70 protein-coding genes, 1 tRNA gene and 6 pseudogenes (1 of these 77 cut by a window edge) are annotated in these 82,593 nt (G+C 43.6%); 33 read left to right on the forward strand and 44 right to left on the reverse strand.

Features of this window, described 5'->3' with window-relative positions:
- Nucleotides 1-1,138 carry the 5' portion of a pilus motility taxis protein HmpF gene (gene hmpF, locus V5G28_RS18400; protein WP_332987303.1) on the reverse strand. The gene continues 599 nt to the left of window position 1, outside the view, so only the first 1,138 of its 1,737 coding nucleotides appear in the window; its start codon is at nt 1,136-1,138; the stop codon falls past the left edge of the window.
- Between the two features lie 857 nt (nt 1,139-1,995).
- Here hmpF and V5G28_RS18405 point away from each other — a divergent pair.
- The 4 genes from V5G28_RS18405 (at nt 1,996) to V5G28_RS18420 (ending at nt 10,930) form a co-directional block, all read left to right on the forward strand.
- Nucleotides 1,996-2,361: a response regulator transcription factor gene (locus tag V5G28_RS18405; RefSeq protein WP_073633655.1), complete on the forward strand. Its 366-nt coding sequence runs from the start codon at nt 1,996-1,998 to the stop codon at nt 2,359-2,361.
- A 13-nt stretch (nt 2,362-2,374) separates the two neighbouring features.
- Nucleotides 2,375-2,905 carry a CheW domain-containing protein gene (locus tag V5G28_RS18410; RefSeq protein WP_332987304.1) on the forward strand — a complete coding sequence of 177 codons (531 nt, stop codon included), beginning with the start codon at nt 2,375-2,377 and terminating at the stop codon, nt 2,903-2,905.
- A 211-nt stretch (nt 2,906-3,116) separates the two neighbouring features.
- A complete protein-coding gene (locus V5G28_RS18415; RefSeq protein ID WP_332987305.1) occupies nt 3,117-5,720 on the forward strand; it encodes a methyl-accepting chemotaxis protein in 2,604 nt (867 codons plus the stop codon).
- Between the two features lie 104 nt (nt 5,721-5,824).
- Nucleotides 5,825-10,930: a response regulator gene (locus V5G28_RS18420; protein ID WP_332987306.1), complete on the forward strand. Its 5,106-nt coding sequence runs from the start codon at nt 5,825-5,827 to the stop codon at nt 10,928-10,930.
- Nucleotides 10,931-10,940: 10 nt separating this feature from the next.
- On the opposite strand, the gene V5G28_RS18425 is transcribed toward V5G28_RS18420, so the two are convergent.
- Nucleotides 10,941-12,230, reverse strand: a complete 1,290-nt coding sequence (locus tag V5G28_RS18425) for a vanadium-dependent haloperoxidase (protein WP_332987307.1) — start codon at nt 12,228-12,230, stop codon at nt 10,941-10,943.
- A gap of 924 nt (nt 12,231-13,154) precedes the next feature.
- On the opposite strand from V5G28_RS18425, the gene V5G28_RS18430 reads away from it, so the two are divergent.
- Together V5G28_RS18430 and V5G28_RS18435 are read left to right on the forward strand one after the other, a co-directional pair.
- Nucleotides 13,155-15,221: a prolyl oligopeptidase family serine peptidase gene (locus V5G28_RS18430; protein ID WP_332987361.1), complete on the forward strand. Its 2,067-nt coding sequence runs from the start codon at nt 13,155-13,157 to the stop codon at nt 15,219-15,221.
- A 262-nt stretch (nt 15,222-15,483) separates the two neighbouring features.
- Nucleotides 15,484-15,933 (forward strand): hypothetical protein, encoded by a 450-nt coding sequence (locus tag V5G28_RS18435; RefSeq protein ID WP_332987308.1) that lies wholly within the window; start codon nt 15,484-15,486, stop codon nt 15,931-15,933.
- Between the two features lie 244 nt (nt 15,934-16,177).
- On the opposite strand, the gene V5G28_RS18440 is transcribed toward V5G28_RS18435, so the two are convergent.
- The 4 genes and pseudogenes from V5G28_RS18440 to V5G28_RS18455 form a co-directional block, all read right to left on the reverse strand.
- Nucleotides 16,178-16,609: a type II toxin-antitoxin system VapC family toxin gene (locus V5G28_RS18440; RefSeq protein ID WP_332987309.1), complete on the reverse strand. Its 432-nt coding sequence runs from the start codon at nt 16,607-16,609 to the stop codon at nt 16,178-16,180.
- Complete coding sequence (locus V5G28_RS18445) at nt 16,602-16,874, reverse strand: YlcI/YnfO family protein (protein ID WP_332987310.1); 273 nt, start codon at nt 16,872-16,874, stop codon at nt 16,602-16,604. Before V5G28_RS18445 ends, V5G28_RS18440 begins: the two co-directional genes overlap by 8 nt.
- Nucleotides 16,875-17,096: 222 nt before the next feature.
- Nucleotides 17,097-18,135 (reverse strand): annotated as a pseudogene (ccsB, locus tag V5G28_RS18450) (c-type cytochrome biogenesis protein CcsB).
- A 256-nt stretch (nt 18,136-18,391) separates the two neighbouring features.
- Nucleotides 18,392-20,116: a DUF3352 domain-containing protein gene (locus tag V5G28_RS18455; protein WP_332987311.1), complete on the reverse strand. Its 1,725-nt coding sequence runs from the start codon at nt 20,114-20,116 to the stop codon at nt 18,392-18,394.
- Between the two features lie 564 nt (nt 20,117-20,680).
- Here V5G28_RS18455 and argC point away from each other — a divergent pair.
- The gene (gene argC / locus V5G28_RS18460) at nt 20,681-21,652 is read left to right on the forward strand and encodes an N-acetyl-gamma-glutamyl-phosphate reductase (RefSeq protein ID WP_332987362.1); all 972 of its coding nucleotides are present in this window, start codon (nt 20,681-20,683) and stop codon (nt 21,650-21,652) included.
- Nucleotides 21,653-21,685: 33 nt separating this feature from the next.
- Here argC and V5G28_RS18465 read toward each other — a convergent pair whose 3' ends face one another.
- Entirely contained in the window at nt 21,686-22,315 is a 630-nt protein-coding gene (locus tag V5G28_RS18465; RefSeq protein WP_332987312.1) for a chorismate lyase, read from the reverse strand.
- Between the two features lie 178 nt (nt 22,316-22,493).
- Nucleotides 22,494-22,574: transfer RNA gene (locus V5G28_RS18470), tRNA-Leu, on the reverse strand.
- Between the two features lie 442 nt (nt 22,575-23,016).
- Here V5G28_RS18470 and accC point away from each other — a divergent pair.
- Nucleotides 23,017-24,369, forward strand: coding sequence for an acetyl-CoA carboxylase biotin carboxylase subunit (gene accC / locus V5G28_RS18475; protein ID WP_332987313.1), 1,353 nt, complete (start codon nt 23,017-23,019; stop codon nt 24,367-24,369).
- Nucleotides 24,370-24,439: 70 nt separating this feature from the next.
- Here accC and V5G28_RS18480 read toward each other — a convergent pair whose 3' ends face one another.
- Nucleotides 24,440-24,730 carry a YggT family protein gene (locus V5G28_RS18480; RefSeq protein WP_332987314.1) on the reverse strand — a complete coding sequence of 97 codons (291 nt, stop codon included), beginning with the start codon at nt 24,728-24,730 and terminating at the stop codon, nt 24,440-24,442.
- Nucleotides 24,731-24,989: 259 nt separating this feature from the next.
- On the opposite strand from V5G28_RS18480, the gene psbX reads away from it, so the two are divergent.
- The 5 genes from psbX to V5G28_RS18505 all read left to right on the forward strand — a co-directional run bounded on the left by psbX (nt 24,990) and on the right by V5G28_RS18505 (nt 27,838).
- Nucleotides 24,990-25,106 carry a photosystem II reaction center X protein gene (gene psbX, locus V5G28_RS18485; RefSeq protein WP_332987315.1) on the forward strand — a complete coding sequence of 39 codons (117 nt, stop codon included), beginning with the start codon at nt 24,990-24,992 and terminating at the stop codon, nt 25,104-25,106.
- 316 nt (nt 25,107-25,422) lie between these two features.
- On the forward strand, nt 25,423-26,346 hold the full coding sequence (locus V5G28_RS18490; RefSeq protein WP_332987316.1) for a Ycf66 family protein: 924 nt from the start codon (nt 25,423-25,425) through the stop codon (nt 26,344-26,346).
- Nucleotides 26,347-26,392: 46 nt separating this feature from the next.
- The gene (locus V5G28_RS18495) at nt 26,393-26,950 is read left to right on the forward strand and encodes a TolB family protein (RefSeq protein WP_332987363.1); all 558 of its coding nucleotides are present in this window, start codon (nt 26,393-26,395) and stop codon (nt 26,948-26,950) included.
- A gap of 73 nt (nt 26,951-27,023) precedes the next feature.
- Entirely contained in the window at nt 27,024-27,551 is a 528-nt protein-coding gene (locus V5G28_RS18500; RefSeq protein WP_096569580.1) for a TolB family protein, read from the forward strand.
- Between the two features lie 161 nt (nt 27,552-27,712).
- On the forward strand, nt 27,713-27,838 hold the full coding sequence (locus V5G28_RS18505) for a hypothetical protein (protein WP_332987317.1): 126 nt from the start codon (nt 27,713-27,715) through the stop codon (nt 27,836-27,838).
- A 46-nt stretch (nt 27,839-27,884) separates the two neighbouring features.
- On the opposite strand, the gene V5G28_RS18510 is transcribed toward V5G28_RS18505, so the two are convergent.
- The gene (locus V5G28_RS18510; protein WP_332987318.1) at nt 27,885-28,889 is read right to left on the reverse strand and encodes a succinate dehydrogenase/fumarate reductase iron-sulfur subunit; all 1,005 of its coding nucleotides are present in this window, start codon (nt 28,887-28,889) and stop codon (nt 27,885-27,887) included.
- Nucleotides 28,890-30,192: 1,303 nt separating this feature from the next.
- Between V5G28_RS18510 and V5G28_RS18515 the strand changes: the two genes are divergently transcribed.
- The 4 genes from V5G28_RS18515 to V5G28_RS18530 all read left to right on the forward strand — a co-directional run bounded on the left by V5G28_RS18515 (nt 30,193) and on the right by V5G28_RS18530 (nt 32,877).
- A complete protein-coding gene (locus V5G28_RS18515) occupies nt 30,193-30,663 on the forward strand; it encodes an AbrB family transcriptional regulator (protein ID WP_332987319.1) in 471 nt (156 codons plus the stop codon).
- Between the two features lie 271 nt (nt 30,664-30,934).
- The gene (locus V5G28_RS18520) at nt 30,935-31,819 is read left to right on the forward strand and encodes a CPBP family intramembrane glutamic endopeptidase (protein ID WP_332987364.1); all 885 of its coding nucleotides are present in this window, start codon (nt 30,935-30,937) and stop codon (nt 31,817-31,819) included.
- Nucleotides 31,820-32,013: 194 nt separating this feature from the next.
- The gene (locus tag V5G28_RS18525; protein WP_332987320.1) at nt 32,014-32,634 is read left to right on the forward strand and encodes a hypothetical protein; all 621 of its coding nucleotides are present in this window, start codon (nt 32,014-32,016) and stop codon (nt 32,632-32,634) included.
- 57 nt (nt 32,635-32,691) lie between these two features.
- A complete protein-coding gene (locus tag V5G28_RS18530) occupies nt 32,692-32,877 on the forward strand; it encodes a hypothetical protein (RefSeq protein WP_336231183.1) in 186 nt (61 codons plus the stop codon).
- 7 nt (nt 32,878-32,884) lie between these two features.
- Here V5G28_RS18530 and V5G28_RS18535 read toward each other — a convergent pair whose 3' ends face one another.
- The 3 genes from V5G28_RS18535 to pyrH all read right to left on the reverse strand — a co-directional run bounded on the left by V5G28_RS18535 (nt 32,885) and on the right by pyrH (nt 36,404).
- A complete protein-coding gene (locus V5G28_RS18535) occupies nt 32,885-34,009 on the reverse strand; it encodes a geranylgeranyl reductase family protein (protein WP_332987322.1) in 1,125 nt (374 codons plus the stop codon).
- 1,131 nt (nt 34,010-35,140) lie between these two features.
- Entirely contained in the window at nt 35,141-35,689 is a 549-nt protein-coding gene (frr, locus tag V5G28_RS18540) for a ribosome recycling factor (protein ID WP_096569608.1), read from the reverse strand.
- Nucleotides 35,676-36,404, reverse strand: a complete 729-nt coding sequence (gene pyrH, locus V5G28_RS18545; protein WP_073633634.1) for a UMP kinase — start codon at nt 36,402-36,404, stop codon at nt 35,676-35,678. Before pyrH ends, frr begins: the two co-directional genes overlap by 14 nt.
- A gap of 1,266 nt (nt 36,405-37,670) precedes the next feature.
- Between pyrH and V5G28_RS18550 the strand changes: the two genes are divergently transcribed.
- Nucleotides 37,671-38,594 (forward strand): alpha/beta fold hydrolase, encoded by a 924-nt coding sequence (locus V5G28_RS18550; protein WP_332987365.1) that lies wholly within the window; start codon nt 37,671-37,673, stop codon nt 38,592-38,594.
- A gap of 725 nt (nt 38,595-39,319) precedes the next feature.
- Here the strand turns inward: V5G28_RS18550 and V5G28_RS18555 are convergent.
- Together V5G28_RS18555 and V5G28_RS18560 are read right to left on the reverse strand one after the other, a co-directional pair.
- On the reverse strand, nt 39,320-40,726 hold the full coding sequence (locus V5G28_RS18555; protein ID WP_332987324.1) for an LCP family protein: 1,407 nt from the start codon (nt 40,724-40,726) through the stop codon (nt 39,320-39,322).
- A 310-nt stretch (nt 40,727-41,036) separates the two neighbouring features.
- Nucleotides 41,037-41,444, reverse strand: a pseudogene (locus tag V5G28_RS18560) (hypothetical protein); the annotation flags it as partial.
- Nucleotides 41,445-41,564: 120 nt separating this feature from the next.
- Between V5G28_RS18560 and V5G28_RS18565 the strand changes: the two are divergent.
- Nucleotides 41,565-42,833 carry an AI-2E family transporter gene (locus V5G28_RS18565; RefSeq protein WP_332987325.1) on the forward strand — a complete coding sequence of 423 codons (1,269 nt, stop codon included), beginning with the start codon at nt 41,565-41,567 and terminating at the stop codon, nt 42,831-42,833.
- Here V5G28_RS18565 and V5G28_RS18570 read toward each other — a convergent pair.
- Together V5G28_RS18570 and V5G28_RS18575 are read right to left on the reverse strand one after the other, a co-directional pair.
- Nucleotides 42,802-44,130, reverse strand: coding sequence for a serpin family protein (locus V5G28_RS18570; RefSeq protein WP_332987326.1), 1,329 nt, complete (start codon nt 44,128-44,130; stop codon nt 42,802-42,804). The two genes, V5G28_RS18565 and V5G28_RS18570, sit on opposite strands and share 32 nt — an antisense overlap.
- A gap of 290 nt (nt 44,131-44,420) precedes the next feature.
- Entirely contained in the window at nt 44,421-46,010 is a 1,590-nt protein-coding gene (locus V5G28_RS18575) for a S8 family serine peptidase (protein ID WP_332987327.1), read from the reverse strand.
- Nucleotides 46,011-46,088: 78 nt separating this feature from the next.
- Here V5G28_RS18575 and rpe point away from each other — a divergent pair.
- Nucleotides 46,089-46,794 (forward strand): annotated as a pseudogene (rpe, locus tag V5G28_RS18580) (ribulose-phosphate 3-epimerase).
- 213 nt (nt 46,795-47,007) lie between these two features.
- Here rpe and hpsJ-A read toward each other — a convergent pair.
- From hpsJ-A to V5G28_RS18620, 8 genes are all read right to left on the reverse strand, one after another.
- Nucleotides 47,008-47,724 carry an HpsJ-like protein, cyanoexosortase A-associated gene (hpsJ-A, locus tag V5G28_RS18585; RefSeq protein WP_332987328.1) on the reverse strand — a complete coding sequence of 239 codons (717 nt, stop codon included), beginning with the start codon at nt 47,722-47,724 and terminating at the stop codon, nt 47,008-47,010.
- A 37-nt stretch (nt 47,725-47,761) separates the two neighbouring features.
- On the reverse strand, nt 47,762-48,412 hold the full coding sequence (locus V5G28_RS18590) for a cyanoexosortase A system-associated protein (RefSeq protein ID WP_332987329.1): 651 nt from the start codon (nt 48,410-48,412) through the stop codon (nt 47,762-47,764).
- Nucleotides 48,409-49,272, reverse strand: coding sequence for a cyanoexosortase A (gene crtA, locus V5G28_RS18595; RefSeq protein WP_332987330.1), 864 nt, complete (start codon nt 49,270-49,272; stop codon nt 48,409-48,411). Before crtA ends, V5G28_RS18590 begins: the two co-directional genes overlap by 4 nt.
- A 195-nt stretch (nt 49,273-49,467) precedes the next feature.
- Nucleotides 49,468-50,316: a PEP-CTERM sorting domain-containing protein gene (locus tag V5G28_RS18600; protein ID WP_332987331.1), complete on the reverse strand. Its 849-nt coding sequence runs from the start codon at nt 50,314-50,316 to the stop codon at nt 49,468-49,470.
- Nucleotides 50,317-50,909: 593 nt separating this feature from the next.
- The gene (locus tag V5G28_RS18605) at nt 50,910-51,434 is read right to left on the reverse strand and encodes a hypothetical protein (protein ID WP_332987332.1); all 525 of its coding nucleotides are present in this window, start codon (nt 51,432-51,434) and stop codon (nt 50,910-50,912) included.
- A 76-nt stretch (nt 51,435-51,510) separates the two neighbouring features.
- Nucleotides 51,511-51,951, reverse strand: a complete 441-nt coding sequence (locus V5G28_RS18610; protein ID WP_332987333.1) for a hypothetical protein — start codon at nt 51,949-51,951, stop codon at nt 51,511-51,513.
- A gap of 303 nt (nt 51,952-52,254) precedes the next feature.
- Nucleotides 52,255-52,437, reverse strand: a complete 183-nt coding sequence (locus tag V5G28_RS18615) for a CsbD family protein (protein ID WP_332987334.1) — start codon at nt 52,435-52,437, stop codon at nt 52,255-52,257.
- Nucleotides 52,438-52,772: 335 nt separating this feature from the next.
- Nucleotides 52,773-53,198 (reverse strand): hypothetical protein, encoded by a 426-nt coding sequence (locus tag V5G28_RS18620; RefSeq protein ID WP_096569633.1) that lies wholly within the window; start codon nt 53,196-53,198, stop codon nt 52,773-52,775.
- Nucleotides 53,199-53,476: 278 nt separating this feature from the next.
- On the opposite strand from V5G28_RS18620, the pseudogene uvrB reads away from it, so the two are divergent.
- Nucleotides 53,477-55,473, forward strand: a pseudogene (gene uvrB / locus V5G28_RS18625) (excinuclease ABC subunit UvrB).
- Between the two features lie 283 nt (nt 55,474-55,756).
- Nucleotides 55,757-56,515, forward strand: a complete 759-nt coding sequence (locus V5G28_RS18630; RefSeq protein ID WP_332987336.1) for a GNAT family N-acetyltransferase — start codon at nt 55,757-55,759, stop codon at nt 56,513-56,515.
- 53 nt (nt 56,516-56,568) lie between these two features.
- On the opposite strand, the gene V5G28_RS18635 is transcribed toward V5G28_RS18630, so the two are convergent.
- Nucleotides 56,569-58,647 carry a chromosome segregation ATPase gene (locus V5G28_RS18635; RefSeq protein WP_332987337.1) on the reverse strand — a complete coding sequence of 693 codons (2,079 nt, stop codon included), beginning with the start codon at nt 58,645-58,647 and terminating at the stop codon, nt 56,569-56,571.
- Nucleotides 58,648-58,805: 158 nt separating this feature from the next.
- Nucleotides 58,806-59,711, reverse strand: coding sequence for an Hsp33 family molecular chaperone HslO (gene hslO / locus V5G28_RS18640; RefSeq protein WP_332987338.1), 906 nt, complete (start codon nt 59,709-59,711; stop codon nt 58,806-58,808).
- A gap of 107 nt (nt 59,712-59,818) precedes the next feature.
- Between hslO and V5G28_RS18645 the strand changes: the two genes are divergently transcribed.
- Together V5G28_RS18645 and V5G28_RS36775 are read left to right on the forward strand one after the other, a co-directional pair.
- Nucleotides 59,819-59,977: a hypothetical protein gene (locus V5G28_RS18645; RefSeq protein ID WP_332987339.1), complete on the forward strand. Its 159-nt coding sequence runs from the start codon at nt 59,819-59,821 to the stop codon at nt 59,975-59,977.
- Nucleotides 59,978-60,042: 65 nt separating this feature from the next.
- Nucleotides 60,043-60,141 (forward strand): annotated as a pseudogene (locus V5G28_RS36775) (hypothetical protein); the annotation flags it as partial.
- Between the two features lie 155 nt (nt 60,142-60,296).
- On the opposite strand, the gene V5G28_RS18650 reads toward V5G28_RS36775, so the two are convergent.
- From V5G28_RS18650 to V5G28_RS18665, 4 genes are all read right to left on the reverse strand, one after another.
- A complete protein-coding gene (locus V5G28_RS18650) occupies nt 60,297-60,428 on the reverse strand; it encodes a hypothetical protein (protein ID WP_332987340.1) in 132 nt (43 codons plus the stop codon).
- The gene (locus V5G28_RS18655; protein WP_332987341.1) at nt 60,425-62,257 is read right to left on the reverse strand and encodes a peroxidase; all 1,833 of its coding nucleotides are present in this window, start codon (nt 62,255-62,257) and stop codon (nt 60,425-60,427) included. The genes V5G28_RS18650 and V5G28_RS18655 overlap by 4 nt, the downstream gene beginning before the upstream one ends.
- A gap of 132 nt (nt 62,258-62,389) precedes the next feature.
- Complete coding sequence (locus tag V5G28_RS18660; protein WP_332987342.1) at nt 62,390-62,671, reverse strand: hypothetical protein; 282 nt, start codon at nt 62,669-62,671, stop codon at nt 62,390-62,392.
- A gap of 17 nt (nt 62,672-62,688) precedes the next feature.
- Entirely contained in the window at nt 62,689-65,250 is a 2,562-nt protein-coding gene (locus tag V5G28_RS18665; RefSeq protein WP_332987343.1) for a family 16 glycoside hydrolase, read from the reverse strand.
- A 237-nt stretch (nt 65,251-65,487) separates the two neighbouring features.
- On the opposite strand from V5G28_RS18665, the gene V5G28_RS18670 reads away from it, so the two are divergent.
- The gene (locus V5G28_RS18670; RefSeq protein WP_332987366.1) at nt 65,488-65,874 is read left to right on the forward strand and encodes a hypothetical protein; all 387 of its coding nucleotides are present in this window, start codon (nt 65,488-65,490) and stop codon (nt 65,872-65,874) included.
- Between the two features lie 135 nt (nt 65,875-66,009).
- Here the strand turns inward: V5G28_RS18670 and V5G28_RS18675 are convergent, their stop codons facing one another.
- From V5G28_RS18675 to V5G28_RS18720, 10 genes are all read right to left on the reverse strand, one after another.
- The gene (locus V5G28_RS18675; protein ID WP_332987344.1) at nt 66,010-66,795 is read right to left on the reverse strand and encodes a DUF4058 family protein; all 786 of its coding nucleotides are present in this window, start codon (nt 66,793-66,795) and stop codon (nt 66,010-66,012) included.
- Between the two features lie 32 nt (nt 66,796-66,827).
- Nucleotides 66,828-67,001, reverse strand: a complete 174-nt coding sequence (locus V5G28_RS18680) for a hypothetical protein (RefSeq protein ID WP_336231196.1) — start codon at nt 66,999-67,001, stop codon at nt 66,828-66,830.
- Between the two features lie 25 nt (nt 67,002-67,026).
- On the reverse strand, nt 67,027-67,188 hold the full coding sequence (locus V5G28_RS18685) for a hypothetical protein (RefSeq protein WP_332987346.1): 162 nt from the start codon (nt 67,186-67,188) through the stop codon (nt 67,027-67,029).
- A gap of 49 nt (nt 67,189-67,237) precedes the next feature.
- Nucleotides 67,238-67,981 carry a M50 family metallopeptidase gene (locus V5G28_RS18690; protein WP_332987347.1) on the reverse strand — a complete coding sequence of 248 codons (744 nt, stop codon included), beginning with the start codon at nt 67,979-67,981 and terminating at the stop codon, nt 67,238-67,240.
- A 162-nt stretch (nt 67,982-68,143) separates the two neighbouring features.
- The gene (locus V5G28_RS18695; protein ID WP_332987348.1) at nt 68,144-68,374 is read right to left on the reverse strand and encodes a hypothetical protein; all 231 of its coding nucleotides are present in this window, start codon (nt 68,372-68,374) and stop codon (nt 68,144-68,146) included.
- A 49-nt stretch (nt 68,375-68,423) separates the two neighbouring features.
- Complete coding sequence (locus tag V5G28_RS18700) at nt 68,424-68,753, reverse strand: FHA domain-containing protein (RefSeq protein WP_332987349.1); 330 nt, start codon at nt 68,751-68,753, stop codon at nt 68,424-68,426.
- Complete coding sequence (locus V5G28_RS18705) at nt 68,750-69,325, reverse strand: zinc ribbon domain-containing protein (protein WP_336231199.1); 576 nt, start codon at nt 69,323-69,325, stop codon at nt 68,750-68,752. The genes V5G28_RS18700 and V5G28_RS18705 overlap by 4 nt, the downstream gene beginning before the upstream one ends.
- Before the next feature lie 175 nt (nt 69,326-69,500).
- The gene (gene pgl, locus V5G28_RS18710; RefSeq protein WP_332987351.1) at nt 69,501-70,220 is read right to left on the reverse strand and encodes a 6-phosphogluconolactonase; all 720 of its coding nucleotides are present in this window, start codon (nt 70,218-70,220) and stop codon (nt 69,501-69,503) included.
- 231 nt (nt 70,221-70,451) lie between these two features.
- A complete protein-coding gene (gene rph, locus V5G28_RS18715; protein ID WP_332987352.1) occupies nt 70,452-71,195 on the reverse strand; it encodes a ribonuclease PH in 744 nt (247 codons plus the stop codon).
- Between the two features lie 194 nt (nt 71,196-71,389).
- Nucleotides 71,390-71,944 (reverse strand): adenylate kinase family protein, encoded by a 555-nt coding sequence (locus tag V5G28_RS18720; protein ID WP_332987367.1) that lies wholly within the window; start codon nt 71,942-71,944, stop codon nt 71,390-71,392.
- Nucleotides 71,945-72,406: 462 nt separating this feature from the next.
- Here V5G28_RS18720 and V5G28_RS18725 point away from each other — a divergent pair, with 462 nt between their 5' ends.
- Complete coding sequence (locus V5G28_RS18725) at nt 72,407-72,943, forward strand: P-loop NTPase family protein (protein WP_096569663.1); 537 nt, start codon at nt 72,407-72,409, stop codon at nt 72,941-72,943.
- A 94-nt stretch (nt 72,944-73,037) separates the two neighbouring features.
- Nucleotides 73,038-73,637 (forward strand): dCTP deaminase, encoded by a 600-nt coding sequence (gene dcd / locus V5G28_RS18730; RefSeq protein WP_332987353.1) that lies wholly within the window; start codon nt 73,038-73,040, stop codon nt 73,635-73,637.
- 112 nt (nt 73,638-73,749) lie between these two features.
- On the opposite strand, the gene V5G28_RS18735 is transcribed toward dcd, so the two are convergent.
- Nucleotides 73,750-75,276: a thymidylate synthase gene (locus tag V5G28_RS18735; RefSeq protein ID WP_332987354.1), complete on the reverse strand. Its 1,527-nt coding sequence runs from the start codon at nt 75,274-75,276 to the stop codon at nt 73,750-73,752.
- A gap of 252 nt (nt 75,277-75,528) precedes the next feature.
- Here V5G28_RS18735 and V5G28_RS18740 point away from each other — a divergent pair, with 252 nt between their 5' ends.
- The 3 genes from V5G28_RS18740 (at nt 75,529) to V5G28_RS18750 (ending at nt 76,975) form a co-directional block, all read left to right on the forward strand.
- Nucleotides 75,529-75,744: a chlorophyll a/b-binding protein gene (locus V5G28_RS18740; protein ID WP_073630809.1), complete on the forward strand. Its 216-nt coding sequence runs from the start codon at nt 75,529-75,531 to the stop codon at nt 75,742-75,744.
- A 184-nt stretch (nt 75,745-75,928) separates the two neighbouring features.
- Entirely contained in the window at nt 75,929-76,375 is a 447-nt protein-coding gene (locus tag V5G28_RS18745) for a YidH family protein (protein ID WP_332987355.1), read from the forward strand.
- A gap of 15 nt (nt 76,376-76,390) precedes the next feature.
- Nucleotides 76,391-76,975 carry a thioredoxin family protein gene (locus tag V5G28_RS18750; protein WP_332987356.1) on the forward strand — a complete coding sequence of 195 codons (585 nt, stop codon included), beginning with the start codon at nt 76,391-76,393 and terminating at the stop codon, nt 76,973-76,975.
- Nucleotides 76,976-77,326: 351 nt separating this feature from the next.
- Here V5G28_RS18750 and V5G28_RS18755 read toward each other — a convergent pair whose 3' ends face one another.
- Nucleotides 77,327-77,839: a hypothetical protein gene (locus V5G28_RS18755; RefSeq protein ID WP_096569673.1), complete on the reverse strand. Its 513-nt coding sequence runs from the start codon at nt 77,837-77,839 to the stop codon at nt 77,327-77,329.
- A 127-nt stretch (nt 77,840-77,966) separates the two neighbouring features.
- Between V5G28_RS18755 and aroA the strand changes: the two genes are divergently transcribed.
- On the forward strand, nt 77,967-79,313 hold the full coding sequence (gene aroA, locus V5G28_RS18760; RefSeq protein ID WP_332987357.1) for a 3-phosphoshikimate 1-carboxyvinyltransferase: 1,347 nt from the start codon (nt 77,967-77,969) through the stop codon (nt 79,311-79,313).
- A 184-nt stretch (nt 79,314-79,497) separates the two neighbouring features.
- On the opposite strand, the gene tnpA is transcribed toward aroA, so the two are convergent.
- Nucleotides 79,498-79,902 carry an IS200/IS605 family transposase gene (gene tnpA, locus V5G28_RS18765; protein WP_332987358.1) on the reverse strand — a complete coding sequence of 135 codons (405 nt, stop codon included), beginning with the start codon at nt 79,900-79,902 and terminating at the stop codon, nt 79,498-79,500.
- A gap of 84 nt (nt 79,903-79,986) precedes the next feature.
- Here tnpA and V5G28_RS18770 point away from each other — a divergent pair.
- Both V5G28_RS18770 and psaK read left to right on the forward strand, forming a co-directional pair.
- A pseudogene (locus V5G28_RS18770) lies at nt 79,987-81,205 on the forward strand (RNA-guided endonuclease InsQ/TnpB family protein).
- Nucleotides 81,206-82,277: 1,072 nt separating this feature from the next.
- Entirely contained in the window at nt 82,278-82,586 is a 309-nt protein-coding gene (psaK, locus tag V5G28_RS18775) for a photosystem I reaction center subunit PsaK (RefSeq protein WP_336231206.1), read from the forward strand.
- Nucleotides 82,587-82,593 lie beyond the last annotated feature (7 nt).

The following is an 82,593-nucleotide window of genomic DNA, read 5'->3' on the forward strand; positions in this document are numbered from 1 at the left end:
GTTGGGATGCTTGGTTGATTTTCTGTTGGAGTTCTTCTATATTTTTTTGTTTTTCTTTCAGTTCTTGTTCCTGCTCATGGACAAAGCTAGAGTCGATGTTCAACTTCTGCTGCAAGTCTGGCACCATATCTTGCAGTTGTTCTAGAGGCATTTTTTCCAAAGCTGCCACATCAACTTTATGAGTGGGAATTACATCAACAATTGTTGCAGCAAACAAGTGGAGCTTCTGGTGTAATTCTTCTTGGTGTCGCAATTGCTCTTTTAGGACTCGCGCATACTCTTGCTTGCGCTCAACAGTAGCTGTATTCACGTTCAATTCAGCTATTTGCTGCGCGAGAGAATCTTGAGCTTGCTGCCATTCTCTTTGGCGTTCAGATAATTCTTGCGACTGGCGCTCAACTTCTTCCTGCTGTTGGTTAACTGGAGTTTTTTGCTGTTGGAGTTGTTGCCAGTGTGGGTTTAAAATTGCCTGCTGGCTTTCAAGCATTTCAAAGGCAAAATTCAGGTGTTCGCGTACTGTTTCTGTAGGAGCAACGCTCTTTAGCAGTTGAGCAAGTAACTCGTTTAGCGCTCGACTTAGTTCCTCATCCAACACAGCAGAGTGCTGGTACTCTGCTTTGTACTCCTCGAAACGACGCTGCTCTCCCCGCAAGTGATCCCATGCTCCTTCCAGTTCTTGACGGTTGCTCAAGCTTTCTGTTTGCAACTTTTCAATTTCCTCGCGGGAAGTCTCTAATTCTTGTTGTTGCGCCTCCATTTGTTGCAGTTCTTCCAAGCGAGCTTCCATATCTATTTCACGGCGATTCAACTCTTGTGCTTGAAACGTCAAAGACTGCTTCCACTGGTCAATTTCTTCTTCTTTGATCTTAAATTTTTCCAATTGACGGGAAAAATTGTGCAAAATATTAACTAAAGGACGCCCTGCTTCCTGAATCCGTTGCACATGACGATTCGGATTTATTTCAACCAATACGAGGACTCCATCACTTAATTTGCCAGCTTCCTCAGCAGCAATCACTTCTTCCGAAACTGTACTCCAACTCTGGTCAGTTCGCTGACAAGCCAGTAGTTTTAGTTGGGTTTTGGCACCACCAAGTAAGCCGCCTTTCTGCTTTTGTACTTCTGCTAAATACAGCACACCATTATTCCTTTTGTGTACTTAATATTCGTGTTTGAAGCTATACCTTAAAACAGTTATCAGTTATCAGTTATCAGTCCTGACGGCGTATGGTGGGGGATGCGCTCACCGCCACCAACGCCTTCCACACTCTTGGTGGGGGACGCGCGACCACTCGTATTTAACTGATAACTGCGGGTGGTACTGTTCAGTGTTAAAAAAGAGTTGCACTATGTTGTCTCATTTATCTTCAGTGTGAGATTAATGAACAGACACTACAGACAATATTTTTATAGACGTGATATACAAATCCGTGCAGGAGTCGTGAGAATGAAAAAACCGCTCTTGAGGCAAGGACGCCAAGAAAAACAATCATAAAATCTCACAAATGATTTAGGACTGCTATATGTCACGTTTTAATATCTATGAAACTAACTTGTCACTTATTTCTATTTTGTACTGATAGTAGTGATACTGGCTTCCGTAGTATTACTAACATTACCAAAGTATATTACCTAAATGCTAAATTCGATCTATAGCGCAATTCAATTGAATGAAGTAATTATAAATCTCGTGTCCACCCCCCCATCCCCCCTACAAGAGGGGGAAGACAGAGGAAAAACTTTTATTTATTGTCCATCTGTGGTTCATTATTTCTTTGTGTACCTTACTCCGGGTTCTTACGGCTATAAGTTCGGCACTGACCCAGCAACTGACCACCCTTAGACCGGTAGTAAAAAAATATCAAGCCTTAGTATAAGCTTATTATTTAAGAAATGAGTGAAAAATAGAATTATTTTATACAGTAAATGTTTGTGGGGAAATCAGGAAATGTTTCCAATTAGGAACGTCTACATCAGGAGGTACATAGGCGTTTTATGAGTACAGTTCTGATTGTGGAAGACAGTATTGCACAAAGGGAGATGCTTACATACCTTCTGAAAGCGAGTGGTTTAACAGTCACCCATGCCAGTGATGGAGTAGAAGCATTGGAGGCAATTCAAACTGCTTGTCCGGATTTAGTAGTTTTGGATATCGTCATGCCTCGGATGAACGGCTACGAAGTTTGCCGTCGCCTAAAGTCTGATCCAACAACCCAAAATCTTCCAGTGGTGATGTGTTCTTCCAAAGGGGAAGAATTTGATCGCTACTGGGGTATGAAGCAAGGAGCAGATGCTTATATAGCCAAGCCCTTCCAACCAACTGAATTGGTGGAAACAGTCAAACAATTGCTGCGAGGATAAGGATGAACACAACATGGTCAATAAACCGGACTTTTTAGAAGGAAGCGGACAAGACCACTCCCGTCCTGAATTACAAGTAGAAAGTCCAGAAACAGAGTTATTTTTAAGGTTTTATATTCCCTCAAATCAGGAGTTTGCACTACTAGCCACAGGTATTCGGGAGGTTATCGAACTCAGCCCTGATAGAATTACACCGATTCCTAACGCTTCTGCTTTGCTTTTGGGTACTCTAAATCTACGAGGTCGAGTCATTTGGGTGGCTGATTTGGGTCAATTTTTGGGAGAACCAACTGCCTTGAACACGAACCGAACTGACATTCCTGTGATTGCGATAGAAGAGCAAGACACAATAGTCGGCTTGGCAGTTGAAGCAATTGGTGGTATGGATTGGCTTGACGTAAAACATTTGGTCGCACCAACTCGTGTCCCAGACACAATGGCTCCGTTTTTGCGGGGAGAGTGGATACTAGAGGCAAAAAAAAATCAGTGTCTGCAGCTGCTTGATCAAACGGCAATTTTACGAAGTACACGGTGGGCAGGATGATACCAATTCAAAATACCCTGCGGGAAGCCCTTCGGGTTCGCAGTCGCCTACGGAGGGAAACCCTCCTGCAGGGCTGTCTCACCGCCCAGGAGGCGTCTACAAAATTCAAAATTCATAAGGTACGGCATTAAGAAAGCCTAAGATAACCAGGGTTTGGGAGTGTGTATCTGTCGCATTCTTTTTTCAAATTGGTATGAAATGGAGGCAGGAAATGGCAGCGAGTATAAAAGATTGCGAGCAGATATATCAGCAAGCTTATAAAGCCTACGTACAAGGAAACTACGAACAAGCAGCCACTCTCATCGACCAAGTGGTGCAAGATTTACCTGATGACCCTAACATCCGTTTGCTCCGGGGTCACGTCTACTACATTTTGCAGCAGTATGAGGTGGCAAAAGCAGAATACCAAAAGGTGTTGGAGTTCACCGATGACCAAGAACTCATCAGCCTTGCCCAAAATGGTATTGACAAGATAAAAAAATACCAAGGTGAAGTAGACGCGGTCGTGGTTGAGAAGGACGATGATGAAAACAAGAATTTTTCGGACTCTTTTGAACCTCAAGCTCAGCAACAAGAATTAGAAGATTTGGCGCATTATCAAGATTTTAATAGTAACAGCTTTGATTTAAACTCCTTGGATAAGCATCAAGACGCTGACGACGTAGAAGTACCTGTTAGCAGTGCATTTGAGCTACCAAGAAACGATAGAACTGTATCTGGTACGTCTCATTCCAAAGAAAATTTTAGCGACAACCCTTTTGCTGTTAATCAACAAGAGGCATCAAAACTCAGTCATGCAAGTCATGGAAAAACGCAAGCAGAATTAGAGTTGCCGAATTTTTGGCTGGAACATATTTCACAACAGAGTCTTCAAAAGGAAGAAAATAATACAAATTCTGCTAACACAAATTCGGAGATTAAACAGCAAAATACTAGCCCAGCATTTGCACTTGATTTACAAACAAACAGTAGCTTGGAAAACAAAAGTAGCACATTGAGCGAAAATAACTCTCCGGGGAATAATATAGAGTTTTTAGAGGACTTTGATGAATTTGACGACTTGGGGAATATACCAGGGTTTGACCTTACAGCAGATTCTCGCTTTGAAGATTCACAGATGCGTTCAGCATCAGTGGAAAACAACGGTAAGTTACTCAGTACAGTGGAGACTGTAACTAGTGGGGAGAATGGCAATTTCACTTCAAAAAACAACCCTAAAGATGATGACGCCACTCTCCCCACCGTAAAGGGCATTGGCGCAGAGGGAGAGCTTCCCCATCGTCACTCGGAACTATTCACGCTCACGACTTCTCAACAAGGAGAAACAGTCTTTACCCAAGCTGATGCCTCGAAGATAAAACCCCAATCCATCAAGCAAGGTTTTCTTGCTCCATTGGAAAATGCCTCTCTACAAACCAAGCAATGGATTGTCGCTGGTACTGTAGGTGTTGTCTCAGCAGTGGTTGTCGCTGGAGTCAGCTTTGTTGCTGCTAACTTGTCGCCACCGGAACAACGGGAGTCTATGCAAAACACAGGTTGGGCGATCGCCTTAACAGCAGGAATCACTTCTTTTGCTACCACAGGTATTATGGGGAATTTCGCCCACAGGCAAATTCGCCGCACTGCACGAGATCTGCAAGCTCAATTTGATGCTGTGCGCCAAGGAAATTTCAATGTCCAAGCCACGGTATCTTCACAAGACGAATTCGGGCAGCTCGCTGCTAGCTTTAATGAAATGAGTCATGTTATATTTACGACTACAAATGAAGCGACACGTAAGGCTCAAGAACTGGAGTCAGCGAGAGTAAACCTGCAACGCCAAGTGATTCGCTTGTTAGATGATGTGGAAGGAGCCGCTAGGGGAGATTTGACGGTGCAAGCTGAGGTGAGTGCCGATGTACTCGGAGCGATCGCTGATGCTTTTAACCTAACAATCCAAAACCTCCGCGATCTTGTGCAACAAGTGAAAGTAGCAGCGCAGGAAGTCACTACAGGGGCAACCAAGTCTGAAATCTTTGCCAGGGCATTATCAAGTGATGCTTTGCGCCAAGCAGAAGAATTAGGGGTGACGCTAAATTCTGTACAGATTATGACTGACTCGATCCAACGCGTAGCAGAAGCAGCGCGGGAAGCAGAAGCTGTTACCCGTGAGGCTAGCGACATTGCCGTTCAAGGTGGAGAAGCAGTGGAAAACACAGTGGCGGGGATTTTAGAAATTCGGCAAACCGTCGCTCAAACAACCCGCAAAGTCAAGCGACTGGCGGAGTCTTCCCAAGAAATTTCCAAAATTGTGGCGTTAGTTTCCCAGATTGCTTCCAGGACGAATTTGTTAGCACTCAATGCTAGCATTGAGGCGGCACGCGCAGGAGTTGCCGGACGGGGCTTTGCAATTGTGGCGGATGAAGTGCGCCAGTTAGCAGATAAATCAGCTAAGTCATTGAAAGAAATAGAACAAATAGTGATGCAAATTCAGAGCGATACAGGCTCTGTGATGACGGCGATGGAGGAAGGTACACAACAAGTTATTAAAGGTACAAAATTGGCAGAACAAGCCAAGCGATCGCTAGAAAACATCATTCAAGTCGCCAAGCGCATTGATATTTTAGTCCGTGGCATTACCTCGGACACAGTCGAACAAACCAAAACTTCCCGCGCTGTCACGATTGTTATGCAATCTGTAGAATTAACAGCGCAAAACACTTCTCTTGAAGCACAACGAGTTTCCGGTGCTTTACAAAATTTGGTGAGTGTATCTGGCGATCTCATCACCTCCGTTGAACGCTTCCGAGTCGAAACCGCTGAAAATACTAAGTAATTTAGTCATTTGTTATTTGCTATGAGAAAGATGTACAGACGCGCTGTTTGAAGCGTCTGTACAATGACTAATGATTCTTGACTCTTGAGTGTTAACTAAAAACTATGTCACCAGAACAACAACGCATTTTGGGTTACTTCTTTGAGGAAGCAAAAGACCACCTGAATACGATAGAGCAGGGGTTGCTGAATCTCCAGAGTACCTTAGACGACCCGGAAATGATTAACGAAGTTTTCCGGGCGGCTCACTCTATCAAGGGAGGAGCGGCGATGCTTGGTCTGAGTAGCATTCAGCACACGGCGCACCGTTTGGAGGACTGTTTCAAAGTCCTAAAAAATCATCCGGTTAAGGTTGACCAAAAGTTAGAATCCTTGTTTCTTGGTGTATGTGATATCTTGAAAGCGCTGTTAGAGCATTTGCAGCAACCTTTTGGACTGACTGAAGAAACTGCGAATACCTTAATATCAGAGACAGAACCAGTTTTCAAATCGTTGCACGAACATTTGGAGTTTCTTGTACATCAATGTAATACTGAGTTGCGTTCAAAAACCTCACCCCGCCCTCCGGGCACCCCTCTCCTTGGCAAGGAGAGGGGCAGGGGTGAGGTGATACCACAAGTTGATAGTGTAACGCCACCACAAGCCGCGCCAAAAAAAAGCGAGACTTGGCAAAACTTGCAAAGTCTGCAATCTCAGGTTATCCGGACACTGCGGGAAATGTTACAACTGTTTAAACAAACCGCAACACCCGAAACTCGGCAAAAGCTTCAGGAGTGCTGTCACTTTTTAGCTGAACTCGGTGAAGAATTCAATTGGTTTAACTGGTGTCGTTTGTGTCAGACAGCAGAAAGGGCGATCGCTAATCCCAAAAACACTTATCTGAGTTTAGCCAAAATCGTCATCACAGATTTTAAAAACGCTCTGGAATTCGTCAGTGCTGGTAGGGAAGCTGAAATGACAATAAGTCAGCAGCTGCAAGCACTTGTTAGGGTAGAAGAAATTGAATTGTTAGAAATACCCCTTGATTTAGTGGATAATTTGGCAAATACTCCAGCACAACAATTAGAATTGCCACCAAGTATTTCTAGCACATTCAACAGTCTGGTTATTAATAAAGTGATTCCACAAACAAGAACTGATGCGCCTTCCACAGAACTTTTAGACATTGCTCCGCAAGACAGAATTACTAGTTTGTCTGAAATATCAGAGCAACTTAATAGCAATGATAATGCACCTCTGACTGATAGCAGTACAGACACCAATAGCCTAGAGGTAGGAACAGCAGACTTGAATACCTTGGCTGATTTGTTTGAAAGTGAAAGTTCTGACCTATATGAATCGTGGGACAAAGAAGAAACTTTAGAAATTAACGCTGAAAAGTACTTAGTCAGAAATTCGAGTAACAGTAACACTGATGATACTGAGATAAATTTTTTATTTTATGAAGAGAATTTAGAATTGGCAAGTCAAAAAACTACTTACTTAAGTAGCGATAAGACAGTTGCACCGAAAAATCTAACAAAAAATACACAAAGCGATTTAGAACCGATTACTAGTGGGCGTAAAAGAATACAAGATGAGGTGGGAAGTTTATTAGAACTGTTACTGGATGAAAATGGATTCTTACCCAGACGCGAAATCAGTCAAATACAAACAGAGACTATCCCTAATATCGAGCTTTCCAACAATCAAAAAACGAGCTTTGATGATTTCAAAAAATCAGAACTTACCCGAGATAAAAACGAAAACTTGACTTTAGAAGAGCTATTTGCCGACACACAGGCAGATAATAGCATAGCCTTGTCTGCGAACAAGTCAGCATCTGCGGATTTATTCGCTGCAATGCCTGAGATAGATAATTTGAGCAACTTATGGCTCCCAGAAGCTGAGGAAAGACAAAAAGACGAATTTTATTCTCTTGATCAACACGATGCAGCAAGGGAATTGGAAGAAAGTTTGTTGGCTGCTGCGGAGGAAATTTTTGATGATATTGAGCACCCCTTGATTTCCACCTCAGGTTTGAATTTAGAAGATTTAGATCTCAATTTTCAGTCGCAACAGCAGTTTGATTTGATATTTTCATCGGAAGCTGATAATGATTTGTTTGAGGAGCTATCACCAAGACATTCAACGACATCTTCTATTGACACTAGTATAGATGCTGAAAGTACAGCTTACTATACGGGAGTCTCTTCCACAGAAAAGAGTGGCTTTTCACAACAGCCAGAAGCTCTAGAATTAACACCAGAATTTACAACTTCATCTCCAGAAACTGCACAAGCGGATTTAACACAAGCATCGAGTGAACTCAATCTTGAGTTTCTCCAGGTAGAAGATGAAAATACTCTACCCGTCTTATTTGAGGAGACGCCAACAGTTTCCTCAAACGATGTCACACTTTTAGACAGCACAGAAAATCCTTTTGCAGATGAACAACACGATTTCCTCAATAGTTTGTTGTTTAGACAACCACCTGAAGGCATAAGTTTTACTTCTGAACCTTCACAGGTACAGGTACACTTAGAGACTGTAGAGATTGAAGCAGAGACTATTTCACAAACAGATGATGTTGATTTTGCAGAGGTAACAGTTGTAGACATTGAAGCAGAGACTATCCCACAAACAGATGATGCTGATTTGCCTCAGTTCACAGTTGTAGACATTGAAGCAGAGACTATCTTGCCAGTAGATTTTGACATCACTGATAATGTACAACCAGATTCAAAAATTGATCTAAATGAAGATTTCTTGGCAGCAGAAACGACTCAGTTGCCAGTTCATACAGAACAGATAGTACAAAACATAGCCACCACGAAGTTGCAAACTCAGGAAAGCATACTACACATTAACGAGAAAAATCTATTAAATGAATTAGAGGGTTTATTTCAAGAGCAACAGGAACTTGAAGATGATTTATCTAAACTGTTGGCAGCAATAGACAAAGATGCTGGTTCCGTTTTGACAGCAAGAACGGAAACTACAGAAGCACTTTCTTCAGAAGAGGAATTTTCTCAAAAAATGAATACTTCCTTGAATGAAGAATTTGCAGAGTTAGATAAGTTACTAGATCTGGAAGCTGTACTAAGTAGAAATGCTGTATATAGACCAGAAGAAGTTACCGCCCAAGCAAAATTACCGTTTGTAGTGTCAGATGGTGTAACATCAGATACAGCCAAACAAGATATTAACTTTCGATTTCAAGAATTGAACGAGATGGTCAAGGGATTACCTCCTCGTCATCCCTCCGTCTCTCACCCTGCCAAATTTGAACAATTGATGAAGGTTCCTGTCAAGCATCTGGATGACCTCAGCAATTTGGTGGGAGAGTTGGTAGTTAATCGTAATACCCTAGAACAGGATCAAGAACGTCTGCGACAGTTTCTAGATAACTTGCTCGATCAGGTGCAGCAGTTGAGTGATGCCGGTGCGAGGATGCGGGAATTGTACGATCGCTCGCTATTAGAAGCATCTCTTTTAGCCAACCGTAGAAATAGCAGAAATAACACTGGGTATAATATTGGGTATAAGAATCAAGATACAGATAGGGGTTTTACTGAATTGGAAATGGATCGGTTTACTCCTTTCCATACCCTGTCTTTGGAAATGATTGAACTTATTGTACGGGTGCGTGAGGCAGCAAGTGACATTAATTTTGTCACCGAAGACAGCGAGCAAGTGGCGCGACAGTTGCGGCAGGTTACTAACCAGCTACAAGAAGGCATAACGCGATCGCGAATGGAGTCTTTCGCTGAAGTCACCACTCCTTTAGAGCGAGGAGTACGCGAGAGCGCTATCAAGTGTGGCAAACAAGCACAACTTACTATCGAAGGTCGAGAAACCTTGATAGACAAAGTGATTTTGGAACATCTCAAAAGCCCGCTGACGCATTTACTCAACAATGCAATTGCCCACGGTATCGAAACACCAGAAGTGCGACAAGCGCAAGGTAAGCCACCTGTGGGAACTATTACTGTCCGCGCCTTCCATCAAGGGAACCAAACCGTCATCTCTGTCACTGATGATGGTGCAGGTATTGATATAGAACAGGTGAAGGCAAAAGCAATCAAGATGGGCATAAAAACGCCAGAACAAGCTAAAACTTTATCTGTTTTAGATGTTTACGATTTGCTGTTCTTGCCAGGTTTTAGTACCAAAGAAAAAGAAGATGAATTAGCCGGTCGTGGTATTGGTTTGGATGTCGTTCGCGCTAGGACGAGTGAAATCCGAGGAACAATTAACATTGATTCGATTGTAGGTGGGGGAACGACCTTCACCCTTCGTCTACCCTTAACTCTAAGTATTTGCAAAGCTTTGTGCTGCGTATCTGATAAAGCTCGCATTGGTTTCCCAATGGATGGTGTTGAAGATACCTTAAATGTTCCTGTAAACATAATACAGCAAGGTGCTGACGGGCAAAAATACATCCCTTGGCGTGATACACTGCTGCCATTGCGATCGCTCAAAGAAATTTTAACTTTCAATCGTCAAATCAGTCGAAGTAGCGTTTATGATGGTCACCGCGATGACGACATGATTTCTGTAGTTGTTGTGCGATCGGCAAATGTTCTGATTGCCCTACAGGTAGACCAGGTGCTTAACGAGCAAGAAATCGTTATTAAGCAATTTGAAGGACCATTCCCCAAACCGATTGGTGTTGCTGGTGCGACTATCCTAGGAGATGGTCGCATTATGCCTATTGCTGATGTGCTGGAAATCATTGATATTTTCCAAGGTAAAACCAGCAAACAGGGTACTGTCAATTGGGAGCAGCAGGATACTCCTGTTGTGCAAGAAACCACTGCTGTTAAGATTGACCCGACAGTGTTGATTGTCGATGACTCAATTACAGTCCGGGAATTGCTGTCGCTCACATTTCACAAGGCTGGTTATCGCGTAGAACAGGCGCGTGATGGTCAGGAAGCTTGGGATAAACTGCGTGCAGGTTTACCTTGCGATATTGTATTTTGCGACATTGAGATGCCCCGGTGCGATGGTTTGGAGTTGCTCTCTCGCATCCACAAAGACCCGAAGCTCAATCATTTGCCAATTGCCATGCTTACCTCACGGGGTGCAGATAAGCACAGACAAATGGCAATTCAACTAGGTGCAAGCGGCTACTTCACCAAACCTTATCTTGAGGAAGCCTTACTCGAAGCAGCAGGGCGGATGCTCAAAGGGGAGAAATTGGTTAACAGTACGAGTAATGGTTAGGACAGAAAAATCAAACTCGTGTCAGTAAGTTTTCAAACAGAAAGTCCGCCAATTTTGTACCAGACACATATGCTGCATCTGCATCCCATTGATAATGAACACCGAGATAAACACGGCTGCGCCCATTCTCTAAGGCTGCGGAGGAGAAGCTGTTGAATGTCCGTGTGATCCTAATGCCATTATTGCCCCTTGCACTTGGATCTTCAGATGTGAGCGTGAAGGTCACATTGTCTGTGCCAAAGAAGTTCCGTAGGATTCCTGCATGTACCGCTCCGAAAGTTGCGTGACCAGAGACATACGCCGGGAATGCAGGCGAAAATCGGGTACCATCAGGTCTGGGCGATAGAGGTTGCCATGTGGGGTCGGCGATCGTTCCAAAGTTTCCGTCCTCAAATGCCCTCGTAATTGCAGTCTCCGGTCTCCACAAATCCAAATCCGTGTCGTACTTCGCATCCCACGCCAAGATCGCTGCATCTCCTAAAGCTAAGCCCACAAGGGCAAATAGCCGTGCATTCTCTGAAAAACTTAAGTTTCTCAATTTAGAAACAATCTGGGTTAGAGTATACAGCTGTCCTGGTGGCTTATAAGTTCCATCAACATCATTTGCCCAGAACAGAGCAATTTCGGTTTGCTCTTGAGTACGCTCAGTGGAGTTAGCAGAACCAAGCCGTTTTACTTCATTCACTTGAGCCGCATATTCGACACTAGTGAGCAGAGCCTGCTTAGTCTTGAAGCCGCCTGGTCGAGTTGGACGAAAGCGCTGTATTTGCGTTGGCGAGAAAAGTTTCACTTTGCCCCAATTTGGAGTCACTGGAGCACCAGAACCTGTTGGTCGCCAATCACCAGGCTTATCTCCAGGAGTATAAGGGGTGTTGTCGTTATACCCGTCCGCCAGTCGATATTTGATGATCGCTTGAGCCGCTGCTAACCCAAGTGCTTTGCCATCATCAATGCTCTGTGGCGACGCACTCTTTCTAATTTCTTTAACGGCTTTGTCAAGTTCTGCGTCAAAGTAGCTTTGGTTTTTCGGCTTGGAATCAGGATAATCGTAATGGGGATAAACGCTGTCGCTACTCAACACAGTATGTGCGGCGTAAACTGCTGCCGCTTCTTTGGAAGCTCCTGGTTTTGCTGGGATGATTTCTAAATATGGTTTATGGGTCTTCTCAATGGAATTGACTGCATCATACATTGCAGCATGCATAATGCCACCCGTACGGGCAATAGGTCCTGGCGCGCCACCGTTTACACGAATTGCCTGTAGATATACATTGTTCCAATTGATAATTTGGTCTAACATAATATTCCTTCGTGTTTTGTTTATTTCTGCCTTGTTATTATTAGGACTTACGCATTAAGAAAAATCTGATTATGTGAATCAGACTTATTTGCTGCCCTTCCTTCTTTAATTAAGTGCAAGCAAAATCAACTTATGCATGAGTGAGATAGAAATGGGAAATTCTTGCTCGATCTGACTATTGCAGAACCGCACGGAAGTTGGCACGCTAAGTGTTAGGCACACAAGAGTTGATTTGTAAAGTGCGTAAGTTCTAATTATTTGAGTTCAATGAAGTTAGAACGCAGAATGCAGAGCTATGCTATAGCTCAATTTTTTGCCCTCCATATACTTGAATAAATCTAGACGCTTGTTATCTTCTAAGTAGTTGTTTTTGATTCACGGATTTTCTGTAGGCAAACATTATTTCATGGCACTACAACAGTGTTGATATCATTTGAGATTGTGAATTTTAGTAAACTAATTGGCAAATTCATAGAACATTTAAAACTACAAAACCTTTTTGTTCTTTTCCGGAAGAGCCAATTTTTAGAAGACTTAATTCTTTAATGACCTAATACATCAACATAATGACAAGACTGTTTGGAGAAGAGCAGTACCCTTAAGGGGTACTTTTCTCACACGTTAATTTTTATTGCTAGAGTTCAATAATTCGTAAAATATATTTAAAAAACTCAATCAGAAAATTGCGATCGCTTAACCTAGTAAAATTTACTAATGATTAAAGTGCTTTTATTATCACGGCTATTTTTACTGAGTTTATTCGTTGTGGTCATCTTGGGGAGTGGGTTATTCCCTGCTACAGTTGCTGTTGCTAAAATTCAAACACCGAATGATTATCACACTTTAATTGAGCCAAATGTACAAAAATCCCTACGCGAGGTTCTATCTTGGAACTATGTCAAGAAAGAATTAGCTTTAAACACTATGCGTGCCGAAAAAGACCTGACTTACCCACCTACCCAGAAAAGCAATCAAGTAGAGAACTACCACGGTACTGTGGTAGCAGACCCTTACCGTTGGTTAGAAAACCCCGACTCGGAAGAAACGAAGGCTTGGGTTGAGGCACAAAATAAAGTGACTTTTGGCTATCTTGAGGAAATTCCTGCCAGAGAAAAAATTAAGCAGCGTCTCACAAAAGTATGGGATTACGAAAAATATAGTCTTCCTTTCAAAGAAGGTAACCGTTATTTTTACTTCAAAAACGATGGTTTGCAAAACCAGTCTGTTTTATACACTTTAACTTCTCTCGACGCTGAACCAAAAGTTTTACTTGACCCAAATACCCTTTCAAAAGATGGTACTGTTGCCCTTTCGGGAGTAGCTATCAGCGAAGATGGTAAGCTTTTAGCATACGGTTTATCTACTGCTGGTTCTGATTGGCAAGAGTGGAAAGTCAGGGATGTTGAAACTGGAAAAGATCTCAAAGACCACCTGAATTGGATTAAATTCTCTGGGGCATCGTGGACAACTGATAACAAAGGATTTTTCTACAGTCGTTACGATGAGCCGAATGAAAAAACCAAATTAGAAGATGTCAACTATTACCAAAAGCTCTACTATCACAAATTAGAAACACCCCAATCAGAAGATTTGCTCATTTACCATCGTCAAGACCAAAAGGAATGGGGATTTAGTGGCGATGTGACGGAAGATGGGCGCTACTTGATCATTTCAGTATGGAAAGGAAGTGACCCCAGAAATTTGGTTTTCTACAAAGATTTGACCAATCCAAAAGCGGAAGTTGTAGAACTTATCAAGGAATTCGAGTCAAATTTTAGTTTGATCGACAATGACGGTAGCATCTTCTATTTTCGCACCGATTTAGATGCGCCCAAAGGACGAGTGATTGCCATTGATACGAAGAATCCAGCACGGGAAAATTGGCGAGAAATTGTCCCTCAAGCTGTGGAAACTTTGGAAAGTGTCGGCATAATTAATAATCAATTGGTTGCTGATTATCTCAAAGACGCTTACACCCAAATTAAGATTTTTAACTTGAACGGCGCATTTGTTCGCGAAGTAAAATTACCTGGAATTGGTTCTGCTGGAGGGTTTGGTGGCAAGCGTTATGATACCGAAACTTTCTATAATTTTACCAGCTTTACTACGCCAGGAACTATCTATCGCTACGACATGGTAAGCGGAAAAAGTGAAGTTTTCCGTCAAGCCAAGGTAGATTTTAACCCTGATAATTACCAGACAAAGCAAGTTTTTTATAAAAGCAAAGATGGTACACAAGTGCCGATGTTTATTACCCACAAAAAGGGAATTAAATTAGATGGAAATAATCCTACATTACTATATGGTTATGGGGGTTTCAATATTTCTCTAACGCCCAGCTTTTCCGTCAGTAATTTGGTGTGGATGGAAATGGGCGGTGTTTATGCTATTCCCAATATACGTGGTGGTGGTGAGTATGGGGAAGAATGGCATCAGGCGGGAATGAAGCTGAAAAAGCAGAATGTGTTTGATGACTTTATCGCTGCTGCTGAATGGCTAATTGCTAACGGGTATACAAAGCCTGCTAAGTTAGCGATCGCTGGTGGAAGCAACGGGGGATTACTGGTGGGTGCTTGCATCACTCAGCGTCCGGATTTATTTGGTGCTGCTTTACCATCTGTAGGGGTGATGGATATGTTGCGCTTCCATAAATTTACTATTGGCTGGGCTTGGACTTCTGAATATGGTTCGCCAGATAAGCAAGAGGATTTCAAAGCACTTTATGCCTATTCACCATTGCACAACCTGAAACCGGGTACAGCTTACCCAGCAACATTAATTACCACAGCCGATCATGATGATCGCGTTGTTCCTGCACACAGTTTCAAATTTGCTGCGGCTTTACAAGCTGCTCACGCTGGTGATGCGCCAGTGCTCATTAGAATTGAGACAAAGGCGGGACACGGTGCTGGTAAACCCACAACCAAGAGGATTGAGGAAACAGCAGACATTTGGGCTTTTTTGGTGCGTACCTTGGATGTGAAAGTTTAGTTTCACAAAATCAATCCCCAGGAATTTCCAACAAATAAATTATTCCACTCTTGTGGGGTGGGCATCCTGCCCGCCCAGTTTTTAGGATGGGCGCCAATCCCATCCCACAAGAAATAGTTGAATATTTTTTAATTTGGAAGTCTTCTGTGCCTTGACTTTGGGGAGAGTCAAGACGGGAGAACTTCTGTCTAGGGAACGATATGGCTTCAAAGCCAAATCAAGTAAAAATTAGAATGCTAAATAGAAACGAAAATTGTATTCCATGAAATTGAACTATTTGCTGAAACAGCTTTCAACTGTGGGACGCTTTCTGGCGACAGCTCTATTTTGTGTGTCAGCTGTAGCCTTCGTTTGGCAAGGTGCGTTTTTCTCGAACACCGCAGCAATGGCTGCTCCTACTGCAACCTTGATCGCCGAGGCAGACATTAGCTCACAGGTTCAAGATAACCTCAACAAAGGTGCTAAATTATCTAAGGATTTCATCGAAGATACGAAAGAGCGTGTTGAGCGAACTGCAAGTAAAAATGCCGACAAAGTTGAGCAAGCAACAGATGACAATGGAAGTCTTCCTGAGCGCAAAGCAAACAGAGATGAGGCTCGAATTTACAAAAGAGCAGAGGAAGATGCAGCTCGGACTAAGGAGCAAGTAGATAAGTCAAAGAATGCTGTTGAAAGCGCTATTGATACAATCAAGGATGCTTTTAGCAACTAGAGAATAGATAGGCGTTGCGATCGTAAGCAGGCAGAAAAGAAGTAAATCCGAGCATCTGCCAGGGTGGGCATTGCCCACCTACCTATATCACTATTAAGAATTTAGCACCGAATCTTTAGTGAAACTCAACAAACAAATCAAAGTTCTCTTTGCACATCTGTTGTTCGCGAATCAGTCACAAATGACAGTTCGTTTGTGGACTCTTCAAGAATCCCCCGGCTTTTAGCCGTGGGGAGTATCAAGGCTATATTTCCCCTAATTGTCGTAGGTAAGCCGGTCGGGGCAACAGTTGTCTCACAAGTGTTGCGTCAGCCGTCCAAAATTCGGCAGAAGCGCTTTGAGTGCAAGCCAAAAATGCTGCATCATAAAGGGTGGATAATCGATATTGCTCTGCAATTTCCCAGGTTGTCATCCGAATGACTTCCTCTTCTATGTAATCAATAGGAAGTTCGCAGAAGTCCTGAAAAAAACCTTGCGCCTCCTCTGTTGTAATGACTCCCATTCGGGTTTTTTTTCGCAGCACAGACCCTACCTCTGCCCAAGCAAAGGCTGGAGCAACCAAACGCAAGTTTAAGCTCAACGCGTCTGTGACGAGCGTTCTGGCTTGAAGCTGATAAGCCTCTGGTACAAGGTAAGGAATCCAAACGCTAGTATCCAGGCACAGGGCTCTACTCACGCCGCCCCTCGCCCTCTCTGAAACTGCGAATCAAATCTGTAGAGGCTGGTTGCATACCAGTTTTAGCTTTGACTGCTTCGCTGCGGGCAATAATCCGTTGATGGGCTGCCCACGCCTTGCGGCGTCGCACCTCCTGCTCCACAGCCTCAACCACTAAATCGTTAAAGGATTCATTACCCTCCTTGAGCCTTCTGGCTTTAGCAATTAGGTCAGCTGGAAAACGGATTGTTACAGCTTCGCGTTCCATCACAGCAGTTGTAACCAAATAATGATATCATTTATTGTAACCGCAAAGTGAGTTACTTTTTACTGCTAAACTTTTTACTGCTAAAAGTTATTTTTCTCAAAAGTTACTTCCTTCCCGTGCGTGATTACCTATTTTTTCTTGGCGCTAGAAACTGACAAAAAAAGTGGAACTACGTACCACCACAACGTTATTCTAGATATTCAGGCAATATAGTCCCACTTTTCAGTGGCAGTGAAGTTCTTAAAAAAACCAACCGTATGAGTGCAAACCCTTACCCAACAAATTAACCCCCAGATAGCAAATCCAAACAACAACAAAGCCACTAGCGGCTAAAATTGCGGGACGACGTCCTTGCCAACCACGAGTGATCCGGGAGTGAAGATAAGCAGCAAAAACTAACCAAGTAATTAATGCCCAAGTTTCCTTGGGATCCCAACTCCAGTAAGTTCCCCAAGCTTCGTTCGCCCAAACAGCACCAGCAATGATGCCAATAGTCAGCAGGGGAAAACCCAACCCGATAATGCGATAGCTGATGTTGTCTAGAATTTCGGCAAGGCTGAGACGCTGAGGTGAAAGTGGTTCCGCTGTTGCTATTTGAGACTGAGGCACAGTGACTAAATCTAAAACAGCAGTTTTGCCGTTGGTATTGCTTTCAAGACGAACGACTCCGTTATTGTCAGCAGCAACTGCTTGTGTTTGAGAAACTAGTTCACCTGCTTTGCGTAAACGGTAGCCGTTGCTGCGATATCCACCAGTACCTACAGAACTCCCTTGTAATTGGATGTCTTGACCGCGCGTGACAATGAGGAAGGCGATCGCCACCAGCGAACCCACCATCAAAGCCGAGTAACTCAACATCATCACGCTGACGTGCATCATCAGCCAATTGGATTTCAGCGCAGGTACTAGGGGTTCTGCTACTTGCATTTCTGATGGCAAGGTGAGGGTGGCAAAAGCGGTGATCGCCATAGCTACAGGTGCTGTCACGACTCCTACCAAGCGGCTACGACTCGTGTTTTCGGCAATCAGATGGATAGTCGTTATTCCCCAAGTTAAGAAAAATAGAGATTCATACAAATTACTTAAAGGAAAATACCCAGCTTCTAGCCATCTTGCCCCTAGTAGGGTCGCTATGCACAAATTAGCGATCGCCATGCCTGCTGTCCCTACAGTTGCAGGCAAATTTGGAAAAGGCCCCACCCCAATAAACCAGCATTGTGACAAATAGAACTGCAAACGAGGCATTGTCTAGCCAGTTCTGGAGTGCAATTAAATTCATAAATAACGTTATCTCCACTCGATATAGTATTGATTCTGATTGTTACGATCCTATCTGTTTTAAGGGGGTTAGAAATGTTAATGAATCATGAATCGTGAAATTTTCATCATTATTTATCACGACTTACGCAAAAATCGTCAAAAAGCTTAATTTATCCAACCGCCAAGACGAGCCAGCGCCGTGCGGGGGTTCCCCCCGTTGAGGCAACTGGCGTGCCAAGAACGCCAAGGATTAGTACAGTGTGCGTAAGTCCTATTTATTTTGCTGGACTTGATAAAGGGTCTGGTTTTCCAGCTTTTTTAAGTGATACAAAAATATCGTAGCGAGTACTGCGGCTATCACTGACAGCAACTGTTACTCCTGCTGAACGTGTTGCCTCTAACAAAGCTCGTTGATTTGGTACAAAGCTTGCCAAGGGAAAATACTTAGCCGTCCTTTCCACATCTAAGAACAACTGACCATTTGTGGGATTGGGTTCGCTTGGAACTGTATTTTGGAATAAGGCAGTGTTAGCTAAAGTGTTATTCTGTCTAGGAATAACTCTATCATTCACAGGCGCTCCAACCGTTAAGAAAGCTACATCTCCATCCAACCAACCATGAGTGGCTGTTAATGTTCCAAAAGGTCCGAGCCAGTTGACAACAGGTTTCCCATCAACTGTCGTATATTTTACCTGAAACTGGTATTGATTTTTCATGACTTCATCGAGCTGTTTTAGGGCTATTTCAGCACGGGAACGATTGCTTGCCTGTACCATGAAAACCAAAGCTGCACGAAAATTTTCTGGCAAACCTTCTTTGGGAGTATTGGGAATCACAGAAACAGAAAACTCTCCTCCCATCCAGTTCAGCAAATCCTGATCTAAATCGAGGTTTGTCAGAGATTTCACACCCTTTCGCAGTTGTTCTGGCATGACTGGCGAGTACGGATTTCTTTGGGAAGTTAAAACATAGTCTGCCCACAACTGTTGTAAGTTCCCGCCAGACAGCATCATCAAAGTCTCTGCGGGCAAGCGGTTTTGCATTTTCCCGGCTTTGTTTTCCACTGCGAGTACCCGCGGACTGTTAGGATTGAGCCAAGAAACGCTCTTCAAGCGGATTCCTTCTGACTCCAGAGTCATTGTCCCTGCTAAACCTTGGTTATTCTGAAGTTGACTCAAAACTTGAGCAGGTAAAGGACGGTTTGGAGATGCAGTGGCTATTTTAGCAGAGTAAGGCACATTCACGTAGAACTGAGCAAAGGGTCCGGAACGGGCAATTTTTGGGAAATTTTCGGCAAAACCCGCACTTGTCGCTAAGGATGCTTTACCTTTATAGGCGTCAATCGCTTGTTCTGTCGTTTTGGGATTATCGGTGATCACTAGGAAACGCTTATCTAGTAGGGCTGCTGAGAATTTTTCTCCTACTTGTCCTTGAGTTTCTTTGATGGGAATATTTTCATAGGTGCGGTCAATCCATTTGCCATCTTTAACTGCTTTAGGTTGTGCCAAGATGCTGCTGGCTCTTTGTAAATTTTTCACTGGCAGAATCATCACCATCGATTGCTCGTTGGTTGTCGCTTCTCCATCGGTAGCTACAGGTTTTGATGTGGTTTTACTTGCGTTTGGGGCAACAATTGCGATTGTGACTTGATCGCCAACCCAAGGACTGATATCTTTCTGGAAGTCATAGCCATGATTCGTCAAAAAGCGATCGCGCAACTGCACTAAATTTTTATCGAGTAAGCTTTGAGTTTCTTTTGTCCCAAACTCTCGTAATTTCTCCCATTGTCCTGGATCGGTAGTTAGGGAAACTGCAACTAGGGCATTTTGGGGAATAATATTTGCACCTGGTAGTAAATCTCTAGAAGATAGGTTTCCCTGAGTTAATAGCCAGTACGCCGCACTCCCCGCACCAATCAATAACCCAGCGGATGATAGTGTCAGTACCAAAGACGGTTTCTTTCTTTTGCTCATCGAATTAGACACAAGCGGCAGTGCCATTCAAACTAATACCTCATACTTGCGAAATTATCATTACTTGTTGGCAAAGTTAACTAAAAGGTTTCTTGATCTCTAGGGTTCCTGAGTTCTATTGATTTATATCTGTCCTAGAGCGCGCTCACCCTTTAGGGCGTTGGGCTTTGCCCAATCGTACTTCGGTCATTAACCTACCATTATTTTTAAATTTCGCTGCTACTTAGGCGATTTCGGGATTAGGTTGATAATACAGTTAAAATTAAGAACATTTTTCCAGTAGACCATACAATAAATGATTGTGTTGCAAAAACTTCTTGAGAATAAAAGATATGTACCATCGATATCGATGAGGCTTTTTATCATTAAATTTTTTCAGCGTGTTCGATGACTTCTTTACTGTAAAATCAAGGGTATAAAGCTGGAAATCAATGCTCCATAGAATTTTACAGAATCATTCATGACTAAATTATAAGATGACTTCCGTATTCATAACAGTGTAATAACAAATTGGTAACTCTACCCACGACAGAGCAAGCCAGTATTGGTGGGACAGAATATTCACTGACGGAGCAGGATACTCAGGGGATAATGACTAAACCTAAGATTTTCATTGATGGAGAATCGGGAACCACAGGCTTACAGATTTACTCGCGCCTTAATCAACGGGATGATATCGAGTTAGTTAGCATTGAGACATCTAGGCGCAAGGACTCAAATGAGCGAGCAAAACTGGTGAATGCCGTTGACGTTGCCATTCTTTGCCTACCTGATGACGCAGCGCGTGAAGCTGTCAGCTTTGTCAGCAGTACTACGGTTAAAATCCTTGATGCTAGTAGTGTCCATCGAACAGCTCAAGGTTGGGTCTATGGGTTTCCTGAACTTAATTCAGGACAGAGAGAGAAAATTGCCAGCGCCCAGTTTGTCAGTGTTCCGGGTTGTTATCCCACAGGATTTTTGGCTTGTGTCCATCCGTTGATCGCCAAGGGACTCCTTCCCAAACACTTTCCGATTACGGTTAATGCAGTGTCGGGCTACTCTGGTGGCGGAAAGAATCTCATCAAACAGTACCATGCCTTCCACGAGCAGCAAGTCGGAACAACGTCACTTTATCCTTATGGCATCTATGGTCTACAGTTTGGGCATAAGCACGTTAAGGAAATGCATCAGCATTCGGGGTTAGAATCGCCGCCCTTGTTTGTACCAGCAGTAGGGGATTTTGAGCAGGGGATGCTGGTACAAGTGCCTTTACCGCTGTGGATGTTGGATAATCCACCATCAGGTGAAGTCATCCATCAAGCGATCGCTGACTACTACCAAGCTGAAAAATTTGTGCAAGTTGCTCCATACAAAGATTCCACTCTTCTGCGGGATGGTATGTTCTTGGACGCAATGGCAATGAACGGTACCAATATTGTTCAGGTTTTCGTATTTGCTAATGACACCACCCAAGAAGTGCTGTTAGTTGCTCGCCTCGACAACTTGGGTAAAGGTGCATCAGGAGCAGCAGTACAAAACCTAAACCTCATGCTGGGCTTTCCAGAAGAGTTAGGACTGTGCTGAAGAAAAGTTTTTCTAACACCACCAAATTTGGGACTAAACCTTACCATTGCTAGAACTTAGCTGCATGGGTCCTAAATATTTTGTTAAATAAGGCGAAAAAACCTCGTAAATTAACGTCAGCGGCTGCCCATGATGCCAAAACAAGTAGTGACGACCCCAACAAGGTCCAGTTTGATTAAAGCCTGACTCTAGAGCATTCGATTCACCGTAGTAAATCCCCTGAACATCGCGATACAGCTCAGTACGCAGACGAGCTAAACTTGCCCAAATAGGTAATGAACGGTTTTGCAAATACTCATCTACGTGAGAAGCTTCCCACCATGAAGTGGCATACGCCAATCGTTGCCCAGAGGCGGTACGTAACCACACCTGTCGCCGCAGTCGTGGTCCTGGTACTGCTTGGATCAGTTCAGGCGCACTATCCAAGTCTAAGCCAATCAATGACATATCAATTACGTCCACTTCTGTAGGCTCGCCTGTCAACAGTTGTAAGTGCCTTGTTGGGGAACCGTCACCTAAGAGGAGTAATTGCCAAGTCGGTGCCAGCTGAGTGTGTGGCAAACCTTGTTGAATGACTTCTTCCCCGCCTTGCCAAATCGGACTCAGGCGATGCCATCCCGTAGGTAATGTTAAGTTGTTTGTCGGCGTAAAAGTCGCAGTCAAGGTTCTTTACAAAACTTCATTTATCTCTATAAAAGCACAAGTGAAGCTCTGAGTGCGAAAGAAAGTTCTAAGCGCTAAGTCCTAAGCCCTAAGTGACACACAATTTCATGTGAGTCATCTTGCCTGAATTTGTGAAATCCTACTGATTACTTGGTACTTAGGACTCATCACTAAAAAATGCGGATGGCGAGACTCGAACTCGCAAGGCAAAGCCACACGCCCCTCAAACGTGCGCGTATACCAATTCCGCCACATCCGCAAGGTTTCCCTGAATATAAAATATAGCATAACAGAAAGAATTATAGTAACTGATACCCAAGTTACAGAAAAATTAAGTGCAGGAATTCACAAATATTTCAGATGGGTATACTCGACGGACACAAATCTAGTAGCTGCACACGTGATATTAAAAAGGGGTATAGCCAATTTCCTTTGCACCCGCGAATCGCACCTGCAAAGGAAATTAGGTCTATCGTGAAGCGCACCGTATGCATGAAAATGCCAAAGTCGGGAAACTAACTCCGGACTAGCAACATTGCTGCTGCTAGTGTAGTTAATACCTGTAGAGGCAAGCAGCGAAATCCTTCCTTATATTTAGGAAGAGTGTTGGGATCCGGTCAGAATTTGAAATGAGGCTCTGCGTAATTTCAATTTTGACGGTAGAAAATGTCAATCTACTGGACTGATATCAAAGCTAGAAGATGAAGTTTGACAAAATATTAATTGCTAATAGGGGAGAAATCGCGCTTCGCATTCTCCGCGCCTGTGAAGAAATGGGGATTGCAACGGTTGCGGTACATTCCACCGTTGACCGTAATGCTCTGCACGTCCAACTTGCCGATGAAGCGGTTTGCATTGGCGAAGCTGCTAGCAGTAAAAGTTATTTGAATATTCCCAATATTATTGCAGCGGCATTGACACGTAATGCCAGCGCCATTCATCCTGGGTATGGCTTTTTGGCAGAAAATGCTCGGTTTGCAGAAATCTGTGCTGACCATCATATTGCTTTTATTGGTCCATCTCCGGAAGCCATTCGGCTGATGGGCGATAAATCTACGGCAAAAGAAACCATGCAAAAAGCTGGGGTTCCCACCGTACCAGGTAGCGATGGGTTGGTAGAATCAGAGCAAGAAGGTTTGGCGATCGCCCAAAAAATTGGCTACCCAGTGATGGTTAAAGCCACAGCTGGCGGTGGCGGGCGGGGTATGCGCTTAGTACATTCTGAAAACGAGTTCGTCAAATCCTTCCAAGCGGCTCAAGGTGAAGCGGGAGCTGCATTTGGTAATTCTGGGGTTTATCTGGAAAAATTTATTGAGCGTCCCCGCCATATCGAATTTCAAATCTTGGCTGATAACTACGGAAACGTCATCCACCTAGGGGAACGGGATTGTTCTATTCAACGCCGCAACCAGAAACTTCTAGAAGAAGCCCCTAGCCCGGCTTTAGACCCAGACTTGCGAGAGAAAATGGGACAAGCTGCCGTCAAAGCAGCCCAATTTATCAACTACAGTGGGGCAGGTACCATTGAGTTTCTCTTGGATAAATCCGGTCAATTCTACTTTATGGAAATGAACACCCGGATTCAAGTCGAGCATCCCGTGACGGAGATGATTACTGGGATAGATTTGGTTGCTGAACAAATCCTGATTGCCCAAGGGGAAAAACTCAAGCTGACACAAGACCAAGTGGTTTTGCGAGGTCATGCTATTGAATGCCGTATTAATGCGGAAGATCCTGACAATGACTTTCGACCCTCAGCTGGACGTATCAGTGGTTATCTCCCCCCTGGAGGTCCTGGAGTCCGCATCGACTCCCATGTTTACACCGATTACCAAATTCCGCCTTACTACGACTCACTCATCGGTAAGTTAATAGTTTGGGGACCAGACCGCGCCACTGCTATTAACCGCATGAAACGAGCACTGCGAGAATGTGCCATCACGGGACTACCCACGACTATTGGATTTCATCAAAAGATTATGGAACACCCGCAGTTTTTGCAGGGTAAAGTCTACACTAATTTCGTACAGGAGATGAAAACTCTAGTGCAGTAGCATCGGGGATTAGGGACTGAGAACTAAGCAATACTCTTGCTCATCCCCAATCCCTAATTTCTAAATTCTACTAAACACGAGACAGCATGGTCAGCAGTCCTTGCTGACCTAGGAGAATTTCCCGTAAAAGACTGAAGATACCAACCCAAATGATTGGGGTAATGTCCACCCCGCCTATAGGTGGTACTATCTTTCGCAACGGCACTAGAAACGGTTCAGTAGGCCAAGCTACGAGATTAAAAGGCAAACGATTCAAATCAACTTGGGGATACCAAGTTAAAATAATCCGGAAAATAAACAAAAATGTCATCAGTCCCAACACTGGACCGAGAATCCAAGCGGCAACGTTAGCACCAGTCATGATATCAGCTTGACTTTCTGTGTGAATAAAGCAGACAGAGAATAAAATTTAAGCTTTGTAAAGCCTTTCTCTAATTGTAACCAAAGCCTGCTACACAAAAGAGAATAGGGAATAGTGGTTGCCAGTTGTTAGTTGTTTCGTTGTTTCGTTATCAAAGTAGCACTAACCCTGAACCACTACCCACTGCCATAAATGGCTTCTCAAGGGTCGAATAGACCATTAGAATTGTAATAAACTATGTAAAAAAAGGTTGAAATCTATGACGCCCTCTTTATCTAATTTTCTTTGGAGTCTGGTTTGGGGAACAGCAATTGTCGTTATCCCCGCAACAGTAGGATTGATTTTTGTCAGCCAGAAAGATAAAATCCAACGTTAATAAGAGTTGTGTAGAGAAGCGCTGTTTGCAGCTTCTCTACTCCTCAAACTCGGTTTGTGTCACTGAATTGCAATGGTTGCTGACTCTGAGCAATTCTTCACAGAAGCATATTTATACTAAAGCGACACACAGGCTTGTTAGCTTTAGGTCATAATGTAAAGACGCGTAAGTGTTGCTCAACTCTCATGAAAAGCTGCCCTACGGGCGTCTAGGTGGAGTTAGGCAACTTCGCGTCTTTAAAGTATATTGTGTCTGATTACAGTAGAGATTTAAATTCTAACTCGCTAACATAGATTCTAATATTGGGTAAACAACAATGCTAATATTTGGGCTGAACTCAGCCAGTGTTCTGGCTCAGGTAAATTTTGGGGCAAACTCAGCCAGTATCCTAGGAATTTTCTTGGCTGTGGCTGGGGCAGCACTCTATTTTCTCCGAACTGTGCGTCCAGAACTCTCACGCGATCAAGATATCTTTTTTGCCGCTGTGGGCTTACTGTGCGGCTTCATTCTCGTGTTCCAAGGTTGGCGTCTTGACCCAATTCTACAATTTGGTCAGTTGCTTTTGGCAGGCTCAACTATATTTTTTGCGGTTGAAAGTATTCGTCTGCGCGGTATAGCCACTCAGCAAGCCAAGCGCAACACGCCTATTGTGGATGATGAACGAGAGGTTAGTGACAACTATAGGTATAACAAGAAGTACAAGGCACAGGTAGACGCTGAGTTAGAACCACTGCCTTATGATGATGATTACGATGAGCGCCCGGTACGTGGTCGAATTTCTGGTAGCAGGGATAACCGTTCATCTCGGGATGATTACTACGAAGATGAACCCCCGCGTCGTCCAGAACGTCGCAATGGTAGCGAAAGGCTGACAACAAGCGACAAAACTGACAAACCCCGTCGCCGTACTTCTGGGCGTTCTGTCCGTCCTTCTGAAAGTTTTGAAGATGAAAATTGGGGTGCTTCCACCAAACCAGTTGATGAGTGGGATAGCTCAACTACCGAAGAAAGACGACCTTCACGTCGTGGGAATAATGGACCAGTGCGTCCGGAAACGCGCGATGAGGATGTTACTCCTAGACCAAGAAGACGGCGTCCACCCACTGAATCAACTCCAAGAAAAGAGCGCGACGATGATGAGGTGATTTCTACTGAATATGTAGACTACAAACCATTAGACCGCTCAGAGCGTTCGGGTAAGGATCAAGATAGTTCATCAAATTTTGATGATGATTTGTAAATAAGCTGAGGTGGAGGAGGCGAAAGCGGCGACGGAAAAAGTTAAGGTGAAAAAAATTACACCTAGTTTTTGGCTCCAAAGACAAATTCCTTGGGGTCTCAGTTTTACATTGGCAAGTTTACTTGTATCTTGTAGCTACAGCGATATCCCAATTGGACCTACTTCCCTCAACAGCCGCTACACTGAGCAGCAACCAGCCTTGAGTGGGAATGGTCGTTTTTTAGCGTTTGTATCTAATCGCAATGGTAGTCAAGTGCTACTGTATGACTTGGAACAGCAGCAGTTTATTGCGACACCTGGCTTAAACCGACCAGAGACAATTGCCGAAAGTCCTAGCCTCAGCTATACCGGACGTTACATTGCTTATATCACCAGCGACCAAGGTAGACCAGTTGTGGCGCTTTACGATCGCGCTACGCAACAGTCACAAATCCTTACCCCGATTTATCCTGCTTGGGTAAGAAATCCCAATATTAGCCCAAATGGACGTTATGTTGTTTTTGAAACTGCTAGCCGTGGTCAGTGGGATATTGAACTTCTAGACCGGGGACCGAATATTGAGTTAGATATTGCCAACGGCGCAGCAGTGGATGGGCTTCCGTGACGGGGAATGAGGGGATGGGGGAGATGAGAGGAGCAGGGAAGAAGAATAATTTTTGACTCTTGACTCTTGACTAATGACGAAACGCTTTATTTTTCTACCTATATTTGCCTTGGCTAGTTTGTTAGGTGGCTGTGCTGGCTACCCGCGCCTAGTCAATTATGGATATGATCCGGGGGGTCTGAGTCTGAATAGTTCGGCTTCGGAATTAGATCCCCAAATTTCAAGAAGATATATTGTTTTTGCGAGTGATCGACGAGGGAGCCAAGATATCTATATGTTTGATACGGTCACTCGTACTTTGGTAGATTTGCCTGGTTTAAATTCCTTTGATACTGTTGCTTCTCATCCTGCTGTTTCTGAAAATGGTCGTTTTATTGTGTTTGTTGGTAGTCGTCAGGGTCGCTCAGCTATTTTCCTTTACGACAAAGAAACACGTCAATTAAGGAATTTGACTGCCAACCTGCAAGCAGAAGTTCGTAATCCAACAATTAGTGCTGATGGCAGTAGGATTGCTTTTGAGTCTAGCGTGAATGGGCAATGGGATATTTTCATTTATAACCGTTCTGGACAACCGCTGAATGTGCCTCAAGACCCCCGTTGAGGGAGATGAAGGCAATACGGTTCGGATAAGACTTGATCCCCGCAACCCCCTTCTTAAGGGTGGCTAATTTCCCCCCCTTTACTAAGGGGGGTTAGGGGGGATCTTTGAGGAATGAACATGGGGTACCCGTACGGTATTGGGAGTGGGGGAAGATAAGGAGAATGAGGAGGGAGTGCGTTGCGGAGCCAGCACGCTCAGACGGAGAAGCCATTGCAGGTGACTGGCGTTGGGGTTCCCCGGACGGTGCAAACTACCGTGGGAATGAGGGAGAAATTCCCGGCTCTTGAGCTCTCCTGGTTTCCTCAATACTCACTTTGTGTCTGTACCTTATTCCTAGACTTTATTCTCTTGTTGCTGAACGGCTTCAATGAGCGATCGCACTTGTTGAGTTCCTTGTGAAGGTTCAAACGAAAGTGGGAATTTACTTCGGGCTAGCATTCGCAACCCAAGGGGAACAATACTGAGCAATCCTTTGAGGTCTTTAAAGTAGTTTCCAACGACTTGTAAGCCAAATTGACGCTCATCAATCCAGCCGCCTTCTTTGACTAAGTCTATTAATACTTTGCGATGGCGAATTGAACGGCTGTCGCTTGCTTGTTTGCGATCAAGAATTTCCTGCTTGATTTTGGTGATTTGCTCTAGTGGGGCAACACCCATTGGACATACAGAATTACAGTAAAAACAACGGGTACAACCCCAAACTCCTTTTGTGCCTTCGTTATATTCTTCTAAACGACTTTCGGTTTGGCTATCACGAGAGTCTGCTACCATGCGGTAAGCTTTGGCAAGGGCGTGGGGACCAACAAAGTCTGGGTCAACTTCACGAGCATTGCACTCAGAGTAACAAGCTCCACACATGATACAGTTACCACTTTCATCAAGGCGCGATCGCTCTTGGGGTGTTTGTAAAAATTCCCTTTCTGGGACGCTACGCCCTGCTGTACTCACATAAGGAGCAACCCTCTCAAGATTGTTCCAAAAACTGCTCATATCCACGACTAAATCTTTGACCACAGGCATATTGCCCATTGGTGCGATCGTTATTTCTGGAATGGCATTTGCATGACCTCCCGTTATTTCGGTCTGTTGTAATTTGGCAATTTCACTGCCAACATTTTCCTTACAAGCCAAAGCTGAACGCCCATTGATTCGCATGGCGCAGCTACCACAAATTGTGTTGCGGCAATTTTTGCGAAACGCCAATGTTCCATCTTGCTCCCACTTAATACGATTGAGACAATCCAGAATTGTATTCCCTGCTTCAGTATCCAAAACGTAAGTTTGCACAACCGGGGAGGAATTTTGTTGCTGTCGTATGACCTTAAAAAGAACTTCCATTGTTACCTACCAAAGTCTTGAAATTGCTATACGTATCTATAAAATTATTCCCACACATCGGTAGCTCACCAACAAGTGAGCTATATTCTTGCTGCCCTTAATTTAAAGGTAGCTGTTAATAGGCTGATGATTAAACGACTCATTCTACTTTAAGGATAATCATGAAAATCTGAGTTGTATCACCACCTAATGGGTTTGACAGCAAATGTGTCAACACACTCAGCAAAAAAAAGTAATCGCTGCTTGACAATTCATTCATGTGTTTGGGTTCATGGAGAAGGCGAGTAAGAGAGAGGGACAGGGAAAATGGCGCTTAAGTTCATCATTTAACTGAAAATCTCCAAATTGAATGCTCCTTAGGTTATAACTGTATCTTGATGTCAATACGAGTGAAAGACCCACTTATTGAAAAAATCGCGTATGGCAGTCGTGAAGCGCCAATTTTTTGGTTATATAGAATTGTTAAAGCTCTTAATGAACATCTTGACCTCTTAATCAAGAAACTCTTGGTTGTAACTCACTCCTTAAAACTGGTTGTCTAAATTAAATGAATTTTTATAAAATCCCGACGGTAATACTCATCCCAAGGATAGGGATTTACATAAAAGTGTATCAGCAACTTTAATTCTAAATTAAACAGCAATTTTGCTATTATTAAACCATGCTACTATTTAATATAAAATTATGAGGCAACAAAACCAGTATCAATCGCCGTGTAAGGGCGGCTGTTACTGCTTTGTTTCTTTGTAAGAAAGTAGAGACAAGAAATTTCTGGTTTCTACTGGCAGGATAAAAGGTTGTATATCGGCACAACCTTATGAAAATACTATGCTGTCTTATGCTTCTTGAGTATCAGTGGGCAAAACCACACGACTCAAGGTTAATAAAGACAGAGCTAGGAAAGTAAAAAGCCTGCAATTTGTTGAGTCTACGACTTGTTTCTAGTGGTAGAACTTAACGGCACAAAAGCGGGATGAAAATCCTCTGCACGTTTTGCCTCCGCCATTTGTAAAGGTTGCTCAAAGTTGTACCACTCTGTAGTGCCAAAAAAGAGAATTATCTCATTTCAGATGGCAAATAATGGTTAAAAATGCCGTAAAATTAGCAAAATTAATGCCTGTGACAACTAGACCTTAATCTATTGTGGGCAACCATAAGAGATTCTCTTGTGGCTGTAGTGTATGGAGGAATTAGCCCTTCATTTTAGGGTCTTAGGTAACTTTTTGCAAATGTCAAGAAGCCAATAATTGCCAAAAGACAGCTTGTTTATTAGTTTGGAGAAAGTGAGGATATTTGAAGCGTAATGACTGAAACTGCCACCGCACCATTAACTGGAAAAGCACTGCTAGCTAAAGTAAAAGAACTTTCTACTTTACCACGCCGAGAAAGAGCGAAGCAGTGTGGTTACTATACAGTTACTAAAAATAACCAAGTTCGTGTCAATCTTACTGATTTTTATGATGCTTTGCTGTCGGCTAGAGGAATTCCTCTCAGTCCAGAAGCACCTAAAGATGGTCGTGGACGCGAACCGACTTACAGGGTAAGCGTACATCAAAACGGTCAAATTGTTATTGGCGCGACTTACACCAAAGCTATGGGCTTAAAGCCGGGTGATGAGTTTGAAATTAAGCTGGGATACAAGCATATTCATTTAATTCAAGTTGATAGTGATAAAAAGCTACTCCAGCATGATGAAGATGCAGAAATTTATGAGGATGAAGACCTCGAAGACGACGAAGACTTAGAAGACGAAGACGAAGAAGACGACGAGTAAAGTTTTCTTATAGTAGAGACAAGTTTAAGGCAAAAGTTTTATCACTTGTCTCTACAGCTACATAGAAAGCTTTAAAATTTGTTGCAACTTAAAAATACGATCAGACTTCTTGCAGAATTTAAGCACTTTGGCAAAGGCTTGATTGAAAATAAAGAAAAGTGATTCATAAATCATACTTGAGGCAGTTGCAAAAGCAGGATAGCATTGCTATTCCTGTTTGAAAACTGCTCTAAATCAAGAAAGCTTTTCTCTTGCCAAGCCAAAAATTATTATGCAAGAAGTGTATCGTGTTTTTTTCGCTGATTTTATAGCGTTATTTCAGCTATCACCCGACTTGTTACTGTCATCTTTAAAAGATGCACCAGTATTGTTTGTTGTGATAGCTTTTTTTATTGTTTGGGTGGGTTGCTGGTTGCCTATAGCAGCACTCATAGCATTTGCCTTTAAGTGGCAACTCTCTAAAGGTTTGCAACCAGAACAAAAGTTACCTTTAGTCGTATCTCTCTACCTGTTAGCACCTTTTGTTTTATGGGGAGCTAGTTGGCTAACCGATACACCTTTCTCAGATTACGGCTTTATTAGTAACATTTCAACTCTATATTCTTTGGGATTCGGTTTAGCTTTGGGAGTGTTGAGTATAGCAGTGGTATTTTCTGGGCAATTGTGGCTGGGATGGTGCTGTTTTCAATGGTCCAATTTCAAGCTTGTGCGAGGTGTGTTGTTACCTATTTTATTAGTGGCGTTATTTGTAGGTGGTATTGAAGAGTTAGTTTTTCGGGGTTTTCTGTTTACTGAACTCAATAAGGATAACTCTGTTTGGGTAGCAGCGCTCATTTCTAGCTTGATTTTTGCGTTGCTACATTTGGTTTGGGAGCAAAGAGAAACGACACCACAATTACCTGGGCTCTGGTTCATGGGAATGGTGTTAGTCCTAGCACGGTTTGTCGATGGGGGGAGTCTAGGCTTAGCTTGGGGACTGCATGCTGGATGGGTGTGGGCGATCGCCACTTTAGACACAGCACAGCTGATTGATTACACAGGTAAGGTTTCGGACTGGGTGACAGGTAAGAATAAAAAACCTCTTGCTGGTGTAGCTGGAATTGTTTGTTTACTGTTCACTGTGGGGATTTTTTGGGTTTTTTCTGGGAATATTTAATGCGCGCTCATGGACAAAGGCGCAAAAAATCAGTAGTCAGGGCTTGGATGGGGCTATTGATGTGTTGCGGAGACGCTTAAGCCATGCAAAATAAGAATATGGCATATTTTAGTAACACGTAACTTTGAACTAAAGTTTGGGCTAACAGCTAAAGTCAGTTTCAACTGGCTAAAAATGAGAAGTACTAAAAACAGATGGCATACAGTGATTTTACTCTCGCCAAAGCTAAAAATACATACAGCTTAACTCTGAACGAAACTCGCAATTTATTTCGGGATGTAGCAGCGGTGCAGCCATCTGACTTGCTGACAGGTTTGCTAGATGAAAACTTACCCTTAGCAACTGCCATCAATACTGAAAAAGCCCGTTCCGAGTTCCTCATTGCTCCCATCCTGTCTGAGGTCAGACGACAGCTGGATTATCGAATCAGCTTATTTTCTGGCACAGAGTTTAATGTTGATCCAGCTCAAGGTCTCTTTGGTTTTTGTGACTTTATCCTTAGTGCATCTGATGAGCAGTACTTTATCAGCGCTCCAGTAGTCACAGTGGTTGAGGCAAAAAATGAGAATATTATAGCAGGGCTAGGGCAATGCGCTGCCACAATGCTTGCTGCTCAGATTTTTAATCAAAGGGCAGGAAATGATATTGAAGTTATCTATGGAGCTGTTACGACTGGAACCAACTGGAAGTTCTTGATTTTAGAACAAAGTACTGTCTGTATCGATTCTATTGAATATTACATTAAGGAAGTTGATAAGATTTTAGGAATTTTCTTGCAACCCTTTCAACGTTCTTTGTCTAAAGCCCTAGTTTAGAGAAGCACATGAAGCCAGAAGTTGCCACTGGCTGTATTAAAGCTTTTGGAGAACGTTTTGGACAAGCCCCAAGTTGCGATCGCGGAGCGCGCCCTACGCCCCAAAGCAAGCGAGTCATTCAATGCTTTGCCGAACTTTTCCACTCAGTCCGGCAACCCCATCCAAGCCGATGCTAACAACATGAACTCTAGCCATACTTGTTCAGTAGTCATGTGTCCAATGCTCATGACAAATGACTCCTGACTCATGACTATCCACCAAAACCAGGAACCAGGCGCTTGAGCGCCCGACCAGTGACTTCGCTGTAGCGCAGTTCACCACATAAAAGTTTGCCCATAATTTGGACAGATGAGGGACGCTTCACACCCACTTTATATCCAATACCTGGGAAGCGGTAAAACGCCCCAGCCAATTTCTGCGCCCAAGCCATATCACTACCCCATTGTTCGTTAATGGTGTCAGAGTATTTTTCCAAGGCGTTGATATCACCACCCAAGGCTTGGTCGATCGCTTCTGCGGCTTTCATACCGCTAAAAATTGAGGGGCGAATACCTTCTGCTGTGAAGGGGTCAACGACACAAGCAGCTTCCCCAGCTAAAACTGCATTTTCAGTGTGCAGCTTTTGATTGCCATTCCACAAGCACAAGGCATGTCCATACTGCTTGCAGATTTTGATATCCACACCAAACAAGCTGCCATACTCGTTCAAAATGCTCTTGAAATCTTGGGCTTCACCACCGCCCAGAAATCTGCCAATTCCAATAGAATATCCATCTGCTTTAGGAAAGTTCCACAGATACCCGTTTTTGATCATGCCAAACTCAAAGTGGGCAATGTGTCCGTTCTCCACTTTGGCTGATGCTTCTGCTTCTAAGGCTGCTGCTAGAAGGCGTTTGCGGTCTTTGAAGCCTAGGAATTTTGCCATTGGTCCTTTTGCACCATCAGCAGCGATTAAGTAACGTCCACTGACAGATCCGTTTGCTGTATTGACTTGCCAAGAGTCACCTTTAAATTCAATACCTGTAACTGCTGTATTATCTTTAAGTTCAGCGCCTTGCTTTTGCGCTTGCTGAATCAGGAAATGGTCAAATACATCGCGCCTAACCATCCAAACTGGTTCAGGAGTTTTTAGTTCAGCTTCCACAGGTTCGCCCATGTTCCAGGTACAGCGAATTGTGTCTGCTGTGCTTGAAATTGCAGGGCTAAAGTCAAAGTCAAACCATTGGGCGATCGCTGGCGACACTCCACCTCCACAGGGTTTATATCTTGGTAGGGTTTCTTTTTCCAGGACTAATACTGAACGTCCCCGCTTGGCTAAATGATATGCGGCTGTTCCACCAGCTGGTCCCGCGCCGACGATAATACAGTCATACATATGGCTCTTGTCTTTGCTCCTGTATCTCTTAGTTATCCACTTTCTGTTTTTATTTTCTAAATTGGCAGTCTGACGAGACTTTCATTAATTTTCGTAGTTTGCTGTTAAAAATGGCATCTATCTTGGTTTGACTTGTCTAAACTGAGATCTTGCAGCTGTTGCAACAGTCAGGAGGCTCAGCCTCCAAACGCTCGTTACCAGGTTCAACCTGGTAACGAGATATTAGAGCCTCTGGCTCTTGTTGGGTGCAATATCTGAGTAAATCTTTATTCTTTATAAACTATGCTTTATCCGTAAATCTTACTATGTATACTCACTTTCTTCATTTTTTTTCTTAATTACGGTGGTATTATAGCAGTCCTATTTGATTTTTGAGAAATGAAGTGCAGAGGACAACAGAGGCTACAGTTCAAGGAAGTTAGAGATTTTCACGACTGATTTAAAATTTTATATTATTTTTTATATTAATATCATATGCATAATTGTTGGTGATTTAAACACATTTTTTCCTATTACATAAAATCTCTCTTTTTTATCAACTTATACGAAAATAAATTCATTCGCTTCACTGTTATAGCAATCCTAAATCATAAGCTTTACGGGCTGCCTTCAGTCACGTGAACAACAAGATTCCCGACTTCTTAAAGAAGTCGGGAATCTGAGCATACGCGATTTATGCACTTGCGCAGGCACTTTCACACAAATAAAATAGGATTAATATAACAAATTTCTCACCAATTTTTTATCTTTCTTCATTAACTTTTAGTAAACATTTTGGAAATGAAATGTTTCAGAGTTAATTTTGAAAAAGTTTATATTATGCCACAAGTAGTCAAAAATTAATTTTCTACTTCTACAAAATATTTTGAGGTAGTACATGAGCATTGATTTATATGCTGGAAAAACTATGAGATGCACTGACGCGGTTTCTATTGGACGCGAAGAAGACTAGACGTAGTGACACTGGTGATAACGTCGAGATAACTAGACGAGGTGACAGGGAAAGTCTTCGGTGAAAAATTTCCCCGTATCTCGTATGTCTCCTTGTCGTTGTGTCCTCTTCACCTTATGCTCATGTCTCCTTGTCGTTGAAAACCGCGTCTCCCTGATAAGCATTTTCCCGTGTTCTTTCTAGACGGTTGTGATGTCTTTTTCTTTTTCTGTCAATAATTCGTCTATTCTGGCGGTGTACTTGTTAGTCAATTTTTGCAGTTTGTCTTGCTGATCGCGTGCTTCATCCTCTGAAATTTCGGCATTCTTTTCCAATTTGCGAATTGTATCTAAAGCATCGCGGCGGATGTTGCGAATGGCAACGCGTCCTTCTTCAGCATACTTGGCGGCGATTTTGACTAATTCTTTACGGCGATCGCTCGTCAACTGCGGAATGTTTAGCCGAATTAAGGAACCATCGTTGTTGGGTGTTAAACCCACATCCGACATGGAAATTGCCTTTTCAATCAAGTTTAAAGTATTGCGATCATAAGGCTGAATCAGAATTGTTGTCGAATCTGGCGTACTGATGTTTGCTAGTGATTTTAAGGGCGTTGGCGAACCGTAGTAGTCCACCGTGATTTTATCCAATAAACTCGCATTAGCGCGACCAGTGCGAATCGTGTTAAAAGCGCGTTGAGTCGATTCAACGGTCTTTTGCATCGTACTCTCAGCTTCAGCTAATTTCACAAGAACCTCCCACAAGCGTCCCGATCGATTCTCCCATGACTGCTCGGCGGATGTTACCCCGCACAGTTAAGTCAAATATAAGAATAGGGATATTATTCTCCTTACACAAGGCTATCGCGGTACTGTCCATTACTCGCAAATCTTTTGCCAAAACGTGCCCGTATGTTAAGGTATTGTAACGTTTGGCGTCTGGGTAGATGTGGGGGTCAGCATCATAAACCCCGTCTACCTTAGTGGCTTTAAAAATCACGTCAGCTTCAATTTCTGCTGCTCTCAATGCCGCAGTCGTATCGGTGGTGAAAAAAGGATTTCCAGAACCAGCACCAAAAATAACCACCCGCCCTTTTTCTAAGTGGCGGATGGCACGACGACGAATATACGGTTCGGCGACTTCTTGCATAGAGATGGCGGTTTGTACCCGCGTTTGTACCCCGATTCGTTCCAGCGAATCTTGCAATGTCATAGCATTCATCACCGTGGCAATCATCCCGATGTAGTCAGCGGTTGCTCGATCCATCCCAGCCGACGCCGCCTTGACGCCACGAAAAATATTTCCGCCTCCAACGACGATGGCGATCTGAACGCCTGTTGATACCACCTCTGCTACTTCTTCGGCTATTTCCTTGACCACTTCTGGATCAATTCCATAACCCATATTGCCCATGAGGGCTTCACCACTCACTTTAAGTAAAACCCTTCGGTAATCTGTTCCCATGAAGTTACGCGTTTATCAAAAATTTGTTATTGCCTCCAATTTAAGATAGCAATACAGTGGCATTCTGTCTCTATCTCCATACCAAAGAAGTGCCAATTGATTCAGTCTCGTTGGGATGAATTTCTTGAGCTTTCAACAAATTGGCGATCGCCTTCTCAAGAGCGGAGACGCTGCGTGTTGGCACAAGCCTCCTCCGGACTTACGGCACTGCGCTCCCTTGCAATCGCCTCCTCGCGCAGCGTTCTGCAGGAAAGGCGGGGCTGAGTCCAGAGGACAGGCACTCGCGTTCGCCCATCGCTGTAAAGCGGGAGAAAAGCGCCATCGCAATCATCCAAGCACTGTGTACCATTCTAAGGCTGCGCCCTGCTTGAACGCGAGTGCCTACTTAGGTATGGGTACGAGGAGCAATGCTAGGCTTGTTGATATGCTCTGACTGAGTTGTGCAGTTCCAACGCTAGGAACCAAGCTAGGATATCTACCGTCTAGATTCATAAATTAATAGTCAAATATATAGTCTATATAGTCAAAAATACTTTTTCTGTAACAAGGGTGTGGTTATAAGTAGTTGGTTGTCACAAAAAGACTTCTCTGTCCTCCTTTTGCACAGACACTTTGCAAGGGCGGGGGAACCCTGGCACGCAAGTGTCCTCTGATTGTCCATTCCTTCACCAATAGGTTTTGACTACACCCGTGTAAAAATCGATTTCATTGGTTGTTCCATCGAAATTGGCTTTTGGGCAATTTTGGGGCTTTAAAGAGCGTTAATTGTTTTTATTTGATGAAATCTGCTTATTTTTTAGACAAATTAAGCCACAAAGCGCATTGTTACACAGAATTCCTATAAAAGGGTATTTGGTCGGTTTTCGCAACTTCAACAATGATAGGTAGTTGTTGCTTTATAGGAAATGGGTCATATAACTACACCTGCTTTATCATAAGTAACAGCAACATCAAAGCCGGGAAATGCCATGACACAAGTAGATGATGCTAATACTACGACTACGACGACACAAACCCTGTTTGCGTTACAAGATATGCGACTCCTTATCCTTAAATAATCTCAATGAAAATAATCTCAAGGAAAATGACACTACCTATATCACAATAGGGAATGGGGAACAAGTTCTTTATTATGCTCAATGCCTTAAAGCTAATTATTAATCATTATTAAATACTGCAACAAGAGCAAGTACTGTAACAATAAAAACAGCAATGCCTGCAGCAAAAAGCTGCATATCTACTCCTTGTACTCATTATCTATCTTCGATGACGACCTCTACTTCCACTCCAGCATTAACCTCAACAAAAACCTGGATTTGGCAAGGCTTTCCCATTTGCTACCAAACCCAAGGAACCACCGGACCAGCCGTTATCTTAGTGCATGGCTTCGGAGCATCATGGTGTCACTGGCGGAAAAATATACCCGTGCTCGCGGATAACTGCCGTGTCTATGCTATTGATTTGATTGGGTTTGGCAGTTCAGCGAAACCAAAACCTGGTGAGAAAATTGCTTACACAATTGAAACTTGGGGACAGCAAGTGGCAGATTTTTGCCGTGAGGTCGTGGGTGAACCTGCTTTTTTAATTGCTAACTCCATTGGCTGTATTGTAGTAATGCAAGCAGCAGTAAGTAACCCAGACATCGCATTAGGAGTTGCACTGCTCAACTGTTCCCTGCGGCTATTGCATGATCGCAAGCGGGCAACTTTACCGTGGCATCGGCGCTTCGGAGCGCCCATACTTCAACGTATACTATCTGTCAAACCAATTGGCGACTTCTTTTTTAATCAAGTCGCCAAACCGAAAACAGTACGAAAAATTCTTCTGCAAGCGTATGCTAATTCTGAAGCAGTCACAGAAGAGTTAGTAGATATACTCACAGCACCAGCACAAGATCCAGGAGCTGTAGCTGTTTTCCTCGCCTTTACCTCTTATTCCTCAGGTCCTTTAGCTGAAGACCTTTTACCTGAACTACCCTGTCCAGCGATGATCTTATGGGGAACAGCAGATCCTTGGGAACCAGTTGAGTTAGGTAGAGAGTTAGCCAACTTTCCACAAGTGCAAAAGTTTATTCCTTTAGAAGGCGTGGGGCATTGTCCCCAAGATGAAACTCATGAAGTGGTGAATTTGATTATACAAGACTGGATTTGGAAGCAATCAGCCACGAACCCAATACGGCAACTTAGTTAGATAAGTTGATTTGCTCCTGCTTACGAATCCCACGGCGCGATTGTCTTTGCCCTCAGGAGTGCCGTAGGCATACCTGGAACCGTGGGAGTGTAAACTCAGTATCCTTATTTGTTATTTGACACTCCGAGCGCCTAAAGGCATGGGGATTCCTGCTTCATTGGGAGTTCCAAACAAGCGGACGAATCGACTCTTTCAGATTACTTTACCCGAAGCCGCCCTTGCACCGACTGCCCGACGGCACTGAGGCTATTTATTAAGCTTTTCTAACACTCCCACATTTGTACAAGATTTTGGGATTATTGCCCCCAGGGTTGGTGGCTCAGGAGTTGTCCACTCGACCTACTAGGCTTTTTATATGTGCGCATTACCGCCAAAGAACAGTTTAGCAGCAACCTACACACAATTACAACCTAAAAAGACAATTGACAAATATAAAGCCGCCCTAGAAGGGCGGGGGTTTATACCCAGATTTTTGGTAAAAAAACTTCTTGCAAAAATAGATTTATCGTAACAGCAGAACACAGAACACAGAACGCAGAACACAAATATAAAGCAAATTTTACTTCTGAACGGCAGTTGCTTTATGCCGGGGAACACTTTCACCAGTTGCAGCTCGGTGGGAAACCTTACCAAGAGCACTGGTTCACCACCGCACTGCCTCCTCCTGAGTCCTGAGTCCTGAATTCTGCTGTAAGCTGTTGCTAGAACATTCGTGACACTCAAGCTTAAGGTTGGACAGGGTTCTCAAGGATTTCTCTGTGTTGTAACCAATCCTTACCCACTTGAATACTAATATCAGATCCGAGATTGCCAGTGCTTTCTACTCGCACTTCTCCAATTCCTAAAGTGTTGCGAATTGATTCGGCACTGCTACCATCTCCTTGTTGGGCAACAATATGAGTCACTTCTAAGGGTTCACCCCAGCTTTTAGCTACGTAGACGTTAGTATAGCCAGATTTTTCTAATGCTCTAATCAAAGGTCGGAGATTAGCTTTATCGCTACCTGTGCTGTCTTGAATTGCGATTCGCAAAGAAGCCGGATTTACTACCTGAGGTGTAGAATCTGTTTCCACTTCAAAGTGCTGAGCCACCATACTATTAATGCGCTGGCTATCTGGAATCCAGTAGCCCCCTTGTTGACCAAATTGACCAGGTAGCATTAACATTTGCATATTGGAGCGGTTTGTTCTTAGCCCAAAACCCACCAGTGCTCCTACCTCCTCAAGTGTTAAGTTAGTATCAATGTGTTCTTTAACGACGTTAAGAACTTTGGGCAATTGAGTGACGAGCGCTGGGTTGAGAGATTGCTCCATCAGCGCTCGCATGACCATTTGCTGTCGCTGAATTCGACCAATGTCTCCATTCTCATCACGTCGGAAGCGCAGAAGTTGTAGTGCCTGATCGCCGTTGAGATGCTGTTTTCCTTTCTTCAAATTGATATATAAGTGCTGAGAATCATCTTGATATTTCATATCTTTGGGTACGTAAACTGTGACTCCACCCAAAGCGTCAATCAGCTTACCAACTCCCAAAACGTTAATCCGAATATAGCGATCAATTCCTACCCCGTCCAAGAGGTTACTAACAGTTTTGGCAGTTAAAGCAGGTCCACCAATAACATTTGTGGAATTAATTTTTTTGAAACCGTGTCCATCTATTTGTGTACGGGTATCTCTGGGAATAGAAAGCATGACTAATTTTTTCTTCTCTGGATCAAATTTGATCAAGAGCATGACATCAGCAAGACCATCAAAGGAGTTGACTTGGGGCAGATATTTAAGATTTTTAGTTTCACCGGGAGGGTTTCGCACATCGGGCGGAAGTACGCTCATCCCCATGATTAAGATATTCACCGGGCGAGTTAATTCTGAAAATCGTAACCCACTCCCGGAAATGCGATCGCCATCAAACACCGCCGCTTCATCTGCACTTAAAGAAGCTTGCATTAAAGGTGTACTTGTTAAAGAAACTGCCAACAGCGCCCCTGCAGTTGCTGACACCATTGCAATACCGCTCATAGCCACCCAAAACCACAACCACCGTCCAGATTTATGGTTGCTGGCATTTTTATCACTTAAATTGTTAGTGTTTGTGGAATGGTTTTCTTGCGCCGAAGTTCTTTGAATGGTCACTGACTTCCTCACACTTACTGAATAAAATCCGGAAAATCTGCTGCTATGGAAACAGAGAAATTAACCCATAATACCTAACTCTTAGATTATCAGTGGTAAATTTGCCACTAAGAGTGTTAACCAAAACACTTATTGCAGTAATTCTCCTATTTTTTGGCAAATCCGGAGAGGTTTTCTTGAAGTATGATAATCGCAAAAGAGATTTAACTAGAGTTGTTAGGAAAATTAAGCGTAGTTTTTTGGCATATACAAGTAGAAACACTGCCAGTTGCCTTGATCCCTTAAGATTTAACATAGTTATTTGCATGCGCACTATCGAGGCGAAGCGACTTGCAACGGACAACCGCTTTGATTTGCCTTTAGCTACACGAACAATTAACCAGATACGAACCAAAAAGTAGCTAGAGGTGAGAAAGCTATTAAGGATAAGTAGACGCAGTGTTAAAAAGTCTGAAGTTACCGCCCCAGCCGCTAGCAAGAGGTAACCCAAAAGCCAGATCAATACCAAAGTTATTGACAGACGACTCACAGCAAGTTGTTCCCGACTTCCCTGACGGTGGTACGTCCATAGAGATAGGAAAAAACCAATGATTGGAATCAAGTACAAAAGCAGCCTCCTACCAGGAGTGGCAATACTGGGGATGAGCGGTTGGGGATGAGAAATTACCAATAGAGAAAATTCTTCCCCGAACGTCAATCCCCAATTCGCAGTTCCCATAGCAAAATTTTTCATTTGGGTAAGTGTAATCCTAAACAAGAGGGATGAATCACAGTCATGTAGTCAGAGATAATAAGCTATAGAAAAGAATTTTATTTAGTTGTATCCCGTAATCGGCAGATGCAGACACGCAAGCTCTTAAACTGGTGGCAAACACTCACACCCTTAGCACGATTTTTGGCGATCGCTCTGTTCGCTCCACTGCTAGTGCTCAACGGTTGGGCGATTTCAGCAATTTTTCATTACTTTCACTCGCTCATTGTCATTTTAGTCGGAGCGTCAGTGCTAGCGTTTCTGCTCAACTACCCTGTAAGTTGGATGGTGCGTCATGGTGCCAAGCGAGAGCAAGTTGCTATTTTAGTCTTTTTACTCGCTTTATCGATTTTACTGGCGTTGGGTGTCACTCTCTTCCCGTTAGCTCTGACCCAAGCTCAGCAACTGGTGGCTCGTATACCAGAATTAATTGATTCTGGGCGATCGCAGTTGATGATGCTCAACGAGAAAGCAGAAAGCTTTGGCTTACCGATTAACCTTGATGCTTTAGTAGTACAAATTAACGACCGTGTCAAGGGACAGTTGCAGGCGATCGCCGGACAAGTTTTGAATCTGGCGGTTGTCACATTCACCAGCCTCCTGGACTTTGTTTTGACAATGGTGTTGACTTTCTTTCTCTTACAGCATGGAGATGAACTTTGGCAGAGTTTGGTAGATTGGCTACCGAGCAAATTTCGCGAGCCTTTTTCTCAAACAATACGCCTGAGCTTTCAAAATTTCTTCATCACCCAGCTCATTTTATCTACCTGTATGGCGTCAGCCCTGATTACCACCTTTTTGTGGTTGAAAGTCCCATTTGGTCTGCTCTTTGGCTTAACTATTGGCATCATGGCTCTCGTTCCCTATGGAGGAACTGTAGGTATTGCCACCACGACCTTACTTGTAGCATTACAAGATGTTTGGATGGGGGCAAGGATGTTAATTGCCGCCGTCATTGTGCAGCAAATTTTGGAAAACATTCTCGGTCCCCGCATTTTAGGGACTTTTACGGGTTTAAATCCAGTTTGGGCACTTGTTTCAGTTTTGACAGGTGCAAGGGTTGGTGGGCTTTTGGGTGTCATTGTGGCGGTACCCACCGCTGTTGTTATTAAGACTGCTTTAAGTGCTTTGCGTCCTTCTGCTTCCAGTCATAATGTGGAGGTAGTTTCTGAAGGCAGTGGAGAATCTTATAACGCCCAAACTGATAACACTGCTGTTGATAATCTAACGCGCTCAGAAGCTCATTCGGTTGAGGTAGCTGCACCCGTTGTTGGAGAAGCATCGCCTCCAAATGTTCAAGCTAACCGTTCTGATGCCAATCCTTCTAAGACTGTGGCTCCACAATTGAACCCATAAACAAAAGGCTTCCTGTCTGATTATCCCGAATCGCACAGAAGAAAGGACGGTCAACAATCATTCGGAATGGCTCTTGTGTTGGTACTTGAGCTGACAGTGGTACAATTGTCACCGAAGTGGCAGCAGCAGCTTCTGTACCTTCTTCATTAACCTCAACAAAAGTTTTATGCTTGACCTCGCTCATTTTTAAATTTTTACCCATGAGCGAAAAATTGGCTTTGTTGCTGAAAGCTTCACCCATACCTAAAGCTGTCAGAGCATTATTCAGCGTCACGTCATAGTCCATTTTAAAGCGAGGCAAGCGAACAAATCCCTCCCGTTTGCTGAACTGAGTCATCCAATTTTCCCAGTTCTCTGCATTCAGGTTTTGATAAAAGCTTTTTAGGCTAGAGTTCTGTTTCGGTAAGAAAATATAAAAGCTAATCTTACCATCTTGACCATAAGGTAAACTGACTGCCTGAAATTGTTCATTATCATAGTATCTATAGTCATCTGATTGCGACATCATTGGGTGCTGTTTCTGCTTACCTGACAATAGGTAAAATGGATATTCTGCTGTTTGCTGTTTGTCGAATTCATTTGTCCAGCTACCTTTAAAATAGATAGCATTGATGAGAAATAACACTTGATCCGGTTCGATTTTTTCAACTATTTTGTTAATTTTTCCGCGTGTATTCTCATTAACCCAATTATTGATGATGTCAGGCGCACCTGCATCTGTAAAGTTTAAATTTGTAACCTTAGCTGTGTAAAAATCTTTATTTCTTTGCAAGAAATCTGGTTTAAAGTTGGTGTCTTTGTTTGCCCAAAGCGAATTAGCAATTGTCAGTTGCACTTTCGGGTCTGGGTTTTCTAGTAATTTTTTCAGCGCCGCGTTAGAGGAGTTAATTTGTTCCAAGTTCAACCCCTGTAACTCCAGCGTTTTAGTCATTGCTTCTTTTGTAGTGCCACTCGCACCGTTGTAAGTCATGGCAAGGGCAATTGCTACACTAGAAGGTGAAACAAAAATGTTACTGCCTGGGTCTTTTTCCAAAACTTCCGAAAACAGTTTAAACCCAAATTTGGTGTTGGCAGCAATAAGTTTGCTGTCAGGATTTGATGCTGATTTTGATATAGGAGATTCTGAGCGAGGTAGACGTGATTGGGCAAACGCACTCGTGCTAGTATTAACTTGAGAGCATCCTATGACACCCATAAGCACAACGCTAGCAGCAGCCAAAACGTAACGTCTCCCCAAACGAACACCGTAACGTCTTTGCAGGAACTTTTCCCGAGCATTGCTGAATTTCTGCTTCATGTTACCACCATTATCGCCAGAGTCTGTGTTTTGACTATGGCATCTTAGGTGACATGATCTCTAAGCCGTTACAGTTTTGGCAACAGTAATTGTACAGTTTTTGATTTTCTTTGGGTAACAGGTGATTAGGGTGATTAGTCAATAAGTATTAATAACTAAATTGGGTTAATAACTGCTGCTCGCGCACCTCCGTAATATCAAAAATATCAAAGAAGAAATCTCAATTTACTTAAGGTTATTTATTCCTAAATAATTGTTAAATACATCTCCCTCCCTCCCTCCCTCATCTCCTACTTCACAGGTATAGTCCACCAAGCTAAAGCATAGGGTTGAGTTGCTTGGTTGAACTGCTTTTGAAATTGAACACGGATTTTGTAATTACCAGTAGTAGGAACGGGACAGAAAATATGTTCTACACTATCAACTTGACTGATTGAGGAACATATAGCGTTAGCATTTCCATTATCATCAGCGTTGACTAGATAAAGGTTGAGGTTGTTTAAGCCGCGATTGCGAAAATTTTCTCCTGCATCAAACTGACCGTTTTTATTCTTATCATTGAGTTCTACTAATCTATCCCAAGCTAAGGAGATAGAAACAAAACTCCCCTGCTTTAGGGGTTTTGCTAGCTGGTATTCTACAGATTTCTCTGCATTGACTGTGCGATAATCCCAGCCAATAGCTGGTACAGTTTGCGCTGGATTCCATTGAAGAGCGCTAAATTGTTGGTAAGCACGAAACGCGTTCAAATGACCAGCTCCCATTTGGGCATCCAAGGGAATTTTTGGGTCTTTGTATGCATCAGAAGCCAGCCAGTCTTGATTTTGTTTATCAATCAGCGATCGCGTCATTCCTAAACGCAAACCATCGCCATTATCTTGGACTTTGTCTGCGGAATTCAGCAGTACTGCTTTCATCACTTCATGTCTGCGAGAATCTATGCTCCAGTTGCGTTGTTTTGTGCGCAGTTGTCTGTCACCGAACTCCTGCAATAAGGCTACTGTAGCCGTTACCTGAGGCGATGCAAAACTCGTACCCGTGACTTTATTATTTTTCCCATCTGGATTGAGCAAAGGAATGTTATTTCCAGGAGCAACTAGACCAATCGCACGACGCGGACCAAGATTAATTTCCTTTCCTGCAAGCCGCATCATCATTAGTTCACTCACAGCAGCCAAATTAGAAACGTCTACTTTATTAAAAATTCCTCCCCGACGCGATGAAAAAGCCACGTTCATTCCATTAAAATTATCAGTAGGTATGGGAATGCCGCCCTTTCCCTGATTGCCTGCAATGACATATAAACTATTGTGAACGCGAGTAGACCAGTCAATACATAAAGTGAGTAAGGCGTTACCATCTAAAAGAGCGTCTGGTCGTGGGTCACGGTTTAAAGGTTCACCAAAGCTAAAGTTAATCGCGCGGACATCTCCCCCATTTTGTAGCGCTACATGTTGCGCAGACAAACACTCCTGTGGTTGACCTAAGCTTTTACCACCACCTACTGCAGAGGAATACAGCCTTGCTCCTGGGGCAATTCCACGAAAGCCTTTATCTGTACTGACCATGATACTAGCTACATTGTAGGCGTGGGGGTCAACACCCGTATTTGACTTAGCAGGTGCATTGCGGAGGAACGCTCCTGCTAAGGAGACTGCGCGATTTTTAGAGACTGCTTTATCCAACCCGAACTTTCCCGGACGCCCAATCTCCACTTGACCAATAGCAATCTTGCGACCAATTAAATTATATGGAGGTTGGTGTAGTCTAAGAGCATCAATACCATTGGTTCCAAAAGGAGATTCTACAGCAGCAAGTACCGGCGCACCTAAGCAACAAGCACTCAATCCGCAAATTATCCAAGTTTGTTTGTTCGGCATAGTTTCAGTTAACAGATGAGCGCTAGCTCAAGTTTTGTTAAAATACTTACAGACGAGGACGCTTAGAACCCACGAGCCATGACCCAAACGCAATCAAAAAAGCCCATTGTAATAGCTCCATCCATCCTATCAGCAGATTTTAGTCGTCTAGGAGACGAAGTGCGTGCTGTAGATCAGGCTGGCGCAGATTGGATTCATGTAGATGTAATGGACGGTCGTTTTGTACCTAATATTACAATAGGTCCTTTGGTTGTGGAGGCGATTCGTCCAGTGACGCAAAAACCTCTGGACGTCCACTTGATGATTGTAGAGCCAGAAAAGTACGTAGAGGATTTTGCTAAGGCAGGAGCAGATCACATCTATGTTCATGCCGAACACAATGCTCCCCCACCTGCACCGTACGTTGGGGCAAATCAAAGAACTTGGTAAAAAAGCGGGAGTGGTACTTAACCCCGGTAGCCCACTAGAGCTGATTGAGTATGTCCTGGAGCTGTGTGACTTGGTGTTGATTATGAGCGTCAACCCGGGTTTTGGCGGTCAAAGCTTTATCCCCGAAGTCGTGCCAAAAATCCGCAAACTGCGTCAAATGTGTGATGAACGCGGTCTTGATCCTTGGATTGAAGTGGATGGGGGACTCAAGGCAAATAATACCTGGCAGGTTTTGGAAGCTGGGGCAAATGCGATCGTTGCTGGTTCAGCAGTGTTTAAGGCTAAGGATTATGCTGAAGCAATAGAGGGTATTCGCAACAGCAAGCGTCCTACTCCGCAACTAGCAACAGCTTAAATAAACCTGTTTTCAGTTGAATGCAATAAAAGTTTGTAGGCTGAGATCAAGCCTAGAGTTGCAACAGTGAGTCGGCGAAGCCTCCAAACCCTGGTTACCAGGTTGAACTTGGTAACGAGATATTAGAGCCTCTAGCTCTTGTTGGGTGCAAGATCTGAGTAGGGGCACAGCATGCTGTGCCCCTACCTTATGTATTAGGACAATATCTTATGTTCAGTTTCTCGCCCAACGGGTTCCCTTCCAAATAAAAATAAACAAAGTTCCTGCGACCAAAGCACCAAGATTCCATTTTGCAGAAGTCTTAATCAAGTTTAGACCTCGCAGCGATTGAGTTGCTTCTGCTTGAGTCTTTATCTGTTTCTTAGCTTGCGAGACTTCTGATAGAAGTTGATTTTTTAATTCATCAGGGCTTTTGCCATCTATTTCGCGACCTTGGCTCTTCAAAAACTTACTTATTTGTTCAGGTGAGGCTTTACTCACCTGCTGTTCCAATTGTTCAGCCTGAGAAGCTTGTTGAGTAGATACAGTTTGAATTTGAGCTGTACTTTGAGTATTTAACCGAATGGTGTTAGTCAGTCCTAAAGGTATCAGGAGAAAAAACAATATTCCAAATACTAAAGTCAACCAAGATAAAACTTTTAAAATAGGAAGTTCTAATTTTGTTCGCGAATGTAGCTCTCCAAAAAACACTAATACTAGCCCAATTAAAGGTACTGGTACCCTTTCAACTAGCGCCCCAATTGTTTGAAACTCCCAAGCAGGGTTCATAAAATTGGGCGGGATAAACATCACAATGATGTCGAACAATGCCAATAACAACAGACCGTAGCCCAGCACTCGTACTATTGTCATTGAGCCTTGCTGACTGAAGGCAAACTCTTGTAGTTCTTGAACTATAGGGTTGAATTTATCGCCACTTGATTTTGTCATTTTGCTTATAGAATATTAGAGAAAAATTGATGATATTTTAGGACTTAGGAAAGCGTGGTTGCCACCACTGATACCAAGAAAACCAAGCATTTTCTAAAACTTGGTAAGCCGCTTCAGGGGAAGATTTCTTTAAGGGAATTGATAAATGCGCCCAAAGACAGCGCTTGTCTTTGAAACCTTCCTGACCCAATAACCAAGACAGGAACCGTTGAGGTTGCAGGTCAGAGAAATACTGATTTTGGTCAAACTGTTTTTGAGTAAATGTACTGCCGCCTTGTGAGTTAATACAGGCACTGAGATAAGCTCGCTGCTTGTCAACTCCAACACCGTAATAGCCTACTCCTTCTCGCTGACGCACATTAGCAGACGATGAAATGGATGTGTATTCCCTAAAAAGCCTTTCACCATCTCCATCGGTCAAATAGCGCATTTCGATATCTAGAAACAAGTCATTTTTCATGTACCGATAATGCTTTTGAGCGAGGAGTGTTGAATGCTCCTTTTTTGACTTTGTTAAGGGAGGACTTATACTGAGTTGCCACTGTGATAACGGAACTCGTTCAGGGAACACAAACGGAGCGACTGCACGTTTGTCTTTTGTAGGAAGCAATACTACACTTCCCAACACCAAGACGACGCTACTAAAAGTCAGTGCTAAAAGCGGTACGCGGAATTGTTTCCAAATCACTTTGATGACTCCGTAGCGTCTTTATTTCTTAATTCAGCCTTTCCAAGTAAGAACCAGCATAATAATCCAAAGAGTAAGACAGCAATCAGTGAAAATAATAGGGAACCATCACCTTCATGCCAGTAGTCAAATGCTGCCATCTGTCGTTGTGCTACCAAGATAGCCATTAAAGCAACTCGTGCCCCGTTGACAATAAACCCCAAACTAACAGCTATTATCGGTACAAGAATTTTTTTCTTCCCATTCTGAGGAAACATTAAGAGAAAAAGTAGTGCTAAACCCAGCATTTGAAAGATAAGTTCTATCCCTGAACAGCCAGAATAAACTTCTACGCTTCCCGTTGGGAGACTAATAAGAATTCCATTTCGAGTGACTGGAAAACCTGTGTACCAAAGAGCAAAACCTGCAAACTTGGCAGTTAAAGGAGATATATCAGTTAGCGATGTGGGTAATAATTTGGGTACGGTGATAAAAAACAGGACAAGTAATTCACCTCCATATTGTTTTAAGCCCTTAAAGCCAGACGCCATCAACGCCAGCCCAAAAGCAAAAATCACTGGTGAGATATACAAGAAACCACCAAGACTTGTTAAAGATATAGTCTTTATAAGTAACAGTGCAATCAGTGATAGACCAAAAAAGCTGGAGAAAATATCGCTTTCTAAATTTAAACTGTGGCGTTTATCCCAAATTAGAGAAGATATAGCTGCCCAAAATAGAAAACTCATGCCTAAAAGGCTGGAATTGTCAGCTTTCCAGGTGAGAGTCAGGTGAATGGCAATGTACGCTGCGCCGATGGCTAATAGCCAGAATTGGGGATATTTTAGTTGTGAGGCTGCGGTGAGGTGGGAAGCTTTCATAGTACTGGCTTTTCCCTACCTCATACCAAATGTTTCTACGGCAATATATTTTGCTTTAGAGCAAGCTTTGCGTAATTTTCTTCTAATCTGAAATCTAGTCATTAGACTCACTCCTAAATGCAGGTAAAAGTTGATGGTAGATTTACCCTGGAGTGAGATTCGCTAGCATCTCAAACTAATTGTATGTGAAATTTCCTATACTTTTGCAGTATCTTTTTGTTGCTGCTTGTATTTGCGGCGTAGAGCTGCACCGACGCCACCTGCTGCTAATGAACCCAATATAGTCAGAGGTTCGGGAACAGGTTGGGAACTATCGGAGGTAGAACGTAAGCTCAGACCGTTGATCGCAAAGTCTTCTGGGGAAAAAGAAGCATTAGGTACACTAAACTGCAAGCGAGAAATATTGGCTGTATCGCTACCTATGCCAATAAAAATTGCAGAGCCATCGCGCCTAGAATTGCTGTTACCTAGACGGGTAAAATTGCCTAGAGTATTTCCAACGCTATCAAATGCTGTGATGATTGCCGTGAAGGTACCGAAGTAATTGCTCTGAATTTGTGCGCCAGCACGGTCTACAGGATTAGCAAAATTAATTGTTATTGGACCTAAATTCTCTCCTGTCGCGAGAAGACGATCGCCTGGTGAAAAATTGCCAAACCACCCGCTACCTTGATTGACTTGATCGAGCCTCTGGAAATTATCGGTTGGCTTACTGACGTTCAAAATGTTACCATTGACTGAATTAATCGAAAAAGGATTGGAAATACTCGTAGAATTAGAGCCGAGATTGCCCCAATCGACCGAATCGTTGCCAGCCAAATCAGTACGGCTGGTAAATCCAATGGTTGCAGCTTGCACTGCACTTTGAGCAGTCGCAACACCAAGGATAGTCACTGTTGCTAATGCTAAACTAGTCTTGCCTAAGTTTAGCCCTGACTTTGTTGGACTAACACTTATCTGTCTCACGCCAAGTGTTGCTTTAGTAACATATTTTGCTTTAGAACAAGCTTTACGTAACTTTCTTCTAACCTGAAATCTAGTCATTGAACTCACTCCTATGAATAGGTAAAGATTCCGGTAGATTTACCCTGGAGTGAGATTTGCTAACATCTCAAAATAAGTGCATGTAAAAAACGCTACCACAGGCTAAAGTTCAACCTGTCGCATTTCGTATAGATAAAATAACGGCAACTCTTAACGAGTTCTCGCCTTTAAGGTGCTAGCGGTGTTTTCAGTAATGATTCTGGAAAATCTTTATTCAAGAGTGTTACTGTTTACACAGGCAAAATCAAGTACTTTTATTTTGTCTTAACGCAAACTTTAAATTTAGATATCTTATAAGTATATATTTGCCACTGCCAAAAGTTAGGTTTTATAAGGTTTACACACAATTCCTCACCTAACATGTTGTGTAAAAATTTTGTAAATTTGGGGGTAAGTACCTAGACTGTTTATCGCACGTTGATTTACCCCACCCCTTAATCCCCTCCCCGCAAGCGGGGAGGGGAGGTTTTGGCGTTAGACAAAACCGGGGTGGGGTAAAGCGTGTTGTATCCAAACGAGAACCGCTATTAATAGAAAAGGTGGGCTACTTGCCCACTCCCAACAAATCTACGAACCCAACACTCAATCAACACTTACTTGTGATGACTACCCAACCACTTAGCTGCTGCAACTCCTAAAACGGCTGCAACAACGGGGTTGCTGAGAAACTTGATAATACCTGGTTGCTCTGCCAACACTTCACGGAAGATGTCGGGATGGTTATGATACGCGAAGGATGCAAGTTTGCTGACATCATCAGCGCTCATCCGCCCAGGAACATGGGTGGAAAGACCAAGTTGTTGCTCTAGATGGCGATCATCCAATCCTCTTTGCTTGAAGTGCTTGAAGAAAGCACGAGCGACATCATCCCGCTCATTGGGTTTAATTTGAGCGATCGCCTTTTGCAATTCTGGCTCCATTTGCTTGGCTGGAATGTTGTCATGATGCAAAGACCGACCAAACAGCTGACGGCGTTCTTCGTGTGTTGACCGATGGGCAAAGTCGTCAAAATTGTCGTACTGTGTTGTTGAAGCGGCGGTGGTATCATCTAGGGATTCAACATCTCCCTTAGCCAAATCATTCATGATTTGACGTCTATATTGGTCGCTGCTACTCACTGTAGTGATCTCCTTTTTCTCGTCAAAATTCTTAAATCAACTGACTGCGCTCAAACTTTTGATGCAAATTCAGGTATTACGTGTACTGAACTTGTTTTGTTTGCACATCATACTGAGTTGTCAAAATCAGTTTTTTGTCTGGCGCATATACCAAAACTGTTAAGTCTTGATTGGGGAAGTTCTTGTGAAAACCTTCTACCAGTGATTTTGCTAAGGCGCGGACATCGCTAGGAGGAACTTTCGAGGAAATAACAACGCCTAATTTATTGTTGTCACGCACAAAAGCATCTGTAATTAATCCCTTGGATGCTTGCACAACCCAGTCACCAAAGCTTTGGGCTGCTGGGCTATCTCCTCGCTCTAATTGTCCATAGGCGACATCCCGACCAACGACTGGGGAATTGACTGTGCGGTCAGCTTGCGTTGCGGTACCACCGCCACAAGCGGTAGTTAACGTTAAGACTAAAATCAAGACACATGCTGCCAAGATTTTACGGCTCTGCTGAAGCAGACTCATCTTTATTGCCTCCAAAAAATCATTTTTAAAACCAACTTCAATAGAAGGTTTGTTCAAGTTAGTTGAGTCTAAATTGTTTGAAGTTTGAATTTTTATGCAAGAGATTAGTCAGGGCTTCTAATCCTTTTGTCATTTGCCCTTAATCTCAAGTACTTTGTTAAAAAGCGAAGTCCGCTTAAGCGGACTTCATTAAACCCGCGCTTTTACAATACGCGTTTAGATTGCTGCAAATTCTAACAATCTGGTATTTATTTAGAGTTCCCCTCTATCAGATACCTAAAATTTCCGCAGCCAGGGTCTATTCTAGTCAAGATTCTTCTTGACGTTATCTTTCACGTCTTCAACGCCGTGACGTACTTCACCTTCAGCTTGCTTTGCTTTACCTTCTGCTTTATCTTCTGGATCGCCAGTGATATTTCCTACTGCTTCTTGAGCTTTACCTTCAATGTTTTTAGCAGTTGCTTTGGCGCGATCTTCTAGGCTCATTTTGACCTCCTAATTTTTTATGAACTTTGTCTCAAAGTTGATTCGTAACTTTGAAATTCATTCTTTGTTATCACCCTTACAACTTAGCTTAATATTTTGGTTAGAGCCTTCCGCCTCAAGATATATTAGTTCCCTATACTCAAAGAGTGAGAAGAAGTAACTAATAACTACTTATTGACCGCTATTTAATTATTTATAAATTTTGGATAGCGTAACACCCAATCCTTTTCATTCTCAGGTGTTACTGATAAGTCATAACACATGCTATTTGTTAATAAAAAACCCAGTTTTTGCAAAAAAACTGGGTTGATAAAGCTATATGTAATATTTTTTCTCTAATCTAGAAAACCCATCAAAGCTTCAGAATCGTCTATAGTATTTGATGCAACTGGGCGATTGCCCATGACAGAGTATGTTTCAGAAATAACCAGATCACTTGAACCAATTGGACGAGTTCCAGATATATTAACACTGCCAACAGTGTGGAATGTGTTTGCAGCAATAGGGCGTATACCCATTATGTTCTTTGTCTCTACAACTTGCAAATGACTGGAGGTCACTGGACGTATCCCAGAGATAGCTAGTGTATCTGTTACTTCCAGTTTACCTAGCAATTCTATCTCTTTTGACTTATCACCATTCTGCTCGACGTTATTTGTATTCAAACTTTTACCCTGATTATTTTCCACGGTATTTTCTCCCTTGAGCTTCAAATGCTTTTGCCGAGGACTCACTGCTTTACTAGAGCTAGTCATGCTCATATCCTCTCACTTTTTGATTGTTAATTTATTTTACAATATTCTGGGAAAGTTAAATTTTTCCTTAATGTTTAAGTTTAACTTTAAAAAATCTTATAGGGATATAATGTTCTTCAAAACCAATACATAAATAAACATTTATCGAAAAGTTTTGTAAAGTTTAATAAATAAAGATTGCAGGTAATCATCAGGTGCAATGGCAGCAGGATACTCGCAACTGTGTAGCGTAGGAAGCAATTGCATTCGCTACCATAAGATAGGGTACTGGACAGTGAAATTTTATGACAGAATTTGGTCTTCAAGCTCCCTTTCAACCAACAGGCGATCAGCCACAAGCGATCGCTCAACTGACCGCTAGTATAAACGCTGGCAATAGGTATCAAACTTTACTGGGAGCCACGGGAACGGGTAAGACATTCTCGATAGCATCAGTCATTGAAAAAGTAGGAAAACCCACTTCGTCCTTGCTCATAACAAAACTCTCGCAGCACAACTGTGTAATGAATTGCGAGAATTCTTTCCTGATAACGCAGTTGAGTATTTCGTCAGCTACTACGATTATTATCAACCGGAAGCATATATTCCTGTCAGTGATACATATATAGAAAAAACAGCTTCGATTAACGATGAAATTGATATGTTGCGACACTCGGCGACGCGATCGCTGTTTGAACGTCGCGATGTTATCGTTGTTGCATCTATTAGTTGCATCTACGGTTTAGGAATTCCCTCAGAATACCTTAAAGCCGCTATTCCCTTTCAAGTCGGGCTGGAAGTCAACCAACGGGAAATACTGAAAGAATTGGTATCAGTTCAGTATAGCCGTAACGATGTGGAATTGGGTCGGGGGCGTTTTCGTGTCCGGGGTGATGTGTTGGAAATTGGTCCAGCGTATGAAGACCGAATCATTCGCGTGGAGTTTTTTGGTGATGAAATTGACGCTATTCGTTACGTTGACCCCGTGACAGGTGAAATTATCAAGAGTGTAGAAGCTTTGAATATTTACCCTGCGCGTCACTTTGTCACTCCTGAAGAAAGATTAGAAGCGGCTTGCGATGCGATCGCAGCAGAACTCAAAGAGCGCAAAGCACAATTAGAGGAAGCAGGGAAATTACTCGAAGCGCAACGTATAGACCAGCGGACGCGCTATGACTTGGAAATGTTGCGCGAGGTGGGTTATTGCAACGGTGTGGAAAACTATTCCCGCCATTTAGCAGGACGCATTGCAGGCGAACCACCCGAGTGTTTGATTGATTATTTTCCCAAAGATTGGCTGTTGGTGATAGACGAATCTCACGTTAGTGTACCGCAGATACGCGGGATGTATAATGGCGACCAAGCACGCAAAAAAGTGTTAATTGAGCATGGATTTCGTCTTCCCAGTGCGGCTGATAACCGTCCACTCAAGGCGGAGGAATTTTGGACAAAGGTAAATCAGTGTATTTTTGTTTCCGCCACCCCAGGAGATTGGGAACTCGAAGTTTCAGAAGGTCATGTGGCGGAACAAATCATTAGACCAACTGGAGTGATTGACCCAGAAATCATTGTCCGTCCTACAGAAGGGCAAATTGATGATTTGTTGGGCGAAATCAAAGACAGAGTTGACCGCAAAGAGCGTGTGCTGATTACAACACTGACTAAGCGCATGGCAGAGGATTTAACCGAGTATCTGCAAGACAACGGTATTCGGGTGAGGTATCTGCATTCGGAAATCAATTCGATTGAGCGAATTGAGATTTTGCAGGATTTACGCGATGGCAAATTTGATGTGTTAGTTGGTGTAAACTTGCTGCGGGAAGGGTTAGATTTACCGGAGGTTTCTCTGGTGGCGATTTTGGATGCAGATAAAGAAGGCTTTTTGCGTGCAGAACGTTCTTTGATCCAAACGATTGGGAGAGCAGCGCGTCATGTGCGAGGACAAGCAATTATGTATGCTGATAACCTGACCCATAGCATGATTAGAGCTATGGAAGAAACCGAGAGGCGTCGCAATATTCAGGAGGCTTACAACCGGATGCACGGAATTACACCACAACCGATTGTGAGAAGATCGCGTAATGCAATTTTGTCTTTCTTAGAAGTATCGCGGCGATTAAATGCAACTGAGTTAGAAACAGTTGAGCAACACATCGATGAATTTCCTTTAGAAGAGATTCCAGGGTTTATTACCCAACTGGAAGCACAGATGAAAGAAGCAGCCAAAAAACTAGAGTTTGAGGAGGCGGCGAAGTTGCGCGATCGCATTAAGCAGCTGCGGGATAAATTGGTGGGACGTTAATTAGCTCTTCTGTAAGAACCCAAAATACGATTGGTGATGTTGTTATATCATGTGCGGTTATATAGCGCTTTGCAACCCTTGTAAGCTACACCAAAGAAATATTGAACCACAGATGGACACAGATGGACACAGATAAATAATTACTTCATTCAATTGAGTTGCGCTATGTAATCGGCAGGAAGTTCGTAGTGAGGACTTTAGTCCTCTTGAGTGATCAAGCTAGGACTGAAGTCCTTACCACAAATAAATTTTATTATGGGCAATTAAGCAAACATGATGTGATATGGACTCTCAAATTCAGGCATACCTGCGATTTGCGGCAAGCCGCGAACGCAACACAGAGCGAATTGGCCCATTCCTGGCGACTTTTACCCCGCACAATGACAACCCCTTCCTCAACTACGCTATTCCCGACGATGTTGCCACACCGTCGTCTGCTGACGTTGTTGCTCTGATTACCGCCTACGAACGACGTTCGCGGATACCACGCCTCGAATACATTCCACATCTCGCACCAGTTGTTGAGGGCGCGCTGTTAACTGCTGGCTTCGTGGTTGAGGGGCGTCTTGAACTCATGACCTGCATTCCTGGTTCAGAGCAGATTCTGCCCTTGCCTCCAGATATCGAATTGGTCGTGCCAGTTACTGACGCTGAATTGCTCGCCACCGTTGCAGTTCAAAATGAAGCCTACGGCGCTCCCCCGCCAGGTTCTGATGCTGTCGCGCGACTTCGGGCGAGCTTGGCAGCAGGACAGATTGCAGTCCTTGCCCGGGTTACGGCGACAGGCGAACCCGTGGGAGCTGGGGTGTGTTCTGTGCCGGATAGTGGGATGACTGAGATTGCAGGTATCGGCGTCCGTGTTCCCTTCCGCCGACGCGGTGTGGCAGGCGCGCTTACAACGCGGCTAGTGCGTGAAGCCTTCGACGTGGGCGTTTCCGTGGCTTTCCTAATGGCGGCTCACGAAGCAGAAGCGCGGATCTACATACGCGCAGGATTCTCCTCAATCGGAGAAATTCTGCACATTTCGCGCCCGCGTATGTAGTAGGGGATGTTCAGTGGTATGTCTGTCCAAATGTCAATACGGTTAGTTAAGAATTACTGCTGTTGGATATTCGTTGGTTGCTCAGGATAAGATTCTTGTGGAGATTCTTGCGGAGATTCTTGTGGCTGAGGATTGAGGTATTCCCGCCATGATCTAATTTGTTCTCTGGCGGCGCTATAAGCAGCAGTCCCTCGTGGAATTAGCCTGGCTGTCTCAATCGCTCTAGGAATATCAGACTCTCCTTGAGCGCGGGCTATATCTAACAATTGCTCACTCCATTGGTCAATAGCGACATTAGCATCACCGCGTAAGGAACTACCATCCGGTAGTCTATTTGCGATCCTAATTGCCTCAGCCAAGGCTTCTGGAGTTCCAGTTACGGCGACTTCCCGTGCTTTCTTCCAGTTTTCTCTAGCACGAATTTGCCCTTGCCAGTCATCTATTGCGGCTTGCGCTTCACCGGAAAGTGCTCGTCCTGAGGCAATTTGTTGAGCTGTTGCAATAGCAGAGGGTAAATCGCCAGCGTTAGCTAAGTCTTTTGCCCGATCTAAGTAGGGTTGGTCTTCAATACGTTGAATCTTGCCTGTCCAAGTGCCAATTTTGCTGCGTGCTTCTCGATACAATGCACGACCCCGTCGGATTTGACTTGCCTCGGCGATCGCCGCTTGTAGAGAGTTCACGTCCTCAAGCATTGCTGCCTGTTCAGCACGATCTAAATACGGACGGTCTTCGATGGTCTGTATTTGAGCAACCCAGCTAGCTATTTCTTTTCTTGCTTCTTGTCCGCGAGGGTTGTTAACAGGAATGAGTTGTGCTTCAGCAATAGCTGCTGCGTAATCGTTAATTGAACCAAGACTTGCTAGTGATCTTGCTTTCTCCAAATGGGCGACATCTTGAATTTCTAGTTGCCAGCCTGCAATCAGTGTTTGCGCTTTTTCATATACTGGTTTTGAACCATCTATTTCTTGAGCTTGGGTAATTGCCGCTTCTAAACCGGCAGTTGTTCCTAACCATGCATTCTTTTGCGCTTCAGCTAAGGTAATAAAGCCTTGTGTTTCGGGCTGCAACTTGGTGCTGAGGGGAATTTTTTGGGCTATGGCGATCGCTTCGTCTGCGTTCCGTCGCTCCAGCTTGGCTTCTGCCAACTCCAGCATTTTGCGTCCAAATTCTGGAAGAACTTCCTGAGCTTTTTGATAAACGTAACTATCTTGCTGAACCGATTCAGCCAGTTCAATCGCTTTTAGGAGATTATTTACTGTTTTATTTTCTCCGAGACCTTTTGCTTTCGTTAACTTCTCACCATCTTCTCGCGCACTGACAATCAGACGGTTCAATTGATCGTACTTAGTTGTCGTCCAATATTCATTCTTCACACGCAACAATCTGGCGGCTAGCATAAATGCTTGGTGCCACTTCTGTTCGCGCAATTGATCTTCTGCTTCTTTATAGGTGTCTTCGGCTTTCGACCATGTGGACTGCCATTTAGAAATTTGCTCTTGTGCTAATTGATAAGCAGATTCCTCTTTCGGAACTTGGTGAGCAATTTCAATCGCTTCGTCTAGCCGACCAGCTTGGAAACTCTGATCGGCTAGTTTCAGAATATCGCGTGACCACTCTTCTATCAAACGCTCAATTTCTCCACGAAGCGGGTGATTTTTTGGCAGTTCCTTTACCAAGGCGATCGCTTGTAGAAGGTCTTTCACCGTCTGCTTAGAAGCTGCTAGTTGAGCGCAATGCAATCGCACCGACGCACTTGCTAAGGGCCAGAAAATTGCTGGACAGTTTGGCGCAGATGGCAGCTTGAGTAACATCCCTGTCGCCATGAAGGCGATCGCCCCCGGAACCAACGCTAACAATAACGTCCACAATACCCAGCTTTTGGTCCATTTGGGCAATTGCCAAGTACCTTTACTGATTGAAACTGTTTCTTTTGGATCCTTTTCTACAGGTATTTCTTCTAAATCACTTTGTTCGGAGCGTTTCACGACCGACTTGAAAGTAGAACCAGTAGCTGGGACACCAGACGCATGAGTTCCACTAAGTTGTTGCTTTCGGGATGCTCTAGTCATATTATTATCTGGCTCTCTTGCTTCGCCTGGTAACCAACTTTCTGGTATGTCCCGCTCTGTCATTTCTCACACCAAAATAATAGAATAGTGATCTGTTATAGATCCAAACTTTTGCCCTTGCCATAGTAACTTTTTCTCTTAAGAAAAAGCTACTTTTTACACGATCATATTTCCTCCACTTATACCATGCATATCTATTTTTTAAAGTCTTTCTTTATACTTTATACTTGAGCTGAAGCCTCTGCTTGTAAATCTACAATAAGTTGAGCCAAGTCATCTCGACTTGCCTGGTAAACTGTACCACAAAAATGGCAAGTTGCCTCAGCCCCATTATCTTTGACAATCATGTCTTGTAGTTCTGCTTCACCCAACATTTTCAGTGCTCCTAGTACGCGGTCAAACGAGCAACCACAGTGGTAGCGTAGAATTTGAGTTTCCGGAAATATAGCAAGCTCCATATCTCCCAGTAGGTCTTGAAAGATCTCTGTCAATGATTTGCCTGCTTGCAACAAAGGTGTAAACCCTGATAATCCGGCAACCCGTGATTCGAGAGTTTCTACTAAGTCTTCGTCTCTAGCAGCTTTCGGCAGAACTTGCACCAGTAACCCTCCAGCAGCCGTCACCCCGGTTGCTCCTACAAAAACCCCTAAAACCAGAGCTGAAGGTGTTTGTTCCGAAGTGATCAGGTAGTGAGCTACATCGTCCCCAATTTCACCAGAAACGAGTTCTACCGTACTGGAGTATGGGTACCCGTATCCAACATCGCGGACAACGTAAAGAAAACCGTTACCAACTGCACCGCCAACGTCAAGCTTACCTTTGCTATTCGGAGGCAGTTCCACATCTGGATTTTCTACATAGCCGCGTACTGTTCCATCTAACCCTGCGTCTATCAATATACCACCCAAAGGTCCATCGCCTTTCACCCGGATATTGACTCTAGACCCAGATCGTTTCATACTAGAAGCCATCAACAAGCCTGCTGTCATGGTTCGACCCAGTGCGGCCGTTGCCACATAGGAAAGCTTATGACGTTGTCGTGCTTCTTCTGTCAAGCGTGTGGTAATTGCACCGATTGCACGAATTCCGCCTTCAGCTGCTGTGGCGCGAATTAATTGATCCGCCATGAAAAAAACCTATGCCTTTAATGTCTTAGCGAAATTCCCTGCTTTTTGCATGGGAATGATAGTTCTCTTAGTATAACAAAACTTAACTTAAACATTTGCAGCAAGGAGTGAGCGACAATCATGCTATTAGGCAAGTGAAGCTAACAGTTAAGCTCAAGTTTGTCAACCAAAAGAAGGTTAAAGCAAAGATGTTTGCTCAACTGGAGAAAGAAAATACTCGCCCTCGCAAACGAATTGCTATCTATTCGCTACCGCAAAGTAATTAAAGTCTCCTGCTGCCTAAACATCAAAAACTTGTTCAACTTGTGGAACGCTAGGTAATAGGAAAAAACATCATTTTAACTGTCCTAATGGTCATTATCATAATGCAGACCATAATGCTGCTGTGAATTTATCTTGGTGGATAGGCTTTACAAAAACAGCGAGTTGATATGATTTTGATTTCCGTCCCTCATTAATGACGAGTTGTACTAAGAATCCCCAGCATTTCATGCTGGGGAGTGTAAATTTTTTATTACCAATCCCAGTAGCCATGAGATGCTACAGGGAAAGAATATGCGGCTTTAGTTATTGGTTATTGTTTCATTACGGTCTTGGCGGAATGCGAAGCACTTGCCCAGGTACAAGCACGGTCGGGTCAGATCCAATCACATCTCGATTAGCCTCGTAGATGAGATTTAACAGATTGCCATTTCCATAAGCTCTCTCAGCTATCAAAAATAGATAGTCGCCCTGTTGCACAAGATATGTTTGACCAGGTACTGGTGTAGTGTTCCTTCCAGTATTGGAATGTAAAGTATCTGCCCTACTATAAGCGAGTTAGGGTTAGGTCCAATCACATTTTTGTTAGCGTCGTAAATTACTCTGAAAAAACTCTCATTACCGTAAGCTCTCTGAGCTATCTTCGACAGATCGTCACCTTGTCCCACAACATATGTTCTGCTAGGTATGGGTTGTTGAATTGGCGGAGTGGGGAAATTTCGAGGTTGGTTAGGCAAGTTCTTCAGGAAACTGATACTTGGCGAGAAAAAGTACTCACCCCCCTTGAGTGTGACAAAATTTGCAAAGTTGACATCGACTTTCTTGGTTGGTTGATCCCGCTCTTTTAACCAATTTTGGGGTGGCTTCGGCTCTTCTTTAATCAGGGGGTCACTCTGACCAGGTAAGCTTTGACCACTCACTGCATCCAATCCGGTCTTGTCGTAATTTTTATTTTCTACATTGCGGGACTTGGACATATCGGGTTCAAGGAATCTGGGATTGTTGCTCCAGAACCGCTGAATAAACTCAAACTGTTCCCAGATATCGGACTGGTAGCACATGAATAGCAACCCAACACCACCCTTGGGTAGATTATCGAGGTTGCCAGAGAAGTTGCTGAGTAGTCCATAGGTCATTCCGCGCCGCGCAATGCGATGTCCAAGCTCCTGATCTTTGCTTTGGGCAAAAGGTCCACCTTTTCTGACCGATTCGTTTCGGGGATTGGTCGTGCGAAGATGCGACTGGAATGGGCATTTTAGTCCAGCAGGATCGCTAGAATAGCTAAAGTTATTTAGGTTAGTACCCCCGTCACTGGACTTGATAACAAGTGGAGTGCCATCTTCAAAACGTCCCACTGCCATTGCACCAGCCAGCTTAGGAGAAATCCCTAATGCTTGACCCAAGGCAACTTCAGCCTTTTTGAATCCTTGAACATTTTGCTCAAGTTTGCGAAAGACAAGAAAACTACCAAAGCTAACATTTTGAGTGCCAAAAGGATCTGGAATCAGGACAAGATTGAGTGGTGCGCTGAAAAGTTTTTTAGCGGTGTCGCCTTCTTCCAGGTCTACATCTTGCTTGAAAAAGAGCGGTTGACCGATACCATCTGTAAAGCCAAAATGCTCAACAACACTCTTTTCTGGAGAATTTTGAAACTCTCGACGTACGGTATTGGCTCGTTCGATAGTGGCTATCGTCGCAATATCCTTCAGATTTTGAAGAATTTCTGATTCTTTATTACTCAGTTCTGTTGGATTGTTAGCTGCGATGATTACCAATGCATCAATTTCCGCCTGGAATCCTGGCTCCCAAGCGCTAACTGACGGGTCTATAAGTGCGTACTGTCGCGTCTTCATACCGTTTTGGAAGACATCAGCGTAGTCATTGTTAAGTTGGTTTTCGGTAGGGTTAGGTTTTGTTCGTTTTTGAAGATTGGCACCTTTCGGTTGAATAGAATCAGGGAAACCTAGTTTTTCGTAGCCTGAGGAAGATAAAGAGAAGTGTACAAATAGACCACCATCAATTTTTTTCTCCCTCCAAGCAACAGCATCATCTAACTGCTTTTTGGCTGATGTAATATTTTGAGCGGCAAATTGAGCGATCCATTGCCTAAGTGCAGCAAGTTTGTCTGGATTTTCCCTGGTATTGGGAAAAGTTAAGAAAATCTGTACAGAGTTGTTTCTTCCATGTGGTTTGAGAATGTTGCCTTGCAAGTCTTGAAGAACATCTTGATATTCTTGTTGGGTATGGTCAATTGGTTCAAAGTTGGAATTGAGGTCTAATGGCATTATTCACTCCTGAAATAACTAAGATGCTTTGTGTACTTTTCGATTAAGCGATCGCCTTGCTGTTACGGTTAGATTCCCGACTTATTGAAGAAGTCGGGAAGGAACGCAACGAGCGATCGCGCTCAAAGTGTTCTAATCGAGGTCTTTGACTGAATCGCAACTCAAAGAAGGCTCTACCTTGGCAGAATCCATATTCGAGGTGATGCTTACAACCACGCAACGCTGATTGGTTGGATTAACTCCACTTGGGTCTAACGTTGCCAAATAAACTTTGTAATGATTGGTGTAGTTTCTTCCAAACGTCGGTTCACCTCGACGGACTTGCATAATCGTTTCTTTCTCACCGAGTACTGTTGAGGCAACCTCAACACACTTCTCGATTAAGCGATCGCGCTGTACTGTGTCCTTACTCATGGTTATTTATCTCCTAATTACAATTCCTTAATCTGAATGTTGCGGAACTGAACAACCTCGGTATGGCACTGCAAGCCAATGAAACCTTCAGAACGCTTTTTCTTACCGTCGCTGGGATCGGCAAATCCTAGGAGTTCCGGGAAGGTTCCTGCACTGATCAATTGGTTATTCAGTTTGACCTCAATTTCATTGCCTTGAACTCGGATTTCATAGCTGTTCCAGTATCCTGGTTTACCAGAGTTGCGGGGGCTGATTGCCTTAGAAGCTGCTTTTTGAGCCGGGAAAAGCTCGTATACCGCGCCTGTCTTGTGTAGAGGGCTACCGTAAATGTTATTGGGAAAGTCGTAAGCGCGCTCATCGATTTGGATTTCGGTGCTGGAGTGATAGAAGTTATCATCAAGAGCCTTGGGTTCTAGTGTTCGCAGGAAGATACCAGAGTTGGCTTCGATGTCAAAGGCTTTCCACTCCAACTTCAGAATGAAATTTTTGAATTTCTTGCGAGTAAACCAAAGAACACCAAGTCCGACGCTCTTATCACCAACACCTGCACCCAACACAGGAATACTTTGATTTTGCACATCAAAGAAGTTTTGGCTACCTGATGTCGCTATTTCCCAGCCATCAGCCTTGAAGTTGCCGCGATAAAGGCTTTCAAACCCTTCTTGGTTGCCAACATTCGCAACTTCGGTGTAGCGTTCAATAATTGAGCGAGCAACCTTACGAGATAAAGCTAGCCCTGTAGGTACAGGATTCGCAGAACCAACGGTGGGGAAAATAGACTGATCTACGCAATAAGCATTAGATACGTGGTGGAAACGACCATTCACATCGGTGACTGACTGGGTATAGTCTGTACCCATCCAGAGAGTGCCAGATTCGTGATAGGTAGTGCCTAGACCATCTTCTCCGCCTTCTGTGTTAATGAACTGAATCGGCGCGTTGTCATTGGTTTGCGTGGCAGATCCTGGTGGCTGATTAGCTAATGTCTCGATAAAGGCAAAAGCAGCCTGTGCCTGAGCAACGCGAACTTCTTTGTCGGCTGGCGTTTCCACCAAACTTACGAAGGCTTTAGGAACACGTAAGTTTTCGCCGTTAGTGTAAACATCATCTCCTGTACCGCCGAATGTATTGACACCAATCCAACTAAAGTTGTTGGTTCCAATTGGGGTGGTTTTGTCGCCAAAGGTTTCGCCGCAGGTGCGAATACTGAGAACAACTTTGCCCTCCATCGTGCCTTTTGTTTGTGCCGCGAGAATTCGGTAGTATTCATCATAGTTAGGAATCATCCGGTAAAGGAACTCTTCCGGATTACCGTTGGCTCCTGGGAAAGCTGGGTCATTCAAGCTTGGTGCTGCATAAAACTGAAAGTGAAACTGTCCGGGACCTTTTGGGGTTTGTGTTGTGCCTCTGACGTGCAACGCGGCTGTCTGTAATTCGTTGTCTAGTTTGTCAGGAACGCCCAAAGCAGCACGAGTTACCTTCCATATGAAGTTGCCCCGGACGTGAACCATCAAGTTTCGTCCCATCAATTCTGAATTCGGTGCCAGTTGTTGAGGACGGGGAAATGAATTCAACGCCAGTCGGGTTGAGTTGATGGTATTGCCTGCAATCACTACTACGGCTCTAGAACTGAGATTCAGGCGTACCACGCGGGCTTTACTTTTGTTGTCGGGTTCAAACGGATCTTTCAGCGCTACCACAACCTGGGTAACAACGCCATTGACCGTTTCTAACTTGAGAACTTCGACGTTGGGAACTAGGAATAACCGCCGCTTTTCATTATTGCTGTTGGTGTTATCGTTGTCGCGACGAATTGCATCGAGCAGCAAAGGTAGACTGCTGAATTTGTCCATACTGAACAAACCGGAACCGGGCGACTGACCCATCACCGCGATTGGCGGATCTAGCACTTCTTTGAGCAACGGTAGGCGATCGCGCTTTTGCTGTAGGACATCTTTTGCCCGATCCTTGAGGATGTCGAATAGTTTGCCGTTAATAAAGTCGGCAGTGGGCTTGGCACCAATTTCGTGCTCGATGAATTCATAGCCGTCAGCTTTATCTTTGAGCAGTAGATAATCCGTTACCTCAGCGGGCCATTGCTGCAAATCCTCTTGAACCAACCGTGGCGTCCAACCACCCCAAAACAACGACTTACCACCGACACAACGGTGATGTTTATTGAAGTTATGGTGATTGGAATAACTATCTGGTTCAACGATGTTTTTCTGCGAATCTTCAACTAATGTTTCGTTAACAACGTTGAACAACCCACCCACACGAGTGAGATTTTGGAAATGTTCGCTGATCAGAAATGGTCCAGATTCTAAGACGAGAACGCGCGGTCGGTCTTGCTGGTTTGCTAATTCCTCGCCGAATTCAAACAGCTTGGAGGCGCAATATGCACCGTACATACCTGAGCCAATGACTACCGCGTCGAACTCACCACCTGCTTGTGCTGCTAAGATTTCTTCCCAGGTATTGCAAACGAAACGAGCAACTGCATCTAATGAGAATGTCGTTCTTTGCAAATCGGGTGTTGGCAAGGGCTGTCCTGAATCAACTAGCCTGTTTAAGGGCATGGGAATTCTCCTTGATCATGATTTGTTTTCAAGAAAACTTGAGTGCAATCTTGTTATGCATCCAAGTCTGGTGCAACGAAGCCGATGCATCCCTCAGTGGGACGCTGTTTCTTAAGTAAATGCAGTCAAACAGTACTTATGCAGTTTCCACTGCAACTGACTGTAACGCCGCAGTTGCCCGGAATCTTTGCAATACTAAAAAAACAACTCTCTTGCGCTTCTCGCAATCCTCGAAAAATGCTGGGTAATTTTCAACAAAGCCAAATACGGATAGAAGTTGATGCATCGGCAACTGCAATTCACGACAGTCTGTTGCGTCCTACGGAACTAGAAAAATGGCTTCCCACAGGTCGCTTTGCCTCTGGAATGCCACAAGAACTGCATCCTGGATTCGAGTTTACCACCCGGATCGGACCAGTCTCGATTCATCATCAAGTGGATGTGGCACGTCCCAACTGCCTGCGTTTATTGCTGAGTCAAGGAATAGACGGTTTTCACGAATGGTACTGGGGAGAAGGTTGGGTGCAGTCTCGTCTAGAAGGAGTGACAATTCTACCGCTTTCTTTGGGACAAACTCTAAATTTGCTGAGTTTGCGTCAGTTTTTAACGACAAAAAAACGATAACTAAAAAACCCAGTTTGTGAGATACTCCACACACGTTCCCTAACTACAGGTACAGTGTGGGTTTCTCAACCAGTCCGGCTACTTAGAAATTAGTAATTCAAATTAGTCTTTAATTTGAGTTAGTTTTAACTTTTACTAAGTTTTTAACCTTTGTTCGCGTAAAAGGGTATCAGACCATACAGCATCTTCTGGTTTTAAGGGTGGTACTAGTTCTTGATTATAATCAATTGCTAAGTAATATCTTGCACGTTTATATATAGCATGCAATAAAGATTGCAAATCTAAAATCGGCTCTATATCTTCTGTCTGTAAAGGTAATGGAAATACAGGAATTGGTTCTCTGATGCTAAAGCCGTATAATTTAGCTTGTGGACGTGTTTCACTTTTGCTCACAATATTTTGATAATCTGTGACAGGGAATTCCCCTAAAATTGACATGGGTTTTCCACTTCTGAGTAAATCAATTTCTACTAAATGAGTAAGACTCACTAAAACTTTTTTGCGTTTCAGTTCATAGGCTTTTCTACCTTCGCCTGGACGTTTATTTTTAGGAGATAAAACTTCGATAGAAGTAACAACAAAACCTGTAGAAACTTCACGAATTTCTAAGTATTTTTCCGTAATGTGTTCTGGGAAAGGTATCATCACCGTAATACCTTCTGATGTGGATGTTTGGATAGCAGTTGATGAGTCCTGCTGCGGTGATGTTTGTTGAGAAAAAACAGAAACATCAGGTATACCAACTAGTAGAGAATCTGAATCATCACTTAAATATGTACGTTGTTCAATTGCGACTCGATATTGTGGGGGAATATTTTCCTCTATAGTATCTGCTATGGCTGTAATGAATCGATGATGTACTTCTGACCAAAATACAGGATTTTCTAAATAAGGATTCATCCCGGGAAATGGAGAATTCATACTGAAGTGAGGGATTGGGGGATGGGATAATTCTAAATTAACGGGCTAGTTTCTGGGGAATTAGGTAAGTAACCGCCATTAGCGAACTTAGCTTGAATTGCAGCTACTTCGCGCTCAATTTCTATGGGAATTTGTTCAACTATGACTTTTAGGCTGTTAATATTACGCTCGAACTCTTCTTTTTCTGTAGTATTAAACAGTTTCAACTGCTTAAACTCAGGTTCATCCAATTCATTGGCTTTGACGCAGTTCCGTCAAAATCGCCGTAATATCAGTTGCCTCTTTTGCAGCGCGATCGCCTAAATCTCGTTGTAAACTTTTAGTACTGTCTTGAAGGCGCGCCTCGAATGCTTGCATTAAAGACGATGCGTAACTATCCCATAACTGGGTCAATCTCTGTGTGATATTTTCCAGCGCAATTGAGTTAGAAAAGGTACGTTGCTCATCTCGAACGATAGGCGATGCGGAGACTTTGCACTAAAATCACCAAAGATGCAACTGCCATCAATCCACCCCAAAACCAGTAAGGTAACAATAACCGCTGCTGTATTTGCGCTGTATCCGAAAGTCCCAACGGACCAGCACTATAGCTAAATAAATAGTCAAGTTGATGATACGTACTCACGCAAGCTTGTACGCCAAGAAATTGAACAGTAAACCCCTGCACCCAACGCGGAGCTTTTAAGGCAATACCCAGGATAATTAAACCCAGTAGGGGAATTGCCACGATTCCAAACAGCGATCGCACCCAAATTATTGTTGAAACGAGTAAAAAACCACCTAAAATTTTTAAACTCAGGTTTGCCGCCTTAAAACTGCGGGAAGCCAGAATCAAAGCTGCACCAGCAATCGGTGGTCCCATTGGTCCTGCGGCTGCAACTAAAGCCGGACCAATTGGTGCCAAAGACAAGGACATGGCATAACTTGCTACACCGGAACCGTTGCCAAAAATCTCCAGTTTCCGAAACTGTCCGCCCAATAGCATTGCCATCAAGCCATGACCCATTTCGTGAAACCAAGTTGCCAAGATGGTGAATGGGTATAAAATGTAATTACCTGCTGGTACTTGCCACAGTATAACGGTGGCGATCGCTGCGGCAATGAGCCACGTCAGCCCCATGCGGTCAACTGCTGGCGGCGCTTCTTTTGTTAGCAAGGGTTCAAAATCTTTCCCAAGGCTGCTCATGGGTCACTTTCCTTAACGTATTCACGCTACTGCTTTTGTTGCAGTTTTATCCATGCTAACTACAGTTTGTGCCTGGCGGCGACTATCAACCACCAGACACAAATCATTTTTGAATCTCTACTAGTACAGTACGGTCGAAATAAACCGACCATTTATAACAGGTCAAAAGCTAGGAAAAAAGGACTTTTGAACGCCACTCATGGGACTGTGGGGAAACCATGAGAGGCAAACGCCTGGCTCGGGAAACCGTTCGGCTGAGCGCTCACGGCGAAGCGCTCCCGCTCGCTGCCCTGCCTTACCCAAGCGCTGGCTCCTTTTGACCCCTTCCCGGGTATTTCCTCGCCAGAGGCTGCGCCAACGCCAGTCGCCTGGGCGTGGGAAACCCTCCTGCATAGCGGTGGCTCACTTTTGACTTACAAAGGTAGCGCTACTAGAGCCTTCCTTATACAAGTTGAAACAGGAATGTTACCATGTCTCCTTTACCCAAACTTATGCGATCACCTGGGCGTAGGCGGTGCCGATTTCCTGGTAATAGGGGCAAGTTACTTGATGTAGGTGCCATTGGCACTTCCGACATCTCTTCGATGTAGTGGGCGTCTCCCTCTACGCGAATATCGGCATGAATCCGCGAAACAATTTCCGAATTTGGAAATCCTGAAACATCTACATCTGGGGGGATGCGATCATTAGGCTTGCCTACATGAATAACAGAGAGGTTTTGCGGCAATTCAATTTCCCTATCTGTTTGGATGTGAAGCAGCCGTGCCGTCACTTGTTGCAACTGAGTTCTAGAAGCAGATGGTACAACTGTGGGCGGTGGAGTTTGGGTTGGGGGTGGAGGGGTGGGGCGGAGAAATCCGGTGCTGGAGGTGGAGTGGGTGGTGCGGATAGATCCGGTGCTGGGGGTGGAGTGGGTGGTGCGGATAGATCCGGTGCTGGGGGTGAAGTGGATATTGGAGGTGGTGCAGCGACGTTTGAAGGCGGGGGGCTACTTTGTGTGACTTCCGATGGATCAGGAACCGAAACCGCTGTTGGTGGTAAGGATGCGGAATTAGGGGAGGTGTAATTAGCAGTACTTACCCCTATGGGTTGTGGTTGTACAAGAGGATCAGGGTTAACAAAGGGTGGTAAATCTGGTGGGAGATCAGGTGCGACGGTTGCGGCAACACCAGTGGGAGCACCTGCACGCAGGTTATAACCACACTGACCGCAAAAAGCTGCATCTGCCTGCACGTTTGCCCCACAGCTGGGACAGTTAGTAGTAGCTGGTAATGGGGTGTAGCAAGCTTCACACTGGACAGCGCCGTCTGGGTTTGGGTGATTGCAATTAGGGCAGACGATCATGAGGTTAAGCCTTTGTTGAAGTTCAATCGTAAAATAGTGCTAGCAAGCAGAGGGGCAACTCTGGCTTCCGATTTTAACAAGTACGTTTGAAGGCTGAAGTATGAAGTATTAAGTCATGAAGTGTGATTAATTTTTCATCCTTTATACTTCATCCTTCGTGCTTTATCCTGCATCCTTATTTGAGGTCACTTCCTGCTGCTGAATCTAGCAACCACCAAAGTTCTCCTTGAGGTTGAATCAAGCGCGATGGGTAAGTGAATTCATCTGCCACTGGTGCAAAAATTTGAGCAAGAGCTGGTTTTTTATTGGCACCAGCAACTATAAAGATAACGCAGCGAGCAGAGTTAATGAATGGGTAGGTGAAGGTGATGCGGGGGTTTCCATCTTTGTTCCCTACAGTAATCAGCTTATCTGTTACTTTTAAGGCTTCCGTATGCGGAAACAAAGATGCGGTGTGAGCATCATCTCCCATTCCTAATAAAATGACATCCAAAGAAGGCAACTCGCCTGGTGAGGAGTGAAAAAATTCTTGCAGATGTCTTTCGTACTGAGCCGCTGACACTGCGGGGTCAGTTTCATTTGTAGGTATGGCGTGGATGTTACCCGTTGGGATATCAACGCGATCTAACCAAGCACGACGCGTCATCAGTTGATTGCTATCTGGATGGTCGGGTGGGACGTAACGCTCATCTCCCCAAAACACGTGAATTTTATCCCAGGGCAGTTTTTGGGTAGAGATTGCTTCGTACAACGGTTTCGGTGTGCTGCCACCAGACAGGGCAATGGTAAATTGCCCTCGCTCTTGAATAGCAGTTTCTATCTTGGACAGGATCAATTCTAGCGCGCGTGCAATTAGCGCCCCTTGATCTGGAAGAACTTCAACTTTTTTGCTCATCCCTTCATCATTACATTAGCGACTTCCAGCATTACAATAGCGAAATTCTGACAATTTCCCTTTTTACTTTTTGAAACTTTTAACATCATGTCTATGAGTTCAACAGAGCTTGAGTGGGCAGTTGTAAAAATTGTCGCCAAAATTTAACAAAAATATTTATTCAAGTTACCAAAAAAGTGCTATTTGCTGACTTTTCAGCGCTGCATAATTTACACTCAGCAATCAACACTCTCAAGAGCCCTGATACAGATCATTCCAGTCTGGGATCGCTTCTTGTTGGGCGATTAACAATTCTTGAATTCCTTTTTCGGCAAAATCTAGTAGATGATTGAGTTGAGTACGACTAAAACTACCGGATTCAGCAGTTCCCTGAACTTCAATTATCCCCAACTGCTGATTCATCACCACATTAAAATCTACCTCAGCCGTGACATCTTCGATATAATTGAGATCCAAAAATGGCTCTCCCTGCAACAACCCGACAGAAATAGCTGCGACCTGTCCAATCAGGGGCGATCGCTTTAATACTCCCTGCTGCAACAATTTTGAAATTGCATGAGCGATCGCCACAAACCCTCCTGTAATCGCTGTTGTCCTAGTCCCAGCGTCTGCTTGCAACACATCTGCATCCACAGTCAGCGTACGTTCTCCCAAGGCACCTAAATCCAGTGCTGCTCGTAAGCTACGTCCAATCAAACGTTGGATTTCTTGAGTTCGTCCAGACAACTTCATGAATTCTCGTTCTTGTCGTTGCGGCGTAGCCGATGGTAACATTCTATACTCTGCCGTGAGCCAACCTTTGCCAGTTCCTTCTAGAAACTTGGGAACTCCCTGTGTAACGCTGACACTACAAAGGACTTGAGTTTCACCACATTTTGTGAGAACGGCACCAGGAGCAAAGCGGGTGAAACCTTGCTGAAAGCTAATAGGACGTAATTGGTAGGGTTGCCGACCGTCTGGACGCTGCCAAGCCATTGAGTTTGCCTCAAAATTTTTATATACGATACAGCCGCTTACACTTTGTGTATTACGGTTTAAGTCTTTTTAAAGAACAACTTAATATTTCACATCGTTAAATTATCAGATAAAGGCATCGCAAGTATTTTGAATTTTATGGGGATAAAGCGTATTTTCTCTCAATTATTAATGATTAAAGAGAACAACATACCCTATTCGGGGGTTGAGAGCAGAGTGACTATGTTTTGCTGCACGGCTTCTGGTAACTGGTCACCGTTGATAGTCAACAAGCGCCGACGACGGTCGTAGTATTCTAGGATGGGAATGGTACGGTCATAAAATATTTCTACACGACGCTGGACGATTTCCGGTTGGTCATCTGGCAGAGAACGCCCTAGTAAACGACTCACCATAACTGCTTGTGGGACTTGTAAATAAATTGCCCAGTCTAAATTGTGCCCTAGATTGTCCAACAAAAAGTCAAGTTCTTCAGCTTGAAACGCTGTACGGGGATAACCTTCTAACACCCAACCACGGTTAAAATCCGGCTTTTTTAACCGAGTCTGGATGAATGAAATGATCATTTCGTCCCAGACAAGTTCTCCCGTCTCCACGTATGGCTGTGCGAGATGACCGAGGTTGGTAAAGCCTGCGCTCGGGCGTAATATCTCACTAGTGGAGATCACAGGAATATCAAAGTATCTGCAAAGCCCTTGTGCTTGAGTGCTTTTCCCTGAACCCGAACCTCCTAAAATCACTAATCTCACAACCATTCACTCCTGATTTTGTCAAATTCAAAACGTTATCCATCTGTTTTGCCACCGGCGGGAAATTTCACTTCTCCAAAATAAGATTTTCTTATGAAATCAGTTTAATCGCTGACTGTAAATATTCTCCGCGTCAAAGCGTCTGGTGTGCCTGATGGGTCTGACATAGCAATAAGCAATCAAATGGACTTGATCTCAGACTCTCACAGCCATCCTCCCAGTTTTTTTGATTGATTTGTCCTTTCAGTTACGTGTTCTCATTTTGACAACTACTTTCCGGCAAAAGACAAGAATTTCAGTTTCCATAACTCTTGACTTCAGCATAAACCTAGTGTTTGACTAAGAATGCGGCTTGGCAAATACATTACATATTGTCAAAAACAGCTAGATAATACAGGTGGATTTGCCAGAACCACCCTAAGCAAAAACACTTTATACTTTTGTATTTTTTGAAACATTTTTATGGTTGCTCAGCTAGAAACCCCAAGCTTAAATTTGACCCTCAGCTTACCATATTCGATTGAAGGGCTGATACAAGTTTTCACTAGCTCTCATCGTAGCTTTTTTACTAGTATCATGGCTCAAGCACTGAGAATTGCTGGTCAAGGCACACCAGTATTAATAGTACAGTTTCTCAAGGGTGGCATTCGTCAAGGACACGAAAACCCCATCCAACTCGGACAAAAATTAGATTGGATTCGTGGTGATTTGCCTCGTTGTATTGATACACCACAGTTGGACGAAACCGAAACGGAATCCCTACAAAAGTTGTGGCGACATACACAAAAGGTCGTCTTTGAGGGTAAGTATTCTCTCGTTGTATTAGATGAACTCAGCTTAGCCATCCATTTTGGCTTAATTCCTGAAACAGAAGTTTTAGCATTGCTGGCAAAACGGCCTTCCCACGTCGATATTATCCTTACAGGACCAGAAATCCCTCAGTCTATTCTGGAAATAGCAGACCAAATCACCGAAATCCGTCGCAGTCATCAACCGTAATTCACTGTAGGAGTATGTCACTTCATCAGGACTGTTCTCTAATGAACTATGTTCGCGCTATTCTAGTATTTCGGTTTCAATTAGCAGCAGACTAGTGATTAAGAACGACATTTGGATTACTCAAAAGGCTCACAAGGGTATGATTTCGCCCTTTGAGCCAAGCCTGATTCGAGAAATAAAAATCAATGAAGATGAACCGTCGCGGCGTGTGATTAGCTACGGCTTATCTTCTTATGGGTACGATATACGCCTTTCTCCTGTTGAGTTCCGGATTTTCCGCCACATTCCCGGAACCGTAGTTGATCCCAAAAACTTTAATTCTCACAATCTCGAACCAACTCCACTTCATACGGATGCTAACGGTAGTTACTTTATACTGCCCGCTCACTCTTATGGTTTAGGAGTAGCTTTAGAAAACCTACAGGTTCCAAACAATATTACAGTCATTTGTATCGGTAAATCTACTTATGCACGTTGTGGTATAATAGCAAATCTAACTCCTGCTGAGGCTGCATGGCGGGGTCATTTGACCTTAGAGTTTTCTAATTCTTCTAGCGCTGATTGTCGCATTTACGCCAATGAAGGCGTGGTACAGTTGCTTTTTCTAGAAGGCGAACCCTGCGCTATCAGTTACGAAGCTCGTCAAGGTAAATATCAGGATCAACCAGAAAAAGTGACTCTAGCTAGAGTTTAATTTTTACTTATTAGAACTCGGGTGCATTAACGCAGTATAATGCACCAATTTGAGATGATGCGTTTCGGTGCAAGCAGTTGGGTAAGAGCTAAAACTCATCAAGCCTATACGCCTAACGCACTGTATTCCTGATGCGTATTGGTTTATCTTGCTCATAAATAAACTCTTGTTCGATTGACAAAGCAAGTTCTGCTTTTTGCAACTCCGTCCCTAAATACATGGCATGTTCTACTTGCAAGCCCGGACAATCTGCTGCTATTTGCTGATACAGTTGTTTTGCAGACTTAGCTGAATAACAGTTAACAACTTCTCCAGAACCAGGAGTCATTTGTTCGACAAGAATTTTACCGTCCTGCACAGTAATTACAAAACTGCCTGTGGGATCTGCATAATCTCGCTGCTGACAAATCTTTCCATACTGGGACTGAATGACTTTTTCTGCATTTTCCCAGCAGTCATCATAGATATGGGCGCTTTGACTAATGGTAATTAATGGTCCCATTTTTAATGAATGGGTTGAGCGTCTGCATATTTCATCTCGAATATGTCGTTGCAAAGCACGCAATCCCATTGCATTTGCACACCATGCAGAAAACATATCATTACTGCGGAAAGTGGCGGTTATTGAGAGTTCATTATCAACTATTCTGACCCAAATATGATTAAGGCAAGGCGGACTGTCCGTACTTTCGTGGCCGACATCCCATAAAGACATGACTACTCTTGCTGAATTAATATCAGCCACTAATTTGTCAATACAAAGCTGAATTTGGTCACAATCAAAGTGAGAACGCAAACGTTGACCATATGTATATTTGACTCCTTCTTGTTTGGGTGCATCATCTAAAATTTGTGAAATATATTCTTGAATAAAACTAGGGTCAATTGGTAAATAATTCGGTTCGGGAAAATAAAATTTTTCTGGCTCTGACGTGACAATTGCTATCAAATCAATCAATTCTTGCCATTGTCCATCATATGCAGTAGGTCGAATTGTTCCCGTTGTCTTTATTAAATGGATGATTTTTACCCAAGTTTCGGCAATGGTTTTGCCTTCAATTCTGTGTCCGTAGCGTGGTCCTGGTAGAACAGTTGGCACTACGGTAGGCATGGGAAATTCTAACGGTAAACCCCAAGGTTCAACCGCTTCTCTTTCTGCAAAAGACTTCGCCAGAGTACAAGCTTCAGCCGTTGATTTTGCTTCTTTAAACTCTATAGACTGCCGCAGTTTTTCTAAAGCATTAGCATCAACTTCAATATCAATATATCCAGGAATGGTAGAGCGAATTACATAAGCTAGCCGCCCAGTGTCGCTCAATCCTTCTTCAAAGCCATTGCGGAAAAAGTCCAGCAAGCAGCTTCCAGCACCCGCGTTTTTGTCTTCCTTTGTGGCGTTAAGGACAACCAAGTAGCGAACGTGGGGGTTAAACAGTAAATTGCGAATCAGGAAATTCAGTCCCCGTGTGGGCGAGTACAGTTGTCCAATGACTGCATACTCCTGGGGGTGCAGATGTTTGGCGATCGCACTCTTTACAGTCCATCCCGTAATCACTGCCGTTTGACCTTGACCATAAATCAGCGCTTTAGGCTTGTGCAGTGCTTTGTATTGATATTGAATTGCCTTACCTGTTGCTGTCATGGTTGGCTCAAAGTCAAAAAACCAATTTTATAGCTTATCACCACAACTGGTGCGAGTGGAGCAAATTGTTCAGAAAAGTTTAGCCAGCCAGTTTACACTGACGCGATTAACTGCAAGGGAGCGTGTAGGCTATTGGGCTTGAGCCGCACTGCGCTCCCTTGCAATCGCCTCTTTGCTCATTTACTTTACATAATTTAATAATTGGGTTACAGTTCTTTACATAGCCGCAATCATTTCATAAGGAAAATATTCATGACTGCAAGAGGTTCGATTATTGACGAAGCAGGCAAACTGAACAATTTTGCTATTGAGCCAAAGGTGTATGTTGATGCTCAAGGCGATCGCACTGGGTTTACTCCCTACGCAGAACTCATTAACGGTCGTTTGGCAATGATTGGTTTTGTATCTCTGATTGCGTTGGAAGTGTTTACAGGACATGGAATTTTTGGTTTGTTAACAAGCCTGTAGAAACTCATTTTAATCTTGGTAATTTGACATCCTCCCCAATAAGAAGCCTGACGCCGCACATTTTACGCGAAGTCAGGCTATTTTGCGTATGATACGTTTGTAAAAGCTAGCCAATAGATGGAGTATGTACGTGACTTAATACGGTAGTGTTCTTTTGTGGTAATCAGGAGTACATCTGGTATTTATGAGCGAAATGCCCAAAATTGACCGTCAAAGGGAGCATCAAGCGAACGAGCGGACATTTCTGGCTTGGCTACGCACTTCCATAGCATTGATTGGCTTTGGGTTTGCTATTGCTCGATTTGGTCTATTTATACGCCAGCTGAATTTTACTCTGACTCAACAGCAACAGGAACCAGCGCCACATCGGTTTTTCACCTCAGAAAATTTGGGTATTTCTTTGGTCATCTTTGGTATTATGACTTTAGTTTTAGCAGCCTGGCGGTACAACCAAGTTTTTTGGCAAATTGAACAAGGAAACTATCAACCCAGTAGATTTACCGTTTGGGTGATGACTGGAGTTGTGATTATATTTGGAATTCTCAGTATTCCATTGCTCCTTTTACGAACTAAAGCGCCTTCTTCCTCCTATCGACTTCCAAATCAGCCCCATTCACGAAATTTTCGTTAATTACTCAGAATTAATATGGCTTTAACTGCTTCAACGATGTTGTCACTGGGTACTCAAGCACCAGATTTTCACTTACCGGATGTGGTGTCTGGACAGACGATTTCCCTTTCCACCTTTGCCCAGAATAAAGCTCTACTTGTGATGTTTATTTGTCGGCATTGCCCATTTGTGAAGCACATAAAAGAAGAATTGGCGCAGTTGGGCAAAGATTATATTAATAAGGGTTTAGGAATAGTTGCCATTAGCACTAATGATGCCAAAAATTATCCAGATGATGCACCTGAATTATTAAAGGCAATGGCGATAGAACTTGATTTTAACTTTCCCTTTTGCTACGACGAAAGCCAAGAAACTGCGAAAGCTTACACAGCTGCTTGCACACCAGATTTCTTCTTATTTGATGCCAAGCAGCAACTCGTTTATCGAGGACAATTGGATGAAAGCCGCCCCAGCAATGGCAAACCTGTAACAGGTGCAGATTTACGCGCAGCTCTTGATGCAGTATTGGCGGATCAACCAGTTGCAGGCGAGCAAAAGCCAAGTATTGGTTGCAATATTAAGTGGAAACCTGGCAATGAACCTAGTTATTTTGCTAGTTGAAGAATGTTGAAGAAGGAGTCAGAAGTCAGAAATCAGAAATCAGAATGACACCTTAGTAGACATTCTATTTAATTTATGAAAATTGAAGACATAGATCCCCGACTTCTCTTACGAAGTCGGGGATCTAGTTTTTCACACATGATTTAGGATTGCTATATCTAGCGGTTCGGGAGTTGAGTGCAATACATCAAGAAATAAGAACCACAGATGGACACAGATGGACACAGATAAATTTGTACTTCATTCAAACGAGAAGCGCTATATTTCTTGTCGGAATCTACCCAACGATAAAAGAAAAATCCTCCTTTGCAAATCAAAAGCGATCGCAAAGGAGGAATTCGTGACTTGCTTTCAGTGTTTTACTTCTAAACTAAGGATGTAGCATCCTAGCTGAATTTCTCCTGCCCACAATTCGTATTCCACCCGCAAATGCTCGGGTAAGGGGCGTCCGTTGAGAGTCAGGCTACGAGTATAATTTCGTAAGCGAATAGCTTGGCTAAGTTGTAATGACTCACCAGGTAACCAGTAACGAGTAACACCGTAAACCCCTTGTTCCCAGTAATGACGGTAACTCAACTGATCATTGCCTTGCATGGTCATGATAACTCGGTATGGGGAAATCTCCAGCCACAATATCCGGGGAGTACTGGGGGCTTGAACGTTACCTTGCTGTTGGGAAGTGTTCTGTGTACAAGGAGGATTGTCTACTGCTTCACAATTTTTTACAGGCGGCGTGGACAAAAGTAGGTGAAATTTCTCGTGGTCTTTTTGATAAAGGGTCGCAGCAGCTTCAACAACAGACCAAACGGGTAGGTCAGTCGAAATGAGTGATAGGCACACGGGCTTGCGATGATAAGTAAGCATGGCAGCGATAAAGGCAAAAAGCCAATGACATGAAATGAATTACAAGAAGAAATTGATAAATATTGGTAGAGCAGGCGGTACAGGGAAAGCGATAGGATACTAGCGCAGTCAACGCCAGTTTCACCTAATGTCAGCTTCTGTTATAACTGTCGAAACTAGAGAAAACGCTTCTCAAAACTTAATCATTCAGCGATCTGCTTCTCAATCTCTACAAGGTCGCATCCGTGTTCCAGGCGATAAATCTATCTCTCATAGAGCCTTAATGTTGGGTGCTTTAGCCGAAGGCGAAACCCAAATTAAAGGGCTACTGTTGGGAGAAGACCCCTGTAGCACAGCAAGCTGTTTCCAAGCGATGGGGGCAGAAATTTCTGAATTGAATACTGAATTAGTGCGGGTTAAAGGCATTGGTCTGGGGAATTTGCAAGAACCAGTTGATGTCTTGAATGCTGGTAACTCCGGGACGACAATACGCCTGATGCTGGGGCTGTTAGCGTCTCATGCAGGGCGCTTTTTTACCGTAACGGGTGATAGTTCGTTGCGATCGCGTCCTATGTCCCGTGTTGTCAAACCATTACAACAGATGGGAGCAGAAATTTGGGGACGCAAAGGCAATACACTTGCACCCTTAGCAGTTCAAGGAAAGTCTCTCAAAGCAATTCATTACAATTCTCCCATCGCCTCCGCCCAAGTGAAATCCTGCATTCTGCTTGCAGGTTTGGCAACTGAGGGAAAAACTACCGTCACAGAACCATCACTTTCGCGTGACCACAGCGAACGGATGCTACGGGCATTTGGGGCAGACTTAGTCACTGACCCCGAAACCAACAGCGTCACCATCACTGGACCGACTCAACTTTACGGGCAAACAGTGATTGTTCCAGGAGATATCAGTTCAGCTGCTTTTTGGTTAGTAGCTGGGGCAATTGTACCAGATTCGGAACTGGTCATTGAAAATGTCGGCGTGAATCCTAGCCGCACCGGCATTTTAGAAGCTTTAGCGATGATGGGAGCAGACATCCAGCAGGAAAATCAGCGGGAGGTTGCTGGGGAACCGGTTGCTGATTTACGGGTGCGTTCGAGTCGTTTGACAAGTTGCACCATTGCAGGTGATATTATCCCGAGGTTGATTGATGAAATTCCAATTTTGGCAGTGGCGGCGGTGTTCGCTGAAGGAACGACAACCATTCGCGATGCGGCTGAGTTGCGAGTCAAAGAAAGCGATCGCATTGCTGTCATGGCGCAGCAACTCAATAAAATGGGAGCAAAGGTAACAGAATTACCCGATGGTATGGAAATTACTGGCGGTACTTCCTTGGTTGGGACTGATGTCGATAGCCATACTGACCATCGTATTGCGATGAGTTTCGCGATCGCCGCTCTCAACGCTTCTGGTAAGACGACCATCCATCGTGCAGAAGCTGCAGCTGTTTCTTACCCAGACTTCACAAGTACGTTGCAACAAGTTTGCGGCTAAATTTTACCACAGATGAACACAGATTTTTGTTCCTATCTGTGTTCACCCCCCCTCATTCCCCCCTACAAGAGCTACGGTGTACACACAAGTGTTTTCCCCATTTATAAAGGGTAGGTTGAAAACCCCTTGGCTTCAGCCAGGGGATGAAAACCACGACGTAGGCTTTAGCCGGAGAGTGATGATTCTATTCTCGCTGTTGTGCAATATAGTTTTTAACCGCTTCAGTAGAGATATTGCCAGCAGTGCTGACAAAGTAGCTTGGAGTCCATAAAGTAGGAAGTTTAAGAAGTTCTGGAAATTCTTTTCTTAAATATGATGACGCACGACCTTTAATCAATCGGATGATTTTACTTGGGTCGTCACATGGTTTTGCATTTACAAATAAATGTACATGGTCGGGCATAATTTCCATAGCTATAATCTTCCATCTATTTTCATGACAGATTTCACAAATAATCTGTTGCAGTCTTTCAGCAATAGCCCCTACTAATACCTTCTTTCTACGCTTTGGTATCCATACAAAATGATAGTTGAGTAAGGACACTGCATTCCCTTCATGTCTATATTCGTCAGGTTCAAACTTTGCCATATCTTTATAAATAATCCTTGTTGTTTTGTCTATAGATATTGTTGACTAGTCTTAGTTAATAAACAACAAAGAGGTGATAACGCAGTGCTGGTTCTAGAATACAAAGTGAAGGGTAAGCAACAGCAGTATCGAGCTATTGATGAGGCTATCAAAACTACCCAATTCATCCGAAACAAAGCTATTCGTTATTGGATGGATACGTCAAAAGAACAGAAAGTAGACAAGATTGCTCTAAACAATTACTCTACAGCACTGCGTAAAGAATTTGGATTTGTTAAAGAATTGAACTCGATGGCAAGGCACGGCTGCAACCGAAAGAGCATGGCTTTCTATTGCCAGATTCTACGATAAATGTAAGTCTAAAAAACCTGGAAAAAAGGGTTTTCCAAGGTTTCAAAAAGATAACCGTTCTGTTGAATACAAGACTAGTGGTTGGTCATTGCATCCTACAAAACGACGCATCACCTTTACTGATAAAAAAGGTATTGGTGAAGTTAAGTTACTGGGGAAATGGGATATTCATACCTACCCTGTAAAATCCATTAAGCGAGTTCGACTTGTTCGTAAAGCTGACGGTTACTACTGCCAGTTTGCAGTTGATATTGAGGTTAAAGCTGAACAGAGAACCCATAATGGTGAAATCGGTTTAGATGTTGGGTTAGAGTTTTTCTATTCTGATTCCAATGGACATCATGAGGAGAATCCAAGGTTTCTTCGTACATCTGAGAAAGCGATTAAACACGCTCAACGTCAAATTTACAAAAAGGAGAAAGGTAAAAACCAACGACGAATAGCTAGACGAAGATATGCCAAAAAACATTTAAGAGTAAGTAGGCAACGTAGTGAACATGCGAAGAAACTCGCGCGTTGCGTATGCAAGGCTAACGCCTTAGTCGCCTATGAAAACTTGAACGTGAAAGGCATGGTAAAAAATCACTGCTTAGCAAAGTCCATCAATGATGTTGCTTGGACTCTATTTCGTCGTTGGTTGGAATATTTTGCTGCCAAATTCGGAACCACAGTTGTAGCCGTCAATCCTCGAATGACATCTCAAAAGTGTTCGGATTGTGGTGCAATTGTGAAAAAATCTCTTTCAACTCGTACCCATAAATGTAGTTGTGGTTGCGAACTCCAAAGGGATGTAAACGCAGCAATAAATATTCTGAATCTTGCACGACAAGCTAGGGACGGGCAGTCCCGAAGTAACGCTACAGGACTAGCGACCTCTACTCTAGTTGGTGAAAACCTGATTGAGCAAGTAACTAGGATGAATGTAGAATCCTCTGGTTTTCCGAACAAATGAGCGATAGCGAAATTTGTTCAAGACCAGGGGAGTGTCAATCCCGTATTAATTCTCTTTAATCCGGTATTTGTTCCCATACCGTAGAGACAGAGTAATAATCGCTTTTGCTATCTTCTCCGTAATGGTAATACCAGTTGCTCCCAAAGCATAAATGAATCTGTCGTTATAATGTTAGAAATTTTTCAACGCAGATTTTAGCTTTTTTGTCAAATCTCATCAAAGTATATATTAAGTTTACTTATGCTTAAGGGGTAAAAACTGGGGTCAATCATCAGAAATAGAAAATGGCTGAACCTCCTACTGGTTAACGATTTCAATGATTGGTTACCTTTAGGCTATCTAGCTATTCCTTTGGGTGGAGATTGACACCTATCTTTAGAAAGAAGATTCAGCTACTTCATTAGGCGGAGCATAAACATTGATTGTAGAGACAAAAAAGCGCGTTGCTCTTGAGGGAGCAAGTGAATTTCGTACCTCTATATAGATAAGTCAACACCCCTTTCTCGCGGCTCGGGGCTTAAGCGCCTCAAGTCAAGCGGATTAGTTGACCCGACTCAGTACCGAAGCGTACTAGGTTATTGGTAAGTGTTCAAGTTCTCACTCCGGGATGCGTTCGCGCAGCGTGCCGATAGGCATAGCCAGTCTCGGACTCTGAAACCGGACGATTAAACAGGTTTAGAGGGTTAAGCCAGTGTCGCCTGGAAAGTACCGACCAATAACTTTGTCAAGGCTAACATTACTCCCACTTGGGAAGGCACATCGAGTGCAAAACCGTTATGCGTACAGGTGAGTCCAGTCAGTCATCGGCGGGTTTCCCACGCCCAGGGAACTGGCTCTCCCGTTGGGGTGAACGATTTGAGATGGTTCGCCAGTACTGAAGGAGGGTCTCCCTCGTTAGAGGTACATGGCGAACCCGTAAGGGTAATTGTCAAGCTTGAAAGTACATTACAAAGGTACACCGAATCTAGTAACCCTTCGACAAGCTCAGGGCAACGCCCCAAGGCGCTAATGGTTCACAACAAAGAATGTGTATTGCCGTCCTATAAGGACGGGGTTTCTACCCAAATTTTCGATGAATGTATTCATGCTAGGAGAAAAATCTGTGATTTCATCATTGTTATTAGCAGTCCAAGCTACTGTTCCCAACTCTGCCGCAGAATTTAACTGGACAGGATCAGCAATTATCATTGGCAGCAGCATTTTAGCTCTTTTGATTATTCCTCGGGTGGTTCGCTACCCCCATGTTGGTGCTAAGATGCCGCTACCTTTCCCGTCGCTGTTCAATAATCCCAGTGTTGGTTCATTCCTCGCTGCAATGAGTACCGGTCACCTTATCGGCATTGGTGCAGTTTTGGGCTTGACCAATCTCGGCGTTATCTAGATTTTAG

It is taken from the genome of Scytonema sp. PRP1 (genome assembly GCF_036697665.2).
Taxonomy (GTDB): Bacteria; Cyanobacteriota; Cyanobacteriia; order Cyanobacteriales; family Nostocaceae; genus Kalymmatonema; species Kalymmatonema gypsitolerans.

Bases quoted from the DNA above. Each gene is read 5' to 3' on its own strand.
- V5G28_RS18405 (WP_073633655.1), top strand. From the start codon at position 1,996: ATGAGTACAGTTCTGATTGTGGAAGACAGTATTGCACAAAGGGAGATG.
- V5G28_RS18410 (WP_332987304.1), top strand. From the start codon at position 2,375: ATGGTCAATAAACCGGACTTTTTAGAAGGAAGCGGACAAGACCACTCC.
- V5G28_RS18415 (WP_332987305.1), top strand. From the start codon at position 3,117: ATGGCAGCGAGTATAAAAGATTGCGAGCAGATATATCAGCAAGCTTAT.
- V5G28_RS18420 (WP_332987306.1), top strand. From the start codon at position 5,825: ATGTCACCAGAACAACAACGCATTTTGGGTTACTTCTTTGAGGAAGCA.
- V5G28_RS18425 (WP_332987307.1), bottom strand. From the start codon at position 12,230: ATGTTAGACCAAATTATCAATTGGAACAATGTATATCTACAGGCAATT.
- V5G28_RS18430 (WP_332987361.1), top strand. From the start codon at position 13,155: ATGCGTGCCGAAAAAGACCTGACTTACCCACCTACCCAGAAAAGCAAT.
- V5G28_RS18435 (WP_332987308.1), top strand. From the start codon at position 15,484: ATGAAATTGAACTATTTGCTGAAACAGCTTTCAACTGTGGGACGCTTT.
- V5G28_RS18455 (WP_332987311.1), bottom strand. From the start codon at position 20,116: ATGGCACTGCCGCTTGTGTCTAATTCGATGAGCAAAAGAAAGAAACCG.
- argC (WP_332987362.1), top strand. From the start codon at position 20,681: ATGACTAAACCTAAGATTTTCATTGATGGAGAATCGGGAACCACAGGC.
- accC (WP_332987313.1), top strand. From the start codon at position 23,017: ATGAAGTTTGACAAAATATTAATTGCTAATAGGGGAGAAATCGCGCTT.
- V5G28_RS18480 (WP_332987314.1), bottom strand. From the start codon at position 24,730: ATGACTGGTGCTAACGTTGCCGCTTGGATTCTCGGTCCAGTGTTGGGA.
- psbX (WP_332987315.1), top strand. From the start codon at position 24,990: ATGACGCCCTCTTTATCTAATTTTCTTTGGAGTCTGGTTTGGGGAACA.
- V5G28_RS18490 (WP_332987316.1), top strand. From the start codon at position 25,423: ATGCTAATATTTGGGCTGAACTCAGCCAGTGTTCTGGCTCAGGTAAAT.
- V5G28_RS18500 (WP_096569580.1), top strand. From the start codon at position 27,024: ATGACGAAACGCTTTATTTTTCTACCTATATTTGCCTTGGCTAGTTTG.
- V5G28_RS18505 (WP_332987317.1), top strand. From the start codon at position 27,713: ATGAGGAGGGAGTGCGTTGCGGAGCCAGCACGCTCAGACGGAGAAGCC.
- V5G28_RS18510 (WP_332987318.1), bottom strand. From the start codon at position 28,889: ATGGAAGTTCTTTTTAAGGTCATACGACAGCAACAAAATTCCTCCCCG.
- V5G28_RS18515 (WP_332987319.1), top strand. From the start codon at position 30,193: ATGACTGAAACTGCCACCGCACCATTAACTGGAAAAGCACTGCTAGCT.
- V5G28_RS18520 (WP_332987364.1), top strand. From the start codon at position 30,935: ATGCAAGAAGTGTATCGTGTTTTTTTCGCTGATTTTATAGCGTTATTT.
- V5G28_RS18525 (WP_332987320.1), top strand. From the start codon at position 32,014: ATGGCATACAGTGATTTTACTCTCGCCAAAGCTAAAAATACATACAGC.
- V5G28_RS18535 (WP_332987322.1), bottom strand. From the start codon at position 34,009: ATGTATGACTGTATTATCGTCGGCGCGGGACCAGCTGGTGGAACAGCC.
- pyrH (WP_073633634.1), bottom strand. From the start codon at position 36,404: ATGGGAACAGATTACCGAAGGGTTTTACTTAAAGTGAGTGGTGAAGCC.
- V5G28_RS18550 (WP_332987365.1), top strand. From the start codon at position 37,671: ATGACGACCTCTACTTCCACTCCAGCATTAACCTCAACAAAAACCTGG.
- V5G28_RS18565 (WP_332987325.1), top strand. From the start codon at position 41,565: ATGCAGACACGCAAGCTCTTAAACTGGTGGCAAACACTCACACCCTTA.
- V5G28_RS18570 (WP_332987326.1), bottom strand. From the start codon at position 44,130: ATGAAGCAGAAATTCAGCAATGCTCGGGAAAAGTTCCTGCAAAGACGT.
- V5G28_RS18575 (WP_332987327.1), bottom strand. From the start codon at position 46,010: ATGCCGAACAAACAAACTTGGATAATTTGCGGATTGAGTGCTTGTTGC.
- hpsJ-A (WP_332987328.1), bottom strand. From the start codon at position 47,724: ATGACAAAATCAAGTGGCGATAAATTCAACCCTATAGTTCAAGAACTA.
- crtA (WP_332987330.1), bottom strand. From the start codon at position 49,272: ATGAAAGCTTCCCACCTCACCGCAGCCTCACAACTAAAATATCCCCAA.
- V5G28_RS18600 (WP_332987331.1), bottom strand. From the start codon at position 50,316: ATGACTAGATTTCAGGTTAGAAGAAAGTTACGTAAAGCTTGTTCTAAA.
- V5G28_RS18610 (WP_332987333.1), bottom strand. From the start codon at position 51,951: ATGAGTCTGCTTCAGCAGAGCCGTAAAATCTTGGCAGCATGTGTCTTG.
- V5G28_RS18615 (WP_332987334.1), bottom strand. From the start codon at position 52,437: ATGAGCCTAGAAGATCGCGCCAAAGCAACTGCTAAAAACATTGAAGGT.
- V5G28_RS18620 (WP_096569633.1), bottom strand. From the start codon at position 53,198: ATGAGCATGACTAGCTCTAGTAAAGCAGTGAGTCCTCGGCAAAAGCAT.
- V5G28_RS18630 (WP_332987336.1), top strand. From the start codon at position 55,757: ATGGACTCTCAAATTCAGGCATACCTGCGATTTGCGGCAAGCCGCGAA.
- V5G28_RS18635 (WP_332987337.1), bottom strand. From the start codon at position 58,647: ATGACAGAGCGGGACATACCAGAAAGTTGGTTACCAGGCGAAGCAAGA.
- hslO (WP_332987338.1), bottom strand. From the start codon at position 59,711: ATGGCGGATCAATTAATTCGCGCCACAGCAGCTGAAGGCGGAATTCGT.
- V5G28_RS18655 (WP_332987341.1), bottom strand. From the start codon at position 62,257: ATGCCATTAGACCTCAATTCCAACTTTGAACCAATTGACCATACCCAA.
- V5G28_RS18660 (WP_332987342.1), bottom strand. From the start codon at position 62,671: ATGAGTAAGGACACAGTACAGCGCGATCGCTTAATCGAGAAGTGTGTT.
- V5G28_RS18665 (WP_332987343.1), bottom strand. From the start codon at position 65,250: ATGCCCTTAAACAGGCTAGTTGATTCAGGACAGCCCTTGCCAACACCC.
- V5G28_RS18670 (WP_332987366.1), top strand. From the start codon at position 65,488: ATGCTGGGTAATTTTCAACAAAGCCAAATACGGATAGAAGTTGATGCA.
- V5G28_RS18675 (WP_332987344.1), bottom strand. From the start codon at position 66,795: ATGAATTCTCCATTTCCCGGGATGAATCCTTATTTAGAAAATCCTGTA.
- V5G28_RS18690 (WP_332987347.1), bottom strand. From the start codon at position 67,981: ATGAGCAGCCTTGGGAAAGATTTTGAACCCTTGCTAACAAAAGAAGCG.
- V5G28_RS18695 (WP_332987348.1), bottom strand. From the start codon at position 68,374: ATGCAGGAGGGTTTCCCACGCCCAGGCGACTGGCGTTGGCGCAGCCTC.
- V5G28_RS18705 (WP_336231199.1), bottom strand. From the start codon at position 69,325: ATGATCGTCTGCCCTAATTGCAATCACCCAAACCCAGACGGCGCTGTC.
- pgl (WP_332987351.1), bottom strand. From the start codon at position 70,220: ATGAGCAAAAAAGTTGAAGTTCTTCCAGATCAAGGGGCGCTAATTGCA.
- rph (WP_332987352.1), bottom strand. From the start codon at position 71,195: ATGGCTTGGCAGCGTCCAGACGGTCGGCAACCCTACCAATTACGTCCT.
- V5G28_RS18725 (WP_096569663.1), top strand. From the start codon at position 72,407: ATGGTTGCTCAGCTAGAAACCCCAAGCTTAAATTTGACCCTCAGCTTA.
- V5G28_RS18735 (WP_332987354.1), bottom strand. From the start codon at position 75,276: ATGACAGCAACAGGTAAGGCAATTCAATATCAATACAAAGCACTGCAC.
- V5G28_RS18740 (WP_073630809.1), top strand. From the start codon at position 75,529: ATGACTGCAAGAGGTTCGATTATTGACGAAGCAGGCAAACTGAACAAT.
- V5G28_RS18745 (WP_332987355.1), top strand. From the start codon at position 75,929: ATGAGCGAAATGCCCAAAATTGACCGTCAAAGGGAGCATCAAGCGAAC.
- V5G28_RS18750 (WP_332987356.1), top strand. From the start codon at position 76,391: ATGGCTTTAACTGCTTCAACGATGTTGTCACTGGGTACTCAAGCACCA.
- V5G28_RS18755 (WP_096569673.1), bottom strand. From the start codon at position 77,839: ATGCTTACTTATCATCGCAAGCCCGTGTGCCTATCACTCATTTCGACT.
- aroA (WP_332987357.1), top strand. From the start codon at position 77,967: ATGTCAGCTTCTGTTATAACTGTCGAAACTAGAGAAAACGCTTCTCAA.
- tnpA (WP_332987358.1), bottom strand. From the start codon at position 79,902: ATGGCAAAGTTTGAACCTGACGAATATAGACATGAAGGGAATGCAGTG.
- psaK (WP_336231206.1), top strand. From the start codon at position 82,278: ATGAATGTATTCATGCTAGGAGAAAAATCTGTGATTTCATCATTGTTA.